The sequence below is a fragment of the Nonomuraea sp. NPDC050643 genome, assembly GCF_040654715.1.
Classification (GTDB): Bacteria; Actinomycetota; Actinomycetes; order Streptosporangiales; family Streptosporangiaceae; genus Nonomuraea.
On sequence record NZ_JBFAIM010000030.1, the window covers coordinates 1 to 112,645 of the forward strand.

Below are 112,645 nucleotides of genomic sequence, written 5' to 3' on the forward strand. Positions count from 1 at the left end.
ACCCCGCTCTCCCGATCTGGCCGGCCGGCCAGGGGCCGGTGGCGGCGGTGGCCGGTGCGGTGGCCGGTGCGGTCGACGTGGCGCGCGGGGTCAGGGTGATGCGGAGCCGGGCGAGCACCGCGACGACCGTCGCGACGATGCCCAGCGCGCCGAGGATCACCCCCGTGAGGGCCGCGACGGACGCACCAGGCCCGAACTCGGCCATTCTGAAGGCGTAGTCGTACTGAAGCCCCGCGAGCGTCTCTGTGGAGCGCTCAGGGCCTCCGCGCGTGAGCACCATCCCGATGGAGAACGTCTGGAGCCCCACGGCCACCGTGGCGAGCGCGACGAGCGCCCCGACCGCGAGCATGGCGGGCACGACCGTGCCGCCGCGCAGAACGGGCAGGAAGGCCATCACCGCCAGCGCGCACACCACCCCGAACGTGGCGGCCCCGACGATCAGCCGGAGCGTTCCAGGCGCGGTGGCGGGCTCGCGCAGCCCCTCGGCCAGCGTGGTGATCCCGGAGGCGTCGGGCATGACCCAGCGCATCCAGGCGCCCGCGACGGCCACCGGCGAGAACGTGACGACGGCCAGCGACAGCACGATCCGCCCGGCCCGCCGCGCCCATGTGCCCGCCCGGTCGAGCGCCAGGGCCAGCAGCGGCCCGACGACCAGGGCGACGAGCAGCGGGATGAGGGTGAGCGAGAACGTGAACCCCAGCGCCCGCCAGAACCCGCTCTCGCCCAGCAGGTCGGTGTAGTTGGCCGTCCCCACGAACGCGCTCTCCTTGAGGATGCCGCCGCTCTGGAAGCTGAGCCAGATCGTCTGGACGGTCGGCAGCACCAGGGAGATCAGGGTGCCGAGCAACGCCGGCGCGGCCAGCAGCCAGCCGAGCGCGGGAGAGAACGCCTGTGGAGGGGTGGGGGAGGTCACGTCGTCCGACCCTACGCTGCCCCGGCACCCTCTCGCATCCGAAGAAACCCACCCGGGCAGCTTCGGCGGCTCAGGCGCGGGCGGCGACCGCGCAGGGGATCCGCGCACGACCGAGGGCCCGGCGGAACCGGGCCCTCAGTGGTCTCGATCGGGGTTACTCGGCGTCGAGGCTGGCCAGGACGGCGTCGCTGACGTCGAAGTTGGCGAAGACGTTCTGGACGTCGTCGCTGTCCTCCAGCGCGTCGATGAGGCGGAAGACCTTCTTGGCCCCGTCTTCGTCGAGCGGCACGCTCATCGTGGGCAGGAAGCTCGACTCGGCCGAGTCGTAGTCGATGCCCGCCTCCTGCAGCGCCTTGCGCACCGGCACCAGGTCACCGGCCTCGGAGACGACCTCGAACGACTCGCCCAGGTCGTTGACCTCCTCGGCGCCCGCGTCGAGCACGGCCATCAGGACGGTGTCCTCGTCGAGCTCGTCCTTGGGGACGATGACGACGCCCTTGCGGTTGAACATGTACGACACGGACCCGGGGTCGGCCAGCGAGCCGCCATTGCGGGTCAGCGCGACGCGGACCTCGGAGGCCGCGCGGTTGCGGTTGTCGGTGAGGCACTCGATGAGCACCGCGACACCGCCGGGCGCGTAGCCCTCGTACATGATGGTCTGCCAGTCGGCGCCGCCCGCCTCCAGGCCCCCGCCACGCTTGCGGGCCCGCTCGATGTTGTCGTTGGGCACCGAGTTCTTCTTCGCCTTGAAGATGGCGTCGAAGAGGGTGGGGTTGGCGTCCGGGTCAGGGCCACCGGTCCGGGCCGCCACTTCGATGTTCTTGATGAGCTTCGCGAACAGCTTGCCGCGCTTGGCGTCGAGCGCGGCCTTCTTGTGCTTCGTCGTCGCCCATTTGGAGTGGCCGGACATTACCTAGAGCTCCCTCACCATGTCTACGAAGTAACGGTGCACGCGTACGTCCCCGGTGAGCTCGGGATGGAACGACGTAGCGAGCAACGGCCCTTGACGGACCGCGACGATCCTATCCCCAGGCTCGGCCCTGCCCAGCACTTCGACATCGGCGCCGACGGATTCGACCCAGGGCGCACGGATGAAGACGGCGTGCACCCGCTCCCCCGCGAAGAGCAGATCCTCCTCGAAGGAGTCGACCTGACGGCCGAAGGCGTTGCGCCTGACCACCATGTCGATGCCGCCGATCGTCTGCTGGCCGGCGACGCCGTCCTCGATCCTGTCGGCCAGCATGATCATGCCGGCGCAGGAGCCGTAGGCGGGCATGCCCTCCTTGATCCGCATCCGCAGCGGCTGCAGCATGTCGAAGGTCTCGGCGAGCTTCCACATCGTGGTGGACTCCCCGCCGGGGATGACCAGGCCGTCGACCGCGTCCAGCTCGGCGGGCCTACGTACGGCGGTGGCCGACGCGCCCACCTCCTGAAGCATGCGCGCATGCTCGCGCACGTCTCCCTGGAGAGCGAGTACACCGATCGTGGGCACAGTCGATCCTTCCGTCCGGGTGCGGGTTCAGACAATTCAACACCAGGGCGGCCCGGCATCTTCCTACAGGGCCACCCTGATGTGGACGGGCTTGTGGTCGGACAGGGTGACCGCGCGCTCGACGTGGCAGCCGAGCACGCTGCCCTTGGGCGCGAACAGGTAGTCGAGCTTCCTGCCCTCCCTGGTCCACCGTCCGGTACGCCGCGCGCCCCGCTGGTCGCACTCCTGGTAGGCCCGGTAGACGCGGGCGACCGCGCGGCGGCCGGCGGCGGCGCCGTACCCGCTGTCGGGCGGGGAGACGTTGAGGTCGCCGCCGAGTATCGTCCGGTATCCGGGCCGGGCGGCCACCTTGAGCAGCCGGTCGATCTGCCTGGTGCGGTAGGGGGCGCCCGGCTGCCGGTCGTCGTAGGCGGCGCCGGAGGACAGGTGGGTGCCGCAGGCGCGCACCTTCTCGGCGGGGATGGTGGCGCAGATCGCGGCCCGTCCGACGTACCAGGGCGGGGCGGGCAGCGGGTGGGTCTCGAACGTGACGGCGTCGCCCATCACCGCCACCGCGATGCTCTGCGCGCCGCGCGGGCGGCCGAGACGGTCGGGGTGGCAGGCGTACGGGGCGCCGCCGGCGCCGGGCAGGCCCCAGGAGCCGACCGTCCAGTTCCGCCGTGTGCGCCGCTCGAGCCAGAGTTCGAGGGTGCCGGCCGCGCCCGTGCAGAACTCCTGAAGGAAGATCACGTCGGATCGGCCGATCGCGTACCGGCCGATGTTCTCGGCCAGTTCGAGCGCGCTCGCGCGGTAGAAGCGGCAGCCGGAGTTGGTTCCGGTGCAGACGTTCCACGTCATGACCGACCACGTCCTGACCGGCCACGTCCTGACCGGCCACGCCATGACCGATACCTGCGCGGGCGCGGGGGCCACGAGGGCTCCCGCCACGAGCAGCAGCACGTGTCCCACCATGGTGGGACATCCAATCACAGAGGCGCGGGCTCGGCGTCGTGGAGCGTGTGGCCGGCGTCCACGCGGGCCAGGGAGCGCAGGTGGTGGCGCCGGGTGTGGAGGACGAGCATGCCGGCGCCGCAGCAGGCGGCGCCCAGCGCGTACGGCACGGCCAGGCCGATCTCCTCCCCGAGCTTGGTCGCGATGAACGGGGCCAGCGCGCCGCCCATCCAGCGCACGAAGTTGTAACCGGCGGAGGCGACGGGCCTGGGCGCGTCGGAGACCTCCATGGCCGACTCGGTGAACACGGTGTTGTTCAGGCCGATGGGGATGCCGGACAGGACGGTGCACACGATGATTCCGACGTGGATTCCGGCGGGCCCGGAAATCGCGATGCCGATCTGGAGGACGGCGAGCAAGGCCAGCGACAGGTGCAGCACGTTCACCGAGCCGATCCTGCGCTGCAGCGGCGGCGCCCCGAAGACCGAGGCCAGCGCCACGCAGACGCCCCAGCCGAAGAAGACCGAGCCGATGCCGTACGGGGACATGCGCAGGATGAACGGGGTGAACGCCAGGATCGTGAAGAAGGCGAAGTTGTAGAACAGCGCGGTGAAGGCGGTCGTGGACAGTCCGCCGTGGGCGAGAGCCCTGATGGGGGCCGACAGCCGGGTCTTGACGGCCGGCTTGGGCGTGGTCCTGAGCAGCGTGGCGATCAGCGCGAAGCCGGCCGCCATGAGCGTGGCGGTGCCGAAGAACGGGGCCCGCCAGTTCCAGTCGCCGAGCAGGGCGCCGACGAGGGGGCCGGCGGAGATGCCCAGGCCGAGCGCGGCCTCGTACAGGATGATGGCCGACTCGGCGCCGCCGCTGGCGGCGCCGACGATGACGGCCAGCGCGGTGGCCACGAACAGGGCGTTGCCCAGGCCCCAGCCGGCGCGGAAGCCGACGAGCTCGGCGACGCTGGTGGAGGTGCCGGCCAGCGCGGCGAACACGATCACCAGGGCCAGCCCGGCCAGCAGCGTGCGCTTGCCACCGACGCGGCTGGAGACCCAGCCGGTGATCAGCATGGCCACGGCCGTCACCAGGAAGTAGCTGGTGAACAGCAGCGACACCTCACTCGGTGTGGCGTGCAGGCCCTGGGCGATGGAGGGGAGGATCGGGTCGACGAGCCCGATGCCCATGAAGGCCACGACCGCGGCGAACGCGGTGGCCCAGACGGACATGGGCCGGCGAAGGATTCCGCCGCCGGTTTGCATGGTGCTCCTTACCTATGAGCGGCGCCCCTTATGAGCGGCACTTGCGAACGGCACTCACGAGCGGCACTCACGAGCGTCCGAGTTTCGCCAGGACGGGCAGGGCGGCCGCGAGCGTGGCGCGCTCCTCCTCGGTGAGCGCGGCAAGTTCCCGGGTGAGGTGGCCGATCCTGGCCTGGCGTACGGCGCGCAGCCGCGCGCGGCCCTCGCCGGTGAGCTCCACCGTCCTGACCCGGGCGTCGGCGGGGTCGGATCCGCGGGCGACCAGGCCCGCGTCCTCCAGCCGGTTGATCTGGACGGTCATGGTGGGCAACTGCACGGCGTGCTCTTCGGCCAGCTCGGTCATCCGGCGGGGGCCGCCTTCGAGCGAGCCGAGGACGCCGTACTGCTGGCTGGTGACGGGCTGGCCGGCGACCGTGCGCCTGAGCAGGAGGACCAGGTGCCGCAGCACCGAGGAGACCTGCTCGGCCAGATGGGTGGGATCGTCCCTCATGGTTAGCCCAACTAACTTAGCCTGGCTAATATTCCGGCCCGAAAAGGGGCCGGCCACGCGGGCCGGCCCCTCAGAGGTGTTACGGGCGCTCGGTCTCCAGGCGGACGGTCTCCTCGACCGTCATCTGGTGACCGGTGCGCAGCGTCGGGTCCAGCGGGCGCAGGTACGTCTGCTGGACGCCCGGCACCTGGTCCTCGATGACGAACGTGGCCCGGGTGTAGACCCCGGCCCCCGGCGTCTGGACCTGGGGCACGACCTTGAAGTCGGCCGACATCTGGTCGCGCTCGATCTTGGTCAGCACGTATCCGCGCTGGTTGTTGTAGAACTTCAGGTGCGGGTTGATCGTCAGGAACGGGTGCTGCGCCGGGTCGGAGTCGGCGCCGTTGCCGCCCGTCGAGATCGACGTCGCCACCAGCTCCGAGCCCACCGACGGCCCGGTCGGGTCGTCATAGTCGAGCTTGAGGTCGCTCGCCCAGTGCGCGTGCACGTCGCCGGTCAGCACCACCGGGTTGCGGACCTGCGCGTCGAGCCAGCCCTGGGTGATGCGCCGGCGGGAGGCCACGTAGCCGTCCCAGGCGTCCTGCGAGGTGATCTTGGCGGGGCCGGCGTTGTTGTCACGCTGGGCGAAGAAGACCTGCTGGCCCAGGATGTCCCACTGCGCCCGGGAGTTGTGGAAGCCGTCGAGGAGCCAGGACTCCTGCTCGGCGCCCGTGATCGAGCGCGCCGGGTCGACGGCGGCCGGGCAGTCGCGGTAGCCGTCGCCGCAGCCCTGGTCGTCGCGGTACTGGCGGGTGTCGAGCATGTGGAACGTGGCCATCCGGCCCCACCGGACGCGCCGGTAGAGCTGCATGTCGATGCCGCGCGGGATCGAGGTGCGGCGCAGCGGCATGTTCTCGTAGTACGCCCGGAAGGCGGCCTCGCGGCGGCTCAGGAAGTCCGGCTGGGGCACCTCGGGCTTCTCGGGCACCTCGTCGGCCCAGTTGTTGTCCAGCTCGTGGTCGTCCCACACGACCAGCCACGGCGCGGCGGCGTGCGCGGCCTGGAGGTCGGGGTCGGCCTTGTACTGGGCGTGGCGCTGGCGGTAGGTGGCCAGCGTCTCGGTCTCCGGGCCCTCGTGGTGGCGGACGTTGCCGCCGGGGATGGTGTAGGTGTTCTTGGTGTACTCGTACTGGTAGTCGCCCAGGTGCAGGACCAGGTCGGGGTTCTCCTCGGCCAGGCGGCGGTAGGAGGTGAAGTAGCCGTGCTCGTACTGGGCGCAGGAGACGAACGCCATGGCCAGGGCGCCGCCGTACGACAGGGGGTGGGGGGCGGTGCGGGCGCGGCCGAGCGGGGAGACGTACGGGCCCACGCGGAAGCGGTACCAGTACTCGCTGTCGGAGCTCAGGCCCTGCACCTCGACGTGGATGCTGTGGCCCCACTCGGGCGCGGCCACGGCGACGCCGGAGCGGGCGACGCGGCGCCCGCCCTCGTCGCGGTACACCTGCCACTGGACGGTGAACGGCCGCTGCGGCATGCCACCGAAGCCGTCCTCGGCGAGCGGCTGCTGGGCCAGCCTGGTCCACAGCACGAAGCCCTCGTGGTCCGGGTCACCGCTGGCGACCCCGAGGGTGAACGGATCGGTACGCAGTCCGCGCGCGGCCAGGTCCCTGCCGGTCTCCACGGGGGGCTCCGGGTCGGCGTACGCGGCGTTGGCCGGGATCGCGGCGGCGGCGCCTGCCGCTAACCCCGTGACGAGGAAGTGCCTGCGGTTCAGCTTGGACACGTGTTGCTCCTGGGACGATCAGGGTGAGGGACGCCCCGTAGCCTGACTGAGGATCATGACTACGCGGTGAACACCACACAACACGAAAAAGGCGACATCCTTCGCGGATGTCGCCCATTTCGGCAATTATTGCCGTCACATGGTGGCGCCCCCGCCAGGCGAGGACCGTCGCCCCCCGCCTGCCGTAGGTGATCGTCTCACGCGGCCAAACCCCGTGACCTGCAACGACGCGCCGCGGCTACCAGCCGCGCTCGGCCAGGCGGTGCGGCTGCGGGATCTCGTCGACGTTGATGCCGACCATGGCCTCGCCCAGGCCGCGCGAGACCTTGGCGATGACGTCGGGGTCGTCGTAGAACGTGGTGGCCTTGACAATGGCCGCGGCGCGCTTGGCCGGGTCGCCCGACTTGAAGATGCCCGAGCCCACGAACACGCCCTCGGCGCCGAGCTGCATCATCATCGCGGCGTCGGCCGGGGTGGCGATGCCGCCCGCGGTGAACAGCACGACCGGCAGCTTGCCGCTCTTGGCGACCTCGGCGACCAGCTCGTAGGGGGCCTGCAGCTCCTTGGCGGCGACGTAGAGCTCGTCCTCGGGCAGCGAGGTGAGCCGCTTGAGCTCGCCGCGGATCGTGCGCATGTGGGTGACGGCGTTGGAGACGTCGCCGGTGCCGGCCTCGCCCTTGGAGCGGATCATGGCCGCGCCCTCGGTGATGCGGCGCAGCGCCTCGCCCAGGTTGGTGGCCCCGCACACGAAGGGCACGGTGAACTGCCACTTGTCGATGTGGTTGGCGTAGTCGGCCGGGGTCAGCACCTCCGACTCGTCCACGTAGTCCACACCCAGCGACTGCAGCACCTTGGCCTCGACGAAGTGACCGATGCGGGCCTTGGCCATCACCGGGATCGACACGGCGTTGATGATGCCGTCGATCATGTCGGGGTCGCTCATCCTGGACACGCCGCCCTGGGCGCGGATGTCGGCGGGCACGCGCTCGAGGGCCATGACCGCGACGGCTCCGGCGTCTTCGGCGATCTTGGCCTGGTCGGCTGTGACGACGTCCATGATGACGCCGCCCTTGAGCATCTCGGCCATGCCGCGCTTGACGCGGGCGGTTCCGGTGACGGGGGTGCTTTCTGGCGTGCTGCTGGACACGGTCATCCTCACGGGCTCTCACGGGCGGATCGGTAAGTTATCAAACCCATCGTAGGTCCTGAGGGACCCCTCCCCCGACATGCCAAGATGTCAGGATTCGTCACCGTATCTGTACAGCGTGGCGACGATCATGGAGCCGGCGAGGCCCTACGGGATGACGGGCTTGCGGCTGGCGAGGGCCACCCAGACCTGGCCGGGCGCGAAGTTCATCGGCTCGCCGCTCTCAGTCGTGAACGTCGTACCGGTGCCCTCGGATTCCCGCTCCCACTTCGCCTTGAAAGCTTTACCGTCGCGCAGCACGATCGCCGAGCCCTTGCCCGTGCTGTGCACCAGCGGGGTGTAGCTGTCGTTCTTGTCGTGGAACTCCGAGCGCTCGGTCTTGGTGTACTGGACGACGATCGTGGGCGCGCCCAGTTGCCCGCCCTCGGCGGCCATGTCCTTCTTGCCGTCCTGCCAGATCAGCCACTGGCCCTTCTCCTCCGACCAGGCGAAGGTGAAGCGCGCGGCGGGCCACTTGACCGTGAACGACTTGCGCTCCACCCCGCCCTCGGCCGGCGCGTCGCCGAAGGTGAAGCCGATGTCCTTGGCCTTGGTCGCCTTGGGCGCCTTGGACAGGAGCTGCTTGGTGTTGGCGAACAGGTTGTAGGGGGCGAAGCGGCCGGGCTGGCGGAAGTACGCGCCCGGGTTGCGCGTGTCGCCCACGTCGAACAGCGACGCCTCGGCGATGAACGGCAGCATCTTGGTCTGCGCGCCCGAGTAGGAGAAGGCCGGCTTGCCGAACTGCGGCGCGATGTGCAGGTCGGAGATGCGCGCGCTGCGCACCGGGCCCACCTTGGCGGGCAGCTTGGAGGAGAAGACGGCCATGAGGCGGGTCAGACCGGCCTCGACCTGCTCGACGTAGACGATGTCCGCGCTCTTGAGCCCGAGCTGCGGCTTGCCCGCGGCGGTGTTCTCGATCTTGACCGCCAGCACCGGTTTGAGCGTCTGGTACGGCTTGCCGGTGAACGGATGGGCGTTGACCTCCTCGACGGGCTCCTCGCTCGGCGCCGTCGTGGCGGCCTGCGGGGCCTGGCCCGGCGCCGGCTCGTCCGAGGAGCAGGCGGCGACGGGCAGCAGGACGGCCGCGCCGGCCAGCCAGATCGTGAACATCCGGGGTAGCCGCACCTGTAACTCTCCTCGCTTCAGCCCAGAAACGGAGGAAAGCTTACTGGCTTCCCCAAATCAGGTCATTCAGTTGCCATGGTCGCAGGCGGATTGTCATCAATTTCGAAGAATTGCGGGTATTCGGTGTGCCCGGCCAGGCGCAGGGTCCTGGCGAGCCAGCGGCGCTGGGCCGTACGGGTGACACCGACGGCGTTGTTGTAGAAGCGGCGCGAGTAGACCACCTTGGTCACGGCCGCGTCGAGCTCCTCCAGCAGTTCGGGGCCCCCGGGCGCCTCCGACAGCTTCTCCCTGAACCGCTCCTGGTCCACCGCCGCCCGCAGGGCCCGCGACAGGTCGCTCTCGGCGTGCTCGCGCTCTTCGGGCCCGGCCATCCTGGCCTCGTGGGCCGCGGCGGCCAGCACCAGCGAGGTGGCCGGGTCGAGCAGGCGCGAGCCGGCCAGCTCCAGCACGACGGCCCGGCGCCGCATCAGCGCGGCGTCGAGCGACTCCTGGGCCAGCTCGAGCCGGATGTGCATGCGGTCGAGCCGGCCCGCGCGCCAGGAGATGTAGACGGCCGTGAGCACGACGACGATGCCCACGATCAGCACGATCATGGTGGAGGTCACAGGTCTTCCGCCCTACTCAGCTCACGGGTCTTCTTCGGCTCACAGGTCTTCTTCGACGCGGCCGGCGCCGCTCGTGGTCACCGTCTCGTAGACGCGTACGACGTCGCGGGCGACCGTCGACCAGTCGTATTTCCTGACCGCCACCAGCGCCTCCTCGGCCAGCTTGACCCGGCGCTCCGGCGCGTCGAGCAGCGCGGCGGCCTCGCGCGCCAGCGAGCCGGGGTCGCCGTTGGCGAACAGCGCGCCCGCCTGCCCGTCGCCCAGCACCTTGCGGAAGGCGGGGATGTCGCTGGCCAGCACCGTCGCCCCGGACGCCATGGCCTCGGCCAGCACGATGCCGAAGCTCTCGCCGCGCGTGTTGGGCGCGCAGAAGACGTCCACCGAGTGGTACGCGCGGATCTTGTCGGCCTCGCTCACCATGCCCAGCACCGTCACCCGGTCGTGGTACGGCTTGCGCACCCGCTCGTAGACGTCCTTGGCGTCGCCGGGCCCGGCGATCAGCAGCTTCACGTCGGCTCGCTCGGCGGCCAGGGTGTTGAACGCGTCGAGCAGGATCGGCAGCCCCTTGCGCTCTTCGTCCATCCGCCCCAGGAAGCCGAGCGTGGAGCCGTCGGGCCCCCAGCCGTCGAGCGGCTCGGCCTCGGTGTAGCGGGAGACGGTGACGCCGTTCGGGATCAGCACCGTGTCGCCGCCGAACTGCTCGACCAGGCTCTTGCGTGCCGCGTCGGAGACCGCGATGCGGCCGCTCAGCTTCTCCAGCGCGCTGCGCAGCAGCGGCTCGGCCACCGCGATCGCCCGCGAGCGCGTGAACGAGGCGTGGAAGGTGGCCACGATCGGCCCCTTGGCCGCCCAGCAGGCCAGCACGCCCAGGCTCGGGATCAGCGGCTCGTGGATGTGCAGCACGTCGAAACCGCCCGTGCGCACCCACCGCCGCACCCGCGCCGCCGAGATGAACCCGAACGACATCCTGGCCACCGACCCGTTGTACGGCACCGGCACCGCCCTGCCCGCGCCCGTCACGTAGGGGGGCAACTCGTCGTCGTCGGCCGCCGGAGCGATCACCGACACGTCGTGGTCCTGCGCGATGAGCGCCTGGGCCAGGTCGTCGATGTGCTGCTTGACCCCGCCCGGCATGTCCCAGGAATAGGGGCAGACGATGCCGACCCTCATGGTCGCAGGTCTTCCAGCCAGAGCCGCTGCAGCATGTGCCAGTCCTCGGGATGCTCGGAGATGCCCTTCTCGAACACGTCGGCCAGACCCTGAGCGACCACCGCGACCTTCTCCTGCCTGGTGCCCTCGGCGGGGACGGGGACCTCCTCGTGGATGTGGATGCCCCAGTCGTCGCCCACGTTGTAGAGGATCGCCGGGAGCAGCGCGGCCCCCGTCTGGACGGCCAGCAGCGGCGGCCCGGCGGGCACCTTGGTCGCCGAGCCGAAGAAGCTCACCTCGATGCCGCCCTTGGTCAGGTCGCGCTCGGCGGGCAGGCAGACGACGCCGCCCTTGCGCACCCGCGTGGCCAGCGTGCCGAAGTTGTGGCCGTCGCCGCCGGTGAGCGGCAGCACCTCCATGCCGAGCCCTTCGCGGAAGGCGACGTAGCGGCGGAAGAGGGACTCGGGCTTGAGCCGCTCGGCCACGGTCGTGAACGGATGGCCCACGCCCACCAGCCACGCCCCGGCCTGGTCCCAGTTGCCCATGTGCGGCAGCGCCAGGACCACGCCCCGCCCGGCCGCCACGTTCTCGTGCACGTGCTCGGCGCCGATGGTGTGGGAGCGGCGCACGATCTCCTCGGTGCTCATCGACGGCAGCCGGAAGACCTCGTGGAAGTAGCGGAAGTAGGAGCGCAGGCCCGCCTTGCCGAGCTCACGCAGCTCCCTGCTGCCGGGGTCGAGGCCGGTCACCCTCGCCAGGTTGGACTCCAGCCGCAGCACCGACTTGCCCCGCCTGCTCCAGACCCGGTCGGCCAGGAAGCGGAAGACCGCGGCCGTCGGGCGCTCGGGCAGCTTCGGCACGAGCGTCCAGCCGGCCGCGAAGCCCGCGGCCACCACACGATCGCCGAACGACGCCTTCTCGCTCATTGCTCCCTCGTCTGCTGATAGACGACCACCACGCGCTGCCCCACGGTGATCACGCTGGCCACCGCGAGCAGCCACATGCCCGCGGGCAGGATGTACGGAACGCCGAGCCCCGAGAAGCAGGCCGCCACCAGCGCCACGACCAGCCGCTCCGGCCGCTCGGCCAGCCCGACGTCGGCCGTGAGCCCGAGCCCTTCGGCCCTGGCCTTGGCGTAGGAGACCAGGGTGCCCGCGATCAGGCACGCCAGCGTCACCGCGGCCATCAGCGTGTCGTCTCTGGCGACGAAATACAAGATCAGGCCGGCGAAGATGGCGGCGTCGGCGACCCGGTCGAGCGTCGAGTCGAGGAACGCCCCCCAGGTGCTGCCCCCCTTCCCGCCGAGCCGGGCCACGACGCCGTCGAGCAGGTCGAACAGCACGAAGACGGTGATCACGAGGGCGCCCACGGTGAGGTGCCCCAAAGGGAAGAAGAACAGGGCCGAGGCGACGGTGCCGAGGGTGCCGATCGCCGTGACGGCGTTCGGGCCTATCCCGCGGCCGACGAGGGCCCTGCCCAGCGGGGTGAGTATCCGGGTCATGGCCGGGCGCAGGAGTTTGAGCATCGCGGTCCGATCGTAGGCCATGACGCGACTGACAACTTTCTTTGCCCCACCCCCCTTGTGATATTCGCCACAGGGGTATTTGGTGAACACACCGCGTCCATGCGGTTTCTGACACCCTCCGCGCGGGCGCGGCGTTGGCGAGCACCGACGACCTGGGAGGCGATGTGGCGGAAAGAAACTCGGGCGGCGCCGTGGGAGCCGCGGGCAGGGCACCCGCGGCCGACAGGGCGGATGCGATACGCAATGTCGTGCTGGTCGGCCACTCAGGAGCGGGTAAGACGACCCTCGTCGAGCAGCTGCTGGCCGCGACGGGCACCATTCAGCGCCCGGGCCGGGTGGAGGACGGCAACACGGTCAGCGACTTCGACGAGGTCGAGGTCCGGCAGCAACGGTCGGTCAACCTCGCCGTGGCGCCTCTGACGCACAACGGCATCAAGATCAACCTTCTCGACACCCCCGGTTACGCCGACTTCGTGGGCGACCTGCGCGCGGGGCTGCGCGCGGCCGACGCCGCCCTGTTCGTGGTGTCGGCCTCCGACGGGATCGACGGGCTCACGCAGATGCTCTGGGAGGAGTGCTCCCAGGTCGGCATGCCGCGCGCCGTGGTCATCACCAAGATCGACCATCAGCGGGCCGACTTCGACGACGTACTGGCCACCTGCCAGGACATCTTCGGCGACGGCGTCGCGCCGCTCTACCTGCCGGTGATCACCAACGGCCACGTCAACGGGCTGATCGGGCTGCTGACCCAGAAGTTCTACAACTACGCGACGGGCACCCGCACCGAGAAGCAGCCCGGCGCGGAGTACGAGGCGCAGATCGAGGAGCACCGCGGCGTCCTGCTCGAGGGCATCATCCAGGAGAGCGAGGACGAGTCGCTCATGGAGCGCTACCTCGAGGGTGAGCCCATCGACACCAAGGTCCTCATCGACGACCTCGAGAAGGCGGTGGCGCGCGGCAGCTTCTACCCGGTCCTGTGCAGCGGCATCGGGGTGGGCGCGCAGGAGGTGCTCGAACTCATCACGCAGGGCTTCCCGTCGCCGCTCGAGCATCCCATGCCCGAGATCACCGACCTGTCCGGCAAGCCGGTCAAGGGCATCGCGTGCGACGCCGACGGCCCGCTCGTGGCCGAGATCGTCAAGACCACCAGCGACCCGTACGTGGGCCGCATCAGCCTCGTACGCGTCTTCTCCGGCACGCTCCGCCCGGACATGACCGTGCACGTGTCGGGCCACGGCCTGGCCGACCGCGGCCACGAGGACCACGACCTGGACGAGCGCATCGGCACCCTGACCTGCCCGCTGGGCAAGCAGCAGCGCGGCGCGGCCAAGGGCATGGCGGGCGACATCGTGGCCGTGGCCAAGCTGTCGCGGGCCGAGACCGGCGACACGCTGTCCGACGTCGACCGCCCGCTGCTGATGACCGCCTGGGCCATGCCCGACCCGCTCCTGCCCGTGGCGATCAGGGCCAAGTCGAAGGCCGACGAGGACAAGCTGTCGCAGGCGCTGGGCCGGCTGGTGGCCGAGGACCCGACGCTGCGGCTGGAGAACAACGCCGAGACCCGCCAGCTCGTCCTGTGGTGCATGGGCGAGGCGCACACCGACGTGCTGCTCGACCGCCTGTCCAAGCGCCACGGCGTCGAGGTCGAACGCATCGAGCTGCGGGTGCCGCTGCGCGAGACGTTCGGCGGCAAGTGCCAGGCGATGGGCCGCAACGTCAAGCAGACCGGCGGCCACGGCCAGTACGCCATCTGCCACCTCGAGGTCGAGCCCCTCCCGTCCGGCGGCGGCTTCGAGTTCGTGGACAAGATCGTGGGCGGCGTGGTGCCCCGGCAGTTCATCCCGTCGGTGGAGAAGGGCGTGCGCGCCCAGATGGAGCGCGGCGTCGTGGCCGGCTACCCGATGGTGGACGTGCGCGTCACCCTGTACGACGGCAAGGCCCACTCGGTCGACTCCTCCGACATGGCCTTCCAGATCGCGGGCCAGCTCGCGCTGAAGGAGGCGGCGGCGAAGGTCTCGACGCTGCTGCTCGAGCCCGTGGACGAGCTGGCGGTGCTGGTCGCCGACGACTATGTCGGCTCGGTGATGTCCGACCTGTCGTCCCGGCGCGGGCGCGTGCTCGGCACCGAGCCGGTGGGCACGGGCCGCACGCTGGTCAAGGCGGAGGTGCCGGAGCTGGAGATCACGCGGTACGCCATCGACCTGAGATCCATGTCACACGGCACCGGGACGTTCCAGCGGACGTTCCTGCGCTACGAACCGCTGCCGCCGAACCTCGCGAACAAGGTGGCGGCCACGGATTGAGGGCCCTGGAAGCGCCGGGAGGGATATGTCCCTCCCGGCCCAGCCATGGGCTTTTGTCACAAAGGTGTCACGACTTGATTTCAGTTTCCGTCGCGAGCATGGCGGAGAAGCTGTCACACTGGGTGGCACTATGCGAACCGGACGCCCACTCCTAGCCGCTGCCGCTCTCGCGGTCGTCACCACGACCGCCGCCTACGTCTTCGGCCCCGGTGCCGGGGAGAGCCCCGCAGCGAGCAAGAAGACGACGGCCATCGCCGCACCCTCCGCGGCCTGCAAGGCCGATGCCCGCTACCCCAAGCGCGAACTGCGCGGGGTGTGGATCGCCACGACCCAGAACATCGACTGGCCCACCAAGGCCGGCCAGAGCGCGGAGCGACAGAAGGCCGACTACGTCAAGATCCTCGACAGCGCCGCCAAGCGCAACCTCAACGCGGTCTTCGTGCAGGTGCGGCCCGCCTCCGACGCGCTCTACAAGTCCTCGCTCGAGCCCTGGTCGCAATACCTGACGGGCACGCCGGGCAAGGACCCGGGCTGGGATCCGCTGCCGTTCCTCATCGAGGAGTCGCACAAGCGCGGCATGGAGTTCCACGCCTGGTTCAACCCCTACCGCGCCTCCTACGGCGACAGCACCGCCAAGTTGCCCGCGAGCCACCCCGCGCGGCAGCACCCCGACTGGACGGTCAAGTTCGGCGGCCGCCTCTACTACAACCCGGGCCTGCCGGCGGTGCGCGAGCACGTGGTCAAGGTCATCAACGACGTCGTCGGCCGTTACGACATCGACGGCGTCCACTTCGACGACTACTTCTACCCCTACCCGGTGGCGGGCGCGAAGTTCGACGACACGGCCGCGTTCCGCAAATACGGCAAGGGCGAGAAGCTCGCCGACTGGCGGCGCGGCAACGTCAACACGCTCGTGGCCGAGGTCGACAAGGCCGTTCACGCCGCCAAGAACCACGTGAAGTTCGGCATCAGCCCGTTCGGCATCTGGCGCAACAAGTCCAACGACCCGAGCGGCTCCAACACCTCGGGCATGTCGGCCTACGACTCGATCTACGCCGACGCCCGCGCCTGGATCAAGGCGGGCACCGTCGACTACGTGCTGCCACAGCTCTACTGGCCGCGCGGGCACAAGCTGGCCGACTACAACACGCTGGTCCGCTGGTGGTCCGACGAGGTCAAGGGCAGCGGCGTGCAGCTCTACATCGGCGAGGGCCTCTACCGCGTCGGCTCAAGAGACGACCAGGCCTGGACCAAGGCGGGCGAGCTGTCCGGGCAGATCGCCGCGAACCGCGCGCAGAAGCAGGTCGACGGCGAGGTCTACTTCAGCGCCAAGCAACTCCTGACCAACCCGCTCGGGGCGATGGACCGGGTCGCCAAGACCCACTACAGCCGCCCGGCGCTGCAGCCGCTGATGAAGGACCGCGGGGGCGAGGCCCCGGCGGTGCCCGCCGGCGCCAAGGCCGCCGGTGCCGCGCTGTCGTGGACGCCTTCGGCGAAGGCCAGGGCCTACGCGGTCTACCAGGTGCCCAAGTCCGGCAAGGACTGCCACACCACCGACGCCCGTAACCTGGTGGCCGTGGTGAGCGACCCATCGTACACGGTGAAGTCGGCGGGGACCTACCTGATCACGTCGCTCGACCGGCTGAACAACGAGAGCAAGGCCGTCAAGGTGAAGGTGAACGGGGTCTGACGACCACCTGCCCCGAAGGACCGATCCCCGCGACCGGTCCTTCGTCGTTCCCACCCCTCCTGACCCCACCGTCCTCCCGCAGCCCCGCCACCACCTCTCCTGAGCCCGCCGTCCCCTCGCAGCCCCGCCTCCACCTCTCCCAGGCCCGTTGCCACCCCTGCCAGGCTCCTACCTCTCGTAGGCGTGCCACGCGCGGACCAGGGCGGTCATCGCCTGGTTCTGCAGGTCGGGCGGTAGGGCGAAGCTGAGGCGCAGGTGGTCGCGGTGGCGGCCGTCGGGGGAGAACAGCGAGCCGGGCGCGACCGCCACCCCGTGCTCACGCGCCACGACCGCGAACCGGTCGGTGTCGGTGCCAGGCAGACGGGCCCACACCGACAGCCCGCCCGCCGGCCGGGTCCACGTCCACTCGGGCAGGTGCTCGGCCAGCGCGGCCAGGCAGTGCTCCCTGCGGCTTGCCAGCTCGGCCAGCCAGGGGGCGACGGGGTTGCGTTCCAGCAGGTCGGCCGCGAACCGCTGGGCGACCGCGCTGGTCGCCAGGTCGGCGTCCACCTTGGCCTCGCCCAGCCGGGCCAGCAACGGCTCCGCCGCCGTCAGCCAGCCCACCCGCAGGCCGCCCCACAGGACCTTCGACAACGACCCGACCGTCACCGTCCCGTACGGGTGCAGGCGGGCGAGGGGCTCGGGCGGAGGCGTGCCGTCGTACACGAGGGCCGCCAGCGTCCGGTCCTCGACGACCGGCACGCCCGCGTCCCCGGCCAGCCCGGCGACGTGGCCGAGGGCGGGCACGGCGCCGGTGGGGTTGTCGACGCTGACCACGTAGACGGCGGCGGGCCGGTGACGGGCGATCGCCTCCTCCACGGCGGTCACGGACGTCAGGTCAACGGCCACCACATGCGCCCCGGCCCGCCGGAACGCGCTGAGCGCCCCACCATAGGTCGGGTCTCCGACCAGCACCCGATCACCGGCCCGCACGAGCACCCGGGCAGCCAGATCGATCCCCTGCTGCGCCCCCGCCGTCACCAGAATCTCCCCAGCCCCCACCCCACCCGAAGCCCCACCCCACATCCCCCGCAACCCCACTCCCAACCCTTTACTCGACACCCCGCCCCGCACCCCACCGTGCGCCCCACTCGGCTCCTCGCCTCGCATTCCACCCGCCACCTCACCCGGCACCTCACCCGGCGCTCCGCTCGCCACCCCAGCCGCGGCCCCACTCGCCACCCCACTTGGCACTGCGCTCGGCGTCCCACCCGGAGCCCCGCCCACCGCCTTCCGAGTGCCTTCCACCTGCCCGGCAGCACCCGCCGCCCCCGGCTCAGCCGGTGCGGTCGTTACTTGGGAACCCATGACGCCGATGTCCGGCGATAGCGCCAGCAGGGCCCTCAGGCGGGGGTCGCCCATCGCGTCGTAGCCGTGGCCGCTGGGTGAGCGCAGGAGATCGGCGGGGTCGGTCGGCGGCACCACCAGGTGCGACGGGTCGGGGACCACGGACGTGGACAGGTCGGCGAGGACCGCCCCGCCGCGCAGCAGCCCGCCGAACGACGGGGTCCCGAGGACGTACGTGCCGCTTCCGTGCCGCCGCTCGCACAACCCCTCCTCGCACAGCGCGTTGAACGCCGCCGCCACCGTCCCCCTGCTCAGCCCCACCGCCTGGGCGAGGTCCCGTTCCGAGGGCAGCCGGGTGCCGGCGACGATGAGGCCCGTCTGGGCGAGGTCCGCCAGCGCGCCCGCCAGGCGGCGGCTGGGGGTCCCCTGGTGGAGCCGGAGGCGGTCGCGGACGAGTGTGACGAGGTTGTCTTCCCTTCCCATGCCACCATTATCCCGATAATGTGCCACTCGTCATGAGATTGGCCCATCGGATGCGATTTGTCGGGGCCACTTGGAGTGGAAGGAGGCGGGCCGGTGGAGGAAGCCGAGTGGGTCTGGATGGACGGGACGCTGGTGCCGTGGGATGAAGCCCGGGTGCACGTGCTGACGCACGCCCTGCACTACGGCACGGCCGTCTTCGAGGGCACCAGGGTGTTCGAGACGCCCCGGGGGCCGGCCGCGTTCCGGCTCGACGAGCACCTCGCCCGGCTCGTACGCAGCACACGGATGATCGGCCTGACCTTGCCGTACACGGTGGAGGAGTTGCGGGCCGCCACGCTCGGGACGGTGGCCGCGAACGGGCACCCCGCCTGCTACATCCGCCACCTCGTGCACCGTGGCTACGGCGAGATGGGCATCGCGGCGCGTGGCTGCCCGACCGTGGTCTCCATCGCGAGCTGGAGCTGGGGGCCGCTGCTCGGGTCCGACGGGGTGCGGCTGATGACCAGTTCGTGGCGGCGTAACGACCACACGGTGGTGCCCACGGCGGCCAAGGCCGCCGGGCCGTACCTGAACTCCGTCCTGGCCAAGAACGAGGCGCTCGACGCCGGCTACGACGAGGCGGTGCTGCTCAACGCCGCCGGGTACGTCAGCGAGTGCACCGGCGCCAACATCTTCGTCGTCCGCGACGGGCTGCTGGCCACACCGCCGTCCAGCGCGGGCGCCCTGGACGGGATCACGCAGGACACCGTCGAACGGCTGGCCACCGACATGGGGCTACCGGCGGTCAGGCGGGAACTGCTGCGCTCCGATCTGTACGCGGCCGACGAGGTCTTCGTGTGCGGCACCGGCGCCGGAATCGCCCACGTCACCTCCGTGGACCGGCGCGAGCTGAGCGGCCCCGGCCCGATCACCGCCAAACTGGCCGACGCCTACGAGGCCGCCGTCCACGGCCACGACGAGCGCTACCACCACTGGCTCACCCCGATCACCACCTGACCCGCCGAGCACCACCTGACCCACGCAGCACCACCTGACCCACGCCCAGCCTGATCACCACCTGACTCCGTCACCGCGTGCCCGCCCGGGAACGAACCCCACCCGGCGGCCGCCACCGTCCCGGGTCGTGTAAAGCCTGCCGTGCCCGCCCTGGCAGGCGGGCCGCCGTGCTGATAGGTCAAGCCGGTCGCCGCCTGCCGTGAAGACGGCCTTCCGTGGGTCCGGTGCATGAGAAGGTAGTCGGGTCTGGTGGCGCGCCGGATCGCGACCTTGCTCTACCGTGCCACGGAACGTTCTCGATCACGGGAGGTCATCGGGGTGAGGCGCGCGCTCGTCGTGCTGGCCGTGCTGGTCGGCCAGGTCATAGTCGGTCACGGCCTGTTCGCCGGGCCGGCGAGGGCGGATTCGGATCCGGGCACGGCGCGGGTGGCGCTCATCGGAGTGCCCGGCCTGCACTGGAACGACCTCACCCAATCCGACACCCCCAACCTGTGGGAGCTGGCCAGGTCCGGGGCGATCGGCTCGCTGTCGGTCCGGACGATCGGCAACGTGACCTGCCCCTACGACGGCTGGCTGACCGTGTCGGCGGGCACCAGGGCGGCCGTCGGCTACGGGTGCGGCGCCCCGCCGATGCCCGAGGCCGGCGGCACCGGCGCCGTCATCCCCGACTACCGCTACCTGATCGACGTGGCCGGGCAGCGCAACGCGGGCACCCTGGGCGAGTCGCTCAAGGCGGCCGGCCGGTGCTCGATCGCGATCGGGCGCGGCGCCGCGCTGGCGCTGGCCGACCGGCAGGGCGCGGTGCCGAACTACCACGTGTCCCCGCTCCAGGTCGGCACCGCCGACCTGGAAAAATGCCCCATGATCGCCATGGACGTCGACGACCTCGTCCTCCCCTACCTCACCGGCGACCGGCTGCCCAAGGTGCCCGACCAACTCGGCCCGGCCGAGCGCCGCGACGCGCTGCGCCTGGCCGACGCCAAGGCGGGCGCGCTGTTGTCGGTCCTGCCCGCCGGGACGACGGTGCTGCTGGCCGGCCTGTCCGACCACGGCTCCGTACCGCATCTGCGGGTTGCGGCCCTGCGCGAGAGCGGGGCTGAGGGGCGGCTGCTGGGCGCGGCCTCCACCCGCCGCGACGACATCTCGATCCTGCCCGACCTGACCTCCACCGTGCTGACCAAGCTCGGCGTGCCGGTGCCGGCCACGGTCGTGGGCGTGCCGTTGCGGGTGGGCGACACGGGCGCCACGTTCGAGCGGTTGAGCCGGGCCGACGCCACCGCGCAGGCGATCCGCTCGGTCAAGGGGATCTACTTCACCGTCGTGGCGGTGCTGCAGGTGCTGTTCTACCTGGTGGCGTTCCTGTTGCTGCGCCGCCGCAAGGGTCTGGGGCCGGTGCGGTTCGCGGCGGTGGCGCTGGCCTCCCTGCCGGTCTCCAGCTACCTGGTCAACCTGCTGCCCTGGTCGGACCTGCCGCATCTGGTCGGCGGGGTGCTCGGGTGGGCGGCGGTCATCACGGCCGTGGCGTTCGCGGGGCCGTGGCGGCGCCGGCCGCTCGGCCCGCTGGCGGTGGTGGCCGGGGTCACCGCGCTCACGCTCGCCGGTGACCTGCTGACGGGCACGACGCTGCAGCTCAACAGCGTCATGGGCTACAGCGCCGACGTCGGCGCCCGCTACTACGGGCTCGGCAACATCCCGTTCGCGCTGCTGGCGACCGGCACGCTGCTGGCCACCACGGTCATCGCGCACCGGTGGCCGGGCCGGGTGGGCCTGGCCGCGATCGTGGGGCTGGGGGCGTTCGCGATGGTGCTGGGCGGGTCCGGGATGGGCAGCGACTTCGGCGGCGTGATCGCGTTCGTGCCGGGCATCGCGGTGACCGCGCTGATCCTGTCGGGCAAGCGGGTCTCGCTGGTGAAGCTGGGCGCGTTCTGCGTGGCGGGCGGCGTGATCGTGATGGCGTTCGCCTGGCTCAACTACCTGCGGCCCCCTGACGAGCAGACGCACCTGGGCCGGTTCGTGGGGCAGGTGCTGACCGGGGAGGCGCTCGACGTCATCTGGCGCAAGCTGCAGGCCATGCTGGCCACCCTGCTCAGCCCCAACCTGATGCCGATCGTGATCGCGGCCGTGGCGTTCCTCGTGTACGCGATCCTGCGCCCCGAGCAGGCCTCGGCCGGGGTGGTGCCGGCGGCGTTCGAACACTCCCCCGCGCTGCGGGCCGGGCTGATCGGCACGCTCGTCAGCGGCGTGGTGGGCATGCTGGTCAACGACTCGGGCGCGGCCGTCCTGTCCATGGCGCTGGCGATGGCCGTACCGCTGCTGCTGGCGACCGGCATCGGCGCCCTCTCCGGCACGAAGGGATCAGCGCCGGGTGTCGGCGAGCCGCTCACCGGCGTCGCGAAATGACGAGAGCGCTCCCCGGTGCCGGCGCTCGCGGGCACCGGCGTGGGGTGCAGAGGTGTCGCGACGTCGGGAGAGGTCAGTCCCAGGCGTCGGCGAGCAGTTGGCGGGTGTCCCGGAGGAGCTGGGGCAGGACCTTGGTCTGGGCGACGACCGGCATGAAGTTCGTGTCGCCGCCCCACCTGGGCACCACGTGCTGGTGCAGGTGGGCGGCGATGCCCGCGCCGGCGACGTGGCCGAGGTTCATGCCGACGTTGAAGCCCTGCGCGCCGCTGGCCTTGCGCAGCGCCCGCACCGCCTTCTGGGTGAACTCCCCCAGCTCGGCCATCTCGGCGTGGTCGAGCTCGTCGTAGTCGGACACGTGCCGGTAGGGCACCACCATCAGGTGGCCGGAGTTGTAGGGGTAGAGGTTGAGCACGGCGTAGACCGTCTCTCCTCGCGCCACGACCAGGCCGTCCTCGTCATTCATCTTGGGGATCGCGTCGAACGGGCACCCGTCGCCCGGGCCGCTGCCGGTCGGCTTGTTCTCGCCCTTGATGTAGGCCATGCGATGCGGGGTCCACAGACGCTGGAAGTTGTCGGGGGCCCCTGCCCCTGCCTGATCGTGCATAACTAGCAGCATAGGACCACGGACAAACACGGTGTTCTTCCGGCACAATCCTGAGCACCGCCTACAGGAGGCCGCGATGAGTGAAGCCTTGGCCGAGTCCCCCGCCCCGCCGAGCCCCGAAGCCGCCGAGCCGCCCTCGTACATCGAGGCGCCCACGTCCGGCGCGGTCGTGAAGGGGCGTATCAAGGTCGCCGACGAGGTGGTCGAGAAGGTGGCCGCGCTGGCCGCGCTCGAGGTGGCGGGGGTCGCCGACATGGGCGGCGACCTGGCGCGGGCCTTCGAGTCCGTACGCGACCGCATCGGCATCGGTTCACGACGCGGCACCCAGGGCGTCAGCGCGCAGATCGAGGAGCGCCAGGTGGCGGTGAGCCTGACGATCGTGGTCGAGTACGGCCACGTGGTCATGGACGTCGCCGCCGAGGTCAAGACGAACGTGGCCAGGAGCGTCAGCCGGATGCTCGGCATGCGCGTCACCGAGGTGAACGTGACGGTGGACGACGTCAGGCTCCCCGGCGAGGCCCGCCCCGGGCCACGCGACCCCGCCGGGGAGGAGGAGCCGTTCTGAGGCCGGCTCAGCTCACCCGCGTCATGTCCGAGGCGTAGCCGCCGCCTCCGGGGTAGACCCAGCCGCCGGTGACGCTCGTGCCGTCGGCGTCGAACGTGCCCCGGTAGTAGGCCTCGGAGTTCCTTTCGTGGGCCCAGATCGTGAGCGTGTCGCCGTCGATCTCGTACACGTAGGCGAGGGTGGCGCCCTGGCTGTCGAAGTACCAGGAGTGCACGTCCTCGCTCGGCCGGTCCGCGCCGTACGGGCGTTTCCTGCCGATGAACTCCGTGCCCTTGACGCGCGTGCCGTCCTGCTCCAGGTCCACGTCCTGGATGAGGAAGTGCCCGCCCTCCATCCACCGGTACGTCACGGTGCCCTCGGCACCGCCGGTGACCTTCCACGTGCCGACGAGCCGGTCGAGGGCCTTGAGCCGGGTGTCGATGTGCTCGGTCATGATCCGTGTCCTTCTGTCTCGGGAGTGAGCCATGCCCGTATGACGGCGGGGCGCGGGAAAAGGAATCGGTCTCCGGCCAGAATTCTCCGTCACAGCTCAGCGGGCAGGCCGAAGGCGGCGTGCAGTTCGGTACCGAACGTGGTGATCTCGGCGATGAGGCCGTTCTCGACGCGCAGCACGTCGAGGTTGACGGCCGTGTACACCCTCCCGCCCGGGCGGCGTACGTAGTTGGCGACGGCCGGTTGCCTGTTGGCGTACGTGGCCAGCGCCTTCCACTCCCCCCACGCCTGCGGCCCGGCCATGACCGGCCGCCACATGTCGAGGATGGCCGTGCGCCCGTCGTACACCAGCGAGGCGGGCGGCATCGTCTGGCGCGCGTCCTCGCGCAGCAGCTCCGCGAGCGCCCGCAGGTCGCCGGCCACCGACGCCTCCATGTAGCGGCGCAGCACCGCGCGTTCGTCGTCGGTCGGGGCGGTGGCGGGACCCCACTGCGAGCGCCACGCGGGCAGGTGCGCGCGCAGTGTGGCGCGGGCCCGCTGCAGCGCGCTCTTGACGGCGGACACACTCAGCTCCAGCGCCCCCGACGTCTCCTCGGCCGGCCAGCCCGCCACGTCGCGCAGGATCAGCACCGCGCGCTGGCGCGGCGGCAGGTGCTGGATGGCGGCGAGGTAGGCCAGCTCGATCGTCTCCCGCTCGACGGTCACCGCGTCGGGCTCGCCGTGGCTCGGCGCGGCCAGGTCGAGCAGGCGATCGGGGTACGGCTGCAGCCACGCCACCTCCGCGAAAGGTGACCCACTCCCGACGCCAACCGCGATCTCGCGCGAGCGGGCCGGCCCCGACAGCAGGTCGAGGCAGGCGTTGGTGGCGATGCGGTAGAGCCAGGCTCGCAGCGTCGAACGGCCCTCGAACGTCTCCCGCCGCCGCCAGGCCCGCAGCATGGTCTCCTGCACCATGTCCTCGGCGTCGCTGAACGAGCCCAGCATCCGGTAGCAGTGCACGTGCAGCTCCCGCCGGTACGGCTCGATCAGCTCGGCGAACCCGCCCTGGTCCCCACCCGTGACCGCCCCCACGACCTCATCCCCGCCCCCCATCCACCGCCCCTTCCACCCTCGGCATCCTCCCACCGCCGGCATCCTCCCCGCCTCCCACACCCCTCCCCGCCCGCACGAACCACCATCGCCCACGAACCTCCCACCTCCACGAACCACCAGCGCCACAAACCTCCACCTCCGCGAACGCCCAATGCCCGCGAACCTCCCACCCTCCCGATGCCCCCGTGCCCACACCCGCTCCATCGGCCCTCCCGCCGCCGGAATCCTTCCGCCCCGCGCCCCTCCTCGGGCTTCCGCGCCCCTTGGCCGCTCCCGCGAAGCTCCCCGCTCCCGCGCCCCTTTCCACCTTCGCGAACCTCTCGCCCGCGAACCGCCCACTCCCGTGCCCTGGGTTCCTTCTGTGCCCGGGATTCGGCGGCCGGGGCATTCCTGTCAGGATGTGGGCCATGGCAGATCAGCTTGAACCCATGCCCGTCGATTGGCGGCGCGCGCTGGCCATCGTGGCCCACCCCGACGACCTCGAGTACGGCTGCGCCTCGGCCGTCGCCACGTGGACCGACGCCGGCCGGGAGGTCTCCTACCTGCTCGTGACCAGGGGCGAGGCCGGCATCGACACGCTGGAGCCCGCCAAGGCCGGCCCGCTCCGCGAACGCGAGGAGCTGGCCGGCGCCGCCGTGGTCGGGGTGCGCACCGTGGAGTTCCTCGACCACGCCGACGGGGTGATCGAGTACGGCACCGCGCTCCGGAGAGACCTGGCCGCCGCCATCCGCCGCCATCGCCCCGAGCTCGTGATCACCCTGAACTTCGACGACACCTGGGGAGGCGTGCACTGGAACACACCCGACCACCGAGCCGTCGGGAGGGCCACGATGGACGCCGTCGGCGACGCCGGGAATCGCTGGATATTTCCGGACACCGAGGCCGGCCCCTGGACGGGCGTCCGCTGGCTCGCCGTGGCCGGCGTCGACTCCCCCACCCATGCCGTGGACGTCACCGACAGCCTGGAGCGCGGCGTACTCTCCCTTCTGGAGCACCGCGCCTACATCGAGGCCCTCACCACGGAGGACCCGGAGACGTACGCCCGCAACCTGATCGAGGGCTACGCGAGAGAGTCGGGAGAGCGCTTCGGCGGCCGCCCGGCCATCACTTTCCGGCTCTATCCCCAATAACTCAACAAAAAGGGAAATATCGGAATCTTCAGCTCATTGCTGGATATTGGACGCATCGTCCACAAACGATCTGCGACGGCCAGAGGAGCTTGCTAGGGTTTCGTGCCCTGCGGTTGATTCTTCCCGCAGGAATGGCCGGTCGGGCGCGCCATGCCCTGCGCCCGGCCGATCCCCCCACTCCGAAAGGTTTCCCCACATGACCAAGTCATGGATCGTGGCCGTCTTGCTCTGCTTCTTCCTCGGCACCTTGGGCATCCACCGCTTCTACGTCGGAAAGATCGGGACGGGCATCCTCATGCTCGTCACCCTCGGCGGCCTCGGCGTCTGGGCGCTGATCGACTTCATCATGATCCTCATCGGCAAGTTCACCGACAAGCAGGGCCAGCCGCTCGCCAAGTAGCGGCCGGCCCGAAAAGCGGTGCACAAGCCCGAAGCGGTGCACAAGACGGATGCGTGAGACGGCGGAGCGGCCCGCGCGACCGCTCCGCCGTCGTCATGATCAGACCTGGGCCCGGCTCTCCACCGCGTTGACGATCTCGGCGATGGCCTGCTCGACCGGCACGCCGTTCTTCTGCTCCCCGTTGCGGTAGCGGAAGGACACCGCGCCGTTGGCGATGTCGTCGTCGCCCGCGAGCAGCATGAACGGCACCTTCGCCTTCTGCGCGTTGCGGATCTTCTTCTGCATGCGGTCGTCGGAGGCGTCGACCTCGATCCGGACGCCCCGCTCGCGCAGCCGCTTGGCGACGTCGTGCAGGTAGGCCGCGTGCGCGTCGGCGATCGGGATGCCGGTCACCTGCACGGGGGCGAGCCAGGGCGGGAAGGCGCCCGCGTAGTGCTCGGTGAGCACGCCGAGGAAGCGCTCGACGGAGCCGAACAGCGCCCGGTGGATCATGACCGGGGTCTGCCTGCTGCCGTCGGCCGCCTGGTATTCGAGCCCGAAGCGCTTGGGCTGGTTGAGGTCGAGCTGGATGGTGGACAACTGCCAGGTGCGGCCGATGGCGTCCTTGGCCTGCACGGAGATCTTCGGCCCGTAGAAGGCGGCGCCGCCCGGGTCGTCGACCAGCGTCAGCCCGGATTCGGTGGCCACCTGGCGCAGCGCCTGCGTGGCCTCCTCCCACTCCGCGGGGTCGCCGATGAACTTCTCGGAGTCGTCGCGGGTGGACAGTTCGAGGTAGAAGTCGGCCAGGCCGAAGTCGCGCAGCACGCTGAGCACGAACCTCAGCAGCGACTTGATCTCATCGGCCATCTGCTCGCGCGTGGTGTAGATGTGCGCGTCGTCCTGCGTCATGCCGCGCACCCGGGTCAGGCCGTGGACCACGCCCGACTTCTCGTAGCGGTAGACGGAGCCGAACTCGCACAGCCGCAGCGGCAGCTCGCGGTAGGAGCGCCCGCGCGCCCTGAAGATCAGGTTGTGCATCGGGCAGTTCATCGGCTTGACGCGGTATTCGATGCCCTCGAGCTCGAACGCCGGGAACATGTCGTCGGCATACCAGGGCAGGTGGCCCGAGGTCTCGAACAGCGACGACTTGGTGATGTGCGGGGTGTTGACGAACTCGTAGCCCGCCTCCGCCTGCCGCCTGCGCATGTAGTCTTCCATCTCCTTGCGGATGATCCCGCCCTTGGGATGGAAGATGGGCAGGCCGCTGCCCAACTCTGGAGGGAAGCTGAACAGGTCGAGCTCCACGCCCAGCTTGCGGTGGTCGCGCTTCTCGGCCTCCTCCAGCAGCTTGAGGTATTCGTCCTGCTTGTCGCGGGACTCCCACGCGGTGCCGTAGATGCGCTGAAGCTGCGGGTTCTTCTCGCTGCCCCGCCAGTAGGCGCCGCCGGAGCGCATGAGCTTGAACGCCGGGATGGAGCGGGTGGAGGGCACGTGCGGGCCGCGGCACAGGTCCTTCCAGCACAGCTCGCCGGTCTTGGCGTCGAGGTTGTCGTAGATGGTGAGCTGCCCGGCCCCCACCTCGACCGACTCCTCCTCATCGGCGCCGCCCTTGAGCCCGATCAGCTCCAGCTTGTACGGCTCCGCCGCCAGCTCCGCGCGAGCCTCCTCGTCGGAGACGGGCCGGCGGGAGAAGAGCTGCCCCTGCTTGACGATCTCCCGCATGCGCTTCTCGACGCGCTTGAGGTCGTCGGGGTTGAACGCCTGCTCGACGTCGAAGTCGTAGTAGAACCCGTTGTCGACGGGCGGCCCGATGCCCAGCTTGGCCGCGGGGAACAGCTCCTGCACCGCCTGCGCCATGACATGGGCGGTGGAGTGGCGGACGATGGCCCGCCCCTCGTCGCTGGAGATCTCGATCGGCTCGACCGCGTCGTCCTGGGCCAGGGGGTGGGCCAGGTCGCGCGGCTCACCGTTGACCCTGGCCGCGATGACCGTGCGGCCGTCGGCCTCGAGCGCCTCTCCGGCCGTCGTGCCGGCCGCGACCACACGCTCGGCTCCGGCGAGGGTGATGCGTAGCTCGGCTGACACGGTGACTCCCTTGGATCGCGCCCGATGCCCGGCACCGGGGCAGCTTCGATAGAGAACACCGATGCTATCGCGGGTGAAACCCCAGCTTTGTCAGCTCCTGCCGGGTGCCGTGGAAGAGGTTGCGGTCGATCGGGCTGTTGGCGTACTGGTGGATGGTCCACTCGCCCCAGGGCCTCGGCACCGGTGGGCGTCCGCGCGGGCTCTCCGGGCTGGCGACCCACAGGGGATATTCGGCCAGCCCGGCGCAGTGCCCGCCGTTCGCGAACGCCTGGAAGGTGTAGATGAACGGCCGCACGCCGCCGTGGCGCTCGACGTGGTGGCACCAGCGGCGGGCGTAGCGGGCGACCCGCTCGGGCCGCAGGCCGTCGTTGGTCTCCAGGTCGAGCGCGATCAGGTCGCCGCGGCGCAGGCCGCCGGCGGACCTGATCACGTTCAGGAAGTGGCGCGCCTGCGCGATGGGGTCGCCCTTGGGCCTGGCGAAGTGGTAGGCCCCGCAGACGATCCAGCTCTCGCGCATGCCGTTCCAGTTGCGCGCGAACCATTTGTCGGTGTAGTCGCCGCCCTCGGTGGCCTTGGCGAACGCGAAGGCCACTCCGGCCTCCGCGTGGTCGGCCCAGTCGACGGTGCCCTGCCAGTTCGACACATCTATGCCCTGTAGCAAGCGCTTCACCTTGTCGGAGTGTATTGAGGCGTCTCCTGATCAGCCCTTCGCCGCGCCGATCAGCAGGTTGCTCGTGCGTTCCCGGTTGGCGAACGGCGACCCCACGAAATCGGTGACTCCGGCCTGTCGCAACTCGTCGAGCTTGGCCAGCACCGTGTCCTCGTCGCCGACGATCGCCACGTTGCCGGGGCCGGCCGCGCCCTCCCTGTCGAGCATCGCACGGTAGGAGGGCAGTTTGCCGTAAGCCTTGAAGATCTCGTTGGCGCGCCCGATGGCCGACTCCGGGTCGTCGGTGACGCAGATGGGCAGGGCGCAGACGATCCGGGGCGCCTCGCGGCCGGCCTCGGCGGCGGCGGCGTTGATGGTGGGCACGATGTGCTCGGCCACCGTCTTCGGGCCGGTCATCCACAGCACGGTGCCGTCGGCCTTGGTGCCGGCGAGCTTGAGCAGGCGCGGGCCGAGCGCGGCCACCAGCACGGGGAAGCCGGCGCCGGGCGTGGTCAGGCGCAGGTCGGCCTTGACCGTCTCGCCCTCGAACTTGACCTCCTCGCCCCTGGAGGCCGGGATGAGGACGTCGAGGTACTCCTTCATGTGCCGGCCGGGCCGCTCGAAGCTGTAGCCGAACATGTCCTCGATGACGATCTTGTGGGACAGGCCGATGCCGAGCGCGAACCGGCCGCCGAGCGCGGCGTTGGCGGTCATGGCCTGCTGGGCGAGGACGGCCGGATGGCGGGGGTAGGTCGGCACCACGGCGGTGCCGAGCTCGATGGCGGGGCCCTGGGCGCCGGCCGCGGCCAGGGCGGTGATGGCGTCGAGGCCGAAGATGTTGGAGAGCCAGGCGGAGCTGAAGCCGTCGGCGGCGGCCTTGGTGATCTGGTCGCGCAGGCCGCCGATGGCGTCGCCGTCCTGAGGCTCGACCAGGAAATATCCGTAACGCATGAACAGAACTCCATTCTAGTGACTGACGGCAAGTATCTGCCCACGCCGTCCTGAGGTCACCCCTGACCGGGGACCCCATTTGTAAAGTGGCCTCCATGACCCACGAACGCGCGGGACAGCCCGCCCAGCCCGCCGATCTCGTCGACGTCGCCAAGCTCGTGACGGCCTATTACGCGCTGCACCCCGACCCGGGCGAGGTGGGTCAGCGGGTGGCGTTCGGCACGTCGGGGCACCGGGGGTCGTCGTCGGCGACGGCGTTCAACGAGGACCACATCCTGGCCACGAGCCAGGCGATCTGCGAATACCGGCAGGCGCAGGGCACCGACGGGCCGTTGTTCCTCGGCATCGACACGCACGCGCTGTCGGAGCCGGCGCGGGTGTCGGCGCTGGAGGTCCTGGCGGCCAACGGGGTCGACGTGCTGATCGACACGCGCGACGGCTACACGCCGACGCCCGGGGTCTCGCACGCCATCCTCCGGCACAACCGGGGCCGCTCGACCGGCCTCGCCGACGGCGTCGTGATCACGCCGTCGCACAACCCGCCGGCCGACGGCGGGTTCAAGTACAACCCGCCGCACGGCGGGCCCGCCGACACCGACGCCACCTCGTGGATCCAGGACCGCGCCAACCGGCTGCTGCAGAACGGGCTGAAGGGCGTGCGGCGGGTCCCGTACGCGACGGCCGTGGCCAAGGCCGGGCGTTACGACTTCCTCGGGACGTACGTGGACGACCTGCCGTCCGTGGTGGACCTCGACGCGATCCGGTCGGCCGGGGTGCGCATCGGGGCCGATCCGCTGGGCGGGGCGAGCGTGGCGTACTGGGGGGAGATCGCCGAGCGGCACGGGCTGGCGTTGACCGTGGTCAATCCGCTGGTCGATCCGACGTGGCGGTTCATGACGCTCGACTGGGACGGCAAGATCCGGATGGACTGCTCGTCGCCGTACGCGATGGCCTCGCTGATCGCCAACCGCGACACCTACGACGTCGCCACCGGCAACGACGCCGACGCGGACCGGCACGGCGTCGTCACCCCCGACGCCGGCCTCATGAACCCCAACCACTACCTCGCGGTGGCCATCTCCTACCTGTACACGCACCGCGACGGCTGGCCCGCCGACGCCGGGGTGGGCAAGACCATGGTCAGCAGCGGCATCATCGACCGGGTCGCGCAGGCGCTGGGGCGGCGGCTGCACGAGGTCCCCGTGGGATTCAAGTGGTTCGTGCCGGGGCTGCTCGACGGGTCGCTCGGGTTCGGCGGCGAGGAGAGCGCGGGAGCGTCGTTCCTGCGCCGCGACGGCTCGGTGTGGACCACCGACAAGGACGGCATCATCATGGCGCTGCTGGCCTCGGAGATCCTGGCCGTGACCGGCGAGTCGCCGAGCGCCCGCTACCGCGACCTGACCGAGCGGTTCGGCGAGCCCGCGTACGCGCGGGTGGACGCGCCGGCCACGCGCGAGGAGAAGGCCGTGCTGGCGAAGCTGTCGGCCGAGCAGGTGACGGCCTCGACGCTGGCGGGCGAGCCGATCACGACGGTGCAGACGACGGCCCCCGCCAACGGCGCCGCGCTGGGCGGGGTGAAGGTCTCGACGCGGAACGCCTGGTTCGCGGCCCGGCCGTCGGGCACCGAGGACGTCTACAAGATCTACGCCGAGTCCTTCAACGGCCCCGACCACCTGGCCAAGGTGCAGGAGGAGGCCCGCTCGCTGGTGTCGGCCGCCCTGGGCTGAGCGCCCGGGGCGGCCCGGCGCGGTCAGTACCCCAGGTGCCTTCCGCCGTCGCCGACGAGAATCTCCCCCGTCACCATGTCCGCCTCCAGCAGCGCGGTGACCATCTGGGCGATGTGCTCCGGCTGTGCCGTGCGCCGCAGCGGCGCCTTCGTCTTCTCCTTCGCGGCCATCTCGGAGAACACCTGCTCGCCCACCCGGTCGATGTGCCAGCGGGTGGCCACGATGCCGGGCGCGACCGCGTTCACCCTGACCTCGGGGGCGAGCGCCAGCGCCAGGTCCTTGGTGAGCTGGAGGAGGGCGGCCTTGCTGACCCCGTACGCCATGGAGGAGCCGGTGGCGAGCAGTCCGGCGATGGAGGCCACGTTGACGATGGCGCCGCGGGCGGCCTTGAGATCGGGGGCGAAGGCGCGGGCGCAGTAGAAGGCGCCCATGAGGTTGACGCCCATGATGTGCCGCCACACCTCGTCGGTGAGCCCGTCCAGGTCGGGGAAGGGCACCCACTTGGTCGTGCCGGCGTTGCACACCAGGGCGTCGACCCGGCCGTAGTCGGCGCGCACCCGCTCGGCCATCCGGCGTACGGCGGCGTCGTCGGACACGTCGGCGGCCACGGCCTCGGCCTTGCAGCCCAGGCCCTCCAGCCGGGCGACCGTGGCCTGGGCCGCGATGGACGAGCGCGAGTAGTTCACGACCACGGCGGCCGCGCCCTTCCTGGCCAGGCTCTCCGCGACGGCCGCGCCGATGCCGGTGCCGCCGCCGGTGACCACGGCCACCGTGCCGTTGATGTCCATACGCTCACTCCTTCAAGGGGTCCCGCAGCGGGGCGGCCGGTGGGTCGACGGCCGTGATGTCCATGTCCTTGGTCTCGTACGAGGCGTAGAACGCGGCGAACGAGATGACCGCCGTCCCGACGAGGAAGGCCGCCACCAGCCACGGCTCCCCGCCCATCCGCGCCGCCAGCGCCGCCCCGATCAGCGGCGAGAACCCGGCCAGCGCCGCGCCCAGCTCGCGGGAGGCGGCGAACCCGGTGTAGCGCACCCGGGCCCCGAACAGCTCGGCGTAGAACACCGGCTGCACGGCCACCTGCGGCGCGAAGCCGAACGCTCCCATGACCATCATCGCCAGCCACACGAGCCAGGTGCGGCCGGTGTCGACCATGAGGAAGTACGGGAAGGCGTACACGGCCACGAACACCACGCTGAACAGGTTGAGCGGACGCCGGCCTATCCGGTCGGACAGATTGCCGTAGACCGGCTGGAGCACGATGACGGTCAGCCCGAACAGGATCACCCCCAGCAGCGCGGTGCGGTTGGACAGGCCGAGCCGGGTGGTGGCGTACGCGACGCTGAAGGTGGCCAGCGTGTAGACCACGGCGGTGTCGTTGATGTGGGCGCCGACGCCGACGAGGAAGCTGCGCGGGTGGCGGGCGAGCGCGTCCTTGATCGGCAGCCGGACGATCTCGCGGGTGCGCTCCATCTCGCGGAACACCGGCGACTCGGCGACCCGCAGCCGCACGTACAGCGCGACCCCGATGAGCGCGAAGCTCAGCAGGAACGGCACCCGCCAGCCCCAGGAGGTGATGTCCGGCTGCGGCAGGAGCTGGACCAGCAGGAACGCCGAGGTGCCCAGGACGAGCCCGATCTGCACGCCGGTCTGAGCGAAGGAGGCGTAGTAGCCGCGCCGGCCCGGCGGCGCGTGCTCGGCCAGCAGCGTCGCCGCGCCGCCGAACTCGGCGCCCGCGCCGAGACCCTGGCACACGCGCAGCAGCGTGAGCAGGATCGGCGCCCAGACGCCGATGGCGGGATAGGTGGGCAGCAGGCCGATCAGCCCCGTGGACACGCCCATGATGACGGTGGTGATGATCAGGGTGGAACGGCGGCCGATCCGGTCGCCGAGGTGGCCGAACAGGATCCCGCCGAACGGCCGGACCACGAACCCCACGCCGAACGTGGCGAACGCCGCGATCGTGCCGGCGGCCGGGTCGGCGTCGGTGAAGAACAGGCGGTTGAAGACGAGGGCGGCGGCGGTGCCGTAGATGAAGAAGTCGTACCACTCCAGGGCGGTGCCGACGAGGGCGCCCGCGACGACGCGGCGTAATTCAGGGGTAGCGGACATCTAACCTCCCGGTGGCGTGTCGGGCCACGGAACGCCGAGCCTCGAGGCGAGCACGCCGAGCTCCGCCCACACCGGGGCGGGCACGGGGATCCCCTCCTTCAGGTGGGCCTCGCGCGCCGCCGCCTCGGGCTCTCCGGGCACGAGCACCCCGGGGCCGGAGGCGCGCAGGGCCTCGCAGCAGGATTCGACCTGGGCGATGTAGCTCTCCAAGGGGACGAACGCGGTGATGTCCACCGCGGTGATCACCGTGCCGAACGTGCCGTCGTACTCGGGCGAGCAGGCGGTGCCGGTGCCCGTGAGCAGGCCGCCGACCAGCTCGATCAGGACGCTCAGGCCGTAACCCTTGTGGCCGCCGAACGGCAGCAGCGCCCCGCCCCGGTAGAAGTCGGCCGGGTCGGTGGAGGCGCGGCCCTCGGCGTCGACGAGCACCCCTTCGGGGGCCGGGGAGCCCGCGGCCAGCAGCAGGCCCAGCTTGCCCTCGGCCATGGCGGCGGTCGCCCAGTCCATGACCACGGCCGCGCCGCCCGCTCGCGGCACGGCCCAAGCCATCGGGTTGGTGCCGAGCATCCTGCGCCGCCCGCCGTACGGGGCCACGGTCGGGTCCGCGTTGCCGACGACCTGGGCGATCAGGCCGGAGGCCGCCAGCGTCCCGGCGTACTCGCCGAGCCTGCCGACGTGGTTGCACTCGCGGACGGCGACCACGGCCACGCCGTGCGCGGCGGCCAGCCGGGCCGCCTCGGCGGTGGCCAGCCGGGCGGCGGCCTGCCCGAAGCCGCGCCGCCCCGACACGACGGCGCTCGCGCCGCGGCGCGAGACGACCTCGGGGCGCGCGTCCGGCAGGATCGCCCCGGCCTCGATCCGGTCGAGGTACGGCCTGATCCGCCGCACGCCGTGGGAGCCGTGCCCGGCGAGGTCGGCCTCCACCAGCGACTCGGCGACCGTCGCCGCCAGGTCGGGCGGGACGCGGGCGGCGGCCAGGAGGTCACGGGCGAGTTCACGGAGGTGGCCGGCGGTGAGCAGACGGGGGGATGCGTTCACGGTGACCTGTCTCGCTTCGGCAGGACTGCGTTCCGTGTGCGCGCTTATGCCCAGTTCGCGGTCGTCGAAACGGACCTCCGGAAAGGGCTTACCTGAGTTCGGGGGCCGTCGCGGTGGCCATCCCCGTACGGCCGAGGTCGGCTCTGCGGCCTGCGGCGACGCCGTCGCGGTAGCCGGTGCCGCTGGTGGTGGGCACGCTGAGGCGGATCTTCGGGTAGTGGACGCTGACCGCCCGCTCGACCTCGGCGCGGCGGTCGGCCAGGACGAGCGCGGAGCCCGTGGCGGCCGACTCGGCCTCGGCCCGGGACTCCGCCGCGCACAGCAGCCGGTAGACCTCGTCGGTGAACCCCAGCAGCCACGACCGGCGGTAGGCCCGCACGGCCGTGACGTCGTGGGGGGGCTCCACCCGGGCCAGGCCCGAGGCCATCTGCAGCAGCAGCGAGGTGGCCAGCAGGTCGGCGCGCTCCAGGTCGGCCGCGAACCCGAACACGTGCACCCGCTGCCCGCCGTCGCCCCGGCCGATCAGCAGGGGGCGGCAGCGCACCGCCTGGGCGACCAGGCTGACGAGGCGGGCCTTCTCCCTGGCCCAGGGGTTGGGCAGGGTGACGATCCGGTCGCCGGGCGTCTGGCGGGTGCCGGCGGGAGGCAGGGAGTCGATGCCGTATTTGGCCATGAGCGCCGACGCGGCGGCCATGAACGTCGCCCGCTCGTGCTCGTTGTCCGTCCGTTCGGCCTTGGCCAGGAGTTTCCTGACGCGCTCGAGCGTACGCTCCCGCAACCGTGCTCCCCCTAGGACTTGCTGGTCAGCACCCGCCCGTCGTCGGCGATGGCGGGGAAGGCGCCGGTGTCCACGATGCCGTGCTGCTGGTACAGCGCCTCGATGAGCGCGTGTGCCTGCGGCTCCAGCTTCCACAGGGCACGATACTCGCGGGCCGTGGACAGCGGGATGCCGATCTCCTGGGCGATGTCCACCGTGCGCGGCACGATGCCCTTGGCGATCTGCCGGTCCCAGAACTCGCGGGCGGAGCGCATGCGGGCGGCGCGCTCGGCGGTGCTGACCACCTGCGGGGTGGTGTCGAGCACGTCGAAGTCCTCGTCGTCGTCGGAGACGAGTTCGGCCAGCGCGGGCGGCAGTGCGGGGCGGGCGGGCACCGGGTGGTGGTCGGCCGTGGGCTCCCAGGGGACGCGGGGGTCGGCGTCGATGAGCGCGGAGGTGTTGTACAGGGCGGCGATCTGCGCCAGCAGCGCCTCCTGGCGGGACTGGTCCACGGCCAGCCCGGTGTGCTCGACGGCCTGGTCCATGGCCTTGTCGAGCTTGGCCAGGGCGGTGCGCATCTTCCGCTCGGACGCGCCGCCCTCGCGCAGCGCCTTGGCGCGCTTGGCGGCCAGGGCGACGCGGGTCAGCCTGCGGTGCGCGTCGACCTCGCTGGCCGTACGGTCGCTGACCTCGGCCAGCCCCATCCTGACCATCAGCCGCTCGGGCGTCAGCCGCCAGTTGATGCGGCCGGTGCCGCGGATGCGGTGCCGCTCGATGGCCATGCCCCGCTCCCACAGCCAGGCGGCGACCAGCGGGGCGGCCAGCCTGAAGACGGCCTCGGGCAGGCTGCGCGCGTCCATGCTGGACAGCACGGCGGTCAGGCAGGTCAGCGCCCACACGGCGATGCCGTCGATGCCGGCGGAGAAGTTCTCGCGCATGTTGCGGCGGGCACGGACGGCGGAGGTGATGATCGCGACTTCGATGAAGGCGAACAGCAGTAACCGGAGCGGACCGTCGAGGCCCAGGACGTCTCCGGAGAATCGCCACATGCCCTGCGCGGACACGCCCGTGGCGATGGAGGCGGCCACCACGGTCAGCACGTCTTCGACGGGACGTGGGGCGATGTACCTGGTGAAGACCCAGGTGATGACGCGCCAGGCGACCCTGAGCACCAGGAACGCCAGCACCAGCCCGATGACGCTCAGCAACGCGATGACAGCGGTGGCGAGGGGCTTCTCGGTTACGAAGGCTGTTATTTCCTCAAATGTCGGCATCAGTCACTATCCGTGATGGCTCAAACTCCGGCTCTATGCGACGAGATCATCGCAGAATGTCGCCATCTTGTACGCCAAACGGCGGCTGCTGCCCCATTTTGCCCAGCTTTAACAGCAGTTCGGAGGCCTTGTAAGGGGTGTGTATCAGACCGGTCACGGACGCGCTCCGCGGCTACAGGGGGTCCGGCCTCAAGGAGGTCAGGGAGGGGCTCATGAAGATCTTCGGCCGTGAACCGGCACTCGTCCTCGGCTTGGTGAGCGCGGGACTGCAGATGCTGACCGCACTCTTCCTGCCGCTGACCACCGTGCAGGTGGCGGCGATCAACTCGATCGCGGCGGCGGGACTGGGCGTGTGGACGGCCTTCGCGACGCGCGGCCTGGACGGGGGAAGGTCCATCAAGGCGGCGGCCCTGGGCTTCGTCCAGGCGGCGATCACACTGGGGCTGGTGTTCGGGCTCTCGCTCACGGAGCAGCAGACGGCGTCCGTCATGGCGTTCGCGGCGCTCCTGGGCGCGTTCCTCGTCCGCCAGGTCTCGACACCGGCGGCGACACCCGCGGCGGCACAGTCCGCCACTCCGGTGGCGCCGGTCGCCGCACCGGCGGGGCAGCCGGCGGGGCAGCCGGCGGGGCCGTCCACGGCGTGAGGGCTCATGCCGTCTTGGTGACAGCCGTGATTCGGGCTGGCCGCGTCCTGGGGCCGGGCGCACAATGGGACGCGAGGAGGGGATTGTGAGCAAGCGATCGCGTAGACGCCGTGCTCTCACCAGCGGCGCGTCCGCCTGGCCGCCCGGGTTCGGGCCCGGGGAGCCGCACGGGCCCCAGGGCGACGACTTCCCGTTCGGCGATCCGTCGGCGGGCGGGGGCGGGGTGCGGGAGCCGCGCAGGCCCAAGCCCGCCCCGCCGGCCCTGTCGGCTGAGGCGCCGCTGCCCGAGCCGCTGATCTACGCCCACGACCGGACCGAGCCTCCGCCCGGAGAGGTGACCAGGGCGGTCGCCGTTCCCTAGAGTGACGCCCAAGGGTGATGCCAAGAGTGACGAACGGCCGACACACGGCTACGGAGCGTCAGATAGCCGGTGGAGGCAGCGGTAAATTCGTCCTTTCGGAGGGCAACATTCACCTGCCTGGGTGGGACCATCTATGCAGGGATTTATCCCAACATGGTGCGATGTATCCCAGCAGGACGGATATCGATGTCAGACACAGAAGAGTTCCCGCTCGTCCAGTTCATGCGGGACGAATTCGACCCCGTGGACGAGCTCGGGCGCATCCGGGCCGAGCAGCCGGTCTTCCCGATGGAGATCCCCGGCGGCCAGACCGTGTACCTGGTCACCCGCTGGGAAGACGTGCGCAGCGTGCTCGGCGACCATGAGCGCTTCAGCAACGACTTCGCCGGCGTGATCGGGCTCGGCTCCAACCAGGAGGACCCGGGCGGCCTGGGGTTCCGTGACCCGCCCGAGCACACGCGGTTGCGCAAGTACCTCACGCCCGAGTTCACCATGCGCCGCCTGCGCAGGCTGGAGCCGCGGATCGAGGCCATGGTCGAGGAGCACCTGGACCGGATCGAGGCCAAGGGCGCCGAGGGCATGCCGGTGGACCTGGTCGAGGAGTTCGCGCTGCCGATCCCTTCACTGGTGGTGTGCGAGCTGCTGGGCGTCCCGTACGAGGAGCGCTCCGACTTCGTGAAGATCAGCAAGGACCGCTTCGACTTCACGGCCGGCCCCGAGGCGTCACTGCAGGCCATCAACGACGCGATGGCGTACCTGACGGACCTGGTGGCCAGGGAGCGGAAGAGCCCCGGTGAGGGGCTGCTCGGGCAGTTGCTGCGCGAGCACGGTGACGAGCTCGACGACCGCACGCTCGCCAGCATGGCCGACGGCCTGCTGACCGGCGGGCACGACACCAGCACCAGCATGCTCTCCCTCGGCACCCTGTGGCTGCTGCGCAACCCCGAAGAGGCCGCGAAGGTGCGCGAGGTCGACGGCTACGTCAACGACGTGGTCGAGGAGCTGCTGCGGTACATGACGGTCGTGCAGGTCGCCTTCCCGCGCTTCGCCCGTGACGACATGGAGCTGCACGGCGTGCCGATCAAGAAGGGCGAGATGGTGCTGTGCTCGCTGACCGGCGCCAACCGCGACCCCGCGCTCGGCGAGGACATGGACACGGTGCGGCCCGGCCGGGAGATCGCCGGCTCGCACATGGCGTTCGGCCACGGCATCCACCGCTGCATCGGCGCCCCGCTCGCGCAGATGGAGATGCGCATCGCCTTCCGCGCGCTGCTGCGCCGCTTTCCCGCTCTGCGGGTCGAGGGCGAGGTGCCGTTCAGGGAACTCGCTATTGTCTACGGCGTCAAAGAGCTACCCGTCGCCTGGTAGAGCGGTTACGTTCGCAATGTGAACGAGCCCGTCATCGACCTGACCGCGATCAGCGCCGTCGTGTTCGCCACCGACGGCGTGGTCACCGACACCGCTCGGGGGCACGCGGCCGCCTGGAAGCACGTCTTCGACGCGTTCCTGCGCGGCCGCTCGACGCCGTTCGACATCCGCGACGACTACCTGCGGCATGTGGACGGGCGGCCTCGCCTCGACGGCATCCGCACCTTCCTGGCCGCGCGCGGCCTCACGGTGCCCGAGGGCTCGCCCGACGACGAGCCGGGCGCGCCGACCGTGCACGGGCTGGGCCTGGCCAAGGACCGGCTCTTCGTGGAGCAGGTGGACAAGTACGGCGTGGCCGCGTTCCCGTCCACGGTGGCGCTGCTGCACGAGCTGCGGCGGCGCGGTTGCCGTACGGCGGCCGTCTCCGCCAGCCTGCACGGCCGCAAGCTGGTCGGCTCGGCGGGGGTCATGCACCTGTTCGACCTGATGGTGGACGGCAACGACGCCGCGCTGATGAACCTGCCCGGCACGCCCGACCCCGCGCTCTTCACCGAGGCGGCGCGCCGGCTCGACCTGCCCGCCGTCAAGGTCGCGGTGGTGGTGTCGGCCCTGCCCGGCGTCGAGGCGGGCGAGAAGGGCGGCTTCGGGCTCGTGGTCGCGCTGGGCGAGAACGGCGAGCTGCGGGCGCGGGGGGCGCACCTCGTGCTGCCCGACCTGGGCGAGCTGAGCGTGCGGGGCAGGGTCCTACCCTTGACGACGTGACCGTTCTCATCGACCCGCCCAACTGGCCGGGGCCGCGCGGCCTGATGTGGTCGCACCTCGTCAGCGACAGCTCGCTGGAGGAGCTGCACGACTTCGCCGTACGTCTCGGGGTGCCGCACCGGGCGTTCGACCGCGATCACTACGACGTGCCGGAGACCGTGCACGCGCGGGCGGTGGCCCTGGGGGCGCAGGCGGTCAGCTCGCGCGAGCTGCTGAGCCGGCTCATCTCGGCGGGCCTGCGCCGCCGCAAGCGCCACCAGCCCTGACCGCCCGTGCTCATTCCAGTGCTCCATCCCTGTGCACCGTCGCCTACGCGCTCCCCGAGCCGGCCTGCGCCGAGGTCAGCGCGGCCAGTTCGGCCGTCATGTTGGCGCGGGCGGGTTGCTCCCACAGCTCGCGTGCCTGCCGGGTGCGGTAGAGGGGCGCGGTGGCCAGCAGGCGGCGCAGGACCTGGGCGCGTCCCGTCCTGAAGAGCTCGTCGGGTACGTGGGCGTACTCCTGGCGGATCCGGGCCGCGTAGTCGTCGTATCCGGGGCTGCCGAGCACGGCCAGGTCGGCGTCGCACAGGACGGCGCCGTCGCGGTCGCCCGGCCGGAGGGTGTCGTGGGCGGCGGTGAGGCGGACCAGCCGGGCGACCTCGGCGACCCGGGAGGCCGGCACCCCGCATCGGGCGAGCGCGGACTGGGCGAGCTGGGCGCTGCGCTCCTCGTCCCAGCCCGGCCTGCCGTCGTAGACCGCGTCGTGGAACCAGGCCGCGAGCCGTACGGCGGTCGCGTCCCCGGCCTCGGCGGCGAGCCGGTCGACGGCGGCCAGGACAGCGGACAGGTGGGCAGGCGTGTGGTAGCGGCGGTGGGGCTCGGACCAGCGGGCGACCAGCTCGGCGCGGACGGCCAGGGAGGCGGGCGAGTCACCCGCCAGCTCGGCCCAGCGGCGCGGCGCGGTCGGCCCGTCGGGCGGCACGGTACGGTCGTCGATCACCCACCCACCGTACTCAGGCCGCCCGTTTGGTACCGTCCTGGACATCGACACCACACCCGAAGAGCCCCGGCGCCTGCCCCGATGGCGGGAGGTGCGGGCCGTCATGCCCCGGCGGCCCCATCTGTCCATGGCGGCCAGGGTCGCCGCCGCCTCCGACGTCGCCGACCTGCGGCGGCTGGCCAGGAAACGGGCGCCGCACATGGTCTTCGACTACGTGGACGGCGCGGCCGAGGGCGAGCTGTCGATGGCCCGGGCCGTGGCAGCGTTCGACCGGGTGGAGTTCACTCCCCGCGTGCTGCGCAACGTCTCCGAGGCGCCGACCGAGGTCGAGATCCTGGGGCGGCGCATCGCGATGCCGGTCGTGCTCGGCCCGACCGGGTTCACGCGGATGATGCACCGCGAGGGTGAGCGCGCCGTGGCGCGGGCCGCCGCGCGAGCGGGGATCCCGTACACGCTGTCCACCATGGGCACCACGACGGCGGGAGACGTGGCCGCGGCGGCGCCGGACGGCTGGAACTGGTTCCAACTCTACGTGGTCCGCGACCGCGCCCGCAGCCTGGAGATGCTGTCGCTGGCCGCGGACGCCGGCATGGACGTGCTGGTGGTGACCGTGGACGTGCCGGTCGCGGGGGCGCGGCTGCGCGACGTGCGGCACGGGCTGACGATCCCGCCGTCCCTGCGCTGGCGCAGCGCGCTGCAGGCGCTGCGGCACCCGGCGTGGTGGTTCGACTTCCTCACCAGCGAGCCGCTCAGGTTCGCCACCGTGGACGGCGCGCCCGGCGACCTGGCGGGGATCACGAACATGATGTTCGACCCCTCGGTGACGGTCGCCGACCTGGAGTGGATCAGGTCGGCCTGGCAGGGGCGGCTGCTGGTCAAGGGCGTGCAGCGGGTGGACGACGCGAAAGACCTGGCCGCCGTCGGCGTGGACGGGATCGTGGTGTCCAACCACGGCGGACGGCAGCTCGACCGCTCCCCCACCCCGCTGGAGCTGCTGCCCTCGGTGGTGGACGCCGTGGGCGACCGCACCGAGGTGTTCCTCGACGGCGGCGTCAGGAGCGGGGCCGACGTCGCCGCCGCGGTCGCGCTGGGCGCCAGGGCCTGCTTCGTCGGCCGGGCCTACCTGTACGGGCTGATGGCCGGAGGCGAGCCCGGGGTGCGGCGGGTGCTGGACCTGCTGCACACCGAGCTCGTCCGTACCACGCAGTTGCTGGGGGTGCCCGGCGTCGGCGGGCTGAGCCCCGACGTCGTGCGCCTGCGTTAGGAAGGGCGCCGCTCCAGGGAAGCGCCGTGCTAAGGGAAGCGCCGTGCTAAGGGAAGGTCACCACCTTCACCGGGATCGTGGCCGTGCCCTGGGCCGGGCCGCCCGTGCCGTTGATGACGTGCGCGATCGTGCCGTTGCCCCCGAGCGAGACCGTGAGCAGGTCATGGAAGCGCACGTTCGGGTTGACCGGCGTCTCGAAGCCGCGCTCGGCCACGACGCTCGGATTCACGTTGAAGTAGCAGTACGCCCCCAGCCCCCACGCCTCGTGCGAGGTGACCGAGTCGGCGACCTTGTAGGAGGCGTAACCCCGGGTGGAGCCGTTCATCCAGGCGGCCTGGTCGGGCGGGTCGTACGGCATCTCGTTCTGGAAGAAGATCGTCCGCCCGCGCTGCCCGTTCCAGATGACCTGGTACTTCTGGTAGTGCTCGACGAACAGCCCGTACGCGGTGACGTCGTCGCCGTTGACGATCAGCCCGGTGTCGGCGGTGTTGACGTTCCAGCCGATGCCGGAGCCGTGGTCGCCGCGCCAGGCCCAGATGTGGTCGATGATCGTGTGGTCGCTGTTGACGACGAGGCTGGTCGTGGCCTTGCCCGCGTGGGCGCCGCCGATGCGGAAGAAGACGTCCTGGATCGAGATGGGGTTGGCCGCGTGCGAGGCGCCGGAGCCGGCCGGGCCGACCTCCATGAGGATCGGCGAGTTGACGGGCCCGGCGTCGAACAGCAGCCCGGCCACCTTGACGCCGTCCACGTCGGCGACCCGCATCGGCATCACGCCGTTGTCGGGGATGATCGTGGCGTAGCCGAGGCCGAGGACGACCGTGTCGGGCCTGGTGACGTTGATGGTCTGGCCGACGTGGTAGATGCCGGGCGTGAACAGCAGGTTCAGGCCGGCGGCGAGGGCGGCGTTGATGGTGGCGGCGGTGTCGGAGGGCTTGGCGACGTAGAAGCGGGTGAGCGGGATCGAGGTGCCGGCGCCGGTCCAGTTCACGCCGCGCGAGTTCTGCCGCAGGGCGGGCACGAAGACCTGGTAGTTCCCGGCGGAGTCCACGTACAGGTAGGGCTTCTCCCTGGTCACGGGGCTGGTGGCGAGCGTCGTGTACGGCGGCTCGGGGAACGACTGCGCGGGCGCGCCGACGACGCCGGAGAAGACCATGTTCCACACGCCGTTGAGCCAGCCGCCGATGTTGCTGTCGCGGGTGAACCACTGCTGCTGCGAGTACGGCTGCACGGTCCCGTCGATCCTGCTGTCGGCGATGTACCCGCCGCTGGCCCAGCCGTACCCGGTGGGCGCCAGGTTGAGGTTGCCCCTGACGTGCATCCGGCGGAACGGCGCCGCCTGCGAGACCGCCCACTGGTTGGTGCCGCCGGGCGGGGTGATCGACAGGTTCTCGGCCGAGCGCCAGAAGTTCTGGGTGGCGTTGCCGCCGAACCAGCCCGCGTCCACCCTGACCTGGCCGTTGATGGTGACGTCGTCGGGGTTGCGGCCCAGGCCCATGATCGAGGTGTAGAAGCCGATGTTCGCGTTGACGTTGTAGCTGCCCGGCTTGAACAGCAGGGCGTGGCGCTGGAGGCCGAACTGGTTGGACTCCATCTGGCCGAACACCGAGTCGAGCGTGGACTGGATGCTCGACGCCGGCATCGACGGGTCGAAGACGTGCACGTTGGGGCCGAGGTCGCCGCCGCCGGGCGGGGCGGACGTGGTGCCGTAGACCTGGAACTCCCAGAGCGAGTAGCCGTAGCCGGTGGCGCGGGTGGTGCCGTGCACGCGGACGTGGCGGCCGCTGCCGGAGACGGTCAGGGTCTGGGTGCCGCCCGGGCCGGTCGCCGTCGAGTAGAGGTCGGTCCAGGCCGAGGCGTTGTCGGAGATCTGAACGCGGAAGGCCGTGGCGTACGCGGCCTCCCAGCGCAGCACCACGCTGGAGACGGTGGCGGTGGCGCCCAGGTCCACCTGGATCCACTGCGGGTCGCTGAACTGGCTGGACCAGCGGGTGCCGGGGTCGCCGTCGACGGCGGCCGAGGCGGGCGTGCCGGCGTTCTCGGTGGACGAGGCGGTCACCGGCCGGCCCTGTGACAGGAGCGGGTCGGCCGCCCGCGCGGGCCCCGCGACCAGGCAGGACAGGATGAGAGTGGCCAATAAGGCCCCGATGAGGGCGGGACTTCGGCGGGGGTGCACTGCTTCTCCTCACGAAGGGGGTGTGTGAGAGAGCGCTCTATCGAGCAGAGCGTGCATGCGCCCGGCACTTATGTCAATGCTTGATTTAACTTCTAGGCAATAGTGGTGACCGACCGGTGTGCCCCCGCGCCCGTGAGGAACGGCTCGATGACCAGCGTGGCCGCGCCCAGCGCCACCGCGTCGGGGCCGAGGCGGCCGAGCACGATCGTCTCCGGCTGGAACGGCTGCGCCTGCGTGCCGGCGGCGGTGGCCCGCCGGATGTCGGCCAGCAGCCGCCCGCCCAGCATGAGGCCGGCCCAGCCCCCGATGACGATGCGCTCGGGGTTGAACAGGTGCACCAGGCTCGACAGGCCCACGCCCAGCAGCTCGACGCTCTCGCCGATCACCGGGGAGCCCTCCTCGAGCAGCCGGGCCAGCGCCGCCTCCTCGTCGGCGGAGTCGGCGACGACGCCCGCGCGGTCGAGGATCGCCTCGGCCCCCAGGTACGCCTCCAGGCACCCCCGCGCGCCGCACCGGCAGGCCCGCCCGCCCGCGATGATCTTCAGATGGCCGACCTCGCCGGCGGCCATGCCCGCGCCCCGGTAGAGGTGGCCGTCGGTGACGATCGCGCCGCCCACTCCCGAGCCCATGAGCACGATGACCGCGTCGCGCGTGCCCTTGCCGGAGCCGAACCAGAGCTCGGCCTGCCCCATCGTCTTGGCGCCGTTGTCCACGAACAGCGGCAGCCCGGTGCCGGCCCGCAGCAGCGCGCCCAGCGGCACCGCCTCCCAGCCGAACGTCTTGGCCCGCACCAGCGCGTCGGGACCCGGCTCGACGATGCCCGGCACGCCGACGCCCACGCCCAGCACCTGCCCGGCGGAGACCTCGCCCTCGGCGATCACCGCGTCGACGCCGGTCAGGATGTGCCGCGCGACCAGCTCGGGGTCGTGCTTGGCCGAGCGGACCGCGTAGTGCGCCCGCGCGCGCACGGTCATGTCCAGGTCGAACAGCTCGACCTTGACCTGGGTCTCGCCCACGTCCACGCCGACGGCGTAGCCGTAGGCCGGGTTGACCTTGAGCAGCACGCGGGGCCGGCCGCCGTCGGAATCGACCTGACCGGCTTCGACGATGACCTGCTCGGCGAGCAGGTCGCCGGTCATGGTGCTGATCGTGGCCGCGCTGAGCCCGGTCTCGGCCGACAGCTCGTTGCGGCTGGCGGGGCCGCCGAAGTAGAGCGCGCGCAGCAGCACCGCCCGGTTCCCCCTGCGAAGATCCCGTACGGTCCTGCGCCCTGACGTGCCCATCCGCGTCCCCGTCCTCTCCCGAATTCGCCGCCATGTTAGTTCACGTCCCGAAAGGCGCCGGGGTCGGCTCGGTGTCGGCGGCGTTACCGAAGCGTTTCCCGGCGAGTCCTGACTTTCTTCGAGGCTTAGATTATGGTCTGGCCATCCCCCAGATGAGGAGATGACAATGAGCCGAGGACTTGTGCGAGGCGCCGTCGTGGCGGTGCTCGCGACCGGACTGGCCGCGTGCGGCGGTGGCGGCGGTGACGCGGGGTCCAGCGGCGGCTCCAAGGAGCTGACGTTCTGGATGTACCAAGACCGCACCCCGCAGGCGGGCCAGGTCATCGAGAAGGTGCGCGAGGACTTCGAGAAGGCCAACCCCGGCGTCACGGTCAAGCTCGTCAAGATCCCGAAGGACGACTACAACACCAAGCTCGGCAGCGCCGTGGCCAGCAAGAGCGCGCCCGACGCGGGCATACTCGACCAGCCCCTGGTGTCCAAGTACGCCCTCGACGGCACCATCAAGGAGGTGCCCGCCGGCCTGGTCAACGAGGCCGACTACTACAAGGGCGCGCTCGACACCAACCGCGCGAACGGCAAGCTCTACGGCCTGCCCCAGGACCAGACGACGGTGGCCCTGTTCTACAACAAGAAGCTGGTCCCGGCCCCGCCCAAGACCTGGGACGAGCTCAGGGCCACGGCCGCGCAGGTGCACGCCGCCGACGCGAACGTGGCCGGCATGAACGTGCCCAAGGGCGACGGCTACGGCGCCTGGATGTTCCCGGGCATCGTGCACGGCGCGGGCGGCGAGATGGTGGACGACGCCGGCAAGAAGGTGCTGTTCGACCAGCAGCCGGCCGTGGACGCGCTGCAGCTCTGGGTGGACCTGCTGAAGTCGTCGCCCCGCAAGATCACCGACTCGGACAAGCCGTTCGAGAACGGCCTGGCGGCCATGACCATCTCCGGCCCCTGGGACGTGCCGACGATCCGCGAGCAGTTCCCGGACCTGGACTTCGGGGTGGCGCCGCTGCCGTACAAGAGCGAGCCGGCCGGGAACATCGGCGGCGAGGACTCCGTGGTCTTCTCCACCAGCAAGAATCCCGACCTGGCGTGGAAGTGGCTGGCCTTCCTCGGCAACGCCGACAACAACGGCACGGTCGCCGACGCGCTCGGCGGGTTCCCGGTGCACCTGAAGGCCAAGGTCGTCGCGGGCGGCCCCGAGCAGGCGGCCTTCCTCGAGCAGCTCAAGGCGGCGCACGCGCGGCCGGCGGTGCCGCAGTGGATCCAGGTCAACGACGAGATCATCGCCCCGGCGATCGAGTCGGCGCTGACCGGCAAGGTCACCGCCCAGCAGGCGCTGACGGACGCGGCGGCCAAGACCCGCTCCCTGCTCGGGTGGAACAGCTGACGTGACGGCACCCGTACTGGACAGGCCCGTGTCGGCCGGCGGCGGGCGGCGGGCGCGCCGGCCGAACGCCCGCCGCAGGGACCACCTGATCGGCTGGCTGCTGGTCGCCCCGGCGCTCGCCTACTTCCTGGTCTTCCTGCTGTATCCGGCCCTGTCCGCGCTCTACTACAGCTTCACCGACTGGAACCTGCGCTCCGCCGCGAGCTGGGTCGGCCTGGCCAACTACGGCGACCTGCTGTTCGACGACGTCAAGTACCCGCACTTCTGGAAGTCGGTGCGGGTCACGCTGCAGTACACGCTGGTCGCCGTGCCGCTGACCCTCGTCGCGGCGCTGGTGCAGGCGCTGCTGCTGAACGCGGTCAGGCGCGGCGCGAACCTGTTCCGGCTGCTGCTGTTCCTGCCGGTGGTCACGGCCGAGGCGGCGGTCGGCGCCATCTGGCGCTGGCTCTACGACCCGCAGTACGGCCTGATCAACACGATGCTCGGCCTGGTCGGCATCCCCGGCCAGAACTGGCTCAACACCCCCGAGCTGGTCATCCCGGCGCTGGCGTTCATCGCGGCCTGGCAGTGCGGCATCTCGATGATCATCTACCTGGCGGGGCTGAAGGGCATCCCGGGCGCCATCCAGGAGGCGGCGATCATCGACGGGGCCGGGCCGTGGCAGCGGTTCTGGCGGGTGACGTTCCCGATGCTCCGGCCGACCACGTTCTACCTGCTGGTGACGGGGGTGATCGCGGCGCTGCAGGTGTTCGGCCTGGTGTACGTGATCTTCTCCGGCAACGGGCGCAGCGTCACCGGCGGGCCGGAGCAGTCGGGGCTGACGTACGTGCTGCACCTGTACCTCTTCGCCTTCCGCTACGACGCGATGGGGGCGGCCTGCGCGATGTCGTTCATCCTGCTGGTCTTCATCGTGATCGTCACGGCGCTGCAGTTCCGGTTCGTCAAGCAGGAGGCGTCATGAGGAAGGCGTCCATGTACGTGGCGCTGGTGCTGCTGGCGGCCGTGTCGGTAGTGCCGTTCCTGTGGATGCTGGCCACCTCGTTCAAACACGGGCAGGACATCTACAGCAAGGTGCCCAACCTGCTGCCGCTGGACAAGAAGACCGGCGAGTGGGCGGCGACGCTGGACAACTACGACTACGTGCTCGGCGTCGGCGGGCTCGGCGGCGCGTTCGTCAACAGCGTCTGGGTGTGCGCGGTCCTGGTGCCGGCCAAGCTGCTGGTGGACGCGCTGGCCGCGTACGCGTTCGCGCGGATCCCGTTCCCGGGCCGCGACAAGCTGTTCGTGATCATGCTGGGCGGCATGATGGTGCCCGCGATCACCCTGCTGGTGCCGCGGATCCACGTCACGCAGTCGCTGGGCATGTTCGACACCGGGTGGGGGCTGATCGTCCCGAACGTCGCCTCGGTGCTGGACATCTTCCTGCTGCGGCAGTTCTTCCTGTCGATCCCGGCCGAGCTGGAGGAGGCGGCGCTGATCGACGGGGCGGGCCGGATGCAGATCTTCTGGCGGATCGTGCTGCCGCTGTCGAAGCCCGTGCTGGCGGTCGTCACGATCACCAGCTTCCTGTTCCACTGGAACGACCTGGTCTGGCCGCTGCTCGTGACCAACGACCCCGAGCTGTACACGCTGCCGCTGGCGTTGCAGCAGCTCGTGGCCAGCCCGGACGGCGGACGCGCCTACTACATCATGGCGGGCGCCACGCTCGCCGTCCTGCCCGTGATCGTGGTGCTGCTGATCTTCCAGCGCCGGATCCTGCAGGGCATCGCCTTCACCGGCCTGAAAGCCTGACCGTCCAGAACCGAGGAGGACTAGCGTGATCATCGAGATCCGCGACGGGGTCGCCGTCGTCGACGGCGTGCCGCGGGTGCTCGTCACCGCCGACTATCCCTACTACCGCGACGATCCGGCCGTGTGGGCCGACCGGCTGCGGGCCGTGCGGGACGAGCTCGGGATCGAGGTGATCACCTGCTACCTGCCCTGGCGGCACCACCAACCCGAGGCGGGCTCGGCCCCCGACTTCACCGGCGTCACCCATCCGGCCAGGGACGTCATCGGCTTCCTCGCGCTCTGCGCGGAGCTGGGGCTGCGGGTGGTCGCCAAGCCGGGCCCGTTCATCCACGCCGAGGTCGGCTACGGCGGGCTGCCCGACTGGGTCTGCCCGGACACCGACCCCGCGATGGAGCCGCTGCTCGACGCCGCCGGCGCCCCCTCACGCTGGTCGGACGGCTCCGACCCGGCCGGCAGGGCGCTGCCCGCGCCGCTGGGGCCCGCGTTCCTGGCCCGGGCCACGCAGTGGCTGGCGGCGGTGGGCAAGGAGGTGCTGGCGGGCGAGACCCCGGTGATCGCGCTGCAGATCGCCAACGAGGGCATCTACACCAGCGGGGCGCTGCCGCTGACGGCCTACGACTACAGCCCGTCGGGGCTGGCGTTCTACCGGGACCGGCTGCGCGTCTGGTACGGCGGGCTGGAGGTGTACAACGCCGCCCACGAGACGTCCTTCGCCGCGTGGGAGCAGGTCCCGCCCGGCGGCGAGGGGCTGCTCGCCCGCGCCGACTGGGGGCGCTTCCACGCCGAGTACCTGGCCGAGGTCTACCGCGTCTGGGCGCAGGCCGTCGGCTCCGACCTGCCGGTCCTGGTCAACCTGAACCCGCCGACCGTGCCCGAGCTGGACGACTGGCTGGCCAGGGTACGGCCGGAGCTGTGGGGCGGCATCTCCTACGGCTTCACCAACTGGATGGGCGTGGTGTCGGCCGACCGCGACTCCCAGGCCCGCTACGTGATCGCCGCCAAACGCGCCCCCGGGCCTAACCTGGAGGAGAACTGGGGCTTCTCCCAGCTCTACGACCCGGCCTACATCGACGGGGCGACCAGTTTCCACCAGTCGCTGCTGGCGCTGGCGGCGGGGGCGACCGGGTTCAACGTCTACACCGGGGTGGCCACCTCCGGCTGGGCTCCGGAGCTCGACCCGGCGCATGTGGGGCCCTATCCGGACAGCGCGCCGATCGACGCGGCCGGGACCGCCACCCACAAGGCGCCCGTGGTGCGGGCGCTGGCCGGCTTCTTCGCCGCGCACGGGGCCGAGTTCCTGGAGTGCTCGGGGGCGCGGCGCGACGCGTTCGGGCTGTACCTGCCGTACGCGGGGATCGCGGCGCTGTCCGGGCCCGAGGGTCCCCAGTGCGGGCGGCCGCTGCGGGCCTTCCACGAGCGGATGCGCACGCGGGGGCTGGACTACGGGCTGTTCGACCTGGAGCACGTGACGGCGGCGGAGCTGGCGGCCTACCGGAGCGTGACCGTGCCCGGCGGGCCCTTCCTGCACCGCCGGGTGCAGGAGCTGCTCGCCGCGTACGCCGAGGCGGGCGGCCGGGTGCTGTTCGACGGGCCCGCGCCCACCCTGGACGAGCACCTGGCGCCCTGCGCCCTGCTGACCCCGTCCGCCCCTCCCGCTCCGGACCCCGCCGAAAACCTCGTCCTGTACGGCGACGCCGACGTGTTCCTGCGCACCCATCCGGAGCGCGACGTGCACTACCTGACCGTGCTGGTCCAGACGGGCAACGAGGGCCCGATCGGCGTGCGCACGCCGTACGGGACCGTCGAGGTCGTCGCCGCGGAGGGCGGCGGCGCGGTCGTGCGCCTGGCCGCGGGCGGGCTCGGCGATCTGGTGGTGAAGGGCGTCAACACGTACCTGTCGTGCGCCGTGGAGGCCAGCGTGCGGCTGAACGGCGAACGCGTGGGGGCCCCGGGGCCCGGTGACCTCGCCAGAATCACCCGCGACTGAAACAGAAAGCCTGGCATTCCTCACAGAAAGGGCGCGTATTTACCCGCCGACGTCATCGCTCTGGTCGTTCACACGGGGACCTGTCCCGTCGAGAGGAGATCGCGATGGCCAGCGGGGAATTCCAAGTGATGAAAGTACCGGCCGAGCAGTTGGCCGGCATTCTTCACGGCCAGGTCATCGATCCTGGAGCTCAACCGACGAATATCGTCAAACAGGCCGAGGGTTGGACCGTGGACGTGAGCTGGGAGGTCACCGGCGAGCTCGTCGACTGGCTGGCGGGCTGCTGGCAATTGGAGATCATCGCCGATCTGCTCGGGGGTGGTGAGACGAAGCATCCGTCACCCCCGGTGGAAATGACCTTCACACCTGGCTCGGGGCGATATACCGCGTCCATTCCCATGCGCGGGCAACTGTCCCCTGGCACTTATGACCTCGTGGTCAATCTCACCACGACCACCGCCGCCGGCACCGCGGGGGCGCTCGGCGGATTCGTGGTCATCAGCAAGATCCTGGTGAAGGAATGACGGCCGCCGCCCCGGGGCGTGCCGTTCCGGGGCGGCCGATCTCCTCCGAGTTGCCCGCGCGTCCCAGGTGAGCGGTCAGGTCCCCGATTCCGCTCCTATCGCACTGCAAGCCTTCCGCAAGGTCGTCCTTCTAGCCTCCTGGCTGGTGGCCACGGGGCAAGCCGGCCGCCGACTGTATCTGACGCCGCCGCAGACGCTCTTAATCGTTGAGCACTCCTCGAGGCGACGGGACCAGCAAACGGGAGACCCCATGTCCGACACTCCGATGACCGGGGACGACGTGCTGCGCATCGCGGCCTACAAGGACCGGAACGCCGCGCTGCAGGCGATGGTCATCGCCTACAGCTACCACCGCGTGGCCGCCGACCTCGCCGTGCACCTGGGCCGGCAGGCCAACAACTGGTACTGCTACGCCACCTGGACCTCCAAGGCGGTCGGGGAGAGCCTCGACCTCGGCCCGGACTCACCGTTCATCGACGACTTCGGCCGCCGGTTCCGGGTGCCGGCCCGCTTCAGGAGGCTCTTCAGGGCCGCGCTGCTCACCCTGCTCGGGCCCAGCTACCAGCTCGGGCTGGCGCTGGCCAACCGTGCCATCTTCCTCGAGACGGCCAGCCTCGCGGTCAACCTGTGGAACGACACACCCGACCGCTACCTCAAGGTCAGCCCGGAGTCCGACCTGACGCCGGCGCCGCCCGAGTTCCTGACCGACCTGCTGTCACCGGCCGACCCGCGCTACCTCAAGGACGCCGCGCAGCTCCTGGTCGAGGCCAGGAACACCGACGATCCCGCCGTGCGGGCCGAGCTGATGCTGGGGGCCAACATCGCGCTGTCGGCGTACGAGCAGGCGCGCGCGCAGGCCGCTCTGGAGCTGGTGCTCTACCGGCCGGTCCGGTGGCTGACCCGGGTGTCGTGGCGCTCGCTGCGCTCCCTGGTCACCCGCAGGCCCTTCCCCCGCTTCCGCCTCTACTCCGCCAAGCACGAAGACCAGCCCCGTCTCACTCGCAGGCTCGAGGAGCTGTGGGCCTCCCTCTACACCCGCCACCTGTTCTACGTGCGCACGCCGCTCAGCGACATCAAGGTGGGCAGGCCGCTGACCACTCCCGCGGGCGTCGACCCGGCCCAGGTGTGGCGGCCGATCCAGAACGAGAAGGTACGCAAGCTCGCCGAGGAGTTCATCACCGAGGACCAGGAGGCGTCCACGGCCGGGGTCGCCAACTGGGTCTCCTATCCCGACCGCATGCGCTTCATCGTCAGCTACTTCCGCGTCTACCAGAACGTCGACGCCCTCTACCGGGTGCCGTTCGAGCAGAAGATCGCCGACGGGCTGGCCGAGGAGATGACGCGCGGGCTGGTCCCCGAGGCCGTCAGCCAGATGCTCGAGAACGTGCCGGGGCGCAGGCGCCGGGGCAGGGTCTACGCCTATCCGACGGAGACCGACCCGGACGCGTACGAGATGGCGCACTTCGACTTCGAGCCGTTCCTGGAGGCGATCCCCCTCGACCAGGTCAGGAAATAGCGCACCGAAGACGGCGTCCCGAAGACACCGCACAGCTCAGTGACACCGCACAGCTCAGTCCAGACAGATCAGTCCAGGAAGTCGCGCGTGATCTCGCGAGCCTGCAGAAGCCCGCGCAGCTTCGCGAAACAGCGGGCTCGGGTGGGCCCGATGCTCCCGACCGGCCTGCCCAGCCTGCGCGCCACGTCCACGTAGTGGGGCTCGGAGGTTTCCGTGAGCGCTCTGAACAGCACCCGCTGCGCTGCCGGCAGCTCCTCCACCAGCTCCGCCAGCGTACCGGCCAGCCAGATCCTGGCCAGTTCCCTGTCCACGTCGTCCGTGCTGCCCAGTGAGTCGAGGTCCGGGGTGCAGATCTCCTTCGTCCGCCTGGTGAGCTTGAGGCACTCGCGGAAGGCGATGGTGGCCAGCCAGCCCGCCATGCGCTGGCCGTCGGCCACGCTGCGCAGGTTCTGCCAGGCCAGCAGCCAGGTCGTCTGGAGCACGTCCTGGGCGTCTTCATGGCTGAGCCTGAACCGGCGGATGCGGGCCTTCAGCATGGGGCTGAACTCCTCGATCAGCCGCTCCCACGCCACGGCGTCGCCGTCCTGCGCGGCCGACACCAGCGCGGCTGTGTCGAGTCGTTCAACGGTGTCCAGCTGCATGTCGTTCTCCCCACCGGTCCGGGTTCTCGGGGGGCCTCTACCGGCCGGCATCAATACCGTGCGCCGAGTGATCGCGGAGGGCTGTCTCGCGCGTGACAGTGCGGGTGTGTTCCTCGTCACATTCGGGGGTTCGGTTACCACATGCTGTCCGGGCGCGGAATGCGGCCTAAAGTTCTTGCATGAACGCGCGCAGCGGGCTGCCACACGAGGTCGAGCCGGTCGCCGCCGTGCTGGCGGAGATCCCGTTGTTCCGCGTGCTCGGAGAGAGCGGCATCCGGAGCACGGCACGGGCCGGGCTGGCGCGCAGATACCGGTCCGGGCAGATCATCTTCCATCAGGGGGATCCGGGAGAGTCGCTCTACGTGCTGCTGGACGGGCTGGTGAAGGTGGTGTTCACCACCGAGCACGGCGACGAGATCGTCCTCAACATGCTGAGCCGGGGCGACACCTTCGGCGAGATGGCGCTGCTGGACGGCTCGCCGCGCTCGGCCTCGATCGTGACCGTGCGGCCCGCGTGGGTGTTCGCGCTGCCCAGGGCGCGGCTGCTGGAGCTCATGCGGGAGCACCCGGGGCTGGCCGACGAGTTCCTGCGCATGCTCGGCCACATGGTGCGCAGGCTCACCGGCCAGGCGGCCGACCTGGCCTTCCTCGACCTCGGCGGGCGGCTGGCCAAGCTGCTGCTGGAGCTGGCCGACAAGCACGGGCAGTCCCACGGGGTGGTGGACCTGCCCGGGCTGACCCAGTCCGACCTCGCCGCGCTGATCGGCGCGTCGCGACCGGCGGTCAACCGGGCCCTGCAATCGCTGGTGTCACGCAACCTCATCGCCATCAAGGGCCGAACGATCACGCTTCTGGATGTCGCCGCCCTGCGGAAACGGGGCGGCCTCTGACCGAATCTGGAGTACGGGGTACATGAACGTTCACGACGAGCGCTGGCCGGAGGAGAGGTTCCGGCAACTCAGGCAGCAGGCCGACCCGGACATCGACAAGGTGGTGGCCGAATACCTGGAGGCGCAGCCTGACGGGAAGGGCGTGCTGGATCTGGTGAAGGCCGTGATCGAGGAGCTGGGGAAGGCCAAGCTGGAGGCCAGGGCTCCCTCGGGCGAGCCGCCGGCGTCCGAGATCTTCGAGGCCCTCGACTTCGCCAAGGAGCTGCCCGACTGGGGTGACGACCGGGAGCTGCTGGCCAAGGGCCAGTCCGTGTTCGCCGACTACGGGCTCTACCAGTCGGCCGCGCTGTTCTGCAAGTGCCTGCCGATGGCGTACGTGGAGGTGTCCAGCGCCAAGGTGCTGGCCGGCGTCTCCAACCTGGCCACGCACAGCCTGACCCGCCGGGTGGCGGAGACCGGGCAGATGCTGGTCGACGTGATGGGGCTGCGCGCCACCGACAGCCTGCGGCCGGGCCGTCCGGGGAACACGACGGCGCTGGGGCTGCGGGTGCTGCACTCGTTCGTGCGGGCCCTGGTCAACGAGCGCTTCGGCGACCACTGGGACACCGAGCGGTTCGGCCCGCCGGTCAACCAGGAGCTCCTGCTGGCCACGATCTTCGACTTCTCCGTCGTCACGTGGGAGGCTTTGGAGACCATGGGCGTGGTGCTGACCGACGAGCAGCGCGCGGCCCACCTCTACACGTGGAGCGTCTTCGGCCACCTCATGGGCGTCGACGTCTGCCGTGACGGTCCGCTCACGCTCGACGACGTCGAGCCGGTCAGCCGGCGCCTCGGCCGCCTGTACGAATCGAGCGAAGAGGGCCGCCTGCTGATGGCCAGACTCCTGGCCGAGATGGAGGGGTTCATGCATCTGGGCTGGCGCAAGCTGCCGCGCAGCCTGGTGCACTGGGTCTTCCGCGACGCCAAATACGGCGCCGACCGGGTGCCCGAACTGCTCGGCGTGCCGAAGGCGGCCTGGTGGTTCACGGCGCTGTTCGCCGCCGCCCGGGCCGCTCATGGTCGAAACTGGCTGGCCGCACCGGTGGACGGTGTGGTTCGCTGGCTGGTACGCAGGGCCGGCAGGCACATCGTGGTGGCTCTGATCGACCGTCACTCCGACAGGCAGGCGGCGTTCAGGATCCCCGACGAGCTGGCCCGCGCGTGGCGGATCAAGCAGTCTGCACCCGCGGTGAAGACCCGTGAGATCCGCAGGACCGTCCGCGAAACGCTCCGAGCGCCCACGCAGGGGCGGAAAGGGCTGCGCACGTGACTGCCCCACACGAACCGGGCACCCTCACCACGGCGACCATCCTGTTCACCGACGTGGTGAGCTCCACCGCCCTGCGGATCAGGCTCGGCGAGGAGCGCGCCAACGTGGTCTTCCGCCGGCTCTACCAGTTGCTGCGCTCGGTGGTGACGGCGAGCGGATCGACGTTCACCAAGAGCCTGGGCGACGGGCTGATGGCCGTGTTCGACTCGGCGACGGCCGGGCTCGACGCGATCATCGCGGTGGAGCAGGCGGTGGCCGACGAGAACGAGCGGGCCCTGGAGAAGATCTCCATCAGGGCCGCGCTGGCGGCGGGCGACGTGTGCTGGGGTCATGACGACGTGAGCGGGCTGCCGACCGTGGAGGCGGCCCGCCTGGTCGCGGTGGCGGAGGGCGGCCAGGTGCTCTGCACCGACCTGGTGCGGCGGCTGGCGCAGGGCCGCAGCAGGCACGAGTTCAAGGACCTCGGGCGGCTGCCGGGCAAGGGGCTGCGCGAGCCGATGCACACCTACGAGCTGCACTGGCAGAGCGCCGACCACCACCTCGGCGGCGGGCTGGCGCCGTGGCTGGACGACGGTCACGTGCTGCCCTTCGTGGGCCGGCAGGAGGAGCTGCGGACGCTCGACGGGGAGCTGGCGGCGGCCGAGTTCGGCAGCGGGCTGGTGATCCTCGAGGGCGAGCCGGGGGTGGGCAAGACACGGCTGGCCTCCGAGGTGGCCAGGCGCGCGCTCAAGCGGCAGTTCACGGTGCTGGCGGGGCGGTGCACGGATCCGGCGCGGCAGGCGTACGAGCCGATAGCGGGCGCGGTGGAGCGGCTGGCCCGCACCTCGCCGGCGCTGCTGCTGCGGGCCGGGGTCGACCAGCAGTGCGGCCAGCTCGTACGCCTCGCGCCCTCGCTGGCCGCGCCGCCCCTGTCGCTGGAGGTGCCGCCGGCCACCGAGCCCGTGTCGGAGCGCTACCACCTCATGGCCGCGGCCCGCACGCTGATCGAGCGGCTGGCCACCGTACGTCCCGTGCTGCTGGTGATCGACGACCTGCAGTGGGCGACGCTGGAGTCGCTGCAGATGCTCAACGCCCTCATGTGGGACGCCGACGCGCTGCCGCTGCTGATCCTGGCGATGTCGCGGCCGGTGCCGATCGAGTCGGCGGTGCCGGAGCTGCACAAGCTGACCGCCGACGCCCGCGTCGTCCAGGTGCCCTCGTTCGGGCCCGACGAGGTCTCCCACGCGCTGGCCGAGGCCCGCGCCAACGGCGACGCCGAGCAACTGCACCGGATCACGGGCGGCAACGCCTTCCTCATCAGCGAGGTGATCAGAGAGCTGGCCGCGGGCAAGGAGCTCGACGCGCTGTCGGTGCCCGACTCGGTCACCCGGATGGTCCTGGCCCGCCTGGCGCAGCTCCACCCGGACGCCCGCGACCTGGTCAACCTGCTGGCCGTCGGCGAGCGGATGGACTCGGCCGAGCTGCGCAACGGCCTCGGCCTCGACGAGGCCCGGTTCGTGGCCGCGGTCGAGGAGGCGATGGGCGCGGGGCTGGTGGCGCTGCTGGACAACGGGTCCTGCCGGTTCTCCCACGAGCTGACCAGGAACGCCCTCTACGCCACGCTGTCGGCGCCGCGCGCCGCGCTGCTGCACGGGCGGGTGGCCGACGCCCTGTGCCGGACGGACCCGAACGCCAAGACGACGCGACCGTACGTGGTCGCCTCCCACCTGCTGGCCGCCGCCGAGCACGGACGCGACCCGGCCCGGGTGAGCGCGGCGGCCGACGCCGCCGAGCACGCGGCCCGGCACGCGCTGGCCAGGCTGGCCCACCGCGAGGCGGTCACCTGGTACCAGCGGGTGCTCGACCTGCTCTCCGACTACCCGGGCGCGACCTCGGAGCGGCGCGCTGAGCTGCTGGTGGAGTGCGGCAGGGCGATGTGGCTGGCCGGGCACCCGGAGGCCAGGCAGACCCTCACGCAGGCGGCCGACCTGGCCAGGGAGTGCGGGCGCGGCGACCTGATCGTGCTGGCCGCGCTCGGCGGCGAGCGCGGCTTCTCCACCATCTCGGCGGCGCCCGACCAGCAGCGCATCGCCCTGCTGACCGAGGCGCGCCGGGTGGTCGACTCCACCGACGTCAGCACCAGGGCGCTGCTGGCCGCCCTGCTCGCCTCGGAGCTCATCTGGGCCACCGACGGCGAGCGGCGCTTCGCGCTCAGCGACGAGGCGGTGGCCCTGGCCCGCAAGTCCGGCGACCCGCGCACGCTGGCCAGCGTGCTGGGGATGCGCAGCCTGACCATCATCCCCGCCGACCCGCTGCACCAGCGCAACCGCGACGGCGACGAGATGCTGGAGGCGGCCCGTCAGACGGGCGACGACCTGGCCCTGTTCCACGCCTACGTGCAGCGCACTCCCCCGGTGCTCGACAGCGGCGACGCGGCCAAGGCCGCCACACTGCTCGACCAGGCCGACGAGCTGGCGCGCCGGCTCGGGCAGCCGCACCTCAACTGGCTGATCGGCTACTCCAAGGCCGGGCTGACCCTCATGCAGGGCGACCTGGCGCAGGCGGAGTCCGAGGCGGAGACCGCCATGCGGCTGGGCTCGGAGATCGGCCGCCGCCTGGAGGCGGTGGCCATCTACGCCGAGCAGATCGCCGAGATCCGGCGGCTGCAGGGGCGGCTGTGGGAGCTGCGCGACCGGCTGCGCCGCATCGCGCAGGCGCCGCAGGTCGACCCGGTGCACGCGGTGCTGCGCTACCTGTGCGAGCTGGACGACGTGGAGGCCGCTCCCCTGCTCGACCGCATCCTGGCCCACGGGGGCGCCGAGCCGCCGCGCAACATGGCGCACCGGCCCGCCCTCGACAACCTGGCCGTGGCCGCCGCGCGCCTGGGCCGGGCCGGGCTGGCCGGGCAGCTCTACGCCTCGCTGGCCGCCGACCCGGAGACGTTCGGCCACGGCACGGTGGCGCACCACTGCGGCCACCACTACCTGGCCCACCTGTGCGTGGCGATGGACGACCGGCGGCGGGCCGCCGAGCACTTCGAGGCCGCGGCGGAGGCCCACGAGCGGCGCGGGGTGCCGCTCATGCTCGCCGAGTCGCTCCTCGACTGGGCCGACCTGCTCGACGGGGGCGAGGTGAGCGGGCCCAAGGCGGTGGACCTGCGCGAGTGGGCCGGCTCGCTGCTGCCGGGCCGGGGCGCGCTGCTGCTGGAGCGACGGCTGCGCTGAGACCCTTCGACCGGCCCGAGCCGGTCGAAGCGGCGGGCCTGACAACGGGCGGGCCTGACAGTCGAAGCGGCGGGCCTGCCAACGGGCGGAGGCTACGTCGCGAGCGTCTGGCCCGCCTCGATGGCCTCGCGCACGCTCTTGGCCAGCGTCTCCTCCAGCGCGTCGCCCTGGGCTTCGAGCGCCCGCATCCCGTCGGCGTCGTCGGTGTGCGCGAGCAGCGCCCGGTACTTGTCGTTGTTGGCCAGCGCCGCGCGTGCCCGGATGGCGGCGTCGGCCTCCCCGACGCGGTAGGCGTACCTCTCCAGCTCCTTCACCCGGGCCTCAACCGCCGCCTCGGAGCGGCGCAGGGCCTCCTGCTGCGGCTCCAGCACCGCCCTCAGCTCGGGTGTCACGACCCCGCGCATGGCGCGCTCCTGCTCCTGCCGCAGGTGCGTCTGGACGCGCAGCAGCAGGGCGATCTCCCAGATCTGCCGGGGCAGCAGCACCTCGTTGGCCAGGCCGTCCAGCAGCCGCAGGCGCAGGACCTCGGAGGTGTAGACGGACATGACCGCCGCCCTGGCGCGTTCCAGCAGGGCGCGCGCGGCCGGGGCCAGGTCCCGCACGATCACGAACCTGTCCCGGTACGGCGACCGCGCGGGGTGCCGCCCGAGCCGCGGGATGAAGCAGTCGATGACCGCCAGCCGCTCCTGCTCGGTCAGGCCGGGGTCGGCGACGAAGTCGACGGTGCGCCTGACGTGGTCGCGCTCCTGGGCCAGCCGGCGCTGCTCGGCGGCGAAGAGCCGCCGGCGGCGCAGCGCGTCACCGGTGACCAGGGAGGTGCAGATGCCGAGCAGGGCGAGAATGACGGCGATGACCAGGACGCCGAGGCCGAACCGCGTGGCGAGGACGAAGCCGGTCAGGATGACGGCCGCGCAGATGCCGGCCGATGCCAGCGCGTACCCGAAGCCCTTGACCACACCATCCCCCTGGGAGGGAGTTCCGTTGTGCCCTGGGAGTTCACAATAGCCCGCAACCCCCGAAAGATCACCAGGTTCCGGGCATACCGATCTCAGCGGAGATAGGAGGCGCCGTTGAGGTCGAGGACCGCGCCGCTGGCCCATTCGGCGGCCGGGGACGCGAGGTAGAGGACGGCGGCGGCGATCTCCTCCGGCCGCGCCACCCGGCCGAAGGGGCTCTGGGCCCGGATGGCGTCGCCGCGCGGGGCCTTGAGGTGCTCGTTCGTCATGTCCGTCTCGACGAAGCCGGGCGCCACGCCGGCCACCGCGATGCCGCGCGGGGCCAAGGCGATGGCGAGGGACTGGCCCAGGGCGTTCAGGCCGGCCTTGCTGGCGCCGTAGGCCGGGCTGTCGGGCTCGCCACGGAAGGCGCCGCGCGAGGAGACGTTGATGACGCGGCCTCCCGCCGGCATGTGCCGCAGCGCGCACCAGGTGACGTTGGCCGCGCCCACGAGGTTGACGTCGAGCGTCCTGCGCCAGGCGGCCTGCCACTCCTCGTAGGAGGTCTCGGCGACGGGGTGGTGGAGGAACACGCCCGCGTTGTTCACCACGACGTCGATCCCGCCCAGCGCCTTCGCCGCCGCGTCGACCATGCGGCGCACCTCCTCGGCGTCCGCGAGGTCGGCCTGGACGACCGCGTGCCCCTGCCCCGGCAGCGTGCCGAGCAGGCTCTCGGCCTCCTGGGCGGAGTCGCGATGGTGGATCGCGACCCGGTCTCCCGCGGTGGCGAAGGCGCCCGCCACCGCCCGCCCGATTCCCCTCGACGCCCCGGTGACAAGAACTCCACGTCCGCTCATCCACCGCAGCATAAACGTCGTGGTGCGAGCGCGGCGCGCGACCCTACCCTGAGCGGATGGAAGACGTGACGTCGGCGGTGACGCGTGCGTACGCGCTCGGCGAGGCGCTCGGCCCACTGGTGTACGCGGCGCGCGGCGAGCTGGGCCGCATCTGGCGGCTGGACACCACCGGCGGGTCCTGGGCGGTCAAGGAGCTGCTCGTGCCCGTCGAGGAGCGCGACGCGCGGGCCGACACCGCCTACCAGGTCGCCGCCGCCGCTGCCGGGGTCCGGCTGCCCAGGCCCCGGCTGACCACGGACGGCGCGGTGCTGTCGGGCCGCTTCCGGGTCTACGAGTGGGTGGAGCTGGTGCTCGGCGAGGAGGTCACGGGGGCGGAGCTGGGGACCGTCACGGCGGGGCTGCACCGGGTGCCGCATCCGGCCGGCGGGCCCGCCACCCCTTGGTTCGCGGAGCCCGTCGGGCGGGAGTGCTGGGAGGCGCTGGCGGCGGCGGGCGGGGAGTGGGCGCCCGCGCTCGGGCGGCTGCTGCCGGAGCTCGCCGCGCTGGACGCCCTGGTGGTCCCGCCCGAGCCCGGGAGCCTCGTCACCTGCCACCGCGATCTCAACCTGGAGAACGTGCTGCGCGCCGCGGACGACGGCGGCGTGGTGGTGCTCGACTGGGAGAACTGCGGCCCGGGGCGGCCGTCGCAGGAGCTCGCGAAGACCCTGGCCGGCCTGCCGGGGGACGGCGCCGCGGGGGCGTACGAGGCGTACCTGGCCGCCGACGGCCCCGCACGGATCACGGAGCCGGCCGACTTCTCCATGGCCATCGCCGAGCAGGGGCACCTGCTGGAGTTCTACGCCCGCCGGGCGCTGTCGCCGGAGGAGCCGGCCGAGAACCGCTCCAGAGCCCGCGCCCGGCTCGCCACCATGCTCGCCCGGCCCCTGACGAGGGCGCGGATCGACGCCCTGCTCGCCGCCTTCGGCGCCCGCTGAAGCGCTCCGCGCCGAGCGCGGGTCGCGCGGCGGGGCGTCTCAGCGTCCGCGCACGATGAGGCGGAGCAGGCGGCGGGGTCGTTTGCGCCGGAACGCCGCCCGCTCGTTGACCTGCGGATACTCCACGTCCGGCACCGGCACTCCGAGGAACGCGCACAGCGGCCCCCACCCCTGCCCCGCCTCGAACACCAGCAGCCGCTCGGCCGGGATCGCGGCCTTCACCTCGGCCACGTGCCGCTCGAAGACCTCGATGACATGGTCGCGATCGTCCACCCGGCCGTCGAAGACGCGGTCGATGAAGGTGGCCCTGGCCATGCGCGGGTAGAGGGCGAAGTCCGGAGACCGCCTGGCCACCAGCCAGCGGACCACCCGGCGGCGCAGGGGCAACGGCCGCCGCTGCTCCAGCGCGCTGCGGAAGATGGTCTCGCTGACGCTGTCGTACCAGCGGGCGGGGTCGCGGACGGTCAGGATGACCTTGGCGTCGGGATAGTACGCGGCCAACTCCCGCCAGTACGCCGACGCCGGCCAGTCGAGCGCCGACCGGAACCCCGCGAACACCGTGTCCCAATCCCGCGAACGCCCTTCGCCCACGTCGAGCCACTGCCGCACCCGGTACGGCTCCGCGATGACCGCCGACATGTGGTAGCACGGGCCGAACCCCAGCACCTCCAGCGCCGCCTTGAGCGACCTCGTGCCCGTACGGCCGAATCCGGCGCCGATCACCTTCACGTCGCGCACACCTCTGATCCGTCTCTGATGTGGACCGTCTAACGTCGCGGTGAATCCCGTTATATGACGACATATAGCTAACGGGAACCGCACAGAGGAGCCCATCCATGCTCTTCCCGCACCCCCTCCTCCAGGCACTGCGCGACGCGCCCGCACGCCCGGCTTTCGAGCACGGCGGCCGGACCGTCTCCCGGGACGAGCTGCTGGACCTGATCCGCCGCCTGGCGGGCGCGATGCGCGAGGCGGGCCTCGGGCCCGGCCGGGCGGTCGCGATCCGCACGGGCGTCACGCCCGAGGCGTTCGCCGCCCACATGGCGGCGCACGCGCTGGGCTGCCGCGTCGTGGGCGTCCGCCCCGGATACCCGCCCGGCCAGCTCGCCCATGTGCTCTCCCTGGGGATCGACGCCGTGCTCGTGGACCCGGGAACGGCCGGCCCCCTGCTCCTCGGCACCGGGACGGCGCTGTCGCTCGGGCCCGTGGCGGGCGCGGCCGACCTGCTGGCCCGGCCGGACGACGGCGGGCCGCTCACGGTGAGCGCCCGGCCGGACGACGTGGCGGCCCTGACCTTCACCAGCGGCAGCACGGGACGGCCGAAGGGGTGCGCGATCACCTACCGGGCCTTCGGCGAGCACTGGGCGTGGCAGCCGCGCGTGTGGTCGCCGGTCGCGCAGGCCTTCGCCCGGGGCTTCGAGCGCTATCTGCTGTTCGGCACGCTGGCCAGCATGGTGGTGCTGGAGTTCCTGGCGCCGTGCCTGCTGGGCGGCGGCACCGCGGTGATCCCGGAGGAGGACGGGCGGCCGCTGTTCCCGTACGCGATCGAGCGCCACCGGATCACCGGGTCGATCATCACCGTGCCCCGGCTGACGCAGATGCTCGACCTGCTGGAGCGGGATCCGGCGGACGTGTCCAGCCTGCGGGTGCTCATGGTCAGCGGCTCGCCGATCGGCCCCAAGCGGCTGGCGGCGGCGGCCGAGCGGCTCGGCCCGGTCGTCTACCAGGGGTACGGGCAGACGGAGGCGGGCAACGTGGCCATGCTGACGCCCGAGCACATCGAGGCCGGCGTCGTGGCCCCGGTCGGCCGGCCGCATCCCATGGTCGAGCTCAGCGTGCGCGACGACGACGGCCTGGAGGTTCCCCCTGGGGCGACCGGCGAGATCTGCGTCCGCAGCCCGTACGTGATGGCCGGCTACTGGGCCGACGAGGAGGAGACCCGCGACACCCTGCGGGACGGCTGGCTGCGTACCCGCGACCTCGGCCACGTGGACGAGGACGGCTTCCTGCACCTGGCCGGGCGCTCGCGCGACGTCATCATGGTCAACGCCATGGTCGTGTACGCGGGCCCGATCGAACGCCTGCTCACCGCCCACCCCGACGTGGCCGAGGCGTACGTGGCGGGCGCGCCGGACGAGGGCACGGGCGAGGCCGTGCACGCGTTCGTCGTCCCGGCGCCGGGCCGCGTCCCCGACCCCGCCGGCCTGGCCGCGCTCGTACGGGCCGAGCTGGGCGACGACAGCGTCCCTCAGACGATCACGACGGTGCCCGGCGTGCCCGTCGCCACCAGCGGCAAGCCCGACAAACGCGCCCTGCTGACCCTGCACGGAATCGGCTGAAAACGGCTTTCGAACGAGCGGGCATTCACGCTCCCGATTACTCCCATTTCAGCGTTTCCGCGGACTAGCATGACCATCACGGAGGCTCGGCGGGAATGCGGCCCGGCACAAAGTGATCGATGGGGGTGCGGGCCGTACCGATATCGGACACCGCCGTGAAATAACGTGAACTTTCTCGTGACCGCACGTCATTGGCGAAAGTTATTCCGACGGAAACGCCGGCGGATCGGGGGGCCGATCACCGGCGGGCTGCGTCGCCGCTGCGCGGCGAGGGCTCGTGCGCTGCCCTTGCCCGTGCCGTTCAGCGCGCGCAGGCTCTGCGACCTCGTGGCGGCCGAGCGGGGACGGCCGATCCGGCTCATGGCGATCTCCGGCCTCACCGACGTGTGCGGGGTGTGGATCGCGGCCGAGACGGCGGACTTCATCTGCTACGAGCAGGGCACCACCGCCCCGCACCAGGAGCACATCATCCTGCACGAGCTGAGCCACCTGCTCTGCGACCACTTCCCCGCGTCGCTCGACGGCTCGCTCGACGGCTCGCTCGACGGCTCGCTCGACGGGTCGCTCCGGCTCCTGCCCGACCTCGATCCGGGGATGGTCCGCCGGGTGCTCGGCCGCACCTCGTACACCACGGTCGAGGAGCAGGAGGCCGAGCTGCTCGCCTCCCTCATCCGGCAGCGGGCGCGCCTGCCGGACGGACGCCTGGCCGACAGCGGCGGGCTCGCCGGGCGGCTGCACGCCGCGCTGGTCTGGCGCGGCTCGGGGACCGAACGTGGCTGACCTGCTGCGTCAGTACGGCCCGCCCGTGCTGATGTGGGTGTTCCTGCTCGCGCGGGCCCTGCGCACGCGCAAGCGGCGGCGCGAGGACCCCACCCGCACCGTGTGGGGCACGCTGCTGGGGCTGGCCGTGTCGATGACCGTGCTGACACCCGTCATGTACGCGGCCATCGGGGAGCTCACCGGCGTGCCGAACCTCGCCCGGCTGCTGGGGCACCTGAGCATGCTCGTGGCGGCCTGGTCGTCCCTGGCCTTCATGCGCCAGATGCGGAGCCCGGACCAGGAGGGGTCCGGCCGCCCGCCGGCCGGGCTGCGGCTGCTGGCGGGGTTCGCGACGGCGCTGGTCGTCCTGTTCGCGCTGGCGGCGACCGAGGTGAACGACATCCGCTGGGCCGCCCGCTACGCCGCCCACCCGTTCATCCTCGAATACTGGCTGGTCTACCTGGCCTACCTGGGCCCCACCTTCGGCCTCATGGCGGCGACCGGATGGCGGTACGCGCGCCTGGTCGGCGACCCCACGATCCGGCTCGGGCTGCGGCTGGTGGGGGTGGGCGCGGTGTGCGGGGTGACGTACCACGTGCACAAGGCGCTCTTCTTCGCCTCGCGCCGGCTGGGGTTCGCCTACGAGAACGTGGCGGCCGCCGACCAGGTGCTGCCGTTCGCGGCGATGTCGCTGGTGCTGGTCGGCGCCTCCATGCCCGTGTGGGGCGGGCGGGCGGGGGTGCCGGGGGCCGTGGAGTGGCTCGCGAACTACCGGACGTACCAGGGGCTGCGCTCGCTCTGGCTGGACCTGTACCGGGCCAACCCGCACATCGCGCTGGTCCCGCCGCGCCCGCTGGCGCTCGACCTGCTGATGCCGTACGACCTGCGCATGCGGCTGTACCGGCGGGTGGTGGAGATCCGCGACGGGCGGCTGGCCATGCAGCCCTACATGGACCCGGCCGTGGCCGCCACCGCCCGCGCGGAGTCGGCGCGCAAGGGGATGAGCGGACCGGCGGCGGAGGTGGTGGTCGAGGCGGCCACCCTGGCCGCCGCGCTGCGGGCCCGGGCCATGGGCGCCGACCCGGCCGAACCGGAGGCCGGCGCGCCCGTGCCCGGCGGCACCGACCTCGACAGCGACACCACGTTCCTCAGCGAGGTGGCGCGCGCCTACCGCCGCCGTCGCGGCGCCTGAGCGCTCACTTCGTCTCGCCCTCGTCGGACAGCCCTTCGAGCTCCCGCACCCGCTCGACCATCTCGGTGATCGCGGTGAGGCTGCGCGCGGACAGGCCGACCGAGCGCAGCGCGATCTGCCGCACGGAGGCGTCGCGCATGGCGGTGAGCAGGGCCAGCTCGGCGTCGATGCGGATGGCGGCCTCGTCGTCGAAGAAGTAGGCGGGCGGGACGCCGAAGAACTGCGCCAGCGCCTCCAGGTGCCGCTTGGTGGGGTTGTCGCGCAGCCCCTTGCGGAGCTGCCAGACGTAGGTGGCCGAGATCGTCGGGCCGCCCTGCTCGCGCAGGCTGGTCGCGACCTCCTCGTAGGTGTATTCGCCGCCGTCCGCGGAGCGGACGGTGCGCAGGAGGTGATCGAGCTTCTCGGCGAGGGAGCGCCCCGGCTCGGACGGAGCGGTGGCCATCAGCCCCCTCCTTCGGGTGAAAGACCGGCGATAACCGACCCAGGGTACCAGCTTTCAACTGACGTTAAGCGCTGCTGACCGTCATCGGCCACCCCCGCTGATGGGGCGATCGTACGACGCCGGCCCTGGCCGCCCTTCTGAGCATTCTCTGAGAATTGCCCGCCAACACTGCTTTTGTCCGTTCAATCACATCGCTGTGACGGAGGCGTCAGTGCCGGACAATTCCCTGGACTACCTGGTGATCGGCGCCGGACCCGCCGGGCTGCAGCTCGGCTACTTCCTGCACAAAACGGGCCGGAAGTACCTGATCCTCGAGGCGGGGGCCGGACCGAGCCAGTTCTTCCACACCTTCCCCCGCCACCGGACGCTCATCTCGATCAACAAGAAGCACACCGGCTGGGACGACCCCGAGCTCAACCTCCGGATGGACTGGAACTCGCTGCTCTCGGACGACCCCGACCTGCTGTTCACCCGCTACAGCGACCGGTACTTCCCGCACGCCGACGACATGGTCCGCTACCTCACCGACTTCGCCAGGGCCTGCGAGCTGCGCGTCGCCTACGACGCCCGCGTGGTCCGCGTCGAACGCCCCGGCGAGACGTTCGTGGTCACCGACGAGAGCGGCCGGACGTACGAGGCCAGGCGGGTCATCGTCGCGACCGGCGTCACCCGCCCCAACATCCCGCCCATCCCGGGCATCGAGACGGCCGACCTGTACGGCACCGCCTCCACAGACCCCGCCGACTACATCGGGCAGCGGGTGCTCATCATCGGCAAGGGCAACTCGGGCTTCGAGACGGCCGACAACCTGATCGAGACCGCCGCGGTCATCCACGTCTCCGGCCCCCACTCCCTGCGCATGGCCTGGCGCACCCACTACGTGGGGCACCTGCGCGCGGTCAACAACGGCCTGCTCGACACCTACCAGCTCAAGTCCCAGAACGCCCTGCTCGACGGCGACGTCAGGCGCGTCGAACGGCGCCCCGACGGCACGTACCTGGTGACGGTGGCCTTCGCCCGGGTGAACGAGGTCACCAAGGACATCCCGTACGACCGCGTGATCCTCTGCACCGGCTTCCGCTTCGACGCCTCCATCTTCGACGCGTCCTGCAAGCCCGACCTGGTGGTCAACGACCGGTTCCCGTCGCTCACCCCGGCCTACGAGTCGGTCAACGTGCCGGGCCTGTACTTCGCGGGCACGATCACCCAGTCGCGCGACTTCCGCCGCGGCACCAGCGGCTTCATCCACGGCTTCCGGTACGGCGTGCGCGCCCTGCACCGGGTCCTGGAGTCCCGTCATCACGACGTCCCGTGGCCGGCGCGGGAACTGCCCAACGACCCGGCCGCGCTCGCCGACGCCGTCATCGAGCGGGTCAACCGCACCTCGGCCCTGTGGCAGCAGTTCGGCCTGCTGGCCGACGTCATCGTCCTCGACAACGACACCGCCCGCTACCTGGAGGAGCTCCCCCACGACCTCCAGGGACCGCCGATCGGCGAGCGCGGCCACTTCGCGATCACCCTCGAGTACGGCCCCGACCACGACAAGATCGACCCCTTCGACATCGCGATCGGCCGCATCGGCCAGAGCGACGCGGCCCGCGCCCACGAGGGCCACTACCTGCACCCCGTGGTCCGGCACCACGTGCCGGGACACCCTCCCGTCGCCCACCACATCACCGAGAACCTGGAGAACGAGTGGACCTCCCCGGAGGTCCACGTCGAGCCGCTCAGGGCCTTCTTCGCCCGCAGGACCTCCTCGATCACGGTCTGACATGGACCCGCTGAGCCTGCGCGAGTTCGAGGCCGCGGCCCGCGCGCGCCTCGAACCCGCGTACTACGACTACTTCGCCGGGGGCGCCGGCGACGAGGTCACCATGCGGGCCAACGAGGCCGCGTTCGGGAGGCTGGGGCTGGTGCCCCGGGTGCTGCGCGGCGTGGGGAAGCTGCAGACCGGTGTGACCCTGCTGGGATGCCGCGCGGCGATGCCCGTCCTGGTGGCGCCGACCGCGTTCCACCGGCTCGCCGACCCGGACGGCGAGCGGGCCACCGCGCGCGCCGCGGCCGCCGCCGAGACGATCATGATCGTCAGCATGGCCGCCACGGTCGCGATCGAGGAGGTGGCGGCCGCGGCGGCCGGCGGCGAGCTGTGGTTCCAGCTCTACGTCCAGCCGGACCTGGCCTTCACCGAGCGGATCGTCCGGCGGGCCGAGGCGGCCGGGTCCGGGGCGCTGGTCGTCACCGCGGACTCGCCCGTGCTCGGCCGGCGCGAGCGGGAGCTGCGCCACGGCTTCGACGACCTGCCCGACCACCTGTGCTGCGAGAACCTGCGCGACGGCGACCGGGTGCGGCCGATCGTCCTGTGGCCCGAGCTGTCGTGGGAGCACCTCGCCGCGCTGCGGGACATGACCGCGCTGCCCATCGTGCTCAAAGGCGTCACCCACCCGGCCGACGCGCGGCTCGCGGTGAAGCACGGCGCCTCGGCGATCATGGTCTCGAATCACGGCGGGCGGCAGCTCGACGGTGTCCCGGCCACGATCGACCTGCTGCCCGAGATCGTCGCCGAGGTCGGCGGAGCCCTGCCCGTGCTGCTCGACGGGGGTGTCCGGCGCGGCACGGACGTGCTCAAGGCGCTGGCGCTCGGCGCCGCCGCCGTCGCGGTCGGCCGCCCCGTGCTCTGGGGGCTGGCCGCGGACGGCGAGCGGGGGGTGAGCGGCGTGCTCGGCCTGCTGCGCGCGGAGGTCGAGCACGCGCTCACGCTGTGCGGCTGCGCGTCCGTCCTGGACCTCGAACCCGGGATGGTGCGCCGGTCATGCTGATCACCCTGCTGCCGGTGCTCGCCGTCCTGGTGAGCCTGCCGTGGTGGCTGCCGGGCCGGATCGTGGCGCTGCGGGCCCGGATCTTCGCCCGGATCAACGGCGACGAGGGCATTCCCGTGCCCGGCGACCTCGTCGGCGTGGAGCGCTTCAAGGAGGTCTACTCGCATCCGGCCGCGGGCGGCCGCAGCAAGGGGGCCGCGCTGTCGGACCTGTTCTGGTACTGGCTGGCGCCCGGCCCCGAGATGCACCAGGAGCACCTGGAGGCGGGCGAGCGGTACGACGCCGTCGCCCGCGTCACACGCGGCCTGCTCGCCGTGCCGCGCGCCGAGGCCGAGGAGCTCACCCGCCGCTGCGTGGCCCGCACGCTCGGCGACGTGCGCGGGCTGGTGCGGCTGCGGGACCTGATGATGCCGCTGTGGGCGGAGGTCTCGTACGAGCTCGTGTTCGCCGAGCCGTGCCCGCGCGCGGCCCGCGACCTCATCGTCGCCAACGCGAACGACGTCGTCACCTCGCTCAAGTGCACGGGCCTGCGGCACATGGAACGCCGGCTGCGCCTGACCCGCTACCTCACCGGCCGCCTGACCCGGGTGCGCCTGCCGCTCCCGCCCGGCCTGACGCCGGAGGAGCAGGCGTACTACCTGCAGGGCGCCTTCTTCAACACCGCCGTCGTGCAGATGTCGGAGGCCATGGCGCACCTGCTGATGGTCCTGGCCCAGCACCCGGACGTGCAGGAGCGAGCCCGTACGGGCGACGCCCGCTACCTCGACCAGGTGATCTCCGAGACCCTGCGGCTCTACCCGCTCTTCGGCATCGCCCACCGCATCACCACCGGCGCGATCCCGCTCGACGAGCGGAACGCCATCCCGGCCGGTTCGGTGCTCTGCTTCAACTACCCGGAGTTCCACCGCGCCGGCTTCGACGACCCCGGCCGCTTCGACCCCGGCCGCTTCCGCGCTGACGACGTCCATCGGCCGGCCGCCAAGGAGCTCAACCACATCCCCTTCGGCGTCGCGGCCAACCGGCCGTGCCCGGCCTGGCGGCTGGCGCCGATCACGATGCGGGTGGCGGCCCAGGAGATCCTGCGGCGCTGCTCCCTGGACTCCTCCGCCGTCCACACCAGGTCCCTGCCGAACCGGGGGCCCTGCCTGCTCACCCCTCTGGGCGCCGCCCGCAGGCCGCGCGCCGCGCTGGCGTACATGCGCGTGCGCGACCGCTGGGAGGACGTCTGGCGCAGCCTCGCGCAGCTCGTCCTCGGCACCTACATGGTCTGGGACGCGCGCAGGCAGCGCCTGTGCGAGCGCCACTTCGACGACCGAGACGACTGAAGCGGAGAATTGCATGCACTATCTGGCCTACGTCGCGCCCGCCGACGCCAACCTCGCCCTCATGCTCAAGGTCTTCCCCGCCCTCGCGGTCCTGCTCGTCACCGCGGCGGTCTGCGGGCGGCTGGCGCTCATGGTGATGCAGCCGCGCGTGCTCGGGGAGATGGTCGCCGGTGTTCTCCTCGGGCCCACGCTGTTCGGCTGGCTGTTCCCCGAGGCGCAGGCCGCCCTGTTCCCACCGGAGATCAGACCCGTCCTGTACGTGCTGAGCACCATCGGCCTGACCCTCTACATGTTCCTGGTCGGGGCCGGCCTCGACCACGGCGCGCAGACGCGCGGCGAGGTCCGCAGGGCGGCCGTGCTGGCCACGTCGGGCATCCTGCCGTCCATGCTGCTCGGGTTCGGCGCCGGCCTGCTGCTGTGGAGCACGCTGTCGCGTCCCGACGTGCCCCCGTTCCAGTTCGCCCTGTTCGTCGGCGGCGCGCTGTCGCTGACCGCCTTCCCGATGCTGGCCAGGATCCTGTACGAGCGCGGCCTGGAGAACAGCCCCATCGGCCGGCTCACGCTCATGGCCGCCTCCATCGACGATGCCCTGGCCTGGTGCATCCTGGCCGTCCTGTCGGCCATGCACCTCGGCTCCGGCGCGGCCGACGCCCTGCCCACGATCGGCCTGACCGTGCTGTTCGCGGTCGTGATGCTGACGGTGGTCCGGCGCCTGCTGCGCCCGATGGGCAAGACCGTGGCCCGCACCGGCCGGTTCAGCCCCACCCACATGTACGTCGTCATCCTCGTCCCCCTCATCGCCGGCTGGATGACCGACTGGATCGGCGTGTACGCGGTCTTCGGCGGCTTCCTCGCGGGCCTGGCCATGCCGCGCGACGCGGCGTTCCGGCAGGCCCTGCACGGCCGCATGATGGAGATCGTCTCGACGTTGCTGCTGCCCACCTTCTTCACCTTCTCCGGGCTGAACACCCAGCTCGGCGGCATCGCGGGCGGCACCATGCTGCTGGCGTTCGGGCTGATCCTGCTGGCCGGGTTCTGCGGCAAGTACTTCGGGTGCTCGCTGGCGATGCGGGGGATCGGGTTCAGCTGGCGGGAGTCGTACGCGGTGGGCGCGCTCATGAACGCCCGTGGGCTGATGATCCTCATCTTCATCAACATCGGCCTGGCCCAGGGCATGATCACCTCGGAGCTGTTCGCCATGCTCGTCCTCGTGGCCGTCCTCACCACCGGCGGGGCCCTGCCCCTGTACAAGCTGGCGCTGCCGGACCGCCTCGAGCGCACCACGAAGCCCGAGTCCCCCGAACCGGTCGCCGCGGGGTCCAATTCGCCTTAATCGCCCAGGTAGGTCGGCTTACCCCGGTTTTCCGGCGGGCCAATGCCTCAGTGGACCTGGTAAATCCCCTGCGGCGGTGCAACCGTGGTCTCGTGGCTGGGACATCGGGCACGGCCGACCTGCCCACCCGTCGGCTGCTGCTCGTCGAGGACGACCGCGAACTGGGGCACATGCTGGTCGACCTGTTCATGGAACAGGGGTACACGGTCGATCTGGCGCTGGAGGGGCAGCGGGGGCTGCATCTGGGGCTGAGCCGTACGTACGACGTGCTGATCGTCGACCGCGGACTGCCCTCGCTCGACGGGATCGACCTGCTGCGGCGGCTGCGGCGGCAGGCCGTCACCGTGCCGGTGCTCGTACTCACCGCCTTCGGCTCGGTCGCCGACCGGGTGGCCGGACTGGACGCGGGCGCCGAAGACTACCTGATCAAGCCGTTCGAGATCGAGGAACTCCTGGCCAGGGTGCGCGCGCTGCATCGCCGCAACCTGGACCAGGCCAGGCTGCTGCCGCTCGGCGCAGGCTGGCTGGACGCCGAGTCCCACATCGTCCGGCTGCCGACCGGTGAGCAGGTGACGCTGTCGGGGCAGGAGTGCCGGCTGCTCAGCGCGCTGGCCACCCGCCCACGGCAGGTGCACACCCGCAGGTCGCTGCGCCAGCGGGTCTTCGACGGGGCGAACACGGAATCGATCGTGGACACGTACGTCTACTACCTGCGCAACAAGCTGGGACCCGGGGTCGTGTGCACCGTGCGAGGTGTGGGCTACCGCCTGGGTGAACTATGAGCCTCACCTCGTCCCACCGCCGCCCGACGGACGGCGACCCGCCCCGGCGGCCCGACCCCGACCGGCGGCTGCTCATCCGCGCCCGGCGGCGGCTGACCGTGCAGGTGGCGGGCGCGATCTCCGTCGTGCTCGCGCTCGTCGGCGTGCTGGTGTTCTGCGCCATGCTGCACTCCCAGAGCGCCTCGGCCCAGCGCGACCTGGCCACGGCCGCGCAACACTCGCCCGTCGCCCACCCGCCCCCCTGCCTGTGGCTGTACGAGCTGCGCCCCGACGGCACCCTCCACGGCTCCCCCGGCGCGCCGGTCTCGCTGCCCGTCCACGGCGCCCTCTACCAGGTGGCGGCCGCCGGCCGGCCGGAGACGAGCCAGGTCACGGTGGCCGGCCGCGACTACCTGGTCCACACCCGGCGGCGCGGTGACACCACGATCCAGGCGGCGCTGGACCTGCGCTACCAGGCCTCGGAACGGCAGCGGCTGCTGCGCACCCTCATCTGGGCCGAGGTCGCCGGGCTGCTGGCCGCGCTGCTGGTCGGCCAGGTCGTCTCCCGCCACGCGATCGCGCCGCTGGGCGAGGCCCTGGCCCGCCAGCGCCGCTTCGCCGCCGACGTCAGCCACGAGCTGCGCGGCCCGCTGACCCGGCTGCACACCCGCGCCCAGCTCCTGTCGCGGCGGCTGCGCGGCGGCACCGACCCGATCCTGCTCATCGACGAGGTGGACCAGCTCGTCACCGGCAGCCGGCAACTGGGCGAGGTCGTCGAGGACCTGCTGCGGTCGGCGCAGCTCAAGCAACTGCGCCGGCCGTTCGGGCCGGTGGACCTGGCCGTGCTCTCCGCCGAGCTGGCCGTGGCCGAGGACGCCAGGGCGGCGGCGCGCGGGGTGAGCATCGAGGTCCGCTGCGACGGCCCCGGCGACCACGTCGTGCGCGGCGTGGAGTCGGCCCTGCGCCGGGTCATCTCGGCGCTGCTCGACAACGCGCTCGGTCACACGAGCGTCGGCGGCCACATCTGGATGACGCTGTCGAGCGGGCCCGGCGAGGTCCGGCTCATCGTGCGCGACGACGGCGACGGGCTGGACCCGCACGACACCGAGCGGCTGTTCGCCCGCTTCGAGGGCGCGGGCTACGGGCTGGGGCTCGCGCTCGTCCGCGAGGTGGTCGACGGCCACAACGGCACGATCACGGCGGACGGCCGGCCGGGCGGCGGCGCGACGTTCACCGTACGCCTGCCCGCCGACCGCACCCCGATGCCGCCCGTGGAGCCCGTGGTCGCCCCGGAACCCGCGTGGGAGAGGTATCAGCGGCCGCTCTCGGGGTAGAGGGAACCGAATGCGCATCCAGGACTGGTTCCTCACCACGGAGGAGCGGGGCAACCCGGCGACCGAACTCGAACCCTGGTCGTCGGGCAACGACGTGCGCCCGCTCGTCCACGGCGCGACGTACTTCGCCGAGCTGAACGCGCGCTTGGAGCGGCTCGGCAAGGACGACCTGCTGCTGTTCGCCGACTGGCGCGGCGACCCCGACGAGCGTCTCACCCCCGACGGCCCCAGCGTGGGGGCCGCGATGTCCGCCGCCGCCGAGCGCGGCGCCCTCGTACGCGGCCTCATCTGGCGTTCCCACCTCGACCTGCTGCGCTTCAGCTCCGCCGAGAACCGCCACCTCGGCGAGGCGATCGAGGCCGCCGGTGGCCAGGCCCTGCTGGACACGCGTACGCGGACGGGCGGCTCGCACCACCAGAAGTTCGTCATCCTGCGCCACGACCGCGAACCGGAGGAGGACGTGGCCTTCGTCGGCGGCATCGACCTGTGCCACAGCCGCCGCGACGACGCCACCCACCTGGGCGACCCGCAGGCCGCCCCCATGCCCGGCGTGTACGGCCCGCGCCCACCCTGGCACGACGTCCAGCTCTCCCTCCACGGCCCCGCCGTGGCGCAGGTCGAAGAGGTCTTCTGCGAGCGCTGGGAGGACCCGGCCCCCGAGACCCGCGCCCCGCTGCGCCGCCTGCGCGACCATTTCGGCCACCTCGACGACGCCCCGCCGCTCCCCCGGCCCGGACCGCCGCCGCCCCGGGCGGGCAACCACCACGTGCAGTTGCTGCGCACCTACCCGGCCATGCGCCGCGGCTACCCCTTCGCCCCCGACGGGGAGCGCAGCATCGCGCGCGCCTACTCCAAGGTCCTGGCCCGCGCGCGCTCGCTGGTCTACCTGGAGGACCAGTACCTGTGGTCCACGGACGTCATCGAGCCCTTCGCCCACGCCCTGGAGCGCGAGCCCGGCCTGCGCATGATCGTCGTCGTGCCCCGCCACCCCGACCAGGACGGCTGGCTGGCCGGCCCCGCCAGCCTGATCGGCCGCGCCGACGCGCTGCGCCGCCTGAGCCAGGCCGGGGGCGACCGGGTGGCCATCTACGACCTGGAGAACCACCAGGGCACCCCCGTCTACGTGCACGCCAAGGTCTGCGTCGTGGACGACGTCTGGGCCTCGGTCGGCTCCGACAACGTCAACCTGCGGTCGTGGACGTACGACTCGGAGCTGAGCTGCGCCGTGCTGGACGAGGAGGAGGACCCCCGGGCGCCGGAGGGCGCGCTGCGCTTCGCCCGCGACCTGCGCCTGACCCTCATGGCCGAGCACCTCGACTGGCCGGCCGACCGGCTCGACGAACTGTGCGACCCGGCCACGGCCTTCCAGGCGTTCGCCCGCTCGGCGGCGGCCCTGGAGACCTGGCACACCTCCGGGCGTACCGGTCCCCGCCCGGAGGGCCGCCTGCGCCCCCACCCCGCACCGCACCTGTCGTACGCGAAGAAGCAGATGGCGCTGCCGCTCTACCGGATCGCCGTGGACCCCGACGGCCGCCCCCGCGACCTACGCCGCTCGGGCGGCTTCTGACCCTCACGCGGGACGCCCGGGGCTCGGTCGGGTTCGGTCGTCAGGGCGACTCGACATAGACGCTGATCTCGATGAGGTTGCGGTCGGGGTCGCGCAGGTAGACGCTGTCGATCTCCCCCAAGGCGCCGGTGCGGCGGACAGGGCCCTCCTCGATGTCCACGCCGTGGCGTACCAGCTCGGCCACGACCTGCTCCAGCGGGACGGCGCTGATCAGGCACAGGTCGGCGCTACCGGGCACGGGGTGCGCGGCTTTCGGCTCGAACTCGTGACCCGCCTCGTGCAGATTGATCTTCGACCGCCCGAACACGAGTGCCCGGCGCCCCTGACCGAAGGTGACCGGCTCCATCCCGAGAACACGACCGTAGAAGTCGACGGTCGCCTCCAGATCGGCGACGGTCAGCACCAGGTGGTCGAGGCGGTCGATACGCATCAAGGGATCCCCTTATCACCGCGATCACGGCAGGCACCCATTGTCCCACCCACCCGAAACCGCGGAGTGTGGTCACCGGAAAGATCAAAAGGGCCACCTCCCATGATGGGAAGTGGCCCTTGACCTTGGTGGGCGATACTGGGATCGAACCAGTGACCTCTTCGGTGTGAACGAAGCGCTCTCCCCCTGAGCTAATCGCCCGCCCTGCCGACTCCTTGCGGTGCCGACGGGGAAAACCATACCGCACTCCGGGACCTGCTGGCGAAATGAATGCCGTTCGCGGGCGGCCACCGGTCCCCCCGGGAGGGCGCGGCGGGCGGGGCGGTCAGAGGGATTCGGGTGAAACGCGGCGGTTGCCCATCGGCAGGCCGGGCACGTGGCATACCATCGTCGTGTCCCGGAAGGCATCGGCCGCGATCTTTGGTGAGAAACGTTCATGGTCGGCGCGGACGGGGAAGGCTCCACCGCACGCAAAACCCTTGTAAATACGACCCGATTGATGCCGTTTAGCCTGGTAGATGCCTAAATGTCCAGCTGTGATGTGCGTTACAGAAGGCCCTAGGAGCGGAATCTTTCCTACAGGTTTCTTCGTTCCGCGTCATAGCTCAGGACGAAGTCCGTCAGAGCAGTGAAAGCCCCGAAGAGGGGACCTACGACGAAAAGGTTTGGCTGACGATGAACAGCACCACCGTCTCCGCCGAGCTTGGCCTTCGGCTAGTGGTCCCCGACCGTACTACCGTCCCCCTGCTCGCCGGACTGAGTTACACAGCCGACGATCCGTACGCCATCCGCATGGCCTTCCACGTAGGGAACGACGAGCCGGTCGAGTGGATCTTTGCTCGCGAACTGCTGACCGTCGGCATCGTGAGGCGTGTCGGCGACGGCGACGTGCAGGTGTGGCCCGCGCGCGCCGACGGCGAACGCACACTGCACATCAGTCTCACGTCGCCGTTCGGGCAGGCGCTCTTCGAAGTACCGCTGGCCCCGCTCACCGAGTTCCTCCACCGCACCTACGAGAAGGTGCCGGCGGGGCGGGAGACCGACTACATGGACCTGGACGCCGAACTGACCAACATGCTCTGGCCGTCCTGACCGTCGACGCACCGAACCGAACAGCATCACCCCTTAGGCCGTCCGGCACTCTTCCTGGAGCAGGAGAGAGGCCGGGCGTGCTCATGTACGGGCCCGTCAGGCCGGCAGCGACTCCAGGATCCGCCGCATGCGGGCGATCTCGATGCTCTGCCCCGAGTACACGTCCTTGGCCAGCATCCGCATCCGCTGGTCACGGCCCCCGGCGAGCTGCTCCCCCGCCATCTTCACCGCGCCCTCGTGGTGCCGGGTCATCAGTTGCAGGAACAGGCGGTCGAAGACACCTCCCTTGGCCGCGCGCAGCGCGTTGAGCTGCTCCTGCGTCGCCATCCCGTAGCCGGCCGCCTGCTCGTGCCCGTGCCCGGCGGGGACCTGGCGGCCCAGTTCGGTCAACCAGCCGGTCATGGCCTTGATCTCCGGGGTCTGGGCGGCCGTGACCGAGCGGGCGACCGCGCGGATGGAGGAGGTGGTCGTGCGCTCGTCCACCAGCGAGGTCATCTCCAGGGCCTGGCGGTGGTGGGGGATCATGCCCTCGGCGAAACGCACGTCAGCGGCCACCGTCGGCGCGGGCGTCTGCCCGACCCGCTCCCCCGGCCTGGCCGTGCGCGCGGCGGCTCCGGGGCTACCCGGCACGATCACGGGCGCATCCGTACCTATGGGGGAGGGCCCCGCTGGGGCCGGAGTCTCCGGGGAACAGGCCGCAACGGCAATTGTCGCCAATACTGTGATGATTACCGCACGCGGCCGCGAACCTGCTGACATAGCTTCCATAGTGAGCTACGAGACAAAGGGGATGCGCGTTGATCTCTGCCAAGTTGCGCGGAGCGTTGTTGTGTACGGTGCTGCTTCTGGCCTCCGCATGTGCCGCGGGGCCGCAGGCGACCGGGGCGCCGACGCCCGCCACCACCACGCAGGAGACCAGCGCTCCAGCCGGCAAACCCGGCACCGTGCGCAACGGTGACGTGATGACGAGCGAGAACGTCAGGCAGGTCGCGAACGTACCGAGAACCGCCCCGCTGAACGGCGACGCCAACATCAACACGGACCTCGCCTTCCAGGGCGACTACGCGTACGTGGGCAACTTCGGCGGCTTCGCGATCTACGACATCAGCCAGCCGGCCAAGCCACAGATCGTCAGCCAGGTCTCCTGCCCGGGCCAGCAGAACGACGTCACCGTGTACGACAACCTGCTGATCCTGTCGATCGACGAACCGCGCGGCGGCGAGGAGTGCGACTCCAGCGACGGCCCGCGCGTCTGGGAGGGCCTGCGGATCTTCGACATCACCGACAAGAAGAGCCCGCGGTACGTCGGCGCCGTCAAGACCGAATGCGGCTCCCACACCCACACGATGGTCCCGAAGGGCGAGAACCTGTACGTGTACGTCTCCTCCCCCGGCCCCGAGCCCGAGTCGGAGACCTGCCCGCCCCCGCACGAGCTCATCCAGATCGTCGAGGTCCCGCTGAAGTCACCGCAGTCGGCGAAGATCGTCGGCAAGCCGGACATCTTCCCGGAGCGGCAGCACTCGGACATGGCCTCCGGCTGCCACGACATCACCGCCTACCCGGAGAAGAAGCTGGCCGCGGCCGCCTGCTTCGGCGACGGCGTGCTGCTCGACATCTCCGACCCGGTCAACCCGAAGGTGCTGCAGCAACTGACCGACACGGAGAACTTCCAGATCTGGCACTCGGCGACGTTCAACAACGACGGCACCAAGGTCGTCTTCAGCGACGAGCTCGGGGGCGGCGGCCAGGCCACCTGCGACCGCAACACCCCGCGCACCAAGGGCGCGAACGCCGTGTACGACCTCGTGAACGGCCAGCTCGAGCGGCGCGGCTACTTCAAGATCGATAGGGAGCAGCAGGAGAACGAGAACTGCGTGGCCCACAACGGATCACTGATCCCGGTGCCGGGCAAGGACATCATGGTGCAGTCGTGGTACCAGGGCGGCGTGTCGATCTGGGACTTCACCGACTCGTCGAACCCGAAGGAGATCGGCTTCTTCGAGCGCGGCCCGCACCCCGAGCCCGCCATCGCCGGCTCCTGGTCGGCCTACTACTACAACGGCTACATCTACTCCAGCGACATCATGGAGGGCCTGGACGTCCTCGAGATCGACGACCCGCTGACCGACCCGGCCAAGCAGGTCAAGATGGACGACTTCAACGTCCAGACCCAGAAGTCCTACTGACGGCCGGCCCTCAGCGGGGCCAGCACTCGGCCGACCGCGCCGCCGCCCCCGCGATGGCGGCGCCGTCGAGCGTCACGGCCTTGGGCCCGATTCCGGCCCAAGGCCATTCCACGGTCAGCAGGAAATCCTCGGCCGGGGGCAAGGGAAAGAGCCACAAGGGCATTTGGTAAAGCGTGTGGACGCCGTCGCCGCGCACTCCTCCGGGAAACCAGGAAAGGCACGGCGGCGCGCAATGGCGGTCGTCGTCGGAGGCGACGTCGCGGCCGTCCGGATAGCGCAGCCGGACGTGGAGGGACGTGCTCTCCTCGCCGGAGAAGGCGGAGTCGAGGCGCAGCGCGAGGCCGCTGGGAGCCGTGGCGTTACGCACCACGACCTCGAGGTGCACCAGGCAGCCGACGTCGTACACCTGGAGCATCGGAAGCAGGACCGCGAGCGCCGGGGTGCGGGCGAGGACCCGCTCCAGGGTGACGATCGCGCCCATTCTTGAAATCGGCGGCGCCGAGACGCCGCCATCCCCACTCATGATTGATTCCATTGGGCTCGGAGGCTATGTGCCGGGAGCGTAACGCCGCTTTTCCCGGACCCTACGGCGAATGCGGAAAATCTAGAGCGAATGTAGGGCCCCGCCGGGGCGGGGCCGCCACGCGTCAGGGGTTCAGGTCGGAGGTGGAGCGCTCGGCGAAGATCCGCATGGCCTTGGTGGTGATGGGGCCGGGGGCGATCGGGAGCTCGGTGTCGTCGACGAGCCTGATCGGCTGGACGTCACGGGTGGTGGAGGTGAGGAACGCCTCCTCGGCGTCGTACAGGGCCCGCAGCGGCACGTCGGCCTCCTCGCCGCCGCACCATTCGAGCACCAGCGCCCGGGTGACGCCGGCCAGGCAGCCGGACTCGAGCGTCGGGGTGAGCAGGCGGCCGTCGCGGACGATGAAGATGTTGGAGCCGGTGCCCTCGCACAGGTTCCCGGCCAGGTTGCCGAAGATCGCCTCGCCGCCGCCGCGGTTCTTGGCGTACAGCAGGGCCTTGGCGTTGTCGCCGTACGAGGTGCTCTTGACGCCGGACAGGGCGCCGCGCTCGTTGCGGGGCCACGGCACGACGGAGACGTTGGCGGTGGCGGGGAACGGCTTCTGCTCGTCCACGATGACGACCGAGGTGGTGCCCTGGTCGCCGCGGTCGGAGCCGAGGGGGCCGGGGCCGCTGGTGTAGGTGACGCGGATGCGGCCGAGCGGCCAGGCGGGCGCGACCTCCAGGATCTTGGCGATGCCGTCGGCGATGGCCTCGACGTCGGGGTCGGGCAGGTCCATGCGCTGGGCGGAGAGCGTGAGCCGGTCGAGGTGCCGGGTCAGCGCGAACGACCTGCCGTCCACGATCTTGATGGTCTCGAAGACGCCGTCGCCCACCATGAGCCCGTGGTCGAACACGGAGACGGTGGCCTGACCGGGGTCGACCAGCTCCCCGTTGACCCAGACAGGGATGTTCATTCAGTTCCTCCTGTGGATGCCAGGGCGATGAGCCTGGCTGCTTTGAGCTCGGTCTCGAGCCATTCGCGCCGGGGATCGCTGCCCCAGGTGATGCCCGCTCCCGTGCCGAAACGGATCTCGCCTGCCGAGATCCAGAATGTTCTGATGCCTACGGCCAGCGCCGCCCTGCCTCGGTCGGCGTCGACCCAGCCCACGGCCCCACAGTACGGGCCGCGAGCTGCGGGTTCGAGCTCATTGATGATGCGCAGAGCCGACGACTTGGGCGCGCCCGTGACAGATCCGGGCGGGAAAGTGGCCGCGAAGAGCTCCGGCCAGCCCGCCCCGGGCGCGAGCCTGGCGCGGACGGTGGAGACGAGGTGGACGAGCCCGGGATGCTCCTCGACCTCGCACAGCGACGGCACCTCCACCGAGCCGACCGCCGCGACCCTGCCCAGGTCGTTGCGGACCAGGTCGACGATCATGACGTTCTCGGCGTGGTCCTTGTCGAGGAGGTCGTCCGCGGTCGCGCCCGTGCCCTTGATCGGCCTGGACTCCACCACGTCGCCCTCACGCGACAGATAGAGCTCCGGCGAGGCCGACACCACGCTCAGCCCCGGCACCTGGATCACGCCCGCGTAAGGGGCGGGATTGCCCGCGGCGAGCCTGGCGGCCAGCGCGAGCGGGTCGGCACCGGGCGGGACGGGCGCGCTCAGGACTCGGCAGAGGTTTGCCTGGTAGACCTCGCCCTGCTCGATGTGGTCCCGGATGACGCGCACGCCGCGCTCGTAGGCGGCCTGGTCGAGGGAGCTGCGCCACTCGCCGGGCCGTGGGCCCCGCCAGGGGGCGGCGGGGGCGGGCAGGGGCGCCTTGCGCACCCGGTCGAACCGGGCGCACGTCACCTTGCCCTCGTAGTCGACGACGACGGCCCACCAGCCCTCGCCGTCGAGCGCGGCGAGGTCGGAGGTCACGTCGCGCAACCCGGTTGCGAGATGGTGACCTAAGTGGGCGAAGCCGTCGTACATACCTCCCATTCTCCCAGCATTTCCACCAGTTCTCGTGCGGCGGGGAGAGGCGTCTCGGGAAGGGCCGCGTACACCCTGCGTGCGGGGGCCATTCCGCGCAGCGGGCGGAGCACCAGATCCCCCGGTACGGCCCGCGCAGCCAGCTCCGGCACCAGTGTCACCCCCAGTCCGGCGGCCACGAATCCGAACTTGCCCGACCATTCCGCCACCCGCAGCCCGCTGCGGGGCGTGAACCCGGCCGCCGCGCACGCCGTCACCAGCAACGTCGGCTGGCCGCGCGGGGCGGCCTCGATCCAGGTCTCCCCGGCCAGGTCGCGCAGGTCCACGTCCGGCTCGGCGGCCAGCCGGTGCCCGGCGGGCAGCGCGACCAGCAGCCGGTCCTCGCGCAGCGGCACGATGCGCGCCACCTCGGCGGGCAGCCCGGCCGGATAGTCGCTGATCACGGCCACGTCGAGCGCGCCCGCGCGCAGCCGGTCGGCCAGCCGGGCGCTGAGCCCCTCGACCAGCCGCAGCTCGACGCGCGGACGCCGCTCGGCGAACCGCTTGAGCGTGCCGGGCACCAGATCGACGTTGGCCGTGGCGAACGCGCCCACCCGCAGCGTGCCGCCCCGCCCGCCGTGGATGGCGGCCAGCTCCTCGCCGGCGCGGTCGAGCCGGTCGAGCACGGCGACGGCGTGCCGGTGCAGCGCCTCACCCGCGGGCGTCAGGCGCACTCCCCTGGCCAACCGCTCGAACAGCGGCCCTCCGGCGGCGCGTTCGAGCGCGGCGACGCGGCGCGAGACCGCCGACTGGGTGTATCCGAGCAGCTCGGCGGCGGCGGTGAACGAGCCGCTCCGCGCGACCTCGTCGAAGAGCCGCAGCGCGCCGGTGTCAAAGGCATTCGTGTCAGGCATGGCTGGTATGCAATCTAGTCGGTGGTGGAATACCTCGCGCCGGGGTTCACTGGGGCGCGTGATCGCATTCCTTGGACAGGGGCGCATGGGCGCCCCGATGGCCCGGCGGCTCGTGACGGCCGGGCACGACGTGACGACGTGGCGGCGCGGCACCGGGGTTCCCGTGGCCGCCGCGGTGGACGGGGCCGAGCTGGTCATCACGATGCTCAGCGATCCGGCGGCGGTGCGGGAGGTGCTGACGGGGGCGCTCCCGGGCCTGCGGCCGGACGCGACGGTGGTGGAGATGTCCACGATCGGGCCCGAGGCGGTGCGGGAGTTGCGCGCGCTGCTGCCGGCGTCGGTGCGGCTGGTGGACGCGCCCGTGCTGGGCAGCGTCGGCCCCGCCGCCGACGGGACGCTGACCGTGCTGGCCGGTGGTGACGTGTCGGGCTGCCGTGAGGTGCTGTCGGTGTTCGGGACGGTCCGGGAGCTCGGGGCGCCGGGCTCGGGCGCGGCCATGAAGATCGCCGTCATGAGCGCGCTCGTGCCCGCCCAGGTGCTGCTGGCCGAGACGTTCGCGTACGGGCGGGCGCACGGCGTGGACCGGGACGCGCTGATCGACGTGCTGTCGGGCACCCCGCTGGGCGGGCTCGCCGAGCGGCTGCGCGTGCCCTCGGCGCAGACCCGCTACTCCCTGGCGCACGCGGCCAAGGACCTGGAGCTGGCCGCGTGGGAGGGCGCCTCGACGGCCACCGCCGCCCGGGCCAGGCTCCAGGAGGCGCGGGCGGCCGGCCTGGGCGACCGCGACCTGTCGGCCATCGCGGAACACACGGACGCGGCCGCGTCGGGCCTGACAGAGCACCCGGACGCGGCCGCATCGGGCCTGGCAGGGCACACAGGCGCGGCCGCGTCGGGCCTCGCGGGGCACGCAGGCGCGGAGGTGGGCGTTCCGCGTGCCGTGCCGCTCAATCCGGTCACGGTGCCCGCCACGAACGGCATGTACTCCCACGCCGTCCGCGCCGGCGACACGCTCTACGTCTCCGGCCAGGCGGCCTTCGACGAGCGGGGCCAGGTGGTCGGCGAGGGCTCCATGACGGCCCAGGCCGAGCACGTCTTCCAGGTCGTCTCGCGCATCCTCGCCGATCAGGGCGCGACGTTCGAGGACGTGGCGTTCATCAGGACGTGCCTGACGGACATGGACGACCGGGTCGAGTACGGCCGGGTACGCAGGAAGTACATCACCGGCACACCCCCGGCCAGCACGACCGTGGAGGTGTCGAGGCTGTTCATGCCGGGGCTGCTGCTCGAGGTGGACCTGATCGTGGCGCTCAGGCCAGGGGGCCGGTGACCGACTCCACGGCCGCGACCACGCCGCCCTCGGCCACCAGGCGCACGGCCGAGTCGATCTCGGGCGCCAGGAAGCGGTCGGGCCCCGGCGCGGGCACGGTCTCGCGCAGCGCCCTGACCACGGCCGCCGTCGCGGGCGCGGGCGTCAGCGGGGCGCGCAGGTCGAGGGCTCGGGCGGCGGTGAGCACCTCGACGGCCAGGACCCTGGTGAGCCCGTCGACGGACCTGCGCAGCTTGCGCGCGGCCGACCAGCCCATGGACACGTGGTCCTCCTGCATGGCCGAGCTGGGGATGGAGTCCACGCTCGCCGGCACGGCCAGGCGCTTGAGCTCGGAGACGATGGCCGCCTGGGTGTACTGAGCGATCATGTGACCGGAGTCGACGCCCGGGTCGTGGGCCAGGAACGCGGGCAGCCCGTGGTTGCGGGCCACGTCCAGGAACCGGTCGGTACGCCGCTCCGACATCGAGGCCAGGTCGGCGGCCACGACGGCGAGGAAGTCCAGCACGTACGCGATGGGCGCCCCGTGGAAGTTGCCGTTGGACTCGACCCGGCCGTCGGCCAGCACGGCCGGGTTGTCCACGGCGCTGGCCAGCTCCCACCCGGCCACGGTGGCGGCGTGGGCGATCGTGTCGCGGGCGGCGCCGGCCACCTGCGGGGCGCAGCGCAGCGAGTAGGCGTCCTGGACGCGGGTGCACGCCTCCGGGTCGCGGTGGCTGGCCATGACGCCCGAGTCGCGCAGGATCCTCGTCATGTTGGCGGCCGAGAGCGCCTGGCCCGGGTGGGGCCGCAGCGCCTGCAGTTCGGGCGCGAAGACGCGGTCGGTGCCCAGCAGCCCCTCGACGCTCATCGAGGCGCTCACGTCGGCGGTCCTGACGAGCCTGGTGAGGTCGTCGATGGCCAGGATGAGCATGCCGAGCATGCCGTCCGTGCCGTTGATCAGCGCCAGGCCCTCCTTGGCGGCCAGCTCGACGGGGTCGATCCTGGCCTGCTTGAGCGCCTCGGCCGCCGGCTGGAGGGCGCCCGACGCGTCGCGGACGACGCCCTCGCCCATCAGCGTGAGCGCCACGTGCGCGAGCGGCGCCAGGTCGCCCGAGCAGCCGAGGCTGCCGTATTCGTGCACGATCGGGGTGATCCCCGCGCTGAGCAGGGCGGCCAGGGTCTTGGCCGTGGTCGGCCTGATGCCGGTGTGCCCGGTGGCGAGGGTGTGCAGGCGCAGCAGCATGAGCGCGCGCACCACCTCGGTCTCGACCTCGGGCCCGCTGCCGGCCGCGTGCGAGCGCACCAGGGAGCGCTGGAGCTGGGCGCGCAGCGCCGGGTCGATGTGCCGGGTGGCGAGGGCTCCGAACCCCGTCGAGATGCCGTACGCGGGCGTGGGGCTCTCGGCCAGCTCGTCGACCCGCTGGCGGGCCGCCGCGATGGCGGCGATGGCGTCGTCGGTGAGCTGGACGGGGGCTCCGTGGCGGGCCACCCTGATGACGTCGTCGAAGGTCAGGGGTTCCGGGCCGACGTTCACGACTCCGTTGTCGCGCATGATGGGTCTCTCTCGCTTAGGTAACCGGCGTACCCGATGTTAGCTCCTTACCGGGGAACAACGCCGCCAGCCCCTCCCTGCCCTCGTCCGTCAGGATCACCGCCCTGGGCACGGTGCCCCGGCGGTACCAGCCCCGCTCGAAGAGCACCTCCGTGACCGCCGCCCCCAGGGCCCCGCCGAGATGGGACCTGCGCTCGGTCCAGTCGAGGCACTCCGGAGCGAAGCGCCGCCTGGACCTTCGCGCGCCGGCGATGTCCACGCCCAGGCCCGACAGCAGCCGCTCCCCCTCGCCGGTCAGGTCGTGCCCGTCGTAGTAGCCGCCTTCCCGCAGCCGGTCGAGCAGCCCGACCCCGGCCCGACCCGCGAGGTGGTCGTAGCAGGTGCGGGCCTCCTCCAGTTGCCTGGCCTGCCTGGACTGGCGCAGTGAGCGCACCGGCGGGCGGGCGCTGATCCTGGCCAGCACTTCGAGCACCTCGGCCACCTCGTGCCCGGCCAGGCGGTAGTAGCGGTGGCGGCCCTGGCGTACGACGTCCACGAGACGGCCGTCGAGCAGCCTGGCCAGGTGGGCGCTCGCGGTGGCGGCGCTCACCCCGGCGACCCTGGCCAGCTCTCCCGCCGCCAGCGCGCGCCCGTCGAGCAGCGCCGTCAGCATCGCCGCCCGCGTGGGGTCGGCGATGAGCGCGGCGACCGGCGAGATGTCGGCGTCTCTGGCGATGTACTCCATGTCTTCGACGGTAGTACGCCGATATTTCGCCCGGCGTCGAAGGGTCACGGAGGACGGATGGTCAGTGCCTGCCCAGTGCCTTCCTGATCAGCTCCCTGGCCCGGTCCGCCACCGCCAGGGGCGTGGCCAGCAGGAGGTTCGCCGCCGCCGACTCGGTGCCGGGATGCGGGCGCGTGGGCGCCAGCGACTCGGCCACCCGCACCGCCGCGGCCATGGCCCGCCGCTCCGCCTCGGAGGTGCGCTCCCGCAGCCGGGCGAACTCGTCACGCTCCTCGCTGTGCGCGTGCTCCATGACCGCGGTACGCAGCTCGGCCAGCCCCTCCCAGAACCGCGCGTCGTCCACCCCGGCCCGGTGCAGGTCGAGCAGGAGGCGCTTGGCCCGGTTCTCCTCGGTCAGCCGGTCGGCCACCACGCCCGGGCCGTTGTCGAGCTTCCTGCGCGCGTACGGGTGGACGATCTCCTCCTCGGCGGTCTCGTGCACGCAGAGCATGCGCGTCAACCGGCCGAACGCCTCCTCGACCTTGTCCGGCGGCGCCTGCTCCACCTCGTCGAACAGGTCCCTGATCTGACCGTGCTGGGCCGTCAGGAGCTCGATGACATCATGTTCAGCCACGTCGGCGCCCCTACCCCGCCCCCGGCCCGGCACGCGCCCCCTTACCCGACGCTGGCCTTGCGCGGACCGAACCCGGAGGTCGGCCCCGGGCGGATCGGGGCCACAGCCGGGTCCACCGCCGGGTCCCATGGCCGGGTCGTTGACGGCGCGTCGCTAGAGTCGGGTTCCATGACCGCAGTCGCCCTCGTCACCGGTGCCTCGCGCGGCCTCGGGGCCGTCATCGCCCGCAGGCTCGCCGCCGACGGCCTGGCCGTGGCCGTCAACTACTACTCCGACGCCGCAGGGGCCGAACGCGTGGTGGACGACATCCGCGCCGCCGGCGGCACCGCGGAGGCGTTCAGCGCCGACGTCACCGACGAGGCTGACGTGGCGGGCCTGGACGCCGCCGTGGCCACGCGGCTGGGCCCGGTGCGCGTCCTGGTGGCCAACGCGACGGGCGAGCAGCCGTCCATCCGGTTCGAGGACCTCACCTGGGAGGCGCACCTCGACCAGCTCGTGTTCTTCGTCAAGAGCCCGACGCTGCTGGTGCAGGCGGTGCTGCCGGGCATGAAGGAACTGGGCGGCGGGCGCGTCATCCAGATCGGCTCCGACATCGTCGACCGCAGGCTGCCCGGCATGTCCGCCTACATCGCCGCCAAGGGCGCCCAGCACGCGATCACCGACGTGTGGGCCAGGGAGCTGGGCCCGTACGGCGTCACGGTGAACGTGGTCGCGCCCGGCTGGATCCCGGTGGAGCGGCACGCGGGCCTGGACGTGAGCGGCTACCGGGCGGAGGTGCCGCTGGGCCGGATCGGCACGCCGGACGACGTGGCGGCGGCGGTGTCGTACCTGGCCTCGGACGGCGCGGCCTTCGTCACGGGGCAGCGCATCACCGTCAACGGCGGCCACACCTGACCTGGGCGGGCGTATTCCAGTTTGGGGACTCGGCCAGGATTCGCTAGAGTTCTCTCGTCGCCCGGCACAAAAGGGCGCACGCGGAAGTGGCTCAGTGGTAGAGCATCACCTTGCCAAGGTGAGGGTCGCGGGTTCGAATCCCGTCTTCCGCTCGGAGCTTCCGGCTCGGTGGCGTGGCCGAGAGGCGAGGCAGCGGCCTGCAAAGCCGTCCACACGGGTTCAAATCCCGTCGCCACCTCCGCAAAGGACGATTAGCTCAGCGGGAGAGCGCTTCCCTGACACGGAAGAGGTCACTGGTTCAATCCCAGTATCGTCCACCATATTTTTCTCCGGTCCGGCCGATTATGGCCTTATCGGGCCTCCCTATCGCCGCCTTCGCGCGGCTCCGGCCCCTCGTGAACACCGCCGGGCGCTCACCTGCGGGTCACTTCCCGCTCACCGCACTGCTGGGCGCGGCCTCCGACAGGGCAGATGAGTGACGTGGCGAAGACGACGCGTACCTTCCTGCTCGTGGCCGCGGGCTCCGCGCTCGGCCTGTCCGGCCTGTGCGCGCTGCCCCCGGTGAGCGGGTTCCTGCTCGGCCGCGCGCTCGCCGCGGCGCTGGTCTTCCCCGGTCTCGGCGCAGGCCAGGGGCAGGCGGCCGGCACGGCGGTGACGCTGGCCGGGTTCTCCGTGGTGGTGACCGGCGGGGCGTACGCCGTGTTCCGGTGGTCGGGGTTCGGGCCGTCGCGGGTCGGGGTGCTGGTCTGCTGGGGGCTGGCGGGCGGGCCCGCCGGCGTGCTGGCCGTGCTGGCGTGGGCGCGGCTGCGGGGCGTGCCGTTCGCCGACCACGCCCGGGACGCCGCCTCCTGGGGCATGTCCACCGCCCTGCTCTCCGCGCTGATCGCGCTGGCCGTCACCCGGGCGGCCCCGGCCGCCGGGCGCAGGCGGAAGCGGGCGTTCCACCCCCGCGCCTGGGTGCTGCCGTGCCTGGTGGCCGGGTGGGCGGTGGTGTGGAGCGTGTTCCTGCGCGAGCACGCGCTGGTGGCCTGGCTGCCGCTGTCGTTCAACTACTTCGATCAGGTGGCCGTGGTGCTCGCCACGGTCGCGGCCACCTCGCTGGAAGGGCTGCTGCGCGGGCGGCTGCCCGTCGAGGGGCGTCCGGGGCGGGCGTTCGTGCTGGCCTGGATCTCGCTGTCGGTGGCCCCCGTCGTGTACGCGGCCGTCGTGGCCATCGACCGGGGCATGCGGGAGCCGCTGCTGGCCGAGCCGCTGAACCCGGCCTGGGCCGCCGAATACCTCACCGACGCCGGGGACGCGCTGGTGGCCGCGCCCGCGCAGGTCGCCGTGCCGCCGCTGCTGCTCGCGCTGGCCGGCACCGCCGTGCAGCAGGTGCTGCCCCGGCGCGAACCGTCGCCCGGCGCGCCCGATCCGGTGCGGGTCGATCGGCGGTGGAGCCTGCTGGTGGCGGGGGCCGCGCTCGCGCTGACGTACTTCTGCCTGGCGGTCACCTCGCGCTTTCCCGTGCTGACCCGGCGGGTCTTCGACGAGGAGACGCCCGCGATGCTCCGCGCGCTCGCGATGCTGGCGCCGCCGGATCCGCTGCTGGGCCGCGGCGCGGTGATCTCGTCGTGGGCGACGGCGGCGGTGTTCGCGGTGGCGGCGGCCCTCCTCGTGTACGTCACGGTGCGCGGGCAGCTCGTCAGGGTCTTCCCCGCGACGTCGTACGTGGTGCTGACCGGCGCGGTCGCGCTGGCCGCCGTGCTGGCCGGGAGCCTGGGCGGCGCGATCGGCCACGCGGTCACCCGGGAGCGGCCCCCGGAGATCCCGGCCGCCGTCGACCCCGCCGCCGAGGCGGCCGTGTTCACCGCGTTCGCCGCGCCGGTGTTCGCGGCGGTGCTGTTCATCGTGCACTCGCAGATCGGGGTGACCCGGTTCGCGCGCATCGTGGAGCTCGAGAAGGAGCAGACGTGGGAGAAGCTGGTCGAGCGGTACCGGGCCTGGAAGGAGGGCGTGCGCGAGCACGTGCCGGGGCGGCGGGAGCGCGGGCTGCTCGCGGCGCGGGCGGCCGGGGGCGCGCTGGCCGTGGCCGTGATCGCGGGGACGCTGCGGGCGTTCGGCCTCTGGAGCGGCGATGAGCTCCTGGCCGTGCCCGCCCTGTCCTTCGCGCCGCCGTGGCGGGACGCCCTGGCGGGCGCGCTCTACCTCGCGCTGCTGGCGGCGCTGGTCTACGTGGGCCTGATGAGGGTGAACCTGCGCGAGCGCCGCCTGGCCTCATGGACGGCCGTGTGGGGGGCGTCGGTGCTGGCGGGCGGGGTGGCGGGCGGGGTGGCGGGCGTGCTGGCGGGCGGGGCCGGGGGGTTACCGGGGGCGGTGGGGCTGCGGATGGGGCTGGTCGCGGGGGTGTTCGCGGTGGCGGGGGTCGCCGTGACGGTGCGCGGGCGGGCGCTGGTGGCGGGCGCCGTCGCGCTGGTCCTCGTGGGCGCGGCCCCCGTGCTGCGGGGAGCCCCGGAGCCCGTCGTGATCGGTTCCGGCTTCTGGCGGGGCGCGCAGCGGGGGCTCACGGTCGACGTCGCCTATCCGCGGGTCGCGGGTGGGGAGGCGGTCCGGATCAACGCGGCGCTGGCCGCGCCCCTGCGGGAGCACGTCGCGGACGCGCTGCGCGAACACCGGCGGGAGCCGGGCTCCCCGGCCGGCGGGCAGCCGGGGGTGGTGACGGGGACGTACGAGGTGCTGCGCAACGACACCGAGGTGATCTCGGTCCGCTACGTGCTGACGGGCGAGACCGGCGGCGCGGTCACCTACGACCGGCGCGCGGCCAGGACGCTCACCGTCCGCGACCTGTTCGCCCCCGCCGCCTTCACGCCCGCGGGACGGCGGCGCCTGGCCGGAGCGCTGCGGCCCCTCATGCCGCAGGGCCAGATCCCGAGGACGGTCACCGCCGACAGCGACCGCCTGCTGGTCAACCTCGTCCCGGGCGGCATGGAGTTCGCCTTCGGCCGCGACTACTTCTGTGTCCCGTGCGCCCCGTTCACCGTGCGGGTGCCGGCCGGACGGCTGCCGGATGATCTGGTCATGAGGCCGTCTTAGAGCGACGATCAGCTCATGGACACTCAGGAGATCGCCGACCGATTAGAGATCACCGCGCTGCTGGCCCGCTACACCCACGCTATCGACTCCAGCCGGTGGGACCTGCTCGACGAGGTGTTCAGCCCGGACGCCGTCATCGACTACACCTCCTCCGGCGGCATCAGGGGCACCAGGGACGACGTCAAGGAGTGGCTGGCCGAGGTGCTGGCACACTGGCCGGCCCGGCTGCACCTGGTCGGCGCCGCGCACATCGACTTCCTGGACGACGAGGCCCGGGTGAGCGCGCCGTTCACCGACACGCTCGCCCCGACGCGGGAGATGGTCGCCGCCGGCACCGAGGGCTTCCTGCACGGCGGCGGCTGGTACCACCACCGCGTGCGCCGCACCCCGGACGGCTGGCGCAGCATCGAGCTGGTGGAGGAGCAGAGCTGGCGCACCGCCCGATGATTCTGGTAATTCGGTTCCGAATCGTTCCCGTTTGATGTGGAATTGAGAGGGACGACGGATGGGAGCCGTCTCCCGAGGATTTCCCACCCGTGCGTTCATCGGCCAGGGGAGCGGAGACGAGGGCCCGCTACCTCATGGGTGTTCACGCGTAATCGACGCGATGTCACACGGGGGTAGGGCCAGTGATTGAAGCGCTGGAATGGGCTCTTCTGGATGGAGAGCATGCGCTGCTCGTCAAGGGGGACATGAGGCGAGCACGCGAACGGTTCGACGTCGCCTATCGCGAGGCCGCGCAGCGGGGCGACGGGCACGCGATGGCCCGGGCCGCGCTCGGCCTGGGCGGGATGTGGGTGCACGAGCACCGGACGGCGGCGGACGCCGCGATGGTACGGGTACGCCAGCGCGAGGCGCTCTCGCTGGTCGATCCGGGCTCGTCGCTGGCCCTGCGGCTGCGGATCAGGCTGGCGGCGGAGGACGACTACCGCAGCGGCGGCCAGGACGCGATCCTGGCGCTGGTGCCGGAGGCCAGGGCCGCCGACGATCCGGTGGCGCTGGCCGAGGCCCTGAGCCTGGCCCACCACTGCGTGCTCGGTCCCGGGGACGGGGGGCGGCGGCTGGAGCTGGCCAGGGAGCTGATCGGGGTGGCCTCCCGTACGGGCCGCCGCACCGACCTGCTCATGGGCCTGCTCTGGTACGCGGTGGACCTGCTCCTTCAGGCCGACCCGCACGCCGAGCGGGCCCTGGCCGAGCTGCGCACCGCGCTGGACGGCGAGGAGCACCAGGCGATCGGGTTCGTGCTCGGCGCGATCGAGGTCATGCTGAGCATCCGCGGCGGCCGGTTCGCCCAGTCCGAGGAGCGGGCCGCCGCCTGCTACGAGCTGGGCGTGGCGGCCGGCGACCACGACGCGACCGGCTGGTACGGCTGCCAGCTCGCCGCCGTCCGCTGGTACCAGGGCCGGATCGGCGAACTCGTCCCCCTGCTGACCGACCTGCTGACCTCGCCCATGCTCAGCGCGGTCGACGACTCCCCCTACGCGGGCCTGGCGCTGGCCGCCGCCGCGGCGGGCGACCGGCGGCTGGCCGAGAGCATGCTGGCCCGGCTGCGCGGCAGCGTCCTGGCCGACCTGCCGCGCACGAGCACGTGGCTGCTGTCCATGTACGCCATCGTGGAGGCCGCCGACCTGCTGGCCGACGACGAGCTGGCGGCCAGGGCGGCGGCGCTGCTGGCCCCGTACGCGCGGTTGCCCGTCGTCACCAGCCCCGGCATCGCCTGCTTCGGCTCCGCCCACCACAGCCTGGGCGTGGCCGCGATCACCACGGGCGATCTCGACCAGGCCATCGACCACCTGCGCACGGCCGTCCACGACAACCTGGCGCTGGGTCACTGGCCCGCCGTCGCCCTGTCGCGCTCGCGTCTGGGGCAGGCGCTGGCGCTGCGCGACGGGCCCAGGGACGAGGACGCCCGCAGGCAGCTCGAACAGGCCGCGCAGGAGGCCAAGGCGCTGGACATGACGCTGCCCCGCTACGTCGCCGTCAGCGTGACCTGCCGCCCCTCGGGGGCGCAGTGGCGGGTGGAGCTGGGCCCGCGCTCGGTGCTGGTCGACCACTCCGTGGGCATGCTGCACCTGGCGGCGCTGCTGGGCAACCCGGGCCGGGAGATCCCGGCCGCCGACCTGGCCGCGGGCTCGACCGAGCCGGGGCAGGTGCCCGTGTCGGCGCAGCCGGTGCTGGACGGGCCGGCCGGGCGGGCGTACAAGAACCGGCTGGCGCAGCTCGACGCCGAGATCGAGGAGCTGGAGTCCGGCGGCCGGCGACAGGAGGCGCAGTCGCGGCGGACCGAGCGTGACTGGCTGGTCGCCGAGCTGGCCTCGGCGACCGGGCTGGGCGGGCGGCCGCGCAGCTTCACCGGCAGCGAGGAGCGTGCCAGGACGGCCGTCGGCAAGGCGATCCGGCGGGCCGTGGATCGCGTCGCGATAGCCGATCCCGTCATCGGCGAGGAGTTGCGCGCCACCGTGCGGACCGGCGTGCGGTGCTCGTACAACCCCGGCTGACCTGCGGTGATGTCAGCGGGTACAGACTTAATACGTTTGTGGTGAAACCGCCACGGGCAGCGCCAGAACGGGCAGTGTCCCCCTGCCCGTCCCGGTCGAAAGGCTGTGCGGCCATGGCATTCGCATGGGCTCCTCTCGGTCATGACATAGCGGTCGATCTCGGCACCGCCAACACGCTCGTGTACGTCCGCAGGAAGGGCATCGTGCTGAACGAGCCCTCGGTCATCGCGATCAACCTGCACAAGAACACCGTCGTCGCCGTCGGCAAGGCGGCCAAGCGCATGATGGGCCGCACTCCCCCGCACATCGCCACGATCAGGCCGCTCAAGGACGGCGTGATCGCGGATCTGGACGCGGCCGAGCGCATGCTGCGCATGTTCATCCAGAGGGCGCACCCGAGCCGGTTCCTGGCCAAGCCGCGCATCGTCGTGGCGGTCCCGAGTGGCACCACCTCGATCGAGCAGCGGGCGGTCAAGGAGGCCGCGTACGAGGCGGGCGCGCGCCGGGTGCACATCATCGAGGAGCCGATGGCGGCGGCGATCGGCGCCGGTCTGAAGGTCGGCGAGGCCACCGGGAACATGGTCGTGGACATCGGCGGCGGCACCACGGAGGTGGCCATCGTGTCGATGAGCGGCGTCGTGGTGGCCAGGTCGCTGCGGGTCGGCGGTGACGAGCTGGACGAGGCGATCATCACCCACACCAAGAAGGAGCACGCGCTGCTGCTCGGCGAGCGTACCGCCGAGCGGTTGAAGATCGATCTGGGCATGGTGCGGCCCGCGCCCGTGTCCGCCCGCGACGCCGACCCCGTGCCGAAGGGCCGGCACCGGGTCGGCCTGCCCGTCGCGCCGGACGGGGAGGGCCCGGTCGTGATGCAGGAGGAGCCCCTGGAGGCGCCGCCCGCCCCGCGCGGCTGGAACCCGTTCAGGTCGAGGCAGAAGCCGGAGAGCGCGACGCCGGCCATCACGCCGCGCACGCTCGACCTCGCGAGCTCCGCCCCCGTACGCGGCCGCGACCTCGTCAGCGGGCTGCCCAAGACCGCGACGGTCACCGCCGAGCACATCAGCGAGGCCATCGAGGACCAGGTCCAGGCCATCATCGACGCGGTGCAGAGCACGCTGGACCAGTGCCCGGCCGAGCTGGCCGGCGACCTGCTGGACAACGGCATCGTGCTGACCGGCGGCGGCGCCCTGTTACGGGGCCTGGCCGAGCGCATGGGCGAGGCCACCGGCATGCCGATCAGGATGGTGGACAAGCCGCTGTACTCGGTGGCGCTGGGCGCGGGCCGCTGCGTCGAGCGCTTCCAGGCGATGCGCGACGTGCTGCTGCCCGATTGGTCGCGGCGGTGAGGCGGGCGTTCGTCCTGCTCGTGCTCGCCACCGGTGTCCTGCTCGTCGTGACCGACCGCCTGGTCACGCCGCTGGACCCGCTGCGGGCGGCGGGCTCGACGGTGTACGGCACGGTCCAGAACGCGGTCGGCGCGGTGACCAAGTCGTTCGGCGGCGCGGGGCGGCTGGCGGAGCTGGAGGAGGAGAACGCCAGGCTGCGGGCCGACCTGACGGCCTCGGGGACCCGGGCGGCCGGCGGGCTCTCCGCGGGCCCGGGGGCCTCGGCCGGGCTCTCCGCGGCGGCGGGACGGCACCGGGGCGTGGCCGCGCACGTGGTGGGGTTCGGCCGGGACCGGAGCGTCACCATCGACGCCGGCTCCGTCTCCGGCGTCCTGCGCGACGTCACCGTGCTGAACGCCGACGGCCTGGTCGGCAAGGTCTCCTGGGCAGGCCCCGCGACGGCCTCGGTGACGCTGATCACCGACGCGGCCTCCTCCGTGGGCGCGCGCATGGCGGGCTCGGGCGAGCTCGGCGTGGTCACGGGGCTGCCGCGGGAGGGGATGCTGCGGCTCAGCCTGTTCGATCCGCACGCGCCGCTGACGGCCGGGGACCGGGTGGTGACGCTCGGGTCCGCGGGCGGGCGGCCGTACGTGGCCGGGGTGCCCATCGGCACGGTCACCGCGATCGAGGAGGTGCCGGGCGCGACCGCGCGCTCGGCGCTCGTGCGCCCCGCCGCCCGGCTCTCCGCGCTCGACCTCGTCGCGGTGCTCGTGCCGCCACCGGGGAGGTGAGGCCGTGGGGCTGGTGCTGCTGCTGGTCGCGGCGCCGCTGCTGCAGGTGCTGCTGGTCAACCGGTCGCCGTGGGGCGGGCCCGACCTGGTGACGCTGGCCGTGGTGTGGCTGGCGCTGGCCAGGGGGCCGGTCTGGGGCTGCGCGGCGGGCCTGGCCGCCGGGCTGGCCGCCGACGTGACGCCGCCCGCCGACGGGACGGTGGGGCGGGCGGCGCTGGTGCTGTCGGTGACCGGGCTGCTGGTGGGATGGTGGCGCGAGCGCGGGCCGCTGCTGGTGGCCGGCGCGGGCGCCGCACTGGGGACGGTGCTGCAGGCCGCAGCGGCGGTGGCCCTCGGCGACGAACCGTGGCCCCAGGCGCTGGCCGGGCTGCCGCTGGTGCTGGCGTGGACGGTGCCCCTCGGTGCCCTCGCCGGCGCCGCCCTGGCCCGCCGGCGACCGGCGGCGGTGATGCGGCGTGTCTAGGGCCAGGCTGGTCGTGTTGCGGGTGGTCGTCACGGCGATGCTGGTCACGCTGGTGGGCCGGCTGTGGTTCCTCCAGGTGGTCAGCGGAGACCGGTATGTGCGGGCGGCGGCCGACGTGCGCGTCAGGACCGTGGCGCTGCCGCCGGCCCGGGGCGCGATCCTCGACGTGGCCGGGCGTCCCCTCGTGACGAACAGGACCAGGCCGGTGGTCACGGTGGACGCCGTGGCGCTGGCCCATCAGCCGGACGGCGGCCGGGCGGTGCTGGCCCGGCTGGGGCAGGTGCTGGGCCGGCCGGAGCGGCAGCTCGCCGAGAAGGTGCGGCCGTGCGGACCGCAGGTGACGCGGCCGTGCTGGCCGGGCTCGCCGTACGAGCCGATCCCCGTCGCCGAGGGCGTCACGGTGCCGGTGGCGCTGCAGATCAGCGAGCGGCAGCAGGACTTCCCCGGCGTGCGTACGGAGCTGCGCCCGGTCCGCGTGCACCCCCTCGGCCGGGCGGCGGCCCACACCCTCGGGTACGTGCAGGGCGCCCAGGGCCGCGACGGCCTCGAAGGCGTCTACGACCGGGAGCTGGCCGGCCGCGCGGGCCGCAGGGACATGGCCGTGGACAACACCGGCCGGGTGACCAGGACCCTCCACGAGAGCCCGCCGGCCCCCGGCGACACGCTCGTGACCAGCATCGACGCCCGCATCCAGGCCATCGCCGAGCGGGCGCTCGGCGATGGCCTGTCGCGCAGCGGCGGCTCGTCGGGCGCGGCCGTGGTGCTGGAGTCGCAGACCGGCCGGGTGGTCGCGCTGGCCGGGCGGCCCGCCTACGACCCGTCCGTGTGGACCGACGGCGTGACGGCCCGCGAGTACGCGGCGCTGCCGCTGCTGTCGCAGGCCGTGCAGGGCCAGTGGGCGCCCGGCTCCACGTGGAAGGTCGCCTCCGCGGCGGCCGCCGCCTCCGCCGGGTACGCGCTCGGCGCCACCTACGACTGCCCCAGCGGCTACACGGTGGGCGATCGGGTGTTCAGGAACTTCGCCGGCGCCGACCTGGGCTCGATGACCATGCACGGCGCGCTGGTGCGGTCGTGCGACACGATCTTCTACCGGCTCGCCGACGAGCTGTGGCGGCGCGGCTCGGACGCCCTGCAGCGGACCGCCCGCGGGTTCGGCTTCGGCCGCCCCACCGGCGTGGACCTGCCGGGTGAGGCGGGCGGCGCGGTGCCCGACGCGGCGTCGAAGAAGGCCGTGTGGCGGGCGACGCGCCAGGAGAGCTGCCGCCGGGCCGTCAAGGGCCATCCGGAGCCGGCGGATCGGGGGCGGGCGGCGTACCTGACGGCGATCGCGCGGGAGAACTGCCGGGGCGGCGGCGTGTGGCGCGGCGGGGACGCGGCGAACCTGTCGATCGGGCAGGGCGGGGTGCTGGTCACGCCGCTGCAACTGGCGCGGGCGTACGCGGCGATCGCCAACGGCGGGACGCTGCACAGCCCGCGCGTCGGCCTGCGGGTCGTGCGCCCGGACGGGACGACGGCCCGCACGATCACGCCGCCGGTGACCGGTCGGCTGCCCGCCTCGGCCGAGACACTGCGCTTCATCCGGCAGGCCCTCGCCCAGGTGCCCCGGTCCGGGACGGCGGAGGGCGCCTTCAGGGGGTTCCCGTTCGGCAGGATCGCCGTGGCGGGGAAGACGGGCACTGCGGAGTCGTTCGGCCATCGGGACACCTCCTGGTTCGCCTCGTTCGCCCCGGATCCCGCCTACACCGTGGTCGTGGTCCTGTCGGAGGGCGGCATGGGCGCCGAGGGCGCGGCCCCGGCGGCCCGCGCCATCTGGGAGGGCGTCCTCGGGCTGAGGGAGCGGCGATGACCTGCGTCCCCGGGGAGCGGCGATGATCGCGATCGGCGGGAGGCGGCGGATCGCCTGGGCGCCCTCGCTGGCCGCGCCCGATCGGGTGCTGACACTGCTGGCGGTGGCCCTGTCGGGGACGGGGCTGCTGCTGGTGTGGTCGGCCACGCGGCTGTCCGGCGGGCACGGGCTGCTGGTGCGGCAGGCGGGGGCCGTCGGGGCCGGGCTGGTGCTGATGTGGCTGGTGTCGCGGGTGGATCTGCGGGTGCTGCGGGCGTACGTGCCGGTGGCGTACGCGCTGACGCTGCTGTCGCTGGCCGGGGTGCTGAGCCCGCTCGGCGTACGGGTGAACGGGGCGCACTCGTGGATCGTGCTGGCGCCCGGGGTGCGGTTCCAGCCGTCGGAGTTCGCCAAGGTGGCGCTCGCGCTGGCGTTCGCGGTGCCGCTGGGCGAGTTGCGCGACGGGCAGCGGCGGCCCGGGTTCGGCGGGGTGCTGTCGGCGCTGGTGCTGGCCGCGGTGCCGATCGGGCTGATCGCGCTGCAGCCGGACGTGGGCACGATGCTGGTGTTCGCGGCCATGGTGGCGGGGGCGCTGCTGGTGTCGGGGGCGCCCAAACGGTGGCTGCTCGTGCTGGCCCTGGGGGCGGCGGGCGCGGCCGGGGCGGCGTGGAAGCTCGGGCTCGTCCGGCCGTACCAGCTCGAACGGCTGCTCGTGCTGGCGAATCCGGGGGCCGACCCGGGCGGCGTGGGGTACAACGCCGCCCAGGCGCGCATCGCGATCGGCTCCGGCGGGCTCTACGGCAAGGGGCTGTTCAACGGCGAGCAGACGGCCGGGCACTTCGTGCCGGAGCAGCACACCGACTTCATCTTCACGGTCGCGGGCGAGGAACTCGGGTTCGCCGGGGCCGCGCTCATCGTGCTGGCGGTGTTCGCGCTGCTGTGGCGCGGGCTGTCGATCGCGCGGCGCAGCGCCTCGCCGTACGGGGCCGTGCTGGCGGGCGCGATCGTGTCGTGGATCGCGTTCCAGACGTTCGTGAACGTGGGCATGACCGTGGGCCTCATGCCGATCGTGGGGGTGCCGCTGCCGTTCGTCTCCTACGGCGGCTCCGCCACGGTGGCCGGGCTGCTGGCCGTCGGGCTCTTACAGGCGGTTCACCGGACCAAGGCCATGCAGCCGTAGCAGGTTCTCGCCCAGGATCTTGCGCTTGGCCTGGTCGGTGAGCTGCGGGTAGCCGTAGCCGTCGCACAGGTCCTGCGGGATCGTGAAGTCCCTGAACGCCCTCAGCGCCCACTGCGGATGGAAGATCGGCGCCTCCGAACCGTAGATGATCTTGTCTTCGCCGCACCAGAAGAGCAGTTTGCCGATGATCTCGGCGAACATCCTGGGCGCCCTGACGATGAAGTTGATCGTGGCCGCCAGGTCGGCGTACAGGTTGGGGTAGCGGATGAGCTGCCAGCAGGTCTCGTCCAGGAACGGCAGGCCGACGTGGAAGATGACGAAGTTGATGTCGGGGAAGTTCGCGGCGGCGCCGTCCATGTCCCACGTCTGGGTGTGCTCGATCGGCTGCGGGCCCAGCGGGACGCCCTTGTGCACGCCGATGAGGTTGACGCCCAGGTCCCGCGCCTTCTCGAAGATGGGGAAGGCCACCCGGGGGTCGTCCATGCGCCACGGGTACGGGGAGCCGTAGTCGTAGCGGACGTTGTAGAGCTTGAACGCGCGCGCGTTGAACTCCCCCACCTGGCGTTCCATCAGGTCGAGTGCCCTGCGGCCCTCCAGGGGGTTGACCGTGCCCCAGAAGACCGTGCGGTCGGGGTCGCGGGCGGCCAGCTCCGCGCACTCCTGCCACGGGGACAGGCCGTCGTGGTAGAGGTCGGTGAGCGGGAGCGGCATGGCGACCAGCATGTCCGTGTCGGACTCCTCGTACACCATGCGGCGGATGTCGTCGATCGTCCACTGCCGCAGGAACTCCTCCGGCGGCAGCTTGGTCTCTCCCTCCGGGGTGAGGGTGGTGTGGAAGGCGTACAAGTGGTTGGAGAACATCTGGCCCGCGGATCCGTAGGCGTTCTTGGCCTCGAAGTTGAACACGTGGGCCACGCTGTCGAACACGAAGAAGTCGTCGATCACCGTAGTTCCCTTCTCCTGATGTAGGCCGCCTTGTCGGGCACCTGAGCGGGAGCGGGCAGGAAGCGCAGGAGGCCGGCCGCCCTCGGGGAGAGCCGTTCCGTCGTCCACACCTCGTCCCACACGACCTCGACCTCCGCCTCGCGGACGCCGGGCTGCTCCTCGATGCGCTCGCGCACCTCGGTGAGCACCCGGGCGGCGAACGGGCACCAGCCCGAGGTCAGCAGCAGCTCGACCCGGGCCCGGCCCTCGCTCAGCTCGACGGACCTGACCAGGCCCATCTCCACGACGGAAATGCCCTTCTCCCTACAGCACGGGTCATAGACCCCGGACAGTGCCTGACTGGCCCACTGCGGTATCTCCGGCATGGCCTCATCATGAAACCGGCATGCCCTCTTGAACAGGGACCCAGCGGAGGTTCGATTTCACATGCCGACAGACAGTCCCGACAAACCGGACCCTCGGCCGGCGAAGAGCTGCAAGCTCGCTCCTTCACGTAAGGTGAGAGAAGCCGGTACAGCGAAGATGCTGGGTGGATGACCGGCGAACAACCCAGCGATCTGATCCGCAGCGTCTCTCGCGCGCTCCGCGTGCTGGAAGAGGTCGCGCGGGCCGACCGGCCGCTGTCGGTCAAGGTCATCGCCCGCCGATGCGGCCTCAACCTGTCCACCTCCTACCACCTGGTCCGTACGTTGTGTTACGAGGGTTACCTGCACCGGCGGCCCGACGGCGACTATGTGCTCGGCTCGCAGGTGGCCGAGCGCTACCACGAGATGCTGGAGGCGTTCGAACGGCCGCCGCGCGCCTCGGCGGTGCTGCGGCACCTGGCCGACGCCTCCGGGCATACCGCGTACCTGGCGCAGCTCGCCGACGGGCGGCTGGTCGTGGTGGACGTGGCCGAGGGGCCGCGCTCACCGTGGCTGGAGGACCTCCAGGCGGGGCTGGAGACGGCGCCGCACGCCACCGCGCTCGGCAAGGCGCTGCTGCTCTCGCTCCCGTCCCGCGCCCGGCGCGGCCTCCTGACCGGCTACGGCCTGCGCCGCTTCACCTCCTGCACCCCCGCCAGCGTGGAGGACCTGGAGCAGGAGCTGGCCAGGCTGCGGCCGGGGCAGGTCGTGGAGGAGCACGGGCAGTTCAGGGACGAGGTGGCCTGCGCGGGCGCGGTCGTGCCCGGCACCCAGTGGGCCATCGGCATCTCGACCCGCGGCCTGGCCATCCCCCAGGCCGCCTCGGCCCGCCTGGTGGCCGCGGTCAGGGACCTGGCGCGGGCATAATCCGTTGCCCACCGGGGCGCTCCTTCGCCAAGGTGGGCGGCATGAACGTGCCGTACCGCCAGATCCGAGCCGCCCACACCGAGGAGTCCATCACCGTCTACCAGGCGTACGACGCCGCCATCGCCACCCCGGCCGTGGCCGCGCAGCGCTTCGTGCCGCCCTTCAAGCGGGAGCGGATGACGTGGATCAAGCCGTCGTTCCTGTGGATGATGTACCGGTGCGGCTACGCGACCAAGCCCGGTCAGGAGCGGGTGCTGGCGATCGAGCTGACCCGGGAGGGGTTCGCCTGGGCCCTGGCCCAGGCGTGCCTGAGCCACGACGACCGCGATCCTGGCTGGGCGGAGCGGGTGCGCCGCAGCCCCGTGCGCGTCCAGTGGGATCCTGAACGGGGGACACGGCATCAGGCGCTGCCGTACCGGTCGATCCAGATCGGGCTCTCCGGGGAGGCGGTGCGGCGTTACGTGGACGAGTGGACGATGGGGATCAGCGACATCACGGACCTGGTGCGCGAGGTGCGCGCGGGGGTGACGAGCGGCGCGGACGTGAGCGCCCTGCTCCCCGCCGAACACCCGTACCCACTGCCGGACGACCTCGCGAAGACGATCGGAGCCGACCGGCCATGAAGGTGATCCTGTTCGGGGGGACCGGGATGGTCGGGCGGGGGGTGCTCAGGGAGTGCCTGCTCGACGAGCGGGTCACGGCCGTGCTCGCGGTCGGGCGGAACGCGACCGGGGTCGCGCATGACAAGCTGCGCGAGATCCGGCACGCCGACCTGCTCGACCTGGCGGCGATCGAGGGCGAGCTGGGCGGCCACGACGCGTGCTTCTTCTGCCTGGGGGTCTCGTCGGCCGGGATGGGCGAGCGGGCCTACCGGCGCGTCACCTACGACTTCACGCTGTCGGTGGCCGAGACGCTGGCGCGGCTGAGCCCGGGGTCGGCCTTCGTGTACGTGTCCGGCGTCGGCACCGACGCCCAGGGGCGGGCCATGTGGGCCAGGGTGAAGGGCGAGACCGAGAACGCGCTGCTGGCCCTGCCTCTGGAGGCGTACATGTTCCGCCCCGGCTACATCCAGCCGATGCACGGCGTCACCTCGCGGACGCGGTTCTACCGGCTGGCCTATGTCGTGGCGCGGCCGCTCTATCCGCTGCTGCGGCGGTGGTTCGGCCCGGGGATGACCACGACCGAGCGGATCGGGCAGGCGATGATCACGGTGGCCGAGCGGGGTGCGCCCAAGCGGATCCTCGGGCCCGCGGACATCAACGCCCTCTGACCCGCGCGGCACCGTCACGCCGGCCCGAGGGTCCCGCAGCTCTCCGGAATGCCGGATTATGGAATATCCCGGGAGGCCGTGACGCTACCCTAGCCGTCAAAGATTCAACAGTCATGGATGGTGACTAAAGTGCAGTTCGGAATCTTCAGTGTGGGCGACGTGACCACCGACCCCACCACCGGCAGGACGCCGACGGAGCACGAGCGGATCAAGGCGATGGTGACGATCGCGCTCAAGGCGGAGGAGGTGGGCCTCGACGTGTTCGCGACGGGCGAGCACCACAACCCGCCCTTCGTCCCGTCCTCGCCGACGACCATGCTCGGCTACATCGCGGCCAAGACCGAGCGGCTCCAGCTGTCCACGGCCACCACGCTGATCACGACCAACGACCCGGTCAAGATCGCCGAGGACTTCGCCATGCTGCAGCACCTGGCGGACGGCCGGGTGGATCTCATGCTGGGCCGGGGCAACACCGGGCCCGTCTACCCGTGGTTCGGGCAGGACATCAGGCAGGGCATCCCGCTCGCCGTCGAGAACTACGCGCTGCTGCACCGGCTCTGGCGCGAGGACGTGGTGGACTGGGAGGGACACTTCCGTACGCCGCTGCAGGGGTTCACGAGCACGCCGCGCCCGCTCGACGGAGTGCCGCCGTTCGTCTGGCACGGCTCGATCCGCACCCCCGAGATCGCCGAGCAGGCCGCCTACTACGGCGACGGCTTCTTCGCCAACAACATCTTCTGGCCGAAGGAGCACTTCATGCGCCTGATCAACCTCTACCGGCAGCGGTACGCCCACTACGGCCACGGCACGCCCGAGCAGGCCATCGTGGGCCTCGGCGGCCAGGTGTTCATGCGCAGGAACTCCCAGGACGCGGTACGCGAGTTCCGCCCGTACTTCGACGTCGCCCCCGTGTACGGCCACGGCCCCTCCCTGGAGGAGTTCATGGCCGAGACCCCGCTCACCGTGGGCAGCCCGCAGCAGGTCATCGACCGGACCCTCGAGTTCAGGGAGTTCTTCGGCGACTACCAGCGCCAGCTCTTCCTCATGGACCACGCGGGCCTGCCGCTGAAGACCGTGCTGGAGCAGCTCGACCTTCTCGGCGAGGAGGTCGTCCCGGTGCTGCGGGAGGAGTTCGCCAAGGATCGGCCGGCCGAGGTGCCCGGCGCGCCCACGCACGCGGCACGACTCGCCGAGAAGAACGCACCCGCCGACGCACCCGAGCCCGTAGAAGCCTGAACCCCCGGAGAAGGAGAACCATGAAGCTCGTCGTCGTCACGGCGGGGCTGACGCAGCCCTCCTCGACCCGCCTGCTCGCCGACCGCCTGGCCGCCGCGGTCGCGCAGCGGGTGGACGTGGAGGTGCGCGTGATCGAGCTGCGCGACCTGGCCGTGGACATCGCGAACAACTTCGTGACCGGATTCGCGGGCGGCAGGCTGCGCGAGGCCATCGGGGCCGTGTCGGAGTCCGACGGGCTCATCGTGGTCACGCCGATCTTCAGCGGCTCGTACAGCGGGCTGTTCAAGTCGTTCTTCGACGTGCTCGACAACACGGCGCTGGCGGGCAAGCCGGTGCTGATCGCGGCCACCGGCGGCACCGCCCGCCACTCGCTGGCGCTGGAGCACGCGCTGCGGCCGCTGTTCGCCTACCTGCGGGCCGTGGTCGTCCCGACCGCCGTCTACGCGGCCTCGGAGGACTGGGGCGGCGGGCGCGACGCGTTCACGGACGGGCTCGGCGAGCGCGTCGCGCGGGCCGCCGAGGAGCTCGCCGGCATGCTGACGCAGCGTGGTCCCCGGCGCGAGGAGCCGCTGGACGAGGTCGTACCCTTCGAGCAGCAACTGGCGGCTTTGCGGCCACTCGACTAGTTTTCCCGGCGCGTGGCCCGCGCCGGGAGTATGGTCCGTTAGGAACCTTTCCTAACGAATTGGAGCCCAGGTGCTGACCGCCGCCCTCCTCACCCTCTCCCTCACCGTCTCCGGCGCAGGTGCCGGACTCGCCGACCCGCACAAGAAGGACATCGCCATGCGGCTGGTGTCCAGCGCGGAGAACTCCTCGCTCGACTGGAAGGCCCAGTACGGCTACATCGAGGACATCGAGGACGAGCGCGGCTACACGGCCGGCATCATCGGCTTCTGCTCAGGCACCGGCGACATGCTGGAGCTGGTCGAGCTCTACGCCAAGCGCAAACCGGGCAACGTGCTGGCCAAATACCTGCCCGCGCTGCGCAAGGTCAACGGCACCGACTCCCACCAGGGCCTCGGGGCGCCCTTCGTCGCGGCCTGGAAGACGGCCGCCAAGGACCCCGCCTTCCAGCAGGCCCAGAACGACGAGCGCGACCGCTCCTACTTCGACCCGGCCGTGGCGCAGGCCAAGAAGGACGGGCTGCGGACGCTCGGCCAGTTCGTGTACTACGACGCCATCGTCATGCACGGCCCCGGCACCAGCAAGCTGAGCTTCGGCGGCATCAGGAAGAGCGCCCTGGCCAAGGCCAAGCCGCCCGCGCAGGGCGGGAACGAGGTGACGTACCTGAACGCGTTCCTGGACGCGCGCAAGGCGGCGATGAAGGCCGAGGAGGCGCACGAGGACACGACCCGGGTGGACACCATGCAGCGGGTGTTCCTCAAGAACGGCAACCTCGACCTCAACCCGCCGCTGACCTGGAAGGTCTACGGCGACAGCTACACGATCAAGAAGTGACGGGACGCGGCGCGGGCCGCGTCCCGTCGAGGGGGTCGGCGCTCGACGGTCGGGGTCAGCGCTTGACGGCGACCACGTCGTACGTCGTGTCGGGGGTCGGCGGGGTCGTGAAGCGGGCGTTGGGCAGGTAGAGGCGGTGACCGCGGGCGGCGACCGTGGTCGGGACGTCGAACCTGGGGTCGGTGATCCGCCGCGTGACCGTGCCCGACGCGCCGTCACGGGCCAGGGCGAGCACGGCGATGGTGTTCAGGCGGTTCTGGACGGCGTACAGCGTGCGGCCCGACAGCAGCAGGCCGTCGCCGTTGGTCAGCAGCTCACCGCCCAGGCCGACCTCGGTGGTGACACCGGAGGACGGGTTCACCTCGAACAGTTTGCCGGTGTTCGACTGGACGATCAGCAGCGACCTGCCGTCGGGGCTGGGGGCGATGCCGTTGGCGTTGTTGCCGGTCGTGTACTGGATGGCGCCGCTGAGCGGGATGCTGACGGCCGCGTCGGGCAGCGCGCCGCCCCGGCCGAGCTCCAGCTTGTACAGCACGGGGTTGGCGGAGTCGGTGAAGTACGCGGCCCGGCCGACGAGGATCACGTCGTTGACGAACGACGTGCCGGTGGCGAGCTGGTACGACTTGAGCACCGCCCCGGTACGCAGGTCGATCACCCGCGCGTTGCCGGCGTTGCCCCCGGCCACGAACAGCCGCCCGCGCCCGTCGGTCTTGAGCCCGAGCGACTGCGTGCCCGGCCCCTTGCTGATCACGGCCCCCTTACCGGTGCGAAGGTCGGCCCGGTAGATGTCACCGGTCGCGCGCGAGCCGAAGTAGGCGTACGGCCCCCCGATGGCGATGCCCTCCGGCTGGAACCCGTTGGGCAGCGGGAAGGTGTCGGGCTTCGTGATGGCCTGCGCCGGTGCGCCGGCGAGCAGGACCACGACGATGGCACTGAGTGCGGTCTTCAGGATCGCGGATCTCATGCGGCCCACGATGCCCCGATCATCGGCCGGGGCAAAGACCCATCATCGCCTTCACAGAAACTCTTCAGCATGTGTCAGGGCGGCGCTCCCGGCGCCACGAACGTACCGGCCGGGACGTCACCGGGCCCGCCGGCACCCGACCGGAGTCGGAGACCACACCACGCCGGAGGCGGCGGGCGAGTAGCTTGGGACGGAGACCAACAAACGGGGTTAATCATGTCAAACGGTGCCCGTCATGCTCTCGGAGTGGTCGCGGGGCTGCTCCTTCCTCCTCTGGTCGCCGCCGGCCTCTGGTTCGGCGTCGGCGATCTGCGGCTCCAGGCCGTGCAGGCGTTCCAGATCTCCTGGCTCGCGCTGGGGGCGCTGGCCGCGGCGGGGATCGTCCTCGCCTTCCTGGCCGGCTCCCGCCTGTCACCCGTGGCATCGCTGCTGGGCGGCCTGTCGTTCACCGCTCTGGGGGTCGTGCCCCTGATCGAGCTGACCGGTGTGCGGGTGCTGGCGGAGAACTGGCTGCCCGCCGCCCTCTCGACGGGCTTCATGACGCTGGCGTACTCGGGGCTGCAGCTCTTCCTGGGGGTGCTGCTGCTGGTCGTCTCGGCGTTCCCGTCCCGGTGGCGGTCGCGCAGGGAGCCCGTCCTGTACGAGGGGCCGTACGAGAGGAATGTGGCGGCGCCGTACCTGCCGCACAACGGACCCGAGGACGCCACCAGGCCGATGTACCGCGATTGAGCCCCGGGTCGCCTGGCAGAATGCCGCCATGCGCGACTTGAAGATCGGCGACTTCCTGACCGAGCTGGCCGACCGGGTGCCCGCCCCCGGCGGCGGCGCGACGGCGGCCCTGCACGCGGCGCAGGCCGCCGCGCTGCTCGGCATGGTGGCCCGCTACAGCACCGGGGAGAAGTACACCGACCACGCCGAGACCATCGTGGCCGTCATCGCGGAGACCGACACCCTGCGGGTGCGGGCGCTGAAGCTGGCCGAGCAGGACGCGGCGGCGTTCACGGCGGTCACCGACGCCTACCGCCTGCCCAAGGGCGAGGAGCGCAGCGCCGCCATCGCCAGGGCGCTGGCCGGCGCGGCCGAGCCGCCCGCCCGGGTGGCCGAGGCCGCCACCCGCGTGGTCGAGCTCTGCGAGCTGCTGCTGCCGATCGGCAACCGCAACGTCGTCACCGACGTGGCCGCCGCCGCGGAGGCCGCCCGCGCCGCGCTCACCACCGCCAGGGTGAACGTGGAGGTCAACCTGGGCGGCATCAAGGACGAACGAGTACGCGAAGAGCTGAACATCCGGATCTCCGGCGTGGACGCGGCCGTGGCCAGGGCAGACTGGGTGACCGCCGAAGTACGCGAGGAGATCAAGCCGTGAAGACGCTGACCGGCAAAGACCTGGCCGCCGCCATCAGGGCCCAGACACAGGCCGAGGCGGCGGCGGGCCCGCAGCCGAGACTGGCCGTGGTGGCGGCCACGGACGACGAGGCGAGCCTGTGGTACGTCCGCTCGATCGCCAAGGCGGCGGCCGGCGTGGGCATCGCCTGCGACGTGCTCGACCTGGGCCCGGCCGCCACCCCCGACCGCATCGGCGAGACGCTGGCCAGGCTCAGCGCCGACCCGGGCGTCCACGGCGTCATGCTGCAGACCCCGCTGCCCGCCGGCGCCTCGGCGCAGGAGCTGGCCGCGGCCATCGATCCGCGCAAGGACGTCGACGGGGCCAACCCGCTGTCGCTGGGGCGGCTGGCCGCCGGGCTGCCCGCGTTCCCGCCCGCCACGGCGGCGGCCGTGATGGCGCTGCTCGACCACTACGAGGTGGAGCTGTCCGGGCGGCGGGCCGTGGTGGTGGGCCGCTCGACCGTGGTGGGCAAGCCGCTCGCCCTCCTGCTGCTCGACCGGCACGCCACCGTCACCGTCTGCCACTCGCGCACCCGCGACCTGGCCTCGGTGACCGCCACGGCGGAGGTGCTGGTGGCCGCCGTGGGGCGGGCGGGGCTGATCGGCGCCGGGCACGTGGCGCCGGGCGCGGTGGTGATCGACGTCGGCACCAACCCGACGGACGACGGCGGGCTGACCGGTGACGTGGACTTCGAGGCGGTCTCCCGGGTGGCCGGGGCGCTCACCCCGGTGCCCGGCGGCGTCGGCCCGGTCACGACCGCCCTGCTGCTGCGCCACACGGCCAGGGCCGCGAACCTGCCGTGACCCCGCTTCCTGGAAGGGCCCTGGGGAGGGTCCTGGCGCCGCGCCGCCCGTGTGGCGGACGTGGCGCGCGCATTCTCGACTTCGTGGCGGAGGCCAACGATGGGTGACATCCTGATCGTCCAGAACAGCAGGAGCGGCGGCCCCAGCCGGGTGGGCGACTGGCTCGCGGAGGCCGGCCACGAGCTGGACCTCGTCCCGGCCCACGAGGGCGCCCCGCTGCCCGCCCGCCTGGAGCACGACGCCATGATCATGCTGGGCGGCGGCTATCTGCCGGGCGACGACGACCGGGCGCCGTGGCTACGCGACGCCAGGCGGCTGATGGGGCGGGCGCTGGCGCAGGAGGTGCCGCTGTTCGGCATCTGCCTGGGCGGCCAGATGCTCGCCGAGGTCGCCGGTGGCGAGGTGACCGGCGACGTGGGCGCGCCGGAGAACGGCAGCCTGCCGGTCACGATCAGGGCGGAGGCCGCCGCCGACCCGCTCTTCCACGACCTGCCGCCGGTGGTGCCCGCCGTCGAGCACCACAAGGACGCGATCACCCGGCTGCCGGCCGGGGCCGTGCACCTGGCCGAGACGGAGCGCTGCCCGTACCAGGCGTTCCGGGTGGGCGAGCGGGCCTGGGGCGTGCAGTTCCACCCGGAGGTGCTGCCGGCGCGCATCCGGGAGTGGCGCGCCGACGGCTTCGACCCCGACGAGGTGTACGCGCGGGCGGTGGCGGACGAGCCGGTGTCCACGCCGATCTGGCGCCTGGTGACCGACCGGTTCGCCGCCCTGGTCACCCGCCACGCGGCCCGCCGCGACGCGGAGGTCTCCGCCTGACCGCGCGCCCTGCGCCGGTCAGGCGTTGCGGATTCGGGCCGCCGCCTGGAGGCCGAGCAGTTCGACCGAGCGTTCCCGCATCTCGACCTTCCTGATCTTGCCGGTCACGGTCAGCGGGAACGCGTCCGCGACGTGCACGTAGCGGGGGATCTTGTAGTGCGCCAGCCGGCCCGCGCAGTACTCCCTGACCAGCTCCGCCGTCAGCGGGCTCGTGCCCGGCCGCATGACGACCCAGGCCATGACCTCCTCGCCGTACTTCTCGTCCGGCACCCCGATGACCTGGACGTCGGCGATGTCCGGATGACCGTAGAGGAACTCCTCGATCTCGCGCGGGTAGACGTTCTCGCCGCCCCTGATGATCATGTCCTTGATCCGGCCCACCACGTTGACGTAGCCGGCGTCGTCCATCGTGGCCAGGTCCCCGGTACGCATCCACCGCGCCGCGTCGATGGCCTCGGCCGTCTTCTCCGGCTCGTTCCAGTAGCCGAGCATGACCGAGTAGCCGCGCGTGCACAGCTCCCCGGGCTCGCCCCGCGGCGCCGTGAGCCGCGTCTCGGGGTCGACGATCTTCACCTCGACGTGCGGCATCACCCGGCCCACGGTCTCGGTCCTGCGTGCCAGGTCGTCGTCGGACCTGGTCATCGTGGACACGGGCGAGGTCTCGGTCATGCCGTAGCAGATGGCGACCTCGCGCATGTTCATCTCGCCGACGACGCGCTTCATCACCTCGACCGGGCACGGGGAGCCCGCCATGATGCCGGTCCGCAGCGAGGACAGGTCGAACCTCGCGGCCAGGGCCAGCTCGGCGATGAACATGGTCGGCACCCCGTACAGGGACGTGCACCGCTCCTCCTGCACGGCGCGCAGCGTCGCCTCCGGGTCGAAGCCGGGCGACGGGATGACGATGCAGGAGCCGTGCGTGGTGGCGCCCAGGTTGCCCATGACCATGCCGAAGCAGTGGTAGAACGGCACCGGCAGGCAGACGCGGTCCCGCTCGGTGTAGTGGATCAGCTCGCCGACGAAGTAGCCGTTGTTGAGGATGTTGTGGTGCGACAGCGTCGCGCCCTTCGGGAAGCCGGTGGTGCCCGAGGTGTACTGGATGTTGATCGGGTCGTCGAAGGCCAGCTCCGCCATCCGGGCCTCCAGCGCCGCGCGATCCGCCTTGCGCGCGGTCAGGGCCTCCCAGGTGGGGTCGTCGAGATAGACGGCGTCGGTGAAGCCGATCTCCTCGATCATCTTGCGGTAGTCGCTGCCCTTGTGCTCCTGGGCGCTGATCAGCAGCCGCATGCCGGACTGCTCGGCCACGTAGCGCAACTCGTGGGTGCGGTAGGCCGGGTTGACGTTGACGAGGATCGCGCCGATCTTGGCGGTGGCGTACTGGACGAGCACCCATTCGGCCCGGTTGGGCGCCCAGATGCCCACCCGGTCGCCCCTCGCGATGCCCCGGGCCAGCAGGGCCCTGGCCAGGTCGTCGACGTCGGCGTTCAGTCGCGCGTAGGTCCACCTGCGGCCCGCCGGCACGTCGACGAGGGCTTCCCGGTCGCCGAAGCGGGCCGCGGTGCGTTCGAGGTTCGCGCCGATGGTCTCGCCCAGCAGGGCAGTCTCGGCGGTGGCGCTGGAGTACGACAGCATGCCCACAGTGTCAGCCGCCCGCCCGCGTACGCACCAGTCCCCGTCTGCGGCGCGCCGCGAACGCCAGTGCCAGCAGTGCCGCCGCCGCGCCCGCGACCAGGCGGCGCTGGCGGGTGACACGCCGCTCCACCTGGGCGTACGGCGTCGTCGAGAACGAGACCAGCTCGTAGCGGGAGGCGTAGCCGGGCAGCACCCGCTCCAGCGCGTGCTCCAGGCGCTTGCCCGCCAGGAACGCCCGGGAGCCGACCTTGTCGCGCATCTCCACGAAGTTGTCCAGGGCCAGCCGGGCGATCACGTCGGTGTCGGCCTTGCGGCGCTCGAAGAGCTCCAGCGCGCGGGGGAAGTCGTCGTCCGCCTCGTCCAGGCAGCGGTCCAGCTCGACGCAGTCCTCGAACCCGCAGTTCGCGCCCTGGCCGTAGAAGGGCACGATGGCGTGCGCGGCGTCGCCGACCAGCCCGATCGCGGCGGCGCCGGTGGTGACGTGCCAGGGCGAGCAGCGCATGGTGACCAGGTGGCCGACCGGGTTGTCGCGGAAGGCGGGGACCAGGTCGGGCATCAGCTCGAACGCGTCCGGGTAGTGCTGGGCGAAGTACGCCCTGATCCGCTGCGGGGTGTCCAGGGCGGTGAGGGTCTCGTGCGGCCAGAACAGGGTGCAGGTGAACGAGCGGTCCGGGTTCGGCAGGGCGATCATCATCGAGCGGCCGCGCGGCCAGATGTGCAGCGCGCCCGGATCCATGGCGAACGCGCCGTTCCTCGCCGGGATCGACAGCTCCTTGTAGCCGTAGTCCAGGTACTCCTGGCTGAAGTTCACCCCGGGCACCTGCTGCAGCCTGGCCCTGACCGCGCTGTACGCCCCGTCCGCGCCGATCACCACCCGGGCCGGTTCCGTCCTGCCGTGCTCGAACTCCAGCCGGCCCGTGCGCTCGTCCAGGCCGGTGAGCCGGTGCCCGAAGCGGACCTCCACGCCGGGCAGGGCGGTGGCCGCGTCGAGGAGCCGGCGGTTCAGGTCGGCGCGGCCGATGGAGTTGATGGCGTGGGAGCGGTCGGCGCTGTAGGGCTGGAAGGTCAGGGTGCCGTCGGGGGCGTGCATCATCCGGCCCGGCATGGGGAGCGCCGTGTGGAGGACCTTGCCGTCCAGGCCGAGGCGGCGCAGGGCGTCGATGCCGCGTTCGGAGATGGCCAGGTTGATCGACCGGCCGCGGTCGGGGCCCTCCTCGCGGGGGTCGGGGCGGCGTTCGTACAGGGTGACGGTGTGGTTGCGGCGGGCCAGGAAGCAGGCGAGCAGACAGCCGACGAGCCCGGCCCCGACGATCGTGACCTCCATCCCTCCTTCGTACGGCGGGGTGCGGCGCCTGTCCAGTTGGGACGTCCGGTTGTGCCGGCTACGTGAGCGCCTCGGTGATGGCGCGGGCGGTGGCCTGCCAGATCGGGGTGGAAGGGGTGATGACGTCGAAGTGGTCGCCGGGCATTTCCAGATATGTCACGTCATCGCCTGCCTGCTGGGCCGCCCGTGCGTAGCGGCGTCCGAAGTCGACCAGGTCCAGGTCGTCGGCCGCGCCCTGCACGACGAGCTGGGGCACGCCGAGCGGCACCCGCAGGAGGGGTGAGGCGTCGGCGTCCCGCGCGTCCCCGAGAGCGGCCGCGACGGCCCCGGTGCCGATCCACCGGCGCTCGCCTTCGACCAGGTCGAGCACCCCGGCCAGCGACACGACCAGGGAGATGACCGGCGACCCAGGCACCGGCACGCGCGACGGCGCCCTCGACGCCACAGGCGGGGACGCGGACCGGGAGGCGGGTGGCGGCACGCGGGGTGTGGTCCCGGTCCGGTCGGCCACCGCGCGCAGGGCGAGCTGGGCTCCGGCCGAGTGTCCGGCGACGGCGATCCGGCCGAGGTCAACGACGTCGCCGAGCCCGGCGAGCGCCGCCAGGCCCGCGGCCACGTCCGCCGTGGTGGTCCGCCAGCCGTGCAGGTCGGGGCGGCGGTATTCGAGGTTCCACACCGCGAGGCCGCGCGCGGTCAGGTCGGCGCAGAGCGCCTCCATGAGGTCGGCCGCCCAGATCGAGCGCCAGTAACCACCGTGGATCAGCACCACGACCGGCGCCCTGGCCAAGGACGCCTGCCCGGCCGGGTCGCTCCCCTCAGGCAGGTACAGCTCACCCCCCGCAGGCCGGTACAGGTCGCTTCTCGCGGGCACGTACAGGTCGCCCCACTGCTCCGGCGCGTCCATGCCGTACGCGATCCGCCGGGACGGATGCCGGCTTCGGTGCACGGCGTGCCGGATCCCCCAGGCCAGCCCGGCGACGCCGCGCCCGTGCAGGTGGGTGGCGCCATCGCCGGCCGCCACCCCGTCCGCCCGCCAGAGGTCCACCCACACCACCTCCCCCAGCGGCCGCCCCATCAGCGCGCG

General features: G+C 71.9%; 104 protein-coding genes and 4 tRNA genes (1 of these 108 cut by a window edge). 59 read left to right on the forward strand and 49 right to left on the reverse strand.

Going from position 1 to position 112,645, the window contains the following annotated elements; genetic code table 11:
• From AB0I15_RS33990 to pgsA, 13 genes are all read right to left on the reverse strand, one after another.
• Positions 1-913: sugar ABC transporter permease (locus AB0I15_RS33990; RefSeq protein ID WP_358104494.1), on the reverse strand; the 913-nt coding region annotated here is incomplete at its 3' end.
• Positions 914-1,067: 154 nt separating this feature from the next.
• Positions 1,068-1,823, reverse strand: a complete 756-nt coding sequence (locus AB0I15_RS33995; RefSeq protein ID WP_358104497.1) for a YebC/PmpR family DNA-binding transcriptional regulator — start codon at positions 1,821-1,823, stop codon at positions 1,068-1,070.
• A 3-nt stretch (positions 1,824-1,826) separates the two neighbouring features.
• On the reverse strand, positions 1,827-2,405 hold the full coding sequence (gene pdxT / locus AB0I15_RS34000) for a pyridoxal 5'-phosphate synthase glutaminase subunit PdxT (protein WP_358104500.1): 579 nt from the start codon (positions 2,403-2,405) through the stop codon (positions 1,827-1,829).
• 63 nt (positions 2,406-2,468) lie between these two features.
• Positions 2,469-3,356 (reverse strand): endonuclease/exonuclease/phosphatase family protein, encoded by an 888-nt coding sequence (locus tag AB0I15_RS34005; RefSeq protein ID WP_358104503.1) that lies wholly within the window; start codon positions 3,354-3,356, stop codon positions 2,469-2,471.
• A 14-nt stretch (positions 3,357-3,370) separates the two neighbouring features.
• Positions 3,371-4,555 carry an MFS transporter gene (locus AB0I15_RS34010; RefSeq protein ID WP_358104507.1) on the reverse strand — a complete coding sequence of 395 codons (1,185 nt, stop codon included), beginning with the start codon at positions 4,553-4,555 and terminating at the stop codon, positions 3,371-3,373.
• A gap of 100 nt (positions 4,556-4,655) precedes the next feature.
• Entirely contained in the window at positions 4,656-5,078 is a 423-nt protein-coding gene (locus AB0I15_RS34015) for a MarR family transcriptional regulator (protein WP_358104511.1), read from the reverse strand.
• 79 nt (positions 5,079-5,157) lie between these two features.
• The gene (locus tag AB0I15_RS34020; protein ID WP_358104514.1) at positions 5,158-6,840 is read right to left on the reverse strand and encodes an alkaline phosphatase D family protein; all 1,683 of its coding nucleotides are present in this window, start codon (positions 6,838-6,840) and stop codon (positions 5,158-5,160) included.
• A 238-nt stretch (positions 6,841-7,078) separates the two neighbouring features.
• The gene (gene pdxS / locus AB0I15_RS34025) at positions 7,079-7,993 is read right to left on the reverse strand and encodes a pyridoxal 5'-phosphate synthase lyase subunit PdxS (protein WP_358104854.1); all 915 of its coding nucleotides are present in this window, start codon (positions 7,991-7,993) and stop codon (positions 7,079-7,081) included.
• A 141-nt stretch (positions 7,994-8,134) separates the two neighbouring features.
• Complete coding sequence (locus tag AB0I15_RS34030) at positions 8,135-9,151, reverse strand: DUF3048 domain-containing protein (protein ID WP_358104517.1); 1,017 nt, start codon at positions 9,149-9,151, stop codon at positions 8,135-8,137.
• Between the two features lie 62 nt (positions 9,152-9,213).
• Positions 9,214-9,756, reverse strand: a complete 543-nt coding sequence (locus tag AB0I15_RS34035) for a hypothetical protein (RefSeq protein ID WP_358104520.1) — start codon at positions 9,754-9,756, stop codon at positions 9,214-9,216.
• Positions 9,757-9,795: 39 nt separating this feature from the next.
• Positions 9,796-10,926: a glycosyltransferase family 4 protein gene (locus AB0I15_RS34040; protein WP_358104523.1), complete on the reverse strand. Its 1,131-nt coding sequence runs from the start codon at positions 10,924-10,926 to the stop codon at positions 9,796-9,798.
• Positions 10,923-11,831, reverse strand: a complete 909-nt coding sequence (locus tag AB0I15_RS34045; protein WP_358104526.1) for a phosphatidylinositol mannoside acyltransferase — start codon at positions 11,829-11,831, stop codon at positions 10,923-10,925. Before AB0I15_RS34045 ends, AB0I15_RS34040 begins: the two co-directional genes overlap by 4 nt.
• Positions 11,828-12,451 (reverse strand): phosphatidylinositol phosphate synthase, encoded by a 624-nt coding sequence (pgsA, locus tag AB0I15_RS34050; protein WP_358104529.1) that lies wholly within the window; start codon positions 12,449-12,451, stop codon positions 11,828-11,830. The genes AB0I15_RS34045 and pgsA overlap by 4 nt, the downstream gene beginning before the upstream one ends.
• A gap of 143 nt (positions 12,452-12,594) precedes the next feature.
• Here pgsA and AB0I15_RS34055 point away from each other — a divergent pair, with 143 nt between their 5' ends.
• Together AB0I15_RS34055 and AB0I15_RS34060 are read left to right on the forward strand one after the other, a co-directional pair.
• On the forward strand, positions 12,595-14,733 hold the full coding sequence (locus AB0I15_RS34055; protein WP_358104532.1) for an elongation factor G-like protein EF-G2: 2,139 nt from the start codon (positions 12,595-12,597) through the stop codon (positions 14,731-14,733).
• 130 nt (positions 14,734-14,863) lie between these two features.
• Positions 14,864-16,423, forward strand: coding sequence for a family 10 glycosylhydrolase (locus tag AB0I15_RS34060; RefSeq protein ID WP_358104534.1), 1,560 nt, complete (start codon positions 14,864-14,866; stop codon positions 16,421-16,423).
• 168 nt (positions 16,424-16,591) lie between these two features.
• Here the strand turns inward: AB0I15_RS34060 and AB0I15_RS34065 are convergent, their stop codons facing one another.
• Positions 16,592-18,232, reverse strand: a complete 1,641-nt coding sequence (locus tag AB0I15_RS34065) for a PLP-dependent aminotransferase family protein (RefSeq protein WP_358104536.1) — start codon at positions 18,230-18,232, stop codon at positions 16,592-16,594.
• A gap of 93 nt (positions 18,233-18,325) precedes the next feature.
• Here AB0I15_RS34065 and AB0I15_RS34070 point away from each other — a divergent pair, with 93 nt between their 5' ends.
• A complete protein-coding gene (locus tag AB0I15_RS34070) occupies positions 18,326-19,228 on the forward strand; it encodes a branched-chain amino acid transaminase (RefSeq protein WP_358104538.1) in 903 nt (300 codons plus the stop codon).
• Between the two features lie 318 nt (positions 19,229-19,546).
• Positions 19,547-21,628, forward strand: a complete 2,082-nt coding sequence (locus tag AB0I15_RS34075) for a hypothetical protein (RefSeq protein ID WP_358104540.1) — start codon at positions 19,547-19,549, stop codon at positions 21,626-21,628.
• A 73-nt stretch (positions 21,629-21,701) separates the two neighbouring features.
• Here AB0I15_RS34075 and AB0I15_RS34080 read toward each other — a convergent pair whose 3' ends face one another.
• Positions 21,702-22,232 (reverse strand): HIT domain-containing protein, encoded by a 531-nt coding sequence (locus AB0I15_RS34080; RefSeq protein ID WP_358104542.1) that lies wholly within the window; start codon positions 22,230-22,232, stop codon positions 21,702-21,704.
• Between the two features lie 76 nt (positions 22,233-22,308).
• Here AB0I15_RS34080 and AB0I15_RS34085 point away from each other — a divergent pair, with 76 nt between their 5' ends.
• On the forward strand, positions 22,309-22,797 hold the full coding sequence (locus AB0I15_RS34085) for an Asp23/Gls24 family envelope stress response protein (RefSeq protein WP_358104545.1): 489 nt from the start codon (positions 22,309-22,311) through the stop codon (positions 22,795-22,797).
• A 7-nt stretch (positions 22,798-22,804) separates the two neighbouring features.
• On the opposite strand, the gene AB0I15_RS34090 is transcribed toward AB0I15_RS34085, so the two are convergent.
• The gene (locus AB0I15_RS34090) at positions 22,805-23,230 is read right to left on the reverse strand and encodes a hypothetical protein (protein WP_358104548.1); all 426 of its coding nucleotides are present in this window, start codon (positions 23,228-23,230) and stop codon (positions 22,805-22,807) included.
• Between the two features lie 89 nt (positions 23,231-23,319).
• Entirely contained in the window at positions 23,320-24,321 is a 1,002-nt protein-coding gene (locus AB0I15_RS34095; protein WP_358104551.1) for an RNA polymerase subunit sigma-70, read from the reverse strand.
• A gap of 407 nt (positions 24,322-24,728) precedes the next feature.
• On the opposite strand from AB0I15_RS34095, the gene AB0I15_RS34100 reads away from it, so the two are divergent.
• Together AB0I15_RS34100 and AB0I15_RS34105 are read left to right on the forward strand one after the other, a co-directional pair.
• Positions 24,729-25,451 carry a PIG-L deacetylase family protein gene (locus tag AB0I15_RS34100; RefSeq protein ID WP_358104554.1) on the forward strand — a complete coding sequence of 241 codons (723 nt, stop codon included), beginning with the start codon at positions 24,729-24,731 and terminating at the stop codon, positions 25,449-25,451.
• A gap of 196 nt (positions 25,452-25,647) precedes the next feature.
• Positions 25,648-25,851 (forward strand): TM2 domain-containing protein, encoded by a 204-nt coding sequence (locus tag AB0I15_RS34105; RefSeq protein WP_358104557.1) that lies wholly within the window; start codon positions 25,648-25,650, stop codon positions 25,849-25,851.
• Between the two features lie 99 nt (positions 25,852-25,950).
• On the opposite strand, the gene thrS is transcribed toward AB0I15_RS34105, so the two are convergent.
• From thrS to AB0I15_RS34120, 3 genes are all read right to left on the reverse strand, one after another.
• Positions 25,951-27,915, reverse strand: a complete 1,965-nt coding sequence (thrS, locus tag AB0I15_RS34110) for a threonine--tRNA ligase (protein ID WP_358104560.1) — start codon at positions 27,913-27,915, stop codon at positions 25,951-25,953.
• 64 nt (positions 27,916-27,979) lie between these two features.
• Positions 27,980-28,585 (reverse strand): GH25 family lysozyme, encoded by a 606-nt coding sequence (locus tag AB0I15_RS34115; RefSeq protein ID WP_358104564.1) that lies wholly within the window; start codon positions 28,583-28,585, stop codon positions 27,980-27,982.
• 30 nt (positions 28,586-28,615) lie between these two features.
• Positions 28,616-29,515, reverse strand: a complete 900-nt coding sequence (locus AB0I15_RS34120; protein ID WP_358104567.1) for a TIGR03564 family F420-dependent LLM class oxidoreductase — start codon at positions 29,513-29,515, stop codon at positions 28,616-28,618.
• 95 nt (positions 29,516-29,610) lie between these two features.
• Between AB0I15_RS34120 and pgm the strand changes: the two genes are divergently transcribed.
• On the forward strand, positions 29,611-31,242 hold the full coding sequence (gene pgm / locus AB0I15_RS34125; protein ID WP_358104570.1) for a phosphoglucomutase (alpha-D-glucose-1,6-bisphosphate-dependent): 1,632 nt from the start codon (positions 29,611-29,613) through the stop codon (positions 31,240-31,242).
• Between the two features lie 23 nt (positions 31,243-31,265).
• On the opposite strand, the gene AB0I15_RS34130 is transcribed toward pgm, so the two are convergent.
• From AB0I15_RS34130 to AB0I15_RS34150, 5 genes are all read right to left on the reverse strand, one after another.
• Entirely contained in the window at positions 31,266-32,030 is a 765-nt protein-coding gene (locus tag AB0I15_RS34130; protein ID WP_358104573.1) for an SDR family oxidoreductase, read from the reverse strand.
• A 4-nt stretch (positions 32,031-32,034) separates the two neighbouring features.
• Positions 32,035-33,354 (reverse strand): MFS transporter, encoded by a 1,320-nt coding sequence (locus tag AB0I15_RS34135; RefSeq protein ID WP_358104576.1) that lies wholly within the window; start codon positions 33,352-33,354, stop codon positions 32,035-32,037.
• The gene (locus AB0I15_RS34140) at positions 33,355-34,392 is read right to left on the reverse strand and encodes an Ldh family oxidoreductase (RefSeq protein ID WP_358104579.1); all 1,038 of its coding nucleotides are present in this window, start codon (positions 34,390-34,392) and stop codon (positions 33,355-33,357) included.
• Positions 34,393-34,480: 88 nt separating this feature from the next.
• A complete protein-coding gene (locus tag AB0I15_RS34145; RefSeq protein ID WP_358104582.1) occupies positions 34,481-35,170 on the reverse strand; it encodes a DUF2786 domain-containing protein in 690 nt (229 codons plus the stop codon).
• An 11-nt stretch (positions 35,171-35,181) separates the two neighbouring features.
• A complete protein-coding gene (locus AB0I15_RS34150) occupies positions 35,182-36,423 on the reverse strand; it encodes a hypothetical protein (protein ID WP_358104585.1) in 1,242 nt (413 codons plus the stop codon).
• A gap of 212 nt (positions 36,424-36,635) precedes the next feature.
• On the opposite strand from AB0I15_RS34150, the gene AB0I15_RS34155 reads away from it, so the two are divergent.
• The 5 genes from AB0I15_RS34155 to AB0I15_RS34175 all read left to right on the forward strand — a co-directional run bounded on the left by AB0I15_RS34155 (position 36,636) and on the right by AB0I15_RS34175 (position 39,824).
• Entirely contained in the window at positions 36,636-37,067 is a 432-nt protein-coding gene (locus tag AB0I15_RS34155; protein WP_358104588.1) for a hypothetical protein, read from the forward strand.
• A gap of 85 nt (positions 37,068-37,152) precedes the next feature.
• Positions 37,153-37,428: a hypothetical protein gene (locus AB0I15_RS34160; RefSeq protein ID WP_358104591.1), complete on the forward strand. Its 276-nt coding sequence runs from the start codon at positions 37,153-37,155 to the stop codon at positions 37,426-37,428.
• Positions 37,429-37,614: 186 nt separating this feature from the next.
• Complete coding sequence (locus AB0I15_RS34165) at positions 37,615-38,796, forward strand: cytochrome P450 (RefSeq protein WP_358104594.1); 1,182 nt, start codon at positions 37,615-37,617, stop codon at positions 38,794-38,796.
• A gap of 18 nt (positions 38,797-38,814) precedes the next feature.
• Entirely contained in the window at positions 38,815-39,558 is a 744-nt protein-coding gene (locus tag AB0I15_RS34170) for an HAD family hydrolase (protein WP_358104597.1), read from the forward strand.
• A complete protein-coding gene (locus AB0I15_RS34175; protein ID WP_358104600.1) occupies positions 39,555-39,824 on the forward strand; it encodes a DUF4031 domain-containing protein in 270 nt (89 codons plus the stop codon). The genes AB0I15_RS34170 and AB0I15_RS34175 overlap by 4 nt, the downstream gene beginning before the upstream one ends.
• Before the next feature lie 43 nt (positions 39,825-39,867).
• Here the strand turns inward: AB0I15_RS34175 and AB0I15_RS34180 are convergent, their stop codons facing one another.
• Entirely contained in the window at positions 39,868-40,536 is a 669-nt protein-coding gene (locus tag AB0I15_RS34180; RefSeq protein ID WP_358104603.1) for a metal-dependent phosphohydrolase, read from the reverse strand.
• 103 nt (positions 40,537-40,639) lie between these two features.
• Between AB0I15_RS34180 and AB0I15_RS34185 the strand changes: the two genes are divergently transcribed.
• Entirely contained in the window at positions 40,640-41,800 is a 1,161-nt protein-coding gene (locus AB0I15_RS34185; protein WP_358104606.1) for an alpha-hydroxy acid oxidase, read from the forward strand.
• A gap of 46 nt (positions 41,801-41,846) precedes the next feature.
• Here AB0I15_RS34185 and AB0I15_RS34190 read toward each other — a convergent pair whose 3' ends face one another.
• A complete protein-coding gene (locus tag AB0I15_RS34190) occupies positions 41,847-43,934 on the reverse strand; it encodes a discoidin domain-containing protein (RefSeq protein WP_358104609.1) in 2,088 nt (695 codons plus the stop codon).
• 131 nt (positions 43,935-44,065) lie between these two features.
• Positions 44,066-45,256: an ROK family protein gene (locus AB0I15_RS34195; protein WP_358104612.1), complete on the reverse strand. Its 1,191-nt coding sequence runs from the start codon at positions 45,254-45,256 to the stop codon at positions 44,066-44,068.
• 166 nt (positions 45,257-45,422) lie between these two features.
• Between AB0I15_RS34195 and AB0I15_RS34200 the strand changes: the two genes are divergently transcribed.
• The 6 genes from AB0I15_RS34200 (at position 45,423) to AB0I15_RS34225 (ending at position 52,461) form a co-directional block, all read left to right on the forward strand.
• Positions 45,423-46,643: an ABC transporter substrate-binding protein gene (locus AB0I15_RS34200; protein WP_358104616.1), complete on the forward strand. Its 1,221-nt coding sequence runs from the start codon at positions 45,423-45,425 to the stop codon at positions 46,641-46,643.
• 1 nt (position 46,644) lies between these two features.
• On the forward strand, positions 46,645-47,604 hold the full coding sequence (locus tag AB0I15_RS34205; RefSeq protein WP_358104619.1) for a sugar ABC transporter permease: 960 nt from the start codon (positions 46,645-46,647) through the stop codon (positions 47,602-47,604).
• Positions 47,601-48,434, forward strand: coding sequence for a carbohydrate ABC transporter permease (locus tag AB0I15_RS34210; protein ID WP_358104622.1), 834 nt, complete (start codon positions 47,601-47,603; stop codon positions 48,432-48,434). The genes AB0I15_RS34205 and AB0I15_RS34210 overlap by 4 nt, the downstream gene beginning before the upstream one ends.
• A 25-nt stretch (positions 48,435-48,459) precedes the next feature.
• Entirely contained in the window at positions 48,460-50,421 is a 1,962-nt protein-coding gene (locus AB0I15_RS34215; protein ID WP_358104625.1) for a beta-galactosidase, read from the forward strand.
• 104 nt (positions 50,422-50,525) lie between these two features.
• The gene (locus tag AB0I15_RS34220) at positions 50,526-50,945 is read left to right on the forward strand and encodes a hypothetical protein (protein ID WP_358104628.1); all 420 of its coding nucleotides are present in this window, start codon (positions 50,526-50,528) and stop codon (positions 50,943-50,945) included.
• A gap of 250 nt (positions 50,946-51,195) precedes the next feature.
• Positions 51,196-52,461 carry a hypothetical protein gene (locus AB0I15_RS34225; RefSeq protein WP_358104631.1) on the forward strand — a complete coding sequence of 422 codons (1,266 nt, stop codon included), beginning with the start codon at positions 51,196-51,198 and terminating at the stop codon, positions 52,459-52,461.
• Between the two features lie 68 nt (positions 52,462-52,529).
• On the opposite strand, the gene AB0I15_RS34230 is transcribed toward AB0I15_RS34225, so the two are convergent.
• Complete coding sequence (locus AB0I15_RS34230) at positions 52,530-53,102, reverse strand: sigma-70 family RNA polymerase sigma factor (protein WP_358104634.1); 573 nt, start codon at positions 53,100-53,102, stop codon at positions 52,530-52,532.
• A gap of 179 nt (positions 53,103-53,281) precedes the next feature.
• On the opposite strand from AB0I15_RS34230, the gene AB0I15_RS34235 reads away from it, so the two are divergent.
• Genes AB0I15_RS34235 through AB0I15_RS34245 form a run of 3 tightly spaced genes read left to right on the forward strand, consistent with a single transcriptional unit; the run spans position 53,282 to position 58,504 of the window.
• The gene (locus AB0I15_RS34235) at positions 53,282-53,992 is read left to right on the forward strand and encodes a Crp/Fnr family transcriptional regulator (RefSeq protein WP_358104637.1); all 711 of its coding nucleotides are present in this window, start codon (positions 53,282-53,284) and stop codon (positions 53,990-53,992) included.
• Positions 53,993-54,014: 22 nt separating this feature from the next.
• Positions 54,015-55,301: an oxygenase MpaB family protein gene (locus AB0I15_RS34240; protein ID WP_358104640.1), complete on the forward strand. Its 1,287-nt coding sequence runs from the start codon at positions 54,015-54,017 to the stop codon at positions 55,299-55,301.
• Positions 55,298-58,504, forward strand: coding sequence for an AAA family ATPase (locus AB0I15_RS34245; RefSeq protein ID WP_358104643.1), 3,207 nt, complete (start codon positions 55,298-55,300; stop codon positions 58,502-58,504). Before AB0I15_RS34240 ends, AB0I15_RS34245 begins: the two co-directional genes overlap by 4 nt.
• Positions 58,505-58,596: 92 nt before the next feature.
• On the opposite strand, the gene AB0I15_RS34250 is transcribed toward AB0I15_RS34245, so the two are convergent.
• Together AB0I15_RS34250 and AB0I15_RS34255 are read right to left on the reverse strand one after the other, a co-directional pair.
• Positions 58,597-59,460, reverse strand: a complete 864-nt coding sequence (locus AB0I15_RS34250) for a hypothetical protein (protein WP_358104647.1) — start codon at positions 59,458-59,460, stop codon at positions 58,597-58,599.
• A 92-nt stretch (positions 59,461-59,552) separates the two neighbouring features.
• The gene (locus AB0I15_RS34255) at positions 59,553-60,296 is read right to left on the reverse strand and encodes an SDR family oxidoreductase (protein ID WP_358104650.1); all 744 of its coding nucleotides are present in this window, start codon (positions 60,294-60,296) and stop codon (positions 59,553-59,555) included.
• 56 nt (positions 60,297-60,352) lie between these two features.
• Between AB0I15_RS34255 and AB0I15_RS34260 the strand changes: the two genes are divergently transcribed.
• Positions 60,353-61,270, forward strand: a complete 918-nt coding sequence (locus AB0I15_RS34260) for an aminoglycoside phosphotransferase family protein (RefSeq protein WP_358104653.1) — start codon at positions 60,353-60,355, stop codon at positions 61,268-61,270.
• A gap of 39 nt (positions 61,271-61,309) precedes the next feature.
• Here the strand turns inward: AB0I15_RS34260 and AB0I15_RS34265 are convergent, their stop codons facing one another.
• Positions 61,310-62,008 carry a sulfotransferase family protein gene (locus AB0I15_RS34265; RefSeq protein ID WP_358104656.1) on the reverse strand — a complete coding sequence of 233 codons (699 nt, stop codon included), beginning with the start codon at positions 62,006-62,008 and terminating at the stop codon, positions 61,310-61,312.
• A 98-nt stretch (positions 62,009-62,106) separates the two neighbouring features.
• Between AB0I15_RS34265 and AB0I15_RS34270 the strand changes: the two genes are divergently transcribed.
• The 3 genes from AB0I15_RS34270 (at position 62,107) to AB0I15_RS34280 (ending at position 65,560) form a co-directional block, all read left to right on the forward strand.
• Entirely contained in the window at positions 62,107-63,609 is a 1,503-nt protein-coding gene (locus AB0I15_RS34270; RefSeq protein ID WP_358104659.1) for an AMP-binding protein, read from the forward strand.
• A gap of 294 nt (positions 63,610-63,903) precedes the next feature.
• Entirely contained in the window at positions 63,904-64,389 is a 486-nt protein-coding gene (locus tag AB0I15_RS34275; protein ID WP_358104662.1) for a hypothetical protein, read from the forward strand.
• Positions 64,382-65,560: an MAB_1171c family putative transporter gene (locus AB0I15_RS34280; protein WP_358104665.1), complete on the forward strand. Its 1,179-nt coding sequence runs from the start codon at positions 64,382-64,384 to the stop codon at positions 65,558-65,560. The genes AB0I15_RS34275 and AB0I15_RS34280 overlap by 8 nt, the downstream gene beginning before the upstream one ends.
• 4 nt (positions 65,561-65,564) lie before the next feature.
• Here the strand turns inward: AB0I15_RS34280 and AB0I15_RS34285 are convergent, their stop codons facing one another.
• Entirely contained in the window at positions 65,565-66,002 is a 438-nt protein-coding gene (locus AB0I15_RS34285) for a helix-turn-helix domain-containing protein (RefSeq protein ID WP_358104668.1), read from the reverse strand.
• Between the two features lie 211 nt (positions 66,003-66,213).
• On the opposite strand from AB0I15_RS34285, the gene AB0I15_RS34290 reads away from it, so the two are divergent.
• From AB0I15_RS34290 to AB0I15_RS34320, 7 genes are all read left to right on the forward strand, one after another.
• Positions 66,214-67,773 (forward strand): NAD(P)-binding domain-containing protein, encoded by a 1,560-nt coding sequence (locus AB0I15_RS34290; RefSeq protein WP_358104671.1) that lies wholly within the window; start codon positions 66,214-66,216, stop codon positions 67,771-67,773.
• A gap of 1 nt (position 67,774) precedes the next feature.
• Positions 67,775-68,818: an alpha-hydroxy acid oxidase gene (locus AB0I15_RS34295; protein ID WP_358104674.1), complete on the forward strand. Its 1,044-nt coding sequence runs from the start codon at positions 67,775-67,777 to the stop codon at positions 68,816-68,818.
• Positions 68,812-70,143, forward strand: coding sequence for a cytochrome P450 (locus tag AB0I15_RS34300; RefSeq protein ID WP_358104677.1), 1,332 nt, complete (start codon positions 68,812-68,814; stop codon positions 70,141-70,143). The genes AB0I15_RS34295 and AB0I15_RS34300 overlap by 7 nt, the downstream gene beginning before the upstream one ends.
• A gap of 13 nt (positions 70,144-70,156) precedes the next feature.
• Positions 70,157-71,476 carry a cation:proton antiporter gene (locus tag AB0I15_RS34305; RefSeq protein ID WP_358104680.1) on the forward strand — a complete coding sequence of 440 codons (1,320 nt, stop codon included), beginning with the start codon at positions 70,157-70,159 and terminating at the stop codon, positions 71,474-71,476.
• 92 nt (positions 71,477-71,568) lie between these two features.
• Positions 71,569-72,258 carry a response regulator transcription factor gene (locus AB0I15_RS34310; protein ID WP_358104683.1) on the forward strand — a complete coding sequence of 230 codons (690 nt, stop codon included), beginning with the start codon at positions 71,569-71,571 and terminating at the stop codon, positions 72,256-72,258.
• Entirely contained in the window at positions 72,255-73,571 is a 1,317-nt protein-coding gene (locus AB0I15_RS34315) for a HAMP domain-containing sensor histidine kinase (protein WP_358104686.1), read from the forward strand. Before AB0I15_RS34310 ends, AB0I15_RS34315 begins: the two co-directional genes overlap by 4 nt.
• Positions 73,572-73,581: 10 nt before the next feature.
• Positions 73,582-75,138: a phospholipase D-like domain-containing protein gene (locus tag AB0I15_RS34320; protein WP_358104688.1), complete on the forward strand. Its 1,557-nt coding sequence runs from the start codon at positions 73,582-73,584 to the stop codon at positions 75,136-75,138.
• 40 nt (positions 75,139-75,178) lie between these two features.
• Here the strand turns inward: AB0I15_RS34320 and AB0I15_RS34325 are convergent, their stop codons facing one another.
• Complete coding sequence (locus tag AB0I15_RS34325; protein WP_358104691.1) at positions 75,179-75,568, reverse strand: VOC family protein; 390 nt, start codon at positions 75,566-75,568, stop codon at positions 75,179-75,181.
• Between the two features lie 126 nt (positions 75,569-75,694).
• A tRNA-Val gene (locus tag AB0I15_RS34330) sits at positions 75,695-75,769 on the reverse strand.
• Positions 75,770-76,243: 474 nt separating this feature from the next.
• Here AB0I15_RS34330 and AB0I15_RS34335 point away from each other — a divergent pair.
• Positions 76,244-76,660 carry an SsgA family sporulation/cell division regulator gene (locus AB0I15_RS34335; RefSeq protein WP_103958541.1) on the forward strand — a complete coding sequence of 139 codons (417 nt, stop codon included), beginning with the start codon at positions 76,244-76,246 and terminating at the stop codon, positions 76,658-76,660.
• Between the two features lie 96 nt (positions 76,661-76,756).
• Here the strand turns inward: AB0I15_RS34335 and AB0I15_RS34340 are convergent, their stop codons facing one another.
• Entirely contained in the window at positions 76,757-77,296 is a 540-nt protein-coding gene (locus AB0I15_RS34340; protein ID WP_358104694.1) for a DUF305 domain-containing protein, read from the reverse strand.
• A gap of 161 nt (positions 77,297-77,457) precedes the next feature.
• Here AB0I15_RS34340 and AB0I15_RS34345 point away from each other — a divergent pair, with 161 nt between their 5' ends.
• Positions 77,458-78,846 carry a hypothetical protein gene (locus tag AB0I15_RS34345; protein ID WP_358104697.1) on the forward strand — a complete coding sequence of 463 codons (1,389 nt, stop codon included), beginning with the start codon at positions 77,458-77,460 and terminating at the stop codon, positions 78,844-78,846.
• Positions 78,847-78,856: 10 nt separating this feature from the next.
• On the opposite strand, the gene AB0I15_RS34350 is transcribed toward AB0I15_RS34345, so the two are convergent.
• From AB0I15_RS34350 to AB0I15_RS34365, 4 genes are all read right to left on the reverse strand, one after another.
• Positions 78,857-79,369 carry a hypothetical protein gene (locus AB0I15_RS34350; protein WP_358104700.1) on the reverse strand — a complete coding sequence of 171 codons (513 nt, stop codon included), beginning with the start codon at positions 79,367-79,369 and terminating at the stop codon, positions 78,857-78,859.
• A gap of 124 nt (positions 79,370-79,493) precedes the next feature.
• Positions 79,494-80,324, reverse strand: coding sequence for an aminotransferase class IV (locus tag AB0I15_RS34355; protein WP_358104703.1), 831 nt, complete (start codon positions 80,322-80,324; stop codon positions 79,494-79,496).
• Positions 80,321-81,325 (reverse strand): chorismate-binding protein, encoded by a 1,005-nt coding sequence (locus AB0I15_RS34360; RefSeq protein ID WP_358104706.1) that lies wholly within the window; start codon positions 81,323-81,325, stop codon positions 80,321-80,323. The genes AB0I15_RS34355 and AB0I15_RS34360 overlap by 4 nt, the downstream gene beginning before the upstream one ends.
• Positions 81,301-82,218: a LysR family transcriptional regulator gene (locus AB0I15_RS34365; RefSeq protein WP_358104709.1), complete on the reverse strand. Its 918-nt coding sequence runs from the start codon at positions 82,216-82,218 to the stop codon at positions 81,301-81,303. The genes AB0I15_RS34360 and AB0I15_RS34365 overlap by 25 nt, the downstream gene beginning before the upstream one ends.
• A gap of 58 nt (positions 82,219-82,276) precedes the next feature.
• On the opposite strand from AB0I15_RS34365, the gene AB0I15_RS34370 reads away from it, so the two are divergent.
• Positions 82,277-83,545 carry an NAD(P)-binding domain-containing protein gene (locus AB0I15_RS34370; protein WP_358104712.1) on the forward strand — a complete coding sequence of 423 codons (1,269 nt, stop codon included), beginning with the start codon at positions 82,277-82,279 and terminating at the stop codon, positions 83,543-83,545.
• Here AB0I15_RS34370 and hutH read toward each other — a convergent pair.
• The 3 genes from hutH to AB0I15_RS34385 form a co-directional block, all read right to left on the reverse strand.
• Positions 83,526-85,076: a histidine ammonia-lyase gene (gene hutH / locus AB0I15_RS34375; RefSeq protein ID WP_358104715.1), complete on the reverse strand. Its 1,551-nt coding sequence runs from the start codon at positions 85,074-85,076 to the stop codon at positions 83,526-83,528. The genes AB0I15_RS34370 and hutH overlap by 20 nt on opposite strands.
• A gap of 16 nt (positions 85,077-85,092) precedes the next feature.
• Positions 85,093-85,800, reverse strand: coding sequence for a metalloregulator ArsR/SmtB family transcription factor (locus AB0I15_RS34380; protein WP_358104718.1), 708 nt, complete (start codon positions 85,798-85,800; stop codon positions 85,093-85,095).
• 61 nt (positions 85,801-85,861) lie between these two features.
• Entirely contained in the window at positions 85,862-86,413 is a 552-nt protein-coding gene (locus tag AB0I15_RS34385) for a hemerythrin domain-containing protein (protein WP_358104721.1), read from the reverse strand.
• 168 nt (positions 86,414-86,581) lie between these two features.
• On the opposite strand from AB0I15_RS34385, the gene AB0I15_RS34390 reads away from it, so the two are divergent.
• The 12 genes from AB0I15_RS34390 to rodA all read left to right on the forward strand — a co-directional run bounded on the left by AB0I15_RS34390 (position 86,582) and on the right by rodA (position 98,458).
• Positions 86,582-87,307 (forward strand): SDR family oxidoreductase, encoded by a 726-nt coding sequence (locus AB0I15_RS34390; RefSeq protein ID WP_358104724.1) that lies wholly within the window; start codon positions 86,582-86,584, stop codon positions 87,305-87,307.
• Positions 87,308-87,387: 80 nt separating this feature from the next.
• Positions 87,388-87,459, forward strand: a tRNA-Gly gene (locus tag AB0I15_RS34395).
• Positions 87,460-87,474: 15 nt separating this feature from the next.
• Positions 87,475-87,545 (forward strand) — tRNA-Cys (locus AB0I15_RS34400).
• 7 nt (positions 87,546-87,552) lie between these two features.
• Positions 87,553-87,627, forward strand: a tRNA-Val gene (locus tag AB0I15_RS34405).
• 151 nt (positions 87,628-87,778) lie between these two features.
• Positions 87,779-90,376, forward strand: coding sequence for a hypothetical protein (locus AB0I15_RS34410; RefSeq protein WP_358104727.1), 2,598 nt, complete (start codon positions 87,779-87,781; stop codon positions 90,374-90,376).
• Between the two features lie 15 nt (positions 90,377-90,391).
• Complete coding sequence (locus tag AB0I15_RS34415; RefSeq protein ID WP_358104730.1) at positions 90,392-90,823, forward strand: nuclear transport factor 2 family protein; 432 nt, start codon at positions 90,392-90,394, stop codon at positions 90,821-90,823.
• Positions 90,824-91,068: 245 nt separating this feature from the next.
• A complete protein-coding gene (locus AB0I15_RS34420; protein WP_358104733.1) occupies positions 91,069-92,874 on the forward strand; it encodes a hypothetical protein in 1,806 nt (601 codons plus the stop codon).
• 113 nt (positions 92,875-92,987) lie between these two features.
• Entirely contained in the window at positions 92,988-94,220 is a 1,233-nt protein-coding gene (locus tag AB0I15_RS34425) for a rod shape-determining protein (RefSeq protein WP_358104735.1), read from the forward strand.
• Positions 94,217-94,990: a rod shape-determining protein MreC gene (gene mreC, locus AB0I15_RS34430; protein ID WP_358104738.1), complete on the forward strand. Its 774-nt coding sequence runs from the start codon at positions 94,217-94,219 to the stop codon at positions 94,988-94,990. The genes AB0I15_RS34425 and mreC overlap by 4 nt, the downstream gene beginning before the upstream one ends.
• 4 nt (positions 94,991-94,994) lie before the next feature.
• Positions 94,995-95,453 (forward strand): rod shape-determining protein MreD, encoded by a 459-nt coding sequence (locus AB0I15_RS34435; RefSeq protein WP_358104741.1) that lies wholly within the window; start codon positions 94,995-94,997, stop codon positions 95,451-95,453.
• Entirely contained in the window at positions 95,446-97,299 is a 1,854-nt protein-coding gene (mrdA, locus tag AB0I15_RS34440; protein ID WP_358104744.1) for a penicillin-binding protein 2, read from the forward strand. Before AB0I15_RS34435 ends, mrdA begins: the two co-directional genes overlap by 8 nt.
• 22 nt (positions 97,300-97,321) lie before the next feature.
• Positions 97,322-98,458, forward strand: coding sequence for a rod shape-determining protein RodA (rodA, locus tag AB0I15_RS34445; protein WP_358104747.1), 1,137 nt, complete (start codon positions 97,322-97,324; stop codon positions 98,456-98,458).
• Here the strand turns inward: rodA and AB0I15_RS34450 are convergent.
• Positions 98,420-99,403, reverse strand: a complete 984-nt coding sequence (locus AB0I15_RS34450) for an amidohydrolase family protein (protein WP_358104750.1) — start codon at positions 99,401-99,403, stop codon at positions 98,420-98,422. The two genes, rodA and AB0I15_RS34450, sit on opposite strands and share 39 nt — an antisense overlap.
• On the reverse strand, positions 99,400-99,768 hold the full coding sequence (locus AB0I15_RS34455; RefSeq protein ID WP_358104753.1) for a metal-sulfur cluster assembly factor: 369 nt from the start codon (positions 99,766-99,768) through the stop codon (positions 99,400-99,402). The genes AB0I15_RS34450 and AB0I15_RS34455 overlap by 4 nt, the downstream gene beginning before the upstream one ends.
• A gap of 168 nt (positions 99,769-99,936) precedes the next feature.
• Between AB0I15_RS34455 and AB0I15_RS34460 the strand changes: the two genes are divergently transcribed.
• The 6 genes from AB0I15_RS34460 to AB0I15_RS34485 all read left to right on the forward strand — a co-directional run bounded on the left by AB0I15_RS34460 (position 99,937) and on the right by AB0I15_RS34485 (position 104,638).
• The gene (locus AB0I15_RS34460) at positions 99,937-100,674 is read left to right on the forward strand and encodes a helix-turn-helix domain-containing protein (protein WP_358104756.1); all 738 of its coding nucleotides are present in this window, start codon (positions 99,937-99,939) and stop codon (positions 100,672-100,674) included.
• Positions 100,675-100,715: 41 nt separating this feature from the next.
• A complete protein-coding gene (locus AB0I15_RS34465; RefSeq protein WP_358104759.1) occupies positions 100,716-101,297 on the forward strand; it encodes a DUF4291 domain-containing protein in 582 nt (193 codons plus the stop codon).
• Complete coding sequence (locus AB0I15_RS34470; RefSeq protein ID WP_358104762.1) at positions 101,294-101,944, forward strand: NAD(P)H-binding protein; 651 nt, start codon at positions 101,294-101,296, stop codon at positions 101,942-101,944. Before AB0I15_RS34465 ends, AB0I15_RS34470 begins: the two co-directional genes overlap by 4 nt.
• Positions 101,945-102,073: 129 nt before the next feature.
• Positions 102,074-103,180, forward strand: a complete 1,107-nt coding sequence (locus tag AB0I15_RS34475; RefSeq protein ID WP_358104765.1) for an LLM class flavin-dependent oxidoreductase — start codon at positions 102,074-102,076, stop codon at positions 103,178-103,180.
• A 20-nt stretch (positions 103,181-103,200) separates the two neighbouring features.
• Positions 103,201-103,806: an FMN reductase gene (locus AB0I15_RS34480; protein WP_358104767.1), complete on the forward strand. Its 606-nt coding sequence runs from the start codon at positions 103,201-103,203 to the stop codon at positions 103,804-103,806.
• A gap of 70 nt (positions 103,807-103,876) precedes the next feature.
• A complete protein-coding gene (locus AB0I15_RS34485) occupies positions 103,877-104,638 on the forward strand; it encodes a chitosanase (RefSeq protein ID WP_358104770.1) in 762 nt (253 codons plus the stop codon).
• A gap of 55 nt (positions 104,639-104,693) precedes the next feature.
• Here the strand turns inward: AB0I15_RS34485 and AB0I15_RS34490 are convergent, their stop codons facing one another.
• Positions 104,694-105,602: a superoxide dismutase gene (locus AB0I15_RS34490; protein WP_358104772.1), complete on the reverse strand. Its 909-nt coding sequence runs from the start codon at positions 105,600-105,602 to the stop codon at positions 104,694-104,696.
• A 216-nt stretch (positions 105,603-105,818) separates the two neighbouring features.
• Between AB0I15_RS34490 and AB0I15_RS34495 the strand changes: the two genes are divergently transcribed.
• The 4 genes from AB0I15_RS34495 to AB0I15_RS34510 all read left to right on the forward strand — a co-directional run bounded on the left by AB0I15_RS34495 (position 105,819) and on the right by AB0I15_RS34510 (position 108,605).
• Positions 105,819-106,331 carry a hypothetical protein gene (locus tag AB0I15_RS34495; protein WP_358104774.1) on the forward strand — a complete coding sequence of 171 codons (513 nt, stop codon included), beginning with the start codon at positions 105,819-105,821 and terminating at the stop codon, positions 106,329-106,331.
• Positions 106,332-106,359: 28 nt separating this feature from the next.
• Positions 106,360-106,965 carry a cyclodeaminase/cyclohydrolase family protein gene (locus AB0I15_RS34500; RefSeq protein ID WP_358104777.1) on the forward strand — a complete coding sequence of 202 codons (606 nt, stop codon included), beginning with the start codon at positions 106,360-106,362 and terminating at the stop codon, positions 106,963-106,965.
• Positions 106,962-107,789 (forward strand): bifunctional 5,10-methylenetetrahydrofolate dehydrogenase/5,10-methenyltetrahydrofolate cyclohydrolase, encoded by an 828-nt coding sequence (locus AB0I15_RS34505; RefSeq protein WP_358104780.1) that lies wholly within the window; start codon positions 106,962-106,964, stop codon positions 107,787-107,789. Before AB0I15_RS34500 ends, AB0I15_RS34505 begins: the two co-directional genes overlap by 4 nt.
• Positions 107,790-107,888: 99 nt before the next feature.
• On the forward strand, positions 107,889-108,605 hold the full coding sequence (locus AB0I15_RS34510; RefSeq protein WP_358104783.1) for a type 1 glutamine amidotransferase: 717 nt from the start codon (positions 107,889-107,891) through the stop codon (positions 108,603-108,605).
• Between the two features lie 18 nt (positions 108,606-108,623).
• Here the strand turns inward: AB0I15_RS34510 and AB0I15_RS34515 are convergent, their stop codons facing one another.
• The 3 genes in view from AB0I15_RS34515 to AB0I15_RS34525 are tightly spaced (at most 58 nt apart) and all read right to left on the reverse strand, a layout consistent with a single transcriptional unit that may run on beyond the window.
• Positions 108,624-110,237 (reverse strand): AMP-binding protein, encoded by a 1,614-nt coding sequence (locus AB0I15_RS34515; protein WP_358104786.1) that lies wholly within the window; start codon positions 110,235-110,237, stop codon positions 108,624-108,626.
• Between the two features lie 10 nt (positions 110,238-110,247).
• Positions 110,248-111,561: an NAD(P)/FAD-dependent oxidoreductase gene (locus AB0I15_RS34520; protein WP_358104790.1), complete on the reverse strand. Its 1,314-nt coding sequence runs from the start codon at positions 111,559-111,561 to the stop codon at positions 110,248-110,250.
• A gap of 58 nt (positions 111,562-111,619) precedes the next feature.
• Positions 111,620-112,645 carry the 3' portion of an alpha/beta hydrolase gene (locus AB0I15_RS34525; RefSeq protein ID WP_358104793.1) on the reverse strand. The gene runs 189 nt beyond the window's last position, so only the last 1,026 of its 1,215 coding nucleotides appear in the window; the start codon falls outside the window, past its right edge; the stop codon is at positions 111,620-111,622.

What these genes read in the sequence shown, in the direction of transcription:
- pgm (WP_358104570.1), top strand. Translation starts at nt 29,611, where the DNA reads ATGACCCACGAACGCGCGGGACAGCCCGCCCAGCCCGCCGATCTCGTC.
- AB0I15_RS34130 (WP_358104573.1), bottom strand. Translation starts at nt 32,030, where the DNA reads ATGGACATCAACGGCACGGTGGCCGTGGTCACCGGCGGCGGCACCGGC.
- AB0I15_RS34390 (WP_358104724.1), top strand. Translation starts at nt 86,582, where the DNA reads ATGACCGCAGTCGCCCTCGTCACCGGTGCCTCGCGCGGCCTCGGGGCC.
- AB0I15_RS34520 (WP_358104790.1), bottom strand. Translation starts at nt 111,561, where the DNA reads ATGGAGGTCACGATCGTCGGGGCCGGGCTCGTCGGCTGTCTGCTCGCC.
- AB0I15_RS34325 (WP_358104691.1), bottom strand. Translation starts at nt 75,568, where the DNA reads ATGCGTATCGACCGCCTCGACCACCTGGTGCTGACCGTCGCCGATCTG.
- AB0I15_RS34365 (WP_358104709.1), bottom strand. Translation starts at nt 82,218, where the DNA reads ATGCCTGACACGAATGCCTTTGACACCGGCGCGCTGCGGCTCTTCGAC.
- AB0I15_RS34305 (WP_358104680.1), top strand. Translation starts at nt 70,157, where the DNA reads ATGCACTATCTGGCCTACGTCGCGCCCGCCGACGCCAACCTCGCCCTC.
- AB0I15_RS34460 (WP_358104756.1), top strand. Translation starts at nt 99,937, where the DNA reads ATGACCGGCGAACAACCCAGCGATCTGATCCGCAGCGTCTCTCGCGCG.
- AB0I15_RS34350 (WP_358104700.1), bottom strand. Translation starts at nt 79,369, where the DNA reads ATGAGTGGGGATGGCGGCGTCTCGGCGCCGCCGATTTCAAGAATGGGC.
- AB0I15_RS34500 (WP_358104777.1), top strand. Translation starts at nt 106,360, where the DNA reads ATGCGCGACTTGAAGATCGGCGACTTCCTGACCGAGCTGGCCGACCGG.
- AB0I15_RS34415 (WP_358104730.1), top strand. Translation starts at nt 90,392, where the DNA reads ATGGACACTCAGGAGATCGCCGACCGATTAGAGATCACCGCGCTGCTG.
- AB0I15_RS34240 (WP_358104640.1), top strand. Translation starts at nt 54,015, where the DNA reads ATGAACGTTCACGACGAGCGCTGGCCGGAGGAGAGGTTCCGGCAACTC.
- AB0I15_RS33995 (WP_358104497.1), bottom strand. Translation starts at nt 1,823, where the DNA reads ATGTCCGGCCACTCCAAATGGGCGACGACGAAGCACAAGAAGGCCGCG.
- AB0I15_RS34425 (WP_358104735.1), top strand. Translation starts at nt 92,988, where the DNA reads ATGGCATTCGCATGGGCTCCTCTCGGTCATGACATAGCGGTCGATCTC.
- AB0I15_RS34270 (WP_358104659.1), top strand. Translation starts at nt 62,107, where the DNA reads ATGCTCTTCCCGCACCCCCTCCTCCAGGCACTGCGCGACGCGCCCGCA.
- AB0I15_RS34120 (WP_358104567.1), bottom strand. Translation starts at nt 29,515, where the DNA reads ATGCGTTACGGATATTTCCTGGTCGAGCCTCAGGACGGCGACGCCATC.
- AB0I15_RS34005 (WP_358104503.1), bottom strand. Translation starts at nt 3,356, where the DNA reads ATGGTGGGACACGTGCTGCTGCTCGTGGCGGGAGCCCTCGTGGCCCCC.
- AB0I15_RS34135 (WP_358104576.1), bottom strand. Translation starts at nt 33,354, where the DNA reads ATGTCCGCTACCCCTGAATTACGCCGCGTCGTCGCGGGCGCCCTCGTC.
- AB0I15_RS34235 (WP_358104637.1), top strand. Translation starts at nt 53,282, where the DNA reads ATGAACGCGCGCAGCGGGCTGCCACACGAGGTCGAGCCGGTCGCCGCC.
- AB0I15_RS34410 (WP_358104727.1), top strand. Translation starts at nt 87,779, where the DNA reads ATGAGTGACGTGGCGAAGACGACGCGTACCTTCCTGCTCGTGGCCGCG.
- AB0I15_RS34090 (WP_358104548.1), bottom strand. Translation starts at nt 23,230, where the DNA reads ATGACCGAGCACATCGACACCCGGCTCAAGGCCCTCGACCGGCTCGTC.
- AB0I15_RS34225 (WP_358104631.1), top strand. Translation starts at nt 51,196, where the DNA reads ATGTCCGACACTCCGATGACCGGGGACGACGTGCTGCGCATCGCGGCC.
- hutH (WP_358104715.1), bottom strand. Translation starts at nt 85,076, where the DNA reads ATGCGCGACAACGGAGTCGTGAACGTCGGCCCGGAACCCCTGACCTTC.
- AB0I15_RS34490 (WP_358104772.1), bottom strand. Translation starts at nt 105,602, where the DNA reads ATGAGATCCGCGATCCTGAAGACCGCACTCAGTGCCATCGTCGTGGTC.
- AB0I15_RS34230 (WP_358104634.1), bottom strand. Translation starts at nt 53,102, where the DNA reads ATGCAGCTGGACACCGTTGAACGACTCGACACAGCCGCGCTGGTGTCG.
- AB0I15_RS34355 (WP_358104703.1), bottom strand. Translation starts at nt 80,324, where the DNA reads ATGAACATCCCTGTCTGGGTCAACGGGGAGCTGGTCGACCCCGGTCAG.
- AB0I15_RS34315 (WP_358104686.1), top strand. Translation starts at nt 72,255, where the DNA reads ATGAGCCTCACCTCGTCCCACCGCCGCCCGACGGACGGCGACCCGCCC.
- AB0I15_RS34065 (WP_358104536.1), bottom strand. Translation starts at nt 18,232, where the DNA reads ATGGGAAGGGAAGACAACCTCGTCACACTCGTCCGCGACCGCCTCCGG.
- AB0I15_RS34150 (WP_358104585.1), bottom strand. Translation starts at nt 36,423, where the DNA reads ATGCCGACATTTGAGGAAATAACAGCCTTCGTAACCGAGAAGCCCCTC.
- AB0I15_RS34040 (WP_358104523.1), bottom strand. Translation starts at nt 10,926, where the DNA reads ATGAGGGTCGGCATCGTCTGCCCCTATTCCTGGGACATGCCGGGCGGG.
- AB0I15_RS34380 (WP_358104718.1), bottom strand. Translation starts at nt 85,800, where the DNA reads ATGGAGTACATCGCCAGAGACGCCGACATCTCGCCGGTCGCCGCGCTC.
- AB0I15_RS34080 (WP_358104542.1), bottom strand. Translation starts at nt 22,232, where the DNA reads ATGCACGATCAGGCAGGGGCAGGGGCCCCCGACAACTTCCAGCGTCTG.
- AB0I15_RS34285 (WP_358104668.1), bottom strand. Translation starts at nt 66,002, where the DNA reads ATGGCCACCGCTCCGTCCGAGCCGGGGCGCTCCCTCGCCGAGAAGCTC.
- AB0I15_RS34165 (WP_358104594.1), top strand. Translation starts at nt 37,615, where the DNA reads ATGTCAGACACAGAAGAGTTCCCGCTCGTCCAGTTCATGCGGGACGAA.
- AB0I15_RS34495 (WP_358104774.1), top strand. Translation starts at nt 105,819, where the DNA reads ATGTCAAACGGTGCCCGTCATGCTCTCGGAGTGGTCGCGGGGCTGCTC.
- AB0I15_RS34100 (WP_358104554.1), top strand. Translation starts at nt 24,729, where the DNA reads ATGGCAGATCAGCTTGAACCCATGCCCGTCGATTGGCGGCGCGCGCTG.
- AB0I15_RS34085 (WP_358104545.1), top strand. Translation starts at nt 22,309, where the DNA reads ATGAGTGAAGCCTTGGCCGAGTCCCCCGCCCCGCCGAGCCCCGAAGCC.
- AB0I15_RS34455 (WP_358104753.1), bottom strand. Translation starts at nt 99,768, where the DNA reads ATGCCGGAGATACCGCAGTGGGCCAGTCAGGCACTGTCCGGGGTCTAT.
- AB0I15_RS34510 (WP_358104783.1), top strand. Translation starts at nt 107,889, where the DNA reads ATGGGTGACATCCTGATCGTCCAGAACAGCAGGAGCGGCGGCCCCAGC.
- AB0I15_RS34155 (WP_358104588.1), top strand. Translation starts at nt 36,636, where the DNA reads ATGAAGATCTTCGGCCGTGAACCGGCACTCGTCCTCGGCTTGGTGAGC.
- AB0I15_RS34185 (WP_358104606.1), top strand. Translation starts at nt 40,640, where the DNA reads ATGCCCCGGCGGCCCCATCTGTCCATGGCGGCCAGGGTCGCCGCCGCC.
- pgsA (WP_358104529.1), bottom strand. Translation starts at nt 12,451, where the DNA reads ATGGCCTACGATCGGACCGCGATGCTCAAACTCCTGCGCCCGGCCATG.
- AB0I15_RS34320 (WP_358104688.1), top strand. Translation starts at nt 73,582, where the DNA reads ATGCGCATCCAGGACTGGTTCCTCACCACGGAGGAGCGGGGCAACCCG.
- AB0I15_RS34515 (WP_358104786.1), bottom strand. Translation starts at nt 110,237, where the DNA reads ATGCTGTCGTACTCCAGCGCCACCGCCGAGACTGCCCTGCTGGGCGAG.
- AB0I15_RS34045 (WP_358104526.1), bottom strand. Translation starts at nt 11,831, where the DNA reads ATGAGCGAGAAGGCGTCGTTCGGCGATCGTGTGGTGGCCGCGGGCTTC.
- rodA (WP_358104747.1), top strand. Translation starts at nt 97,322, where the DNA reads ATGATCGCGATCGGCGGGAGGCGGCGGATCGCCTGGGCGCCCTCGCTG.
- AB0I15_RS34255 (WP_358104650.1), bottom strand. Translation starts at nt 60,296, where the DNA reads ATGAGCGGACGTGGAGTTCTTGTCACCGGGGCGTCGAGGGGAATCGGG.
- AB0I15_RS34195 (WP_358104612.1), bottom strand. Translation starts at nt 45,256, where the DNA reads ATGGGCACGTCAGGGCGCAGGACCGTACGGGATCTTCGCAGGGGGAAC.
- AB0I15_RS34470 (WP_358104762.1), top strand. Translation starts at nt 101,294, where the DNA reads ATGAAGGTGATCCTGTTCGGGGGGACCGGGATGGTCGGGCGGGGGGTG.
- AB0I15_RS34420 (WP_358104733.1), top strand. Translation starts at nt 91,069, where the DNA reads ATGAGGCGAGCACGCGAACGGTTCGACGTCGCCTATCGCGAGGCCGCG.
- AB0I15_RS34360 (WP_358104706.1), bottom strand. Translation starts at nt 81,325, where the DNA reads ATGTACGACGGCTTCGCCCACTTAGGTCACCATCTCGCAACCGGGTTG.
- AB0I15_RS34335 (WP_103958541.1), top strand. Translation starts at nt 76,244, where the DNA reads ATGAACAGCACCACCGTCTCCGCCGAGCTTGGCCTTCGGCTAGTGGTC.
- AB0I15_RS34480 (WP_358104767.1), top strand. Translation starts at nt 103,201, where the DNA reads ATGAAGCTCGTCGTCGTCACGGCGGGGCTGACGCAGCCCTCCTCGACC.
- AB0I15_RS34060 (WP_358104534.1), top strand. Translation starts at nt 14,864, where the DNA reads ATGCGAACCGGACGCCCACTCCTAGCCGCTGCCGCTCTCGCGGTCGTC.
- pdxS (WP_358104854.1), bottom strand. Translation starts at nt 7,993, where the DNA reads ATGACCGTGTCCAGCAGCACGCCAGAAAGCACCCCCGTCACCGGAACC.
- AB0I15_RS34210 (WP_358104622.1), top strand. Translation starts at nt 47,601, where the DNA reads ATGAGGAAGGCGTCCATGTACGTGGCGCTGGTGCTGCTGGCGGCCGTG.
- AB0I15_RS34260 (WP_358104653.1), top strand. Translation starts at nt 60,353, where the DNA reads ATGGAAGACGTGACGTCGGCGGTGACGCGTGCGTACGCGCTCGGCGAG.
- AB0I15_RS34010 (WP_358104507.1), bottom strand. Translation starts at nt 4,555, where the DNA reads ATGTCCGTCTGGGCCACCGCGTTCGCCGCGGTCGTGGCCTTCATGGGC.
- AB0I15_RS34015 (WP_358104511.1), bottom strand. Translation starts at nt 5,078, where the DNA reads ATGAGGGACGATCCCACCCATCTGGCCGAGCAGGTCTCCTCGGTGCTG.
- AB0I15_RS34295 (WP_358104674.1), top strand. Translation starts at nt 67,775, where the DNA reads ATGGACCCGCTGAGCCTGCGCGAGTTCGAGGCCGCGGCCCGCGCGCGC.
- AB0I15_RS34300 (WP_358104677.1), top strand. Translation starts at nt 68,812, where the DNA reads ATGCTGATCACCCTGCTGCCGGTGCTCGCCGTCCTGGTGAGCCTGCCG.
- AB0I15_RS34095 (WP_358104551.1), bottom strand. Translation starts at nt 24,321, where the DNA reads ATGGGGGGCGGGGATGAGGTCGTGGGGGCGGTCACGGGTGGGGACCAG.
- AB0I15_RS34105 (WP_358104557.1), top strand. Translation starts at nt 25,648, where the DNA reads ATGACCAAGTCATGGATCGTGGCCGTCTTGCTCTGCTTCTTCCTCGGC.
- AB0I15_RS34220 (WP_358104628.1), top strand. Translation starts at nt 50,526, where the DNA reads ATGGCCAGCGGGGAATTCCAAGTGATGAAAGTACCGGCCGAGCAGTTG.
- AB0I15_RS34200 (WP_358104616.1), top strand. Translation starts at nt 45,423, where the DNA reads ATGAGCCGAGGACTTGTGCGAGGCGCCGTCGTGGCGGTGCTCGCGACC.
- AB0I15_RS34465 (WP_358104759.1), top strand. Translation starts at nt 100,716, where the DNA reads ATGAACGTGCCGTACCGCCAGATCCGAGCCGCCCACACCGAGGAGTCC.